The organism is Pontibacter toksunensis, assembly GCF_042686245.1.
In the GTDB taxonomy this organism is placed as follows: domain Bacteria; phylum Bacteroidota; class Bacteroidia; order Cytophagales; family Hymenobacteraceae; genus Pontibacter; species Pontibacter toksunensis.
Genome location: NZ_JBHUOX010000003.1, coordinates 115,160 through 230,502, shown reverse-complemented (window position 1 = coordinate 230,502; position 115,343 = coordinate 115,160). Strand labels below are relative to the sequence as shown.

The window sequence follows — 115,343 nt, the reverse complement described above, 5'->3', positions numbered from 1 at the left end:
ATTGCGTGTTTTCACGCGGTTCTTCACGTCCTCCAGCGCTTCGGTTACTACCTGCTGCACACGTTCCAGGTCCTCGGCATAGGAAACGCCTACCTCCAGATCAATGCGGCGGGTACCGTAAACAGAGAAGTTAGTGAGCGGGTTTTCAAACACCATCTTGTTCGGGAGCTTTACCAGCTCTCCGGTCACCTGCCGGATATCGATGGTGCGAAGCGTGATTCGCTCAATTGTACCGAAGTAGTCATTCGTTTCGATGTTGTCGCCCACTCCAAACGGCTTTTGCACGGCAATAATAACCCCGGAAATAAAGTTGGCGGCAATGTCTTGGAAGGCAAAACCTAGGGCCAGACCGATGATACCCACACCAGCCAGCAGGGAGATGACAACTTTATCGAGGTTGAGCACGGTAAGCACAAAGAAAAAGCCTACCAGCAGCATGCCGATGTAAAAAAGCGTTAATATGAGGTTGTTCAGGGCTGCGCTATGCGAAAACCGGTTGATAAACTTACCTACCCAGTCTCTTACGAAGCCAGCCACATAAAATGTGATAATCAGCAGCACCAGGGCTACAAACAGGTTCGGCAGCATCAGCACGATACTATCGCCCCAGCCCTCCAGTTTGCCCCACAGCAGCTCTACTGCCTCGTTTAAATCGTTCATATATTCCATCAGGTAGGTTCTCCTTTAACGTTTAAAGATCATGCCCATACTTTAGTACCTTCTGTGCAGTTGCGGCACATTTCTATGTTGGCCCTGGAGCCTAGCAGCATTTGCCTGAACTGGTTGTATGCCGGCCCGCGCCACACTGTGTTAAAATTATTTTCTTTTAAATCTCCCATCCTGTAGTCGGCATCTTTATCAAAACAACAAGGTACTGTTAAACCATCCCAGGTGATAACACAGGAGTGCCACATTTTCCAGCAGTGGTTCAGCAGCTTGTTTTTGATACTATAGCTGCCGTCCCCGTTGTTCCTGTACCTTGAATAGTAATCAATGGTTGGTATCAGCGAAGACCCTTGCTGGTAGTCGTAAATCTGCGCTGTTTTAAATGCCACCTCGTTTACCTCCAACTCCTGTGCCATTTTTTTCACATCTTCCAGCTGATGCTCGTTTGGCCGCACCACTAAAAACTGAAACAGGATGTGCGGGGTTCTGGATTTCATCTCTTTTTTCCATTTCACCACGTTTCGTGTTCCCTCCAGCACCTTATCCAGCTTTCCGCCAATACGGTAAGCAGCGTATGTCTCCTGTGTAGTACCGTCTATAGAGATAATGAGGCGGTCTAAGCCTGACTCCACTGTTTTACGGGCGGTTTCATCGTCCAGGAAATGGGCGTTGGTGGAGGTAGCAGTATAGATGCCCCTGTCGGAAGCATACCTTACCAAACTCAGAAAGTTTTTGTGCAGGTAAGGCTCTCCTTGAAAATAGAAGATAAGGTACAGCAGGCGCCGGTGCAGCTGGTCTATGGTACTCTTAAAGAGATCGTCCTGCAGCATGCCCGTAGGGCGGGAGAAGGAGCGCAGGCCACTGGGGCACTCCGGACAGCGCAGGTTGCAGGAGGTGGTGGGCTCCAGCGAGATACTGAGCGGATAGCCCCAGTGCCTAACCTTGCCTGTTACTTTAGACAGGATATAGCTGCTCACCACCTGCAGGGCATTTACAACCCGGAGCAGCGTCAGCTTCGATAAAAAGTTCAACCCATCGGTCAGGTGCAGGTTCATGCAAAAGAGGCTAATTCAGAAAAGGGAACCAACAGCTCCATTTGCTGAAGAAAAAAGGGCAGCCACACTGGCTGCCCTCTAAGTTATGGTTTCTGGCGCGAAAGGCCAAAAATAACTGCCCTCTTAGTATCGGAACAAGGCTTTTACGTTCGCACGTCCGTCTGTTGTTTCTTGCTGGCCATTGCTGCTGCTAACATATACCTTGCCTCCCTGTGCTATTGTTTTGATGGCAGCCAGGTTTATCAGGTCATCATCACCACGCTGGTACTCCTCGTGCACCTCGGCTGTTGCTTTTACGGCATCGTAAGTTCCCCATACAGGGTTTGTCGGTGAGATAAACAGGGTATCTATACGGCCATGCACTGCCTCGGCAGCCACAGTGGCGATATCTTCAGAAGTTGAACCTGTGCCGGCTACATCCTGGTAGCGCGAAAGTGCATCTGAATGCCCCTGCTGCATTAGTGGCTTCATCACACCCAGTGCTCTTTCGTGTATCGAATGCATGTCGCCTCCGCCCTCGTTCACGTTAATGTTCTGCTCTACAATGTGCTTATACTTGCTGACGTTTCGGTAAATAGCGCAGTAGTGGTCTACACCAGCCAGCACTAACGGCTCAGTAGCGTTGTGCAGAATTTCCTGCAGGTTGTTGTCTATGTCCAACATGAACTCACGCACACGACTATGTTCTTCATCGCCTTTCGTGGTACCTGCCCCGTGCACAATGTTGCTTCCATTCACAGTGGTGGTGGAGTTTGTAAAGTCTTGGTCATTTCCTTTTACATCGAACTTCAGCGCCTCGTTAAAGCTTTCCGGCACAAACGAACTGATATCAATTGGTCTGATTTTATCTATGGTCGCCTCATAGAAGGCAACTTTCTCGCGGTACAGCCAAAGAATAAAGAAGCGGCCGTTCTGGCTCAGGATAGGCAGAATGGGCGTAAAGTAAAACTGGTCCAGCACAAAGACCTCATTCGGCATAGAAATAGGCAAGGTGTAATGTGTTGAAAAGCCTTTCGTGATAAATACCGCCAGGCCTTCGCCCTGATGGCGCCAGAAGCCGTTTTCGTGCAACAAATCTTCTGCAGGCTTTATATACTCTGCTACCTCTGCAGCCGGAACATCATGCTTTTCCAGGAGTTCTTTTGCTTTACGTATCTGGTTTTTGAAAGCAAGGCTATCCTGCCCATTCAGTGTTTCTTTGCCTGCGCGGTGAGTGGGTAAATAGAAGGAGAGGCACAGAGCATTTCCTGAATTGCTTTGCACATTTATCAACTTCTCAATATCTTTTTTATTTATTAATGCCATGTTTTTTGTGGTTAAAGTAGGTTTTCATAGTTCAAAATAGTCTCCGGTGTACACCGGTATGTAAGTTTTAAGTACGCAGCAAAACAAACAACGGTTATTGCCCTCCTTACTATTGAAGTAGCCCCCGTATTGTTCCGGAATATAAAAAAAGCCCGAAATCAGCAAGATAACGGGCTTGAGTACAGGAACTGAAGTATAAAAGAACAATCTGATTCGGAAGCTGCCACACTATAAATTGGCGGCGCGTTCTTGGATGTTCTTAGCATCAAAGCATGCTAACAAACCAATTTACCCGAACAGGTTACTGAATACTTCCTCTAATCGGCCAAAGGCATGTATGTTGATAGAGAATTTGCTGAAGTCGAGGCCTTTCTTGTTGTATTTAGAGATATAAATATCCCTGAAGCCAAGTTTCTCCGCCTCGCTGATGCGATTCTCGACGCGGTTTACGGCACGCACCTCGCCACCAAGGCCAACTTCAGCAGCAAAAGCAGCTGTGCTCGGGATGGCCATATCCTCGAAAGAGGAAAGGATGGAGGCGCACACGGCAAGGTCGAGGGCAGGGTCTTCTACTTTTAAGCCACCCGCTATATTCAGGAACACGTCCTGCGCACCCAACCGATAGCCCCCGCGCTTCTCCAGCACTGCCAGCAGCATGTTCAGGCGCTTGGCATCGTAACCGGTGCTGGTGCGTTGCGGTGTACCGTACGTAGCAGGTGTTACGAGGCTCTGCACTTCTATCAGCAGGGGGCGGTTGCCCTCAAGCGTGGCACCAATGGCGATACCGCTAAAAGCATCCTCGCGCTGCGAAATCAAAATTTCCGATGGATTGCTTACCTCCCGCAGGCCTGTACCCAGCATTTCATAGATGCCCAGTTCAGAGGTAGAGCCGAAGCGGTTTTTGGTGGTGCGCAGGATGCGGTAGGTCATATGCCGGTCGCCCTCAAACTGCAGCACCGTGTCTACCATGTGCTCCAGTATCTTCGGGCCAGCAAGGTTACCTTCTTTGGTGATGTGGCCGATAAGGAAGACGGGGGTGCCGCTCTCCTTTGCAAACTTCAGCAACTCTGCCGTACACTCCCGCACCTGGCTCACACTGCCAGCGCCAGACTCTATAAAAGAGGAGTGAAGTGTCTGGATAGAGTCGATGATGAGCACCTGCGGCCGCACCTGTTCAATTTGCTTAAAGATGTTCTGGGTGCCTGTTTCCGTTAAAATAAAGCAGTCGGAGGTTTGGGCGTTGAGGCGCTCAGCGCGCATTTTGATCTGCTGCTCACTTTCCTCGCCACTCACGTACAGCACCTTCAGGCCGCGCAGGCTCAGGGCAATCTGCAGCATTAGCGTACTTTTACCGATGCCCGGCTCGCCCCCAATCAGCACCATTGAGCCCGGCACAATACCGCCTCCCAGTACGCGGTTCAACTCCTGGTCCTGCGTGACCACGCGCTGCTGCTCCTGAAAGCTGATATCCGCAATGGGCTTGGGTTTATTAGAAACCTGCGCGGTGCTGGTGCCCACTTTCCAGGCAGTGGTGGGTGTTACCTCCTCGCGCTGCACCACTTCCTCCACATAGGTATTCCACTCGCCACAGGCAGGGCATTTTCCAATCCATTTGGCAGACTGGGCGCCACAGTTCTGGCAGAAATAGGACGTTTTTATTTTAGCCATTAAATGTTGTTGTTCGTGTTTAGTTGATTCTCTCTGGATGAATACACCCAGCTAATAAGAACAAAAAAAGGAGTAGGAGGATTACTTTTTTCGCGCCAAAGTTTAGATAAAAAACTGCTTCGGCATTACGCAGAACCAGTTTCTTAAACTTATACTACTTCAGCTACGGATGCTTGTTTGAAGTAAACTTTAAACGTAGTGCCTTTGCCTACCTCGCTCTCTACTTTAATGAGGCCGCCGTTGTTCTCGATGATGCGCTTGACGATGTACAGTCCAATGCCCGTACCCTCCACATGGCTGTGCAGGCGCTTGAACATGGTAAACAGCTTGTGCTGCTGCTCCTTTTTTATACCCAAGCCGTTATCCTCTACCTCCAGCACGATATACTCGCCCTCCTGATAAGTAGCAATGCGCACCTCCGGCGCTCTCTCCGGCGATTTATACTTGATAGCGTTAGAGACAAGGTTATAAATAATGCTGCGCAGGTTCTTACGGGCATACAGGATATTCTTCACCTCCAGATCGGTACTGATGGTGGCACCGGAGGCTTGTATCAGTTTATCAATATCAGAGGTAATATCCTGCAGCATGTCTTCAAAAGACAGCGGCTCCACTTCTGATTGTAGTTCCTTCTGCACCTTTGTGATCTCGGTCAGGTCAGCAATAGTGCCTCTAAGTTTATTTATGGCTTGCTGCAGCATGTCCAGCACCTGCATGTCTTCCTCTTTAAGCGAGTCCTGCAGAATGTCGCGCAGCAGCGTAGCCAGACCTTCCATGTTGGCGATAGGCGACTTCAGGTCATGGGAGGCCGTGTATACAAAGCTGTCAAGGTCGTTGTTGATACGCTGCAACTCGTCATTCTTTTCGCTTAGCTCATCGTTGGTGGTAATCAGCTCTTTACGCGCCTTCACCAGCTCTGTCACCTCTACTGCGAACACCAGCACGGCCTCTACTTTACCGGTGCCATCTATTAACGGCTGGTAAACCAGGTTAAAGTAGCCGCGCTCCGGCTTGCCATTGTTGTGGCGGTCGAAGATGGCAATCATCTCGTTTCCAACAAAGGGCTCACCTGTTTCCACCACACGCTCTATGCGCTTAAAGAACCCTTGTCCTTCTTCTTTGGTATGCGCATCGTAAATGGCTTTGCCCACAAGCGGACGGTTGCCGTACAGGCGGCGGTACTGTGGATTTGCCAGTACGTATTTGTAGTCCTGCGCCCGCACCAGGCCCACGACCGCCGGCACCTCTAGAAACAGCTTCTGCAGTAGCTCCGCGTTCTGCTTTACCTTGCGCTCTGCCTCCTTTATCTCTGAAATATCAAGCACTGAGCCGATGTGCCCCAGGAACTCCCCGTTCACCCCGAAGCGTGGCATGGCTGTATTCATTACCCAGCGCAGCTGTCCATCGTGGCGACGCATGCGCATTTCCATTTTAAACGGCTCAAACGCTGCAGTGGCCTTTTTAAACACTCCCGAGTACTTAGGCATATCCTCCGGCTCCAGCACTTCGCGCCAGCCTGTGCTGGTGCTTTCCTCGAACGTCAGCCCGGTAAAGTCAATCCACTGCTTGTTCACATACACGCACTCCCCTTGCGGGTTACCCACCCAAATCATAACAGGTGCGTTATCGGCCATGGTTCTGAAGCGCGCCTCACTCTCCATAATTGCCTGCTGTGCCCGTTTCTCATCGGTAATGTCTCGTACCTCAATAATAGCGTAAGCTGCAGCCCCCCTTTCCTTGATAGGCTGCACCGCACAGGACACGTTAAAGAAGCTTCCGTCCCTGCGGATAAACATGTCTTCGTAAGGCTCCAAAGCCTCTGCAATGGACAGAGACATACGGATTTTGCAATCCGCTACTGCAAAATCAGAACCATCCGGGTGCTTGTAATGCACCATTTCGTGCAGGGTCTTTTCCTGCATTTCCTCCAGGGTATACCCCGTCATCTCCTCGGCAGCCGGGTTCATAAAGGTGCAGTAGCCCTTGTCATTAATAATGAAGAGTGCTGCCGTGGCATTGTCGGTAATGGTCTGCTTCAGGCGGTTTGAACGCCTGGTGTTGGAAAGAGACCAGATAATAAAGGCCATCAGTAAGCTGATGATCGTGCCTCCAAACAGGATGTAGTATGGCAACTCTGTATCTGCAGTCTTTTCAAGACCGGGCTCTGTTGAAATAAAAAGCCGCCATGTATGGTTACCAACGCTGATAGTCTTTAGCTCGCTGTAGAGGCTGTTCTTTCTGGTGGAGTAGTATAAGGTGGGGTCTGAACTGTAAAGCAACGACTCTTTTGTCAGGCTGTTACCGTCGTATACCTCCACATCAATAGTCCTGAAGTCCTGCGCCAGGATGGAGTCCATCAGGTCCTTTGCGCGGAAGGGACTATATACAAATCCTTTGATTTGGTTCTGGCGGTCCTTTATAGAGGCAGGGTCAACGTTGTTTTTATAGATAGGCAAATAAATCAGGAATCCGTTCTGTTCGTCTTCACCGTTTTCCTGTACCAGGCGCACTTTGCCGGATAAGGCCGGGAGTTTCGTGTCGCGGGCCATGTTCATGGCTGACTGGCGGGTGGAGTCGCTGTACATATCGAAGCCGAAGGCGCGCAAATTCCGGCCTGAAAAGGGCTCAATGAAAGTAATGGGAGTGTATTGCGGCCGTTTTCCCTCCGGATAAACGCTAAAATCGGTGAAGCCCTCCGAGCGTATTCTCCGCTCATAGCCTGCCAGTTCCCCGGGCCTGACAAAGTGCGTATACCCGAGCGCCTGCATTCCCAGGTAGCTTTTCTCCAGGTTCAGCGAATTGTAGTATTTGCGCCAGTCATTGCGCTCTATTGTATCCGAAGCAATAATAAATGCTTTCGCCCCGGTCAGTACCTGAATGTAGTCATTCATGCGCTTACTAATGGCTTGGGTAGCCTGTTCAGCACGAAGACCAAATAACTTTTCACTTCGCTCCTTTGCTTTCCTCCTCGTTTCTGTAAATACAAAAAGCGTGAGCAGGAATATGAGCAGAAAAGAGAAGACGGCAATATAATGATCTCTTAAAAAACGAGCCAGTTTGGCGAATTTCATGCGTTATGGCTTAATACCAGGTAATGCCGGCAAAAAGTGACAGGAGCTTTTTTAAACTCTACCGCTCCCCCGGCCGCTTTGACCTCTATTCTCAAATGTACAAAAAAAGGTTAGATACTTGAAGAACGCAGGGCACAGAAAAATCATATTCAGAGGGTGAATTTTTGTTGTAAAAATAAGATGAAATGATTATTTTCCATTTTTATAATGCCTTACTCAAACTGAGCTAAGTCCCTCACTTTCAATAGAAACATCATGAGAACAATGCAGCAGTGGTTCGATGAATATGGCCAGAGCCACCAGAACCACACAAACAAGCTTATCCACTGGGTCTGCGTTCCGTTGATATTTTTCAGCGTTATCGGCTTGCTGGCCAGCATCCCCAGTGGTGCCCTGAAGGAGCCGTTCCCGCCCCAGGTGCAGCCTTACGTGCATTTTGGTACTGTGTTGGTGGTGCTGGGCCTGTTGTTTTACCTGCGCCTGTCTTTTACCATGTTCCTGGGAATGGCCCTGATATGCGGAATGATGCTGTGGGCGGTGCATACAGTAGAGGAGGCTTTTGAAACACCGCTCTGGCTCATCAGCTTAGTTGTGTTTATACTTGCTTGGATCGGGCAGTTTTACGGCCATAAGGTGGAGGGCAAAAAGCCGTCTTTCCTGAAAGACGTGCAGTTCCTGTTGATCGGACCAGCTTGGTTACTTGGCTTTATTTATCGGAAATTGGGGATACCGTATTAACTTTGCGGGACTAACCCTTTCCCTATGCTGGAGATTATCAAGAGTTTACTTATTGCCTTTTTTGCGGTGGCAGTGTTGCTGCCGGTTGTCCGTTACGCTTTACGCAGGCTGTCGCCGGCTCAGAATGCCGCAGCCATCTCAGCAGAAGAACTGAAATACATACAGAAGCAGGAGCTGAAACTGACCATTGCCTACTTCTTTTTTGCCACTGTTTTAACAGTATTCAGTGCCGGTATACTGGCGCTCATCTCCAGCATTATCCATGCCTCCAAGGACCACATGTTCGTCATGACGCCGAACTTCCGTGCACTTTTCGCGCCGGGCCTGCTGCTTGGCCTTACGCTGGCGCTGTTGCCCCTGCGCATCGTGCAGAGTGCGCTACTTGGCAACGATTTTGAGCTATACAAGGCTTATATGCAGCAGGCAGAAGGGCATAATTCCCTCCGTGTTTACAGCTTGTTGCTACTTATGTTGCTAGCAATTTCAGGTATGGCAACCTTTTATGCGCTGCGCTGGCATGTAACAGTAGATCAGGAGGAAATAAGAGTGACGAACCTGCTGCTGGAGCAACGGGCTTACGACATGAATGAGATTGAAAGTATCCGGTATCTGGGGGCCGAGGGCGAGTACCTTGTCTCCTTTACCGACCAGACAAACCTGAACACCACTTACCTGAAACCAGTGCAGCTGGAAATGATTGCTTTGCTGGCTGCAGAATCAGATAAGCGGGTGATTCGTTAACTGGCTTTTATGCCGGAACCGCCTGTTGCCTGCCGTTTTTCCTGTTTCCTTTTAAGCTATTCCTGCTCATGTTCGTAAGGAATAAAGCAGCCATTGGCTTGCCCGCATGTTATGGAATAATTTCATAGTTTTGCCGCAGACACATGTTCCTTAAATCTAATAGATAAAACTATATGCAATTTCGTGTAGAAAAAGACACTATGGGGCCTATAGAGGTACCTGCAGAAAAATACTGGGGCGCCCAGACACAGCGCTCAAAAGAGAACTTCACCATCGGCGGGCAAACCATGCCGAAAGAGGTAATCCAGGCCTTCGCCATACTTAAGAAATCTGCTGCACAGGCCAATGCGCAGCTGGGCGTGCTGGCGCAGGACAAAGCCGACATCATCAGCGAAGTATGTGACGAAATACTGGCTGGTAAGCTCGACGATGAGTTTCCGCTGGTAGTATGGCAGACAGGTTCCGGTACTCAGTCGAACATGAATGTGAACGAGGTGGTAGCTAACCGAGCGCACGTATTGCTGGGCGGCGACCTGATGGATGAGAAGAAGAAGATTCACCCGAACGATGATGTAAACAAGTCGCAGTCATCGAACGACACCTTCCCGACTGCCATGCACATTGCGGGTTATAAAAAGGTGGTAGAACACACGCTGCCTATGATCCAGAAGCTGCGCGACACGCTGTATGCTAAGTCAGAGGAGTTTATGGATGTGGTGAAGATTGGCCGTACGCACCTGATGGATGCTACGCCGCTGACGCTGGGCCAGGAGCTTTCCGGATACGTAGCGCAGCTGGAGTATGGCATGAAGGCTCTTAACAACACCCTGGACCACCTAAGCACGCTGGCTTTGGGCGGTTCTGCCGTAGGTACAGGTCTTAACACACCGGAAGGCTATGCCGAACTGGTAGCCCAGAAAATCTCTGAATATGCCGGACATGAGTTCATCACAGCTCCTAACAAGTTTGAGGCACTTGCCGCCCACGATGCCATAGTGGAGACCTCCGGTGCGCTGAAGCAACTGGCCGTAAGCCTAATGAAGATTGCCAACGACATCCGTTTACTGGCGTCAGGCCCACGTTCCGGTATATCAGAAATCATCATCCCGGAAAACGAGCCAGGCTCTTCGATTATGCCGGGTAAGGTAAACCCAACCCAGGCAGAGGCCATGACCATGGTATGCGCCCAGGTGATTGGAAACGATGTGGCGATTTCTGTAGGTGGCATGAACGGCCATTTTGAGCTGAACGTGTTTAAGCCGGTGATGATCTATAACCTGCTGATGAGCGCCCAGCTGATTGGTGATGCCTGCGACTCGTTCGATAAGCATTGTGCCGTAGGTATTGAGCCAAACAGGGAGCGCATCAAGCATAACCTCGAGAACTCACTGATGCTGGTAACGGCTCTGAACCCGCACATCGGTTATGACAACGCCGCTAAAATTGCGAAAAAAGCCCACAAAGAAGGCACAACCCTTCGCCAAGCTGCCATTGACCTTGACCTGCTCACCAACGAGCAGTTCGATGAGTGGGTGAAGCCGGAGGATATGATTGGCAGCTTGAAGAAGTAATCGCTGGATATTAAGTGTTAGACACAGGATTTCTTCTTGTGTAATAGATAAAGAAGAGCAGCTCTGATTGGGGCTGCTCTTCTGTTTGATATCAATTCCTATAACTTTTGCTATATTTATACTTCTACCTTAAAGCTGTCATTGATGGAAAGAAAGCCCAGGTTATTTATTGGTTGCTCAACTGAAAGTTTAGACATAGCGGACGCGATTAACGCCAATTTAGATCATTCCTATGAGGTTACTATATGGAGGAATGGAACATTCAAACTGGCTAACAGTACAATCGATTCGTTAACTGAAAAGGCATCTTCAGTCGATTTCGCAGTATTCATTTTCTCTCCCGATGATATAGCAACAATAAGGAGCAATGAGGAAAAGATTGTTAGAGATAACGTAATTTTTGAGTTAGGTCTATTTATTGGCACACTCGGAAAGCAAAGATGTTTTATCATCAAACCCAGGAATGTTGACCTACATTTTCCTACTGATCTGCTTGGAGTGACAGCCGCAGATTTTGAACCCAATCGTTCAGATGGAGACATTGCCTCTGCTTTGAATTATTCATGTACACTTATAAAGAGGGAAATAGATAATATAGGAGTACTCAGGAGGATTAATACTTATAAAAATTCGAATTTTAATAAGGTATCTGTAGACCACAATCTATCTGATATTGACTTTCGATTACTATCTGTACTAATTACTACTTATACAAATTCTCCAAGAGGATATAGCCTGTGGCAGGTAAAAAACGAATTAAATATACAAGACCCACGAATTGATCTTTCTGTAATTAAGTTAGAAAGACTTGGTCTTGTTCAGAAAGAAAATGATGTGGATGGTAATGATGAGGAGTATTATTCTTATAAGATTACTCAAGATGGTTTAAACGTTATACTCAAAGATGAGCAAAAGTTATATAGCTTGTATGAAGCAAAATCAGATGATCTACCTTTTTGACTTTCTCACTTCTCTCACTCCGCAAGTTTAACGACACTTTCCTTGTGGTTATACTTCGGGTAAATCTTTATTTTACGCTTCTCTTTTATCCTGCCGTCTCAAGCAGATAACTGATTACCATGTCTCAAAAAAAGAAGTCTAATACAGAAGAAAAACCGGGTTTACACCCGCGTAACAGGCATCGGGCACGGTACGATTTTAAGCAGTTGGTGGAGAGTTGCCCGGCATTGGCGCCTTTTGTAAAGTTGAATGCTTACCAGGATGCGTCGGTTGATTTCTTTGATCCCAAAGCTGTTAAGATGCTGAACAAGGCACTGCTGGCACACTTCTACGGCATCCGAATCTGGGACATTCCACCCGGCTACCTGTGTCCGCCCATCCCTGGCAGAGCCGACTATATACATCATGCCGCTGATTTACTGGCTGCCGCCAACCAGGGACAAATCCCGACAGGCAGCAACATCACGTGCCTGGACATTGGGGTAGGGGCGAGTTGTGTATACCCTATTACCGGGAATAAAGAATACGGCTGGTCCTTTATCGGAGTTGATATTGACCCTGTTTCCATTGCTTCGGCAAATACAATCATCGAATCAAATCCAGCCCTGAAAGGTAAGGTGGAACTGCGGTTGCAAAAGAATCCGAAAGATATTTTCCAGGGCATCCTAAACAGGGATGAGCGAATAGACCTGACCGTATGTAACCCTCCATTCCATGCCTCCCTGGCAGAGGCGCAGGCCGGAACAATCCGGAAGCTAACGAACCTGAAACAACAGAAGGTCGCGAAACCAACCCTGAACTTTGGTGGCCAGAAAGCAGAATTGTGGTGCGAAGGAGGGGAGAGGCGTTTTGTAACGGACATGGTTTACCAGAGCAGGCAGTTCGCCGCTTCGTGCTTCTGGTTTTCGACGTTGGTATCAAAGCAAACCAACCTCAAAGCTATGTACCAGGCGCTAAAGCAGGGGGGGGCGCTGGAAGTGAAAACAATACAGATGAACCAGGGAAATAAGACAAGCCGCATCGTCGCATGGACCTTTCTCAGCCAGGAGCAACAGCAAGCTTGGATAAACGGCCAATGGCGAAGCAAGAGTGTTTAGCTTGCCTAACCCGTCTTACTGGCAGGTGCACCAACCCAGAAAATGCACTGGTTAAGCTACAGTAGTATACGGTTTTATAAGTAAGTTGCTATTCAGCTATATAGTGTAGCAATGTTGCTTATAAATCCTTACTTTTCTAACGTTTCCGTGTCTGGATAACAACAAGCAAGATAAGTTATCAGGACTCTACATGCCTTCAGAGAACACACGCGATGAAACAAAACTATAGGAACTGCTACTTTCTCCTGCTCCTGATGCTGTCTTTTACGTTTTCATGTAAGCAAAAAGAGACTCAGCCTGATTTGGAAGCAATAGAGGCTGCCATGGGTAGTGACGTTGTAGCAGCAGACAGCACCACAACCACAACGGCTGAAGAAGCCACCGAAGCGCTCAGACAGGAGTGTGCTGCCCATTTTGAAGAGTGGGAGAAGCTAAACTCAACCAGAGCAGCCTATTTTAAGACAGTCGTTTTACCCAAGGCTCTGTCGAACCCGGAACTTACGGAGCAGAACAAGGCATTCCTGCTGGCCCTGGACACATACCTGAACCAGTCTGAAGAAGAAGTGCGTGCGACGCCCACTACGGCGCAACTCCTGTTTCCCATCTTTAAGTTAAAGGAAGATGAGCTTGGTGTTTTTAGTTTTCCGGCATATGACTACAAGAGCGAATCGTTTCTGGATATTTCTGCTGAAAATAGAATACTGACCAGCAGCAAGCTAACGGCTACTATTGACAGCACTTCCATAGATAAAGTGGTTTTTCACCCGCAACTGGCAGACTCTCTGTTCAGGAACCAAGATCAGACATTTACCGCTTTCACTACCGGGAGGAAAGTGGAGACCAAAGTAGTTAATTTTGGCTCATATGCCGGTGAGTGCCTCGAATACTACAACTACTTAATAGACAGCCAGCCTTTTAAGGCCAGTGATAAAGTACTTTTCGGAAGCAGGTACAACTTAGATTTGGCCTACAGGAACTACCCTGAAGTAGATGCCCAAATGAAGCGCCAGCTTAAAAAGGAATGTGCTGACTGCCCCGACAGTTCAGAGTTTGAGAAGACATTTGCTACATTAAAGGGGGTGCCGGATCTATACTTTACCTATGCAGACACTTTCCCGCTGAACAATTCTTTAGATACGCCATCCAGAGCGTTAGTCATGAGAATGGAGAACAATAAGGTTGTCTATCTGTGGTACCAGTAAGTAGATATGTTTGGCTGTAGTTGCTTGTAATGGATACGCCACTAACCAACAAGTTGTACCTGCTGGAGAAATTCCCGGGCAAAGAAGGCTGGACGTACGCTGCCATTCCAGAAGTTCTGCAGGATAAGCACACGCCATTTGGCTGGGTTAGAGTGAAGGGCAACATCGACAGTTATGAAGTAAAAGGCTACCGCTTAATGCCGATGGGCAGCGGGCAGCTTTTCCTTCCGGTAAAGGCGGAAATCAGGAAGAGAATAGGAAAGGAGGAAGGCGATTGGGTGCACATAACTTTGTACTCAGACAACGCACCGCAGGAGGTGCCTGAAGAACTGCTTGCTTGCCTCAAGGATGAACCAGCTGCACATAAAGCATTTTACAACTGTACAGATGGGGAGCAAAAAGCCTTTGTAGAATGGATTTATGCTGCCAAAACAGACGAAAAAAAGTGGAGTGCATCGTTCAGACCATCAATAAGCTGCTGCTTAGCCAGAAGCTACATAAGAAATAGACCCTGCTTGTAGATTCTGATATCCTACTTTGACGCAGGACAGGGCGCAAAAAAGGAAGCAGCAAAGCTATAGTTTAGTAGTGTATCAAACTATGGCTTCGCTGCTTCTCATTTACAACCTAATACAATACTTGTTTAGAGCAAGAACGGGTAGAGTACCTGCTTCTGAATGTGCCTCTTTGTTAAAAGACTGGAGTAGTATATTGTTGAACAGCAGGAAATAAAGCCATCAACATTTAAAATCGGGCATGCTACCAGTGATACATTTCACATCCTGCTGTTTCCCAATCTGTTTTGTCTGTTGCTTTTACCTGCATCGTCCCGTTAGAGGTTAGGGTAACGTTTTTCAGCGTGTAGAATCCCTCCTTCAGATCTTTCGGTATAGTTAGACCTTCTACTTTGGCCTGCTCCGGAATACTACCTCCATCACCGGAAGAAACCGTTTCAAGGACTTCAATTTTTTTCATGGGGCAAAAGTACAGCACCATATTTCCGCGGCTCTTTTCCAACCGAACAGGAGATAAGTTTGCTGTCACTGTTTCGCCGTGAGATAATTTCTCTTCCCGCATTCTTTTCTGCAAAACTTCTGGTTGCGAAGAAGAAGTGATAATTACCTGCCTTGGCTCTCTGGCACCTGAGGTTTGATCCTTGGCACCAAACAAATTCCGAAAGAAAGATGTGTACGTGTTCATAGTGCTTAAGCTTTAAAATATTGAAAAAATTAGAAGGATCAGTGGACTCAGACTGCCATCAGGTTCAGGTATTTTGCATATCAGCACCGGGCAAAGGTCTTCTTCATTTGAGAACGAAGTTACCTCTGCTCTTGTTCTTCTGGAAGCCTCATAATTGTCTATCAGTCAGTATTTTGATGTGAACGAATCAAAATTTAATGCAAAAGAATCTTGTGTTATTGTTACCTTCGGATATCTTGTGTTAAGATGTTTATACATTAGATTTATCAACTCGAATAAAAATGTATTTCTATCTCCTGGAGAAGTCAGAATCGCAGATATACAACAGCTGTTACCGGTAAAAACTAACTCAACTGTTAAGTGCCTGTTCATTGCTATAAATTCCTACTGTCGTTGCCGGTGTTCTTCCTCCTGCCGCAGTTATTTAGCAGTCTTAAGGTGGTAGCTAATAAGCAGTAGTTTGGTTGTAGCTTGTTTCAATGGGGAACCCTGTCGCCGCTCTCACACAAATAACTGCTTTCCGCAAACTCTAGGATGCAGCAAGTACTAATCTCCGGTTCTGCTTTCAACACCCGGTTCATTTAGAATTACTACCTTTGCTGCCTAGCAAGTAAAATAATGGAAGCAAAAGACAGCAACGGCAACATCCTCAACGACGGCGACTCTGTACACGTTGTTAAAGATCTGAAGGTGAGAGGCATGCCTACTACATTGAAGAGAGGGAATGTTATCAAGAACATCCGCCTGACGAACAGCCCGGAGGAAGTGGAGTGCCGCATTGGCAAAAGCCAGGTGGTACTAAAAACAATGTACTGAAGAAAGCCTAAGCCAGCTTATTATACAGCTCCCTTGCCTCAAACCCTTTTAAGCTTTTTCATGTTTATACAATGTATCGTATGACAGAGAAAACAGAAATTATGAAAGTAGCGAAAGACCCATCAGAATATAACAAGCTTACACCAGAGGAGGCACGCATTATTGTAAACAAAGGCACCGAGTATCCCGGGACAGGAGAGTATGAGCATAACAAAGCGGAAGGTGTATACCTGTGCAAACGTTGTAACAACCCGCTCTATACTTCAGAGTACAAGTTCGATTCTCACTGCGGCTGGCCAAGTTTCGATGATGAGATAACGGGTGCTGTAAAGCGTGTGCCGGATGCCGACGGGCGCCGCACTGAAATTGTGTGCGCCAACTGCGAGGCACACCTCGGCCACGTATTCGCAGGCGAGTACCTGACACCAAAGAACATCCGCCACTGCGTAAATTCACTATCGATGAAGTTTGTGCCGGTAGAGGAACTGGAGAAGCAATAAATCTACAGGCAACAGGCAGATGAATTATTTCGTCTGCCTGTTTCTTTTATAGGCCTATGGGTCCACCACAGGGTCTATAAACAGGGGGGCAAAACCTTATACTTCCTGTACAAGTAATATCCAACCGTACCTATCCTGCACCATCTATCAAGACGCTATGGGACGACCATCCTTTTTCAGCACCCGCTATAACAGCTTTAAGTTTGCGTTCAAAGGTATGACTGCCGTTTTCCGCAGCGAACCGAACATGCACCTCCATGTGCTGGCGAGCATCATCGTGTTTGTAATGGCGTACCGCTTCGAGGTAACACGCATGGAGTGGTGCCTGCTCATCTTTTGTGTAGGGATGGTGTGGATGGCAGAAATCTTCAATACCTCTATTGAAACGCTCACAAACCTTGTTTCGCCGGACTATAATGTTCTGGCTGGCAAAACCAAGGACTTAGCGGCAGGGGCTGTGCTGATGGCAGCTATTACAGCAGCCGTTATTGGCCTGGTCATCTTTGTACCCTATTGGATAGCCTACGTAAAAGGTTAATTTATCCGGTTTTTCATATAAGGCTGGTTTATTACCTTTGCTCCGCAAAAAGAAAACAGGCACAATGGCAAGAGCGTACACGTTGGTTCGGGCATCCGCACTGGTAATAGCTATAACAATAGCTGGTTGCAGGCCGGGGGTGTCGCCGGTAATAGCAGAGGCCGCTACTGCCAACGCTCAGGGAGCACCATGGCTGAACCAGATGATTCAGCAGATGCAGGAAGACGAAACTGCTAACCCGCCCGCAAAAATCTACCGCTACACCTATAAAGAGCAGGAGGTTTACTACGTAGTGGGCCGCTGCTGCGACATACCTGGCAAGGTATACGATATAAACGGAAAAGTAATTTGCGAGCCAGACGGAGGTATTACGGGTAAAGGAGACGGCCGCTGCCCTGACTTTTTTGAGCAGCGAAAAGATGAAACTTTAATTTGGGAAGATAAACGAGAACAAAACTGAAATGACAGGAAACGACGTATTAAAAAACCTATCAGAATACAATATATGGGCAAACAAGACCATGCTAGACGTGTTCAGCAGCCTGCCCGAAGTGCCTGAAAATGCAGCACGCCTTTTTAGCCACGCCCTGAATGCACAGGCTATCTGGATTGCCCGCATCACCGGCACAGAAAGCCCTGTAAAAGTATGGCAGGAGCATAACCTGGAGGAGCTGAAGAAACTGCATGAGTATTCATCTTACAAAATAGCGGAACTGGCGCAGAATGCCGATGAAGCAGAGTTCAACCGCCTGATTGACTACAGCAACAGCCTCGGCAACAAATACAGCACGCGTGTGCTGGATATCCTGACGCATGCTTTCAACCACGCCACCTACCACCGCGCACAGACTGCCACAGACCTGCGCAAGAACGGCCATACGCCGCCAAACACAGACTATGTAACGTATGTGCGTGAGCTGATGGGGCAGGATTTTTAATTTTGACAAAGGCTTATTAGACAATAGACAAAACAAAAGGAGGTCTTCTAGTAGAAGACCTCCTTTTGTTTTAAATCTGATCTGATGTCGATAAGGCAATCAGTAAGGCTGAAGCTTAGTGCGCCAGTTCTACTGTTCCTAAATCCTTTATCTGATCCTGTGTTACGCTCACGTATTCGACAGTCTTATTATGAGCCTCGTCTTCTGTGTAGAACTTAACAGTATAAGTACCGGCTTTCACACCTTTGATCAGGAAATCACCATTCTCGTTGGCAAACCCCCAATGGTATCATTGGCCGCTGAAATTACATAGATGCCCGGCTTATGCTCAGCAGGAGTTACCTTGCCTTTTATACCGCCTGCAATGGCATGCGTGATAGTTCGCACCACCAGCTTCAGATTATAAGCACCGTTCCCTCTGGCCACTACTGATTTGGCTGCGTCAAAGTCCAGCAACACCATGTAGGTCACGTTGCTCTCCAGGTCTGCATTTAGCTGCAGTTTTACCCCTGGTGTCTGGCCGCTTGGCGTTTTCAAATTTACTTTTGTACCATCCTTCAACTTCAGCGGGTTGTTCTGGCCAAGCAGAAGCCTGATCTGCGAAATTCTGCTGCCGGCAAACTAGAACTGGCCAACAAGGTGTCACGGCCGTTAGCGAAGTCCAGCAGGTTGTATACGCCGGGGTTTATCTCGTTCAGCGTCACCCAACCAGCCTTATCGCCTGCAGCATCTTTGTGCACCTGCACCGATTGAATGTCCACATTCACCTTAGCATAGTCGCCAGGAGAGTATGTTAACCGGACCTCCATTTTGGCAGAGCCTGTGTCGCTGTCACTGTCGCAAGAGCTAAAGCCAATCAAGCCGCTCAGCAGAAAAGGAATAATGTACTTCCTTTTCATGAGAATTGGATTAAAATAAAGTGCATTTAAAGTTAAATCGCATCCAGCATACATATTTACGATAAATAGCCGCACTAGTATATAGTAAATTAAATATAAAAGCCAGCGGAATCATTCCGCTGGCTTTTATATTTAATTTACTATTCAGGTGTTTATGCTATACCTGCTCTGGCAAAAGCTATTCATTACCTGCCTTGGTTGTGTCTGTTGGTGTGGCAACAGGTTTGGTTATCTGCCTCAGGAATCCACCTACTTTATCAGCAGCCTGCTTTTTAATCTGCTGCTCAGCTTCTCTGCGTTTCTTCTCTATCTCCTGCTGGGCCAGACGCTCTGCTTCCTGCTTTCTGCGGGTCAGTTCTGCCTGCACACTGTCCTGTAGCTGTTGCTTACGCAGGTCTACCTGCTGCCTGGCCACGTCCAGTTGATTATCAATGGCTTCCTTCACAAACTCAGTGGCTTTCTCTTTCACAGAACCACCCGTTAAGGCTATTTTAGGATCAGAGTAGGTTCCGCCAATGCTCAGTTTCAGCGTCACACGCTCAGACTCCTGCATGTTCTCTTTACCAAGTATACCTGCCAGTCGTGCGTTCACCTCTCTACCTACTTTACCAGACGGCACGTTCAGGGCGGTCACGTAATCTAAGCCGCCATCTACGCTAGTGCTACCACCCACAGACATATCAATATTACCAACGTTTACATCAAAAGGCTTCACAACAAGCTTACCGTCCACAATCTGAGCATCTATGTACCTGTTTTCTATCACAAAGCTTTTCAGATCCTGAAGATTTGTCAGGCTGGTGATTTTGTTCAAAATAGGCACATTACTTACAGCCGCTCTAAGTACTTTGATGATACCTGTACCATCCAGCGTTTTGAAGATAGGCACCATATCCTGGCCTAGCTCCCCTGCAAAGGCAAAGTTCGTGGAGAACTTACCTTCCAGCACCTGGGCAATAGGAGCAAACACTTTTACCGTATTAAATGCACTGAACGCTTCCTTAAAGCCTAGCTCCTGGATATCGAGCTTCATATCGAAGAGCGGACGGGCCAGGTCCTGGGTGTTGTAGCTACCGCTGGTCGTGAATGTACCGCCAAGCGTATTGAACTTCACATTGTTCAGCCTCGCAATCTTGTCTTTTACCTGTACCTGACCGCTCACATTGTTCAGTTGCATGTCTGTATACAGTACTTGCTTCGCATCGATGTTCAGGGCCATATCTATGTTGGCAGGCACTTCAACTACACCTTCTGTAGATGTGTCGGCCACAGCACCATCATCATCCACCATCCACTCATTTACATCAAATCGATTTGAGCTGATATTAAATGTACCACGCAAAGGCTGATCTTCTGCCAGGGCATAGCCCAGGTAGTTAGACACTGTACCTGTCGCCTTTATATCGCTTTTGCCCAGGTAGCCTCTCATGCTCTGTACCTGGATACGGTCGTTGTTGAAAGTGGCAGCGGCTTTATCGATACGCATGCCGTTTGGCAGATCCGTGCTCACATACTTCAGGTTGTCTACCGCTACGGCACCGTTTGCCTGCACATTGTTGTATTTCTCAGCCTCAATATCAGACATCGTGCCTTTAGCCGCTACATTCGCTTTGATCACACCTGCCAGCTCGGTGTTTTCAATCGGGAAGATTTTAGTCAGCTTGGTCAAATCCAGCACACCATCTATTTTGAAATCAAAGGCTGGCTTATCGATGCCTACAATTAAAGCACGCCCTTCCAGTGGCTCGCCTGCCAGGGCCATGTTGAAGCGCTCTACGTTAATGCGGGTATCATCGGTATTACCTGTCGTGTTCAGGATGTTAGCCACCATGTTCAAGCGCTCAATTGGCTCCGGAAAATCCTTTGCTTTAACGTAGCCATCTGTCAGCAACATATCCGCCTCAATAATCGGCATTTTAGTATCGCTGTAGGTTCCCTTCGCATTGGCATCTACTTTCAGCAGGCCGCGCAGTGTCATGTCCTCTATCGGGAACACATTGGTAAGTTCACCAAGGTTTAGATTTGCCTTCACGTTGCCATCCACATACATCGGCTCTAAACCGCGTACCAACACACGGCCATCAATCGGGTTGTTACCAAACTCCATGTGCAGTTGCCGTACATCTATCACTGTTTTGGCAATGTCTCCGTCCGGGTTGTCAACCAGCATGTGCACGTTAATATCCGTGGCAGCCTGCGGCATGTCCGGGTACTTGAACATGGCATCCACAATTTTCAGCTCGGTACCAAAACCCGGCATGAGGGTGTCGTTTAAAGCTCCCTTAATATAGCCGTCGAAGCTCAACTTACCTGCTGTCTTGATATCCTCAAATTTCTCGGAATACATACCCGGCACCACTGATAGCACACTCTTGAAGTCAGCATCGGTAGCTTTGAAGGTAAGGTCCATGGCAATGGTTTCGTCCGGCATCAGGATGGAGCCATCAAACTTGAAAGGGAGCGAGTTAAGCCGGATGCTGTTTTCTTTGAACGTATAAAGGGATTGCTCCAGGTCCATAGTCATTTCCACCTCTGCATCGAGCACTGCGTTCTGGATGTAGTTTACGCCATCATACACCACATAAAACCGCTCAGCCGTAGTGTTCGAAACCATATCAAACACATCCCGCTCAAAGTCGCCGCTGCCGGTGTGGTTCACATTATAGGCAGCCATGCTCATCGGTAAGCTGTAGTCGGTATAAAAGAGGGTACCATTGTTTACTTCCCAATGGTTGATGGCCATCCTGAAATCAGCTGCCGCTGTATCAACTTCCGTAACAGTGGTATCTTCCAGCATAACATCCCAGTTCGCTTTCCCGCTTTTAAGCACGACAAGCTTTATAACAGGCTCTTCCAGAGTAATGGAATTCACCTTCAGCTCATCGCCGCTGATAACACTCATCAGGTTAAGCCCCATATAAAAGGAGGGAATGTAAGCCAGCGTGTCTGTCTGGAAAGAGTCTTTCCCTACAACGGCCAGGTTTTCTACATTCAGCGACAGATTAGGAAAATTCCTTAAAAGGGACACACTCACGTCATCCGTCTCGTAAAGCACCTGTGCATTTATATTCTTGGCTATCTCTTTGTCGAGGGCCTGCTTGATTTTATCTTTGAAAAGAACCGGCACTACAGCCGCCGTGATAAGCAGCAGTGCCAGAAAAATAAAAAACCCAATTGCTACTTTTTTCATATATGTGGTGGTTATTCAGTCGTTGTTCAAATATAGATGCTAATCTATTTACTTTAATAGCTAATTAATAGCTAAAACCGTGCTAATTATGAGAAGCAACTTAATACTTACTCTCTCTATTAAAGCGTTACGCTAGGTTTGTTTGGTATAGGCATGGGCTTAAAAAAGATATTTTTGCTGTATGTATGCTGCCTGTGGGTAATTACTGCCAGGGCGCAGGATGTGCAGTTCACGCAGCAGTATGCGAATCGCCTGTACCTGAACCCGGCCTTTGCAGGCATTAACAGTAGCTGGAGCATCGGGCTGGCGCACCGGAACCAGTGGCCTGCCCTAAACGGTTCTTTCATTACCAACCAACTGGCTGCAGACTATAGGTTGCCAGATACTAAAAGTGCTGTAAGCCTGCTGGTGCAACAGGACCGCGCCGGGGTAGGGGGGCTGCAGAAGTGGCAATTAGGTGGCGGCTATGCCTACCACACCAATATCACTGAAAAATGGGCCATGTCGGCTGGGCTGCTGGCAAGCGTGGCATCACTGCGGGTGAACTTTGATAACCTGGTGTTCGGAGACCAGCTTTCAGATGAGGGGCAGGTGGCAGTGACCTCGGCAGAGGCAAACAGGTTTGAGCCAAGCTATTACATGGATTTTACGGTGGGCGGCCTGGTGTACACAGACCAGTTCTGGGCCGGCCTGACGGCCACACACCTCAACAGGCCCGGCTACGGATTTAACCAGGAGACGGAACTACCGATCCATTATACGGCCATAGCGGGATATAAATTTTATGCTAAATCGTATGAGGAACGGGGCCAGTTGTTTGAGCTGAGCTTTTCGCCTACAGCCACGTTATTGCACCAAAAAAATTTAACCCGCTTAGATATAGGCATATATACTATTTACACGCCCCTGACGTTAGGACTCATATACAATGGAATTCCTATAGCAGGCGGAACTAACCAGGACCAAACGGTGTCCATCATAGCAGGCCTGCAATTGAAGAATTTTAAAGTTGGCTACAGCCACGATGTTGGATTACAGGGATTTAGCAGAGAAGCCGGTGGTGCAAATGAAATATCACTTGTTTTTGAACCGGCTGATTTAAATAATTTGTTTAAAGGCCACTCCAGGCGTAAATTAAACAGAAACATTGTTTGTCCAGCATTCTGATTTTAGTTATAATTGCACATTAAACTACGTTACAAGAACCTTATCTTAATTGGGTACTATTTTATGAAGTTAATTAAGTATTTATCAGTGGCAGTTGTAGGAGGCTTTCTCCTGGGATCCTGCTCTAAAGGAGGTCAACCAACCAGCACGAATCCTGGCGCTTACAGTAGCGCTACTGGTATCGAGTATGGTGAGGATGAAGAAGCTTTCGATGTTCCTGAGTATGCTGAGTTCCCGCAAGGACCAGGTCTTGTATTCATCGAAGGTGGCCGTACGGTGCTTGGCTCTATGGAGGAGGATATCGCCATGACACGTGACAACGTGGAGCGTACTGTAACGGTAGCTTCTTTTTACATGGATGAAACGGAAGTAGCCAACATCCACTGGCTGGAGTACCTGCACTACCTGAAGAAGGACTCTCTGCCGGAAGTATACCAGGCGGCTTTGCCAGACACTACTGTTTGGTCACGTCAGTTGTCTTTCAACGACCCTTACGTAACTTATTACCTGCGTTACCCAGGTTTCCGCTTCTTCCCGGTTGTGGGTGTAAGCTGGTTACAGGCTAACGACTTTACTATCTGGCGTACAGCCAAGGTAAACGAAAATTTTGCGAAGCAGGAGACAGGTGGTGGCCGTAGAGGCTTGTTTGGCCGTCGCGGCGGCAACGAAGAGCCGGCAGAAGGCACAGCACCAACTATCGAGTCTGGTCTTGTGTTGCCGAACTACCGTCTCCCAACAGAGGCTGAGTGGGAGTACGCGGCACAGGCGATGATAGGAACACAGTACACAGAAGACGAAAACCAGAACAACCGCCGCCTATATCCTTGGGACGGACACCAGGTGCGTAACCCATATGGTAAGGAAATGGGTAAGTTCATGGCAAACTTCAAGCGTGGCCGCGGTGACTATGCCGGTATTGCAGGTTCTTTAAATGACGGCGCCATGATCACAGATTATATCTACAGCTATCCGCCAAACGACTTTGGTTTGTACAACATGGCTGGTAACGTAAACGAGTGGGTGCAGGATATCTACCGTCCGCTGTCTTACCAGGACGTTGAAGACTTGAATCCATTCCGTAGAGACGGTTACCTGGATGAGGCAGAGAACTATGACTCAAGCGAAGGTTTCCACTCACTGGTAAATGATGAAGTTCGCGTATTCAAAGGCGGCTCCTGGAAAGACGTAGCTTACTGGTTATCTCCTGGTACACGCCGCTTCATGGCTCAGGATTCTTCCACAGCTACTATCGGTTTCCGTTGCGCCATGATAAATGCTGGCTCAAACAGATAAGAAATAAGTAAAATATTGACAAATCAAAAAGCCCGGAAGCAGTTCCGGGCTTTTTGATTTATATACATTGCACCATACCATTATATATGAGTGATCAGGAAAAACCATCTAAAATAATTTTCCGGTTTAACAGCAGCCTGTTCGGAAAAGAAATGACTGAAATACTGTGGGCGCTGGAGGTAGATGCCGAAAAGGGACTTTACAAGATAGATAGCATTCCATACTACGTGCCGCTCATCGCCACAGAAGATATTGTGCGTGCAACATATAATAAGATGGAAGAGGGCCTGCTTTACAAGGAAACCATTACTCCCTCCGGCAACTCCACCATTCAGGTAATACGGCAAAACGTAGACACTCCGCTGCTGGACCTGCGCAAGCAGTTCGCTGAGCTAGGATGCATATCAATGGAGGTAAACGAAGACTTCTTTGTGCTGGAGGTGCCGGTTAACGTAAACTATGCGGTGGTAAAAGAAAAACTGGATGACCTGGAACAAATGGAGGAGATAGAGTATGCCGAGCCATGCCTGTCGGATATGCACCGGGAGCAGACAAGCTCATAACATTTACTTTGCTTCCTGTTTTGGTGTTCAGTATCATGTTATGAAGTAGGCGCTATTCAATGACAAGCTACAGTCCCAGCGGGCCGTCCAGTGGATATAAAATCAGTATCTTTTGTTATAGCCCCAGCGGAACGCCCTGTTCGTGGTGAATATGAACAGGCCGCTCCGCTGGAGCTTATTTGCTTTTAGAGCATAAGGCTATCAACAGGTCGTCCCGCCGGGACTAGAATTTTGACCAACAAGAATCCTGACACAATCCAAATTGCAGATGAATTTTATGGAGGAGTAGAATAAGTTTACATGATAAGCTTTACATATGAATAAAGTTATGCAGCTGCAATGGTAGCCACGCTCACCTCTGTAGCACCTGCTGCCAGCAAGGCCACTGCACAGGCTTCCAGTGTGGCGCCTGTCGTCATTACATCATCTACCAGCAGCACCCGCTTACCCCGCACCACTTCTGGGTGCTGCACCTGAAACACCTGCTCCACGTTTTGCCAGCGGTCCAGCCTGTTCTTTCGGGTTTGAGTAGCCGTGTCGATTGTTCTGTGCAATGCCTTGTTATAGTGAGGTAACTGCATGGCCTCAGCCAAACCCCTCGAGAAACTTTCGGACTGGTTATAACCACGCCGTCGCAATTTATACTTATGCAAGGGTACCGGCACCACCACATCAAACTGCTCCGGGTAAGAATAGTCGGAGAGGAGGGAGCCATACCGCTGCCCCAGGTGTTCTCCCAGTTCCTGTGCTCCTTTATACTTCAACCTGTGCAGGAGCCGCTGTACTCTTCCCTTCGGCATAAAGTGCAGATATGAGAAAGCGAACCTCACCGGCACCTTGCCCCAGAACCTGCGCTGCAGCGGGTTCAACTCGGTTGCCCCATGCACATGCGAGTCTGTATAGGGCAGCTTTACACTGCATTTGGTGCAGATGTACTTCTCACCGCGCGCCATGGCACCGTCGCAGGCGTAGCAACTCTTCGGAAACAACAGCGAAAGCAGGTCATCGAACATTGGCAGGGAACTACGGTTTAAGGTATTATGGTTAACTTTGCGTAAATAAATATATCCTTTCAAAAAAGCTTTATAAGCAATAGCACACATACAAATGAGCTTAGTAGAAGAATTTAACGACTACCGCACGCGCATGAACGAGCGCATTATGTCTTACGACAATAAAGTGATAAAACGTTTTTTCAACCTCGACACCAACACTTACATGGAGGGTGCCCTGGATGTGAAAACTAAAGAAATGCTGGGCCTGGTGGCATCTATGGTACTGCGCTGCGACGACTGCATTAAGTACCACGTGGGCAAATGCTATGAGGAGGGCGTAACAGACGAGCAGATAATGGAGGTCTTCTCCATCGCCAACCTGGTGGGAGGTTCTATCGTGATCCCACACTTCAGAAGAGCTTTGGAGTACTGGGAGGAGCTAAAAGAGCGGGGGAGCGCAGAGTAATTTAGTTGTTAAATGGTTGTATGGCTAAATTGTTGATTCTTCACCTGTGTACATCATCATAATGCCGCGAACCAGCCATTTAACAATTCAACCATTCAACAGTTTATATGAAATTTGATTCCGACAATTTAGAACATAACTGGACACAGCTGCGGGCTTCGCTGATGAAGCAGTTTGGCAAAAAACCGGACATGAACGCCATCCTGTTCCTAATAGGAATTCAGGAACTGGGAATCGGTATCCGTGAGTTTACCAAAGAAGAAAAGCAGGACCTGATGCACATTGCCACCTGTAAAGTCTTCAGCTTGTCCGGCTATTACGAATACACCGGCACCGACGAAGAAGGTTGGCCGCACTATAAAGCTGTGAAAACAATTCCGTTTGCCAACCTGAGGGAGCAGGAAAATATGCTCAAATGGCACGTAATCGAATATTTCAACCAATCAGAAGAAGAATTTTAAAACGGATCACGTAGCTCGTAGCTCAACTTATTAGTTATTGTACCTGAGATGAAATATAAACTACTGCATCTTGTACTGATATCGTCTCTGCTGTTTTTAACAAAAGACACAGGCAAAAGAGTGAGCTCGTGATACGAAACACGTGCTACCTGATACGCATTTAGTGATTCGCTATAAACATGAGAATAATTACTTACAATGTGAACGGCATTCGTGCCGCACTAACCAAAGGCTTCGGCGACTGGCTGAAGGCTGCTAACCCGGATGTGCTGTGCCTGCAGGAGATAAAGGCCGATGAGTCGAAATTTGACAAAGCGTTTTTTGAGGCAATGGGCTACCACGTGTACCTGCACCCGGCTGTGAAGAAAGGCTATAGCGGAGTGGCTATATTAACAAAAGAAAAACCAAAGCACGTGGAGGTAGGCTGTGGCATCGAGTGCTATGACGTGGAAGGGCGGGTACTGCGCGCTGATTACGAGCATGTGTCTGTGATGAGCGTATACATGCCTTCCGGCTCAAGTGGAGAGGATCGCCAAGGCTTCAAGTTTAAGTGGCTTGATGATTTCCATAGGTATATAAATGAACTGAAGCACCAACTGCCCGGTTTAATAATCAGTGGCGACTATAACATCTGCCACCAGGCAGTCGATATTCATAATCCGAAGTCAAACGCAAACAGCTCGGGCTTTCTGCCGGAAGAGCGCTCCTGGATGTGCCAGTTCATCGACAGCGGCTTTATTGACTCGTTCCGGCACTTTAATCTGGAGCCACACAACTATACCTGGTGGAGTTATCGTGCCGGAGCACGCAACAAAAATCTTGGTTGGCGTATTGACTATAACATGGCTACTGAAAACCTGCGCGAAAGGCTGAAGCGTGCCGCAATCCTGACAGAAGCGAAGCATTCAGATCACTGCCCGGTACTACTAGAACTGCATTAAGGAAGACATACTAAAGTTGAGGAATTGAGAGTTAGTACTTTAGTGGCTTATTGCATCACATTTTGTACTTAACAGCAATACTTTAGCTGTATTTGGTTAACTTACAACTATAGCCGCCATGTGATAAAATCATAAGGAGTAACAACATGAAAAATCAAGATGCACTCGATCAGTTGCTGCATCAGCTGCAGGAGTTCAAGCAGAAATTCTACCTCAACATGCTTTTGCGGGGTAGCATCTTCGCTGTTGGGCTCCTGTTGTCTATATATATAGTATATAGCCTGCTGGAGTATATGTTTTACTTTCCGCAACTGGTGCGGGGGTTTCTGCTCTTTTCTTTTGTAGCCCTTGTCATTTATGTGTTTGTGCGATGGATCGCGCTGCCCATGTCGGCACTGGCCAGGCTGAAGAAAATACTAACCGACGAGCAGGCTGCGCAGCAGGTAGGCTCTCACTATCCCGAAATAAAGGATAAACTGCTCAATGCCATTCAGCTGCAAAACCTGGACCGCACCAACGAGCTGATAGCGGCCAGCATCGCACAGCGTACCGGTCAGTTAGGCTCCTTCCGCTTTAAAGACGCCGTCACGTACCGTGAAAACAGGCCTCTGCTGAAGTATGTGGCTTTACCTGCCCTTATTGCTTTACTCATCGCCTTTCTGTATCCTACCATTTTTGTGCAGGGCACAGAACGCATCATCAACTACAAGAGACACTATGAGCCGCTGGCACCTTTCAAATTTGTGGTGCAGAACGAGCAGTTACAGACCTTTAGGGGAGAGGACTTTGAACTAAAGGTGGATGTGGAAGGGAAAGCTGTACCAAGTGAAGTGTTCATCAATTACAATGGCCGCCGCCAAAAACTCAATGCCAAACCGGACGGCACCTATACCTACACCTTTAAGCAGTTGCAGAAGCCGGTGGAGTTTCAACTGGAAGGCTCCGGATTCATGTCTAATGATTACACCTTAGAGTTGCTCTCCCGGCCAAACCTGAAAGACTTTAAGATGCTGGTGCAGTACCCGACCTATCTGAAGCGGAAACCAGACGAAGTACAGAACACAGGCAATGCCAACATTCCGGAAGGCAGCACCATTACATGGAACTTTGCTGCCACCGAAACAGACAACATCAGTTTAGCCTTTGAAGAACCTGCAGAAACCCTCACTGCCGGCAAAGACGGAAACAGCTTTAGCACCAGCAAGCAGTTCAACCAAAGCCAGAACTACAGCATCAAGCTCAGGAACAAGCACAGCAGCAACAAAGAGCAAATCAATTACCAGATCACCACCATTCCGGACCGCAACCCGCAGATTAGCATTGAGCAGTTCCAGGACACGGCGCTCTATACCTACACCATTCTTGGGGGTGATGTGTCGGATGATTACGGCCTGACGCGCATTGCATTATTCTACCGCGTCAACAGCGACAAGAACCCACAGGCACAATACAAGAGCCAGGCCCTGCCTCTCAGTACGCAACAGCTTAGCCAGACCTACTACCACCAGTGGAACACCGCTGCCCTTAACCTGCAGCCTGGCGACAAGCTGGAGTACTTTGTACAGGTATGGGACAACGACGGCATCCATGGTCCTAAAAGCGCTCGCACCCGCACGTTTGAGCTGATGGTGCCGGACAAGCGCGAGCTCCAGAAAGAACTGGACAACAACTCGCAGTCGGTGGCCAGCCAGATGAGCAAGACCCTGAATAAGGCAACCCAGCTGCAAAAAGAACTCGCTAAGTCAGAAGAAAAGATGAAGACAAAGCGCGACCTGAACTGGCAGGATAAAAAGCAGCTGGAGGACCTGATGGAGAAGAAGAAACAGCTGGAGCAGGACATTTCCTCCATGAAAGAGCTGTTCGATGAACTTAACAAAAAACAGCAGATGCTGAATGAACCAGACAAGCAGCTGGCGGAGAAAGCGCAGGAACTGCAGAAGCTCATGAACGACCTACTGGACCCGGAAACAAAGAAGCTATACGAAGAACTGGAGAAGCTGCTGCAACAGCAGCAGCCAAACGACACAGAACTGCAGAAGCTCCTCAGCAAGATGGATAACAAAGAGCGTAACCTGGAGCGCGAGTTGGAGCGGGCATTAGAGCTATTCAAGCAGTTACAGTTCGAGCAGAAGCTCGACAACGTAAAAAATAAGCTGGAGGAGATGGCAAAAGAGCAGCAGCAGTTAGCCGATAAAACAGAGCAGAAGCAGGAAGAGAATGAGAAGCTGCAGGAAGAGCAGAAAGAACTCCAGGAAGAGTTTGAGGATGTGAAAGAGCAGATGAAAGACCTGAAAGAGCTGAACGATAAGATGGAGCACCCGAACCAGATGAACGAAGAGCAGCAGAAGCAGGACCAGGAAAGCATTGAGCAGGACATGCAGCAAGGGCAGGAGCAGCTACAGAAGCAGCAGAACAAAAAAGCCAGTGAGTCGCAGAAGAAGGCAGGGGAGAAGATGGAGCAGATGGCCAAGCAGATGGAGCAGATGAGCAACAGCATGAGCATGGAAGGCATGGAGCAGAACCTCGACAACCTCCGCGACATCCTCGAGAACCTGATAAAACTCTCCTTCGACCAGGAGGATTTGATGAAGCAGTTCCGTGGCGTTAACCAGTCTGACCCGCGCTTTATTACACTTTCGCAGCAGCAGCTCAGCCTCCGAGATAATGCACAGGTTATAGAGGACAGCCTGTATGCCTTAGCTAAGAAAGTGTTCCAGATTGAGTCGTTCGTAACACGCGAGGTAACGGCCATGAACGAGAGCATGGACAACAGCATGCAGGAGCTGCGCGACCGCAACGTAGGCAAGGCCAACGTGCAGCAGCAGCTGGCCATGACAAGCATGAACAACCTGGCACTGATGCTGAATGATGCCATGAAGCAAATGCAGCAGGCCATGCAGCAGATGGGTAGTATGGCGGGCAAGCAAAAGGGAAATAAGCCCAAGCCCGGAGATTTCGGAGAAATGCAGCAACAATTGAACAAAAAAATCGAGGATTTGAAAAAAGGAGGCAAATCCGGTAAGGCACTTTCTGAAGAATTAGCTAAATTGGCTGCTGAGCAGGAGGCTCTCCGAAACGCGCTGAAAGAGTTAGAGAAGCAAGGCCTTAAACCTGGTGAAAAGGGCCAAAACGGCGAATTAGGAAATATAAGTAAGATGATGGAACAAAGCGAGACTGATCTCGTTAATAAACGTCTGACTGAACAAACCATCATGCGTCAGCGGGAAATACTGACTAGATTGCTGGAAGCGGAGAAGTCGGCGAAGGAGCGGGAATTGGACAATAAACGCGAGGCAAAGACGGCTCAGGAAATTGCCCGAAAGGTGCCACCGTCATTCGAGAAGTATTTCAAAGCAAAAGAAAAGCAGACAGAACTGCTTAAGACTATACCTCCTGCACTTTCACCGTACTATAAGCAGAAGGTAAACGAGTATTTTCAAAGCATTAGTAAATAAACGCACCCATTTTACACTTAACGATTAATATGAATCAGGTTAAAATTCAGATTCCTTCCCTAATCGAGAACATCAGAGTAATTGAAAGCTTTATTGACAACTCAAGAGATGAATTTGAGTTTGAAGATGACATCTATGGCAACATTATGGTTGCTGTTACAGAATCTGTAAATAACGCTATTCGTCACGGGAATAAATTTGACAAAGAAAAAAACGTATACCTTACCCTGCAGGTAGAAGATAATAAGCTGTTTTTTGAAGTGGAGGATGAAGGCCCGGGCTTCGATTATGAGAACCTGCCTGACCCTACAGCACCAGAAAACCTTGAGAGCCCAGGAGGCCGTGGCATCTTTCTGATGCGCAACCTCTGCGACGAAGTAAACTTTGCCGATAACGGCAAAAAGGTACAGCTGATTTTTAATGTGATACCAGAGAATGGAACTTCCAATTGAGTTTTTTAGCGAGGACATTGACTTTGAGCTAAACAACCCAGACCAGGTTTCAGAATGGATAGCAACCGTAATAGCACAACACGAACAAGAGTTAAGTAACCTCACCTACGTTTTCTGCTCAGATGATTACCTCCACCAAATGAATGTGGAGTACCTTGATCACGATACCCTCACAGACATCATCACCTTCAATAATGCCGACGAAGAGGGCATCATTGAAGGTGATATTTTTATAAGCGTAGACAGAGTCCGCGACAATTCAGAAACCCTGGGTACTTCTTTTGAAGATGAACTTCACCGGGTCATCATTCATGGTGCACTTCATTTGCTTGGCTTCAGAGATAAGTCCAAAGAGGAAGAGAGACTTATGCGCAAACAAGAAGATTCTTCCTTATCTTTGCGTAATTTTTAATCGCAAAAGGAATTAGCAACCCCCCGCAGATGTTTCACGTGAAACATCTCTAAAATTCAGAATACATGTTTCCAGAATACGATATCATAGTTGTTGGAGCCGGTCATGCAGGTTGTGAAGCCGCATCTGCTGCAGCTAAAATGGGTTCAAAGGTGCTGCTGGCAACTATGAACATGAATACAATTGCCCAAATGTCCTGCAACCCTGCTATGGGTGGTGTAGCCAAAGGGCAGATAGTTCGTGAAGTAGATGCACTGGGTGGCATGAGCGGTATTATTACCGATCAGACTATGATCCAGTTCCGCATGCTGAACAAGTCAAAAGGGCCAGCCATGTGGAGTCCACGGGCACAAAGTGACCGCATGCGTTTTGCAGAAGCATGGCGCCTGTCTCTTGAGCAAACAGAGAACATCGACTTCTGGCAGGAGATGATTACAGGCATTGAAGTAGAGAATGGTAGAGTTGCCGGCGTACGCACAAGCCTGGGGATAACTATACGTGGAAAGGCTGTTGTATTAACGAACGGCACATTTTTGAATGGTATTATCCACATAGGTGAGAAGCAACTAGGAGGGGGACGTGCTGCTGAGAAATCTGCCAAAGGTATAACGGAGCAGCTCGTAGAACTGGGCTTCGAAGCAGGTCGCATGAAGACTGGTACACCTCCGCGTGTGGATGGCCGCTCACTTGACTACAGCCGAATGGAAGAACAGTTCGGAGACGAGAAGCCATCGAAGTTTTCCTATACTGCTACAGAGCCATTAGCACAACAGCGAAGCTGCTACATCACATATACAAACTCAGAGGTACACGAGATACTAAAGACAGGCTTTGAAAAGTCACCTATGTTCCAGGGCCGCATCCAAGGATTAGGACCACGTTATTGTCCCTCTATAGAAGACAAGATAAACCGCTTCGCTGACCGCGACCGTCACCAGATATTTGTGGAGCCGGAGGGTTGGAGCACGGTGGAAGTATATGTAAATGGATTCTCCAGTTCGTTACCAGAAGACGTACAGCTAAAGGCGCTGCGTAAAATAATGGGATTTGAGAACGCCAAGATGTTCCGACCGGGCTACGCCATCGAGTATGACTTCTTCCCGCCAACGCAGCTCAACCTGACACTCGAAACAAAGCTGGTAGAGAACCTGTACTTTGCAGGCCAGATTAACGGAACCACTGGTTACGAGGAAGCAGCTTGCCAGGGATTGATGGCCGGTATAAACGCACACAACAAGATCAATGAGAAAGCGCCATTTGTGCTGAAGCGGTCTGAAGCTTATATCGGTGTGCTCATTGATGACCTGGTAAACAAAGGCACCAATGAGCCTTACCGCATGTTCACTTCCCGCGCCGAGCACCGCATTCTGCTGCGCCAGGACAACGCTGATATACGCCTGACAAAGCTGGGTTATGACTTAGGCCTGGCAGACGAGTCGCGCAAAAAGGCTGTGGATAAGAAAATAGAGGAAACAGGCGAAATCATAGCATATTTAAATAATAAGCCGATTGAGCCTGGAGAAATCAACATTGTGCTGGAAGGTCTGGGTTCTGCTCCTATAACAGAAAAGCAACGAGCCGGCCAGCTCATCAAGCGCCCGAATATTGAAATTGAACACATAGCAGCGGCTGTTCCATCGGTGGCAGAGTACCTGAGCAAGTTCAGGGAAGATAGCGTGGAGCAGGCAGGCATTCAGGTGAAGTACGAGAGCTACATAGAGAAAGAATACAGCATGGCTGCCAGAATGAGCGAGCTGGAAAACTACATTATCAAAGAAAGAATAGATTACCGCAACATACCTGCCTTGTCGGCTGAGGCAAAAGAAAAACTGCTGAAAGTAAACCCGGAGACAATCGGGCAAGCCTCCAGAATAAGTGGCGTTACGCCAGCTGACATTTCAGTACTAATGGTATACCTGGGTAAATAAATGAGCTACGAAAGACTGGAACAATGCCCCATTTGTGGCAAGGATGAGTTTAAAAATTTTTTAGTTGTAACGGATAACGCTGTATCAAAAGAGAGCTTTGTAATAGTGGAGTGTGAGAACTGTTCTTTCAAATTCACAAACCCAAGACCTGATCTGCAAAGCATAGGACAGTACTACGAATCAGAGGAATACATTTCTCACAGCAACACCAAAAGTGGAATTATCAACAGAGCATACCATGTAGTGCGCTCCATTACCACTAAGCAGAAAGTAGAGCTTATTAACAGGCATACACCTGCAAAAGGCACCATCCTGGACTATGGCTGCGGGACCGGCGTTTTTCTCAGCGCCTGCAAAAAAGACGGTTGGGAAGTAAGAGGAGTAGAGCCGAATGATAAAGCAAGGGAGGCTGCATCAACGGAAACAGGCGAGCTGATAGCGAAAAGCCTGCAGGAAATACAAGGCGAGAAGTTCGAGGTGATTACACTATGGCACGTGCTGGAGCATATTCATACCCTCAATGAAACTGTGAGTCAACTGCTGGAAAGCCTGCAGGAAGACGGTACGTTGATTATAGCCGTACCGAATGCTGACTCACATGATGCGAAAGAATACAAGGCGGATTGGGCAGCCTACGATGTGCCGCGCCACCTGTACCACTTCACCCAGCCAACCATGAAGCGCTTCCTGAAAAAACATAAAATGGTGCTGGAAGAAGTGCTGCCGATGAAGTTTGACGCCTATTATGTGAGCATGCTCAGCGAAAAGCACAAGGACGGTAAAACTAAAATGATCAGCAGCGTACTGAACGGCTATAAGTCAAACAGCTATGCCGAGAAGAACGGAAACGATTACTCAAGTTTAATTTTTGTTGCGAAAAGAAAATAAAAACGCCTTAAAGAGCGTGTGATATTCAGGATAGGCAAGCGAGAGTTTGCCTATTTTGATTTGAGTCAAAACAACCTGATGAAGTTAAGAACAGCAATTGTAGTAACAGGTATTGTAGGAGGTCTTGCTTCCTGCGCAACCATGAGCGTCCCGGAGGGCGGACCAAAAGATGTCGCGCCGCCAGTATTAGTAGAAAGTAATCCGAAAGACCAGCAACTGAATGTTAATACAAAGACAATAAATTTAGAATTCAACGAAGAGGTACAGCAGAAGAACCTGACAAAAGAGCTGTTGATTACACCGAATATCAACAATAAGTACCAGGTCAAAAGCAATAAAAATGTATTGACGCTGGAGTTTGAAAAACCACTGCAGGACAGCACCACATTCACCTTCAACTTCAGGGAGGGCATTGTGGATATAACAGAGCAAAATAAGGCTCAGAACCTCAAAATAGCGTTCAGCACAGGGACCTTTATTGACTCCAGCAGCGTGAGCGGCAAAGTTGTTAACCTAATGAAGCAGACGCCGGAGAAGGGTGCAGTGGTAGCCTTGTACCAGGCAGAGGACACGCTGAGCATTAGAAAGAACAGGCCATACTACCTGACTACAGCAGATGATGCCGGCAATTTTGAGATCGAGAATATAAAAGAAGGTAACTACCGCATGTATGCGCTAGTAGATAAGAACAACAATACCTTTTACGATACAGAAGAAGAGAGAATAGCCTATCTGCCAGAGATAATCAGGATACTGCCCGGCACAGATTCTATTTACCTGCAGACTGTTCGAATAGATACCAAGAAGCCAATTCTACTCCAGCGGGAAAAATATACTGATCGTTTCATAGGAAACTACAACGAGGGTATCCAACGCTTCACAGCCAAGCCTCTGGCAGTTAACACAGACAGCCTGGTACATAGAATTGGCAGCGACGGGAAAGCAGTGGAGGTGTTTAAAACCCCTGGCTTTGAAGGTGGCCAAGCGCTGTTCACTGTTGTTGATTCTTCGGGCAATACTGCTATAGACACTGTTCAAATTGCGTTCGAAGGCAAAAGGGCACAGCGTATAAAGGGAGCACAATTGAAAGTTATCAACGGAAAGCCCAAGAACAGTTTCAGGGTAGGCCAGCCGGTAATGCTGGAACTCGAAACTCCAGCACGCATCGCCGGCGATACTCCTGTTACCCTTATGTCAGATACAACTGTTTTACAACAGTTGAAACCGGAGCAAATAACTTTTGATAAGACGAATACAGAAATCAGCTTTAATTTGCCGGAAGTCAATAACCGGATAAAGCAGGTATCAGTGGTGTTGGATAGTACTGCTATCGTACCTCTTATAGGTGAGCCCATGAGGTTTCAACCGGTGAGTATTGCTGTCGCTGAAGCCCGTGGTACAGGAACGTTAAGTGGTACAGCCAAAACAGACTATACGTCTTTCACCATTCAGTTGCTTAACAGTGACTATAAAATAGTGGAGGAAGTAAAGAACAGTAAGAACTTTCGCTTTCAAAATATTGAGCCAGGCTCCTACCGCCTACGGGTATTAGTAGATGAAAACAACAACGGGGTTTGGGAAAAGGGAGATCCGAACTTCGAAAAAGCGCCGGAAAAAGTTTACCTATTACCGGAAGTACTGGATATCCGGGCTAACTGGGAAAGAAATGAACCAGACTTTTTAGTGTTCTGATACTTTGCAGTACTATAAGAAGGGGAGGCCAAAGAGCCTCCCTTTTTTGTTAAAAACCTAATCAAAAGAAACAGCAAATACTAGGTCTGAATCAAAAGAGGTCACTTTCTGATGTATCTTTCCACAGCAATTGTAGCCAGGTTAAATATATCGATAGCATTAACAGTACCTCAAGAATTAAAGAAAAGAAGTAAAACCGGCTCATAGGACGGAGTCAAAGGAAAGCCGACAACAGATTCAGAACAGCTGGAAATCTTATGCATTTCTTTGCTGAACATCATGTGGGACCAACTTTAGATTTATATTTCAGCCACATCAGAGCAGGAAATAATTGACTGAGTTATACTGCCATCTTGGTTCCAATATTTGAGGTAGAGACGCTGTTAATAAATCAACTGAACTCCAAGGCTTGCTTCTAAATTTTTTACCACTGCACTCTTCATTTCGACCTTATCCAACAGCCCGGCATCCTAAGATGATCCACAACTAAAATTCTGATCAACAGACGCTGGCCAGGTATATGTTAGGTATATGCTGCCAAAGGAATCCTTGGTTTGTATTCGTTTATCTGTGCTGTTTCTGCCTTTGCAACTATACTGTTTTTTGTATAGCTGGTGCTGTGCGTGCTTCATTAAAATATTTTTTAATGTTTTAACCCTTCTGTACTTTTAGACTAAAACGGCTAAACTCTACTGCCCCGCCTTTCCTCTTGTATCGCGTCAGTTTAACATTCAATTCAGCTTAGTTTAATTAGAGGTTTCTGCAGACCATAGCCAGTTGCTCAAACTGGTAGCGCAACTGAGTTCTATAACAGCATCTAGATTGCATCTGCCTTACCCCTCCTTCATTCTGCTGTACTCCCTCCTCAGGATCTCAAAATGATAGTATGCCAGGCGCTGCTTGCAGCGCAGCGCTATACCTGCAGGCAAAGCAGACGCAGCAATTATTCATAACTTTAGAACAATAGTTTTAGGTACCCTTACCTCTCGCTGCAGTTTCGAATAATACGCCAGAATTCGGGAGTCAGCACTTGTTGATGCTGGCGTCCTCGTCACATCTTCTTTGCTCTGCACCGCTCTTCCTTCTGCACCAGCTGCAACTGCTTAATTTCCTTTCTCACATCTTTCATATAATACAACAAGTAAATTTTATCTATACAGCAACTGATAGATAAACGGTAAAATGTAAACCGGCAAAACCAATAAACAGCACGTAAAGAGTAAGAAGCCAGTGTAGCCAAGCAAATAATTTACACCTGTATAAATTGGTACACCTGTATAGCACTTAGATGGAAACAGGCCAATCAGGCGTTTCTTCAGGAGAAAAAACAGAAATAGAACCATATTAGAGTAATCCACAGCAGGGGTGGTATGAGGTGTGGAAAAGCGTGGGTAAACTAAGGGACAACTTACACACCTCGCCATGCAAGGGTAAATACACAGGTGTGTAAGGGGTGAAATGTGGAATGTAGTGTACAAGTAACTGTGTAAAAAGCCGCTTTCCACGAATTTGTTTAGCGTGTAAAAAGAAATACACATAAAAGAGGAAAAAGTGGATAAGCGGCTCAATCTCCTGAAACAGAAATATATAAAATCCACAAGTCTTAAGTGGAGGTGGTGATAAGAGCAGACAAAGTAAACAAGTTATAAGCAGTAAACAGAAATGAGTAAAGTTGTCAACTTATGAACACCCCTGATAATGAAAGAAAGATATTTAAGATAAAACATTTTATAAAAGTTATTAGGTGTTGAGAGATGTGGAAGGTTGAAAAAAAAGCTTGTGTAAGGGTAGGAAAAACTTACATTAAAACTATACAGAAGAAAAAACGATATATTAAGAACCATAAAGCAAAAGACAAAACAAGAAAACATGCTACTCAATATAGATCTGACACTGCCCTTTAGGGAGCCAGTTTTGATATTCACTCTGGTGCTCCTGATAATTCTGGTGGTACCCATCGTTCTGAATAAGTTTCGGATACCAGGCATTGTAGGGCTTATTGTGGCAGGGGTAGTGCTGGGGCCAAACGGATTGAATATTCTGGCTAGAGATGCAAGTATCGTGTTGTTCGGTACAGTAGGATTGCTATACATCATGTTTCAGGCAGGGCTGGAGATAGACATGATAGACTTTAAAAGGTATAAGGTGAGGAGCCTTGTATTTGGATCCCTGACATTCTTAATACCTATACTTGTAGGAACAGCAACTTTCTTATACATACATGGCTACGAAGTAAAGCCAGCCATACTGCTGGCAAGTATGTTTGCCCCTCATACGCTGTTGGCATACCCAATCGTGAGCAGGCTCGGGCTGAGCAAAAATGAAGCAGTAACACTCACCATCGGGGGAACACTAATAACAGATACAGCAGTTCTTTTTGTATTGGCCATCATCATCAACTCAACACAAGGAGATACAGGAGTATGGTTCTGGGTATTTATGGTTGTGGAGATGATCATCTTCGTGGCCGTAGTACTATGGATTTTTCCAAAGATTGCGAAGTGGATGTTTAAGCAGTTGGAGAGTGAGAAAGGAGCACAATATATTTTCGTGCTGACGGTGGTATTCGCTGCAGCTTTCTTATCAGAGGTGGCAGGTATGGAAGCCATTATTGGAGCTTTCCTTGCAGGTCTTGCGTTAAATCCCCTCATACCACATACATCTGCCCTGATGAACAGGATAGAGTTTGTAGGAAACAACATATTCATCCCCTTTTTCCTTATCAGCACCGGTATGCTGGTGGACCTGACAGTGTTGTTTACTGACACAAATGCCATGCTGATAGCAGGAACCATCGTTGTACTGGCACCGCTTACAAAGTATGCTGCGGCTTTTTTTACTCAAAAGATTTTCAAGTTCAGCATACTGCAGCGTAACCTGATCTTCGGGTTGAGTAGTGCGCATGCTGCAGCAACTCTGGCTGTAGTACTGGCAGGTTTTGAAATAGGCCTTCTAGGAGAAAGTGCCTTAAACGGAGCCGTAGTTCTCATCCTGGTATCAAGTATTGTGAGCTCCTTCTCTACTGAAAAAGTTGGTAGGAAACTGGCCATCCTGGAAAGCAGAAGAAAGCCGGATATCAGTGTGAAGCAAGACAGGATACTGGTACCAATCGGAAACCCTGAAACTATAGAGAGGCTGATTGACCTGTCAGTGATACTAAAGAACCCGGACCAGAAAGGGCCCATCTATCCGCTGGCTGTGGTGATAGACAACGAGCACGCCGAGGAAGAAATCTTTAAGAAAAACAAGATGCTGCAGGAGGCTATAACGCATGCCTCAGCCACAGACAGCGATGTGCAACTGGTGTCAAAAATAGATGTTAATGTATCGAGCGGTATATTACGCGCCATTAAAGAGCTGATGATTACGGAAGTAGTGCTGGGTTGGAATGCCAAAATCACAACCCGCGACCGTATCTTCGGAACGGTGCTGGATAGCCTGCTCGATAATACAGACGAAATGATCCTGGTGTGCAAGATCATTCAGCCACTGAACACAACAGGACGCATTGTTGTAATTGTGCCAACTAACGCAGAACTGGAAAGAGGCTTTATGCGTTGGGTCAGGAGCGTGAAACTTCTGTCGACACAGTTAGGTGCTCCAATTGTATTTAGAGGCCGTAAGCGTACGCTTAACAAGCTAAAAAGCGTCATTGCAGATACCAAGCCAACTGTGGAAGCAGACTACGTGCCATATGCAAGTCTGAATGAAATCTCCACGATGAAGGCAGAGCTGCTGAAAGACGATATGGTCGTAGTTATCTCAGCCAGGAAAAGGACAGTATCCTACAACAGCGCCATGGATTACGTGCCGCGCATCCTGTCCAGAAACTACAAGGATAATAGCTTTATCGTCATATATCCGGAGCAGTACCCGGTGTACCAGACTGTACCTATCAAACCCACTGCCTATGCCGGCAAAAACGAAGAAGAAGAATTTTAACTACCAACTTGATTTTGCAAATACAGACTTCCGGCAGCGGCCGGATCTGTACCGCATCGGGAAGGGAGAACAGGGAGTGCTGTTAGTGGAGCCATACAAGTCAGAGATCCTGCCGCACTGGCGCTTCAAGACACCGGACATAGCACAGGAATCCTCTGAAAAGATATACAGGATGTTTGAGGCGTATCTGCAGCAGAATGATTTTGTTGGAGCCGACATGGCCCGTAAGTTTCTGCAGATGGGCTACACACGCAGCAGGCGCTATGCCAACCATAAGTCAGGCAAGAAGTACGACGGACCTGTTCCGGAGGACAAGAAGGGGCAGAGCGGGGCACACGGAAGAGAACAGCTGCCAAATGAGTTAGATCCGGTGAAGGCAGCATCAGCGGCAATTTTCAAAGAGAAATGGGACCTGGCGAAGCAAAATGAAAAGTATCAGCAAATGAGCCAGCGCTTTAGAACAGCCTTTGAAGAGCCGGCACAGGAAAATTCTGTAAAAAAAGATGAACCTTTAAAAAAGTAATTCGTGTATCTTTGCACATATAAACCTTAAATTGAACATGATCAACAAAGACATCAGGTTAGGCAAAGGGCTTGGCAAGATCAAGTTTGGCCTGACAATGGAAGAAGTAGAAGAGCTGATTGGTGAGCCAGAAGAAGTAGAAGAGTCTGATAAGGAAGATGAGTTTGAGCATCAGGCCTGGAATTACTGGGAAGAAGGCTACTCCTTGTACTTCGACAAAGAAGACGATTACCGCTTAAGCTGCATTGAGACGGCAAACCGCGAGGTGCAGATCTGGGGCGAACGCGTTTTCGAGATGAGCAAAGACCAGGTTCTGCGGCTTTTCGCTGATAACGATATCACCGGACCCGAAGAAGAAGAGGCAGAGACAGGCGAAACACGCGTTTCGTTTGAGAAAGAAATGATAGACCTGTATTTTGACGAGGACCAATTGATCGCTGTTAACTTTGGGGTATTCATCAACGATAACCTGGAGGTAATCTGGCCAGAAAAATAATATAGAGAAACATAATTTTTAAGCCCCGGCAGCACAACCTGCCGGGGCTTTTCTATGAGCAACTCTTCCCTCTAAAGCAGAATAACAAATAGCTACAGGAGGTGTTGCAGGTGGGCAACAGAACAAAAGAGTCTTGCTGAAAGCTGTATGAGCTACATTTTATGTGTTAAAGAGCACAGGGAGAGAAAGTATGCGAACAGGATTGCTGCCACTGGCATACTGCAGCAGATGGAATCTCTTGTCTGATGCTCTAGATCAATAAAAACGACATAGAACCTGCTAAAGCTGACTTTTCACAAAGATGAGAGGCCAAAAGAAAAGGTCTGGCGTAAACCAGACCTTTTCTTTTGCTTATAAAAATACAGGCTTATTTGAAGAAGAAATCCACGAGTTCCTGCTGAATAACAGGGTTGATAGCAACAGCCAGGATAATAGAAATAACAAGTCCGATAGTGACTGACAGAATATCCTTACCAATCAGGTTAAAGGTCTTGCCAAATTTTGTACTACTGTCATGGTTACGCAGGCGCATACCCAATTCACGACCAGCCAGCAGACCCACAAACACCCATGTTGTACTCATCGGGATGTTATTGATCTCTTTAAAGTAGTAGAGTATAACAGCATAAACAAGGTCAATAATGGTGGCGCTGCGCACATCACGCACATCAGACTTCTCATTGATAATATTCTGAATCTTTTCCCCGCGCTTAAAGAACATAAAGCCCAGGCCCAGGAAGATGAATCCGGCGAAGGCCGCAAACTCCCAGACACCCAGCTGGCGGGGAAGGTAAACAGCTACGTTGGCCAAATCCTGTGCTAACCAGGTATGCCACAGGAAACCACTGATTATCCATTGCGCAATCACCCAGGAACCATGCGCCTCGCCTTTCACCATTTTTTTTATGATGTTGGTGAGTGCAATGTAAATAATGAAGGCAACGACAAAAGCCGCCACATACCCCATCAAGCTCTTGCTAACCATACTGATGATGGCACCAGAGCTTACAGTAAACACGCTTAACAGCATAAAAGTGGTGGACACAGGTATGCGGAAGCGCGTGAGGAGCAACAATACAATTGGGGCGGCCAGCTGCAGGTAAACAAAGCTGTCGATGCTCTGATCGAAACCTTTGGAGGAGAGGCGCTGGTACGTTACATCACCATCAAAAACATACCAGCTGTAGAAAACGGTACCTAAAAAGATGGAACCCATGAAAAGCCACTGCCAGTACCATTTCTTGTCCTCATTAGATACAATGAAAGTTCCGATGGTCTGGATACTGTCGTTGGCGATGGCAGAGTAGCCGGCAAAGGCAAAGCCCACCCACATGGCAATAGAGGCGTACGGATAAACTAAACCCGCCAGGATGAGCGAAAAAGCAATAAAATAAAGGAAATTCTTCTCCTTGCGGATGTAGATGTCGAGTTGACTATACCGCCTTCTAAATTTGTATGGCTTAATAGGAGCGACATGCTTTTTTCCTTTTTTTGTCTTAACCATTTTAAAAATGCTTGGTGAGAATTGTAAAAAGCTGCAAGTTACTTCAAAATGAAGAGAGCGCAGGAAGGCCAATGTTAAGAAATTGTTAACACAAAGTTTCATTACGTAACCGTTGCTCCAAAGGCAGAAAATATAAAGTCGGAGGAGTATTAAAATATATTCAGATAAAGCATCATCACGAAAAAGTGTAAAGCATCTGTGGCATAATCAAAAGTGAAAAGGCTATCTTTGCGCCATGGCAACACAAGAGAAAAATCCTGTAGAAAACGCACAGTTAAAAGATATTATCTCGCACGCGAAAGAGTATGGCTTTATATTTCCGTCGAGTGAGATTTACGATGGCCTGCAAGCCGTGTACGACTACGGCCAGATGGGCGTGGAGCTGAAGAACAACATCAAGAACCTGTGGTGGAAATGCATGACGCAGCTGAACCAGAACGTAGTTGGTCTGGATGCCGCCATTTTCATGCACCCGCTCACCTGGAAAGCCTCCGGCCACGTGGACAGCTTCAACGACCCGATGATCGATAACAAAGATTCGAAGAAGCGTTACCGCGCTGATGTGCTGATAGAAGAGAAAGCAGCTGAGTACGAAAACGCCGGTGATCCGGAAAGAGGCAAAGCGCTGACAGCCGAAATGGGCAAACTATTGGAGGCAGAAGACCTGGACGCCGTACGTGAGCTGATTATACGTGAAGACATAAAGTGCCCTGTATCCGGCACTACTAACTGGACGGAAGTACGGCAGTTTAACCTGATGTTCTCGACGCAGGTTGGTTCTGTAGCAGAAGAGTCCAGCACAATTTACCTGCGGCCGGAAACTGCGCAGGGTATTTTCGTGAACTTCCTGAATGTGCAGAAGACAGGCCGCATGAAGGTGCCTTTTGGTATTGCGCAAATCGGTAAGGCCTTCCGAAACGAAATAGTGGCACGCCAGTTCATCTTCCGTATGCGCGAATTTGAGCAGATGGAGATGCAGTTCTTTGTGCGTCCTGGAACGGAGATGGAATGGTACGAGCAATGGAAAGAAACACGCAAGAAGTGGCACGAGGCCATGGGTATACCTATTGAGAACCTGCGCTACCACGAACACGACAAGCTGGCCCATTATGCCAACGCTGCCGTAGATATTGAGTTCAAGTTCCCATTTGGGTTTAAGGAAATTGAGGGTATCCACTCCCGCACCGACTTTGACCTGACGCAGCACCAGGAACTGAGCCGCAAGAAAATGCAGTACTTCGATAACGACCTGAATGAGGAAGGCAAGCCGTACGGCAATTATGTGCCCTACGTTATTGAAACGTCTGCCGGCGCAGACCGTCTATTCCTGATGACGTTGTGCAATGCCTACCAGGAAGAGGAAATCACAGAAGGCGACAGCACCAAGTCCCGCACCTTCCTGAAACTGCACCCGGCACTGGCCCCGGTTAAGGCTGCTATCCTGCCGCTCACCAAAAAAGACGGTCTTCCTGAGAAAGCAACAGAAGTGTTTGATGCGTTAAAATATGACTTCAACATGATTTACGAAGAGCGCGACAGCATCGGTAAGCGTTATACCCGCCAGGACCTGATCGGTACACCATTCTGTATTGCCATTGACCACCAGACGCTGGAGGACGATACCGTAACTGTTCGCGACCGCGACAGCCGTGAGCAGGTGCGTATGCCCATCAGCGAACTAAGGAACTACATAGATAAAGCCGTCAACTTCAAGAGCATTTTAGAGAAATTAGCGTAAGCATCTATTTATCTTTTTCAGATTGAATACTGTTCCATGGAGAGGCAGTGTGGCAAACCCACGCTGCCTCTTTCACTTTCTGGTTGTGGAAAAGCAGCGATTTAGGTTGAGACGCATTCATTCTTTTATAGGATGTAAAATCTTAAGTATCTTACTTCTACAATTGTTTAGGAGCGGGTTAAAGTCAGGTATATACACAGCAACAGCCTACCTGTTGTTCAGCTATAGCAGCTGTCTCCGATGTTCTTCAAACTTAATGTCTGATTAACTTTAACTGGTATGCAATCCTGTATTGAATGCCTATCATAAACCTATCGGCACAAAGCATATTTGTAAAATATGTGTCCTTAATTGCATAAGTTATGTTAAGTATAACTCAGCAATAAATGGTTTCTTTCTTCAATTCGGAAAGCAGCAAAACTACTAGCCTCCAGAATTCACCTAATGCAACACGAAAGCAGTTTGCAAGAAACAGGAGGCGTTGTTCCCTTTAGGTAGGCGGTTGAAAATTGCTTGTTATCTTATTGCGAGCATACAGGTAGAAGGAGTAGTAGGCTTTTTATTTCATCAGAATACCTTTTCAGAGATGGCAACTCAACAGCCCCGGAAAGAGCAGCTTTGTGTAAGGTTTATGGTCTGTAAACTGGAGGCATAGATGTGGAAATGTAGACGCTGAAGTATACAATAGAAGGTGTGGATAAATGTGAAGTAATCTGATATACAGCATTGTGTAATGTGTACAACTGAAAGTTATACACATTTTAGTATAACGAAGTGATGCAATTCTACTAAAGCAAAAGAGACATTCACAAACTAACAGCATCAGTAGGAGCCAGTGTCTGTAGTATAAGATAGAACTAAACACGAAAGCTATGAGCAACTCAAAATCAGATAAAGACAGTAACAGTTTGAAAGAAAATAATCCCTGTTGGGATGGTTATGAACCAGTAGGGATGAAGGAGAAGGATGGAAAGGAAGTACCGAACTGCGTACCGAAGGATGATACCAGTAAGTCCTCTTCTTCAAAGAAGAAAAGCTAAAATAGACCTAAAATGATTTGAATTTTAGCCTCAGCCCAGCTGGGGCTATTTTTTCCCCAAATGAGCTTTTTATAATTAGCTGAAGGGATTGGTGTAATACGTGTGTCGTGATATGAACACATAAGTCCTGCATCTGCCCATCTAAGTACAATACAGCCTTACCTCCACGTTTGGTGATTGTTAACCATAGAAATGAGCAAAATTACCTACCTTTGCGAATTGTAGCTAACCGTGTGGAATAAGATTGCTATCCAGAATGTTTAGCATAGAAGAATATGCTAAAGAGTTGGTGGCTTTAGCGTGAGCCACGCTAAAGCAGGCAGTTTAGAAGAGGCAGGTATGAAGCTGAAATAAACTAATGTTATCCCGTTCTTCGAATGCTTGATTTTCGCCTTCTCTAAGTCTGAAGGCACAAAGGCCTTAGGAGTACTGATGCCGGTAAGTTTATTTATTGTGTTTTTACAAACCTGATTATCTTGCCTACATTGCTCATGAGTTTCGACAACGCAAGTATAAGCGGGATCCTTACGCCTTAATCGGGCAGATTAATAAGGCAGTTTTGAACAAGGCGACGAGCTGGACTTGGCTCAACTAAGATTGAAATTAGAAGAAGAACCAGAAAATGGTAAAGTACAACGAGTATAAACAACTGAACTACGCGAAAGTAGGCGAAGATGTACTGGCGTTCTGGAAGCAGAACAACATCTTTGAGAAGTCAGTAGCGACCCGCGAAGGCAACGAGAACTTCGTATTTTATGAAGGACCGCCTTCTGCTAACGGTAAGCCGGGTATTCACCACGTAATGGCCCGTGCAGTAAAAGATATCTTCTGCCGTTACAAAACCCTAAAAGGTTTCCAGGTAAACCGCAAAGGCGGCTGGGATACGCACGGCCTGCCAATTGAGTTGCAGGTAGAGAAAGAACTGAGCATCACGAAAGAAGATATCGGTAAAACCATTTCGGTAGAAGAGTACAACCAGCGCTGCCGCGAAACGGTAATGCGTTTCAAGCACCAGTGGGACGACTTAACTGAGAAGATGGGCTACTGGGTAGATTTGAACAACCCGTACATCACCTTCGAGAACGAATACATCGAATCTTGCTGGGCCCTGCTGAAGCGCCTCTACGACAAAGGCTACTTATATAAGGGATACACCATCCAGCCTTACTCTCCGGGAGCAGGTACTGGTCTGAGCTCACACGAGCTGAACCAGCCGGGTTGCTACCAGATGGTGAAGGACACCACTATCGTGGCGCAGTTCGAGGTGAAAGAAATCACCCGCAACATGTTCCTGTTCGAAAGCGAGGAGGAGAAAGTATACTTCCTTGCCTGGACGACAACCCCCTGGACGCTTCCGGCCAACACGGCGTTGGCTGTAGGTAAAGGCATCAAGTATGTGAAGGTCAAATCCTTTAACCCCTATACCTTTGAGCCAATTTCTGTTATACTGGGGAAAGACCTTATCGGCCGTTACTTCAACCCAAAAGCTGCTGACCTGGCACTGGAGGATTACAAGCCGGGCGACAAGCTGATTCCTTACAAAGTAGTAGAGGAGTATAAAGGCAGCGATTTAGCAGGTGTGGAATACCACCAGCTGATGCCTTACGTGCAGCCTGACAAGCCTGCCTTCCGGGTAGTCGTAGGTGACTTCGTCACGACAGAGGATGGTACTGGTATCGTGCACATCTCGCCAACCTTTGGTGCGGACGACTTTAAAGTGGCGATGCAGAACGACATCCCGCCGCTGATGGTCTCCGACGAAAACGGAAAGCCCATGCCGCTGGTAGACAAGCAGGGCCGCTTTGTGAAAGAAGTAACCGACTTTGCCGGCATGTACGTGAAGAACTACACCGGTGAAGATGAAACCGGAGCAGACTATAAGCCGACGGATGTAAAAATAGCCATCAAACTCAAGGAAGAAAACAAAGCCTTCAAAGTAGAGAAGTACGAGCACACCTACCCACACTGTTGGCGTACGGATAAGCCGGTGCTTTACTACCCGCTGGATTCCTGGTTCATTAAAACTACAGCCGTTAAAGACAGGCTGATTGAGCTGAACAAGACCATCAACTGGAAACCGGAGTCAACTGGTACAGGCCGTTTCGGTAACTGGCTCGAGAACCTCGTGGACTGGAACCTGTCGCGCTCCCGCTACTGGGGAACGCCGCTGCCTATCTGGAGAACAGAAGACGGTGAAGAGGAAATCTGCATCGGTTCTATCGCGCAGCTGAGCGAGGAAATAGGCAAAGCGGTGGAAAAAGGCTTTATGGATGCTTCTGTAGAGATAAACGACCTGCACCGCCCTTACGTGGATAACATCGTTTTGGTGAGCAAGTCTGGTAAGCCAATGTACAGAGAGACAGACCTTATCGACGTATGGTTTGACTCTGGCGCGATGCCTTATGCACAGTGGCACTACCCCATCGAGAACAAGGAAACGTTTGAGCAGAACTTCCCGGCAGACTACATCGCCGAAGGTGTGGACCAGACACGCGGCTGGTTCTTTACGCTACACGCGCTGGCCGTGATGCTGGAAGACAGCGTGGCCTACAAAAACGTTATTGCGAACGGCCTGGTGCTCGACAAGAACGGTAACAAGATGAGCAAGCGCCTTGGCAACGCCATCGACCCGTTTGAGATGATAGGCACCTATGGTCCGGATGCTGTGCGCTGGTACATGATTGCGAATGCGCCGCCTTGGGACAACCTGAAGTTCAACCCAGAGGGTGTGGTGGAAACGCAGCGTCGTTTCTTCGGTACGCTGCAGAACACGTACTCCTTCTTCGCCCTGTACGCCAACCTCGACAACTTTACTTATGCCGAGGGCGACGTGCCGCTGGAGAGAAGAACCGAAAGCGACCGCTGGATTGTCTCTAAGCTGAATACGCTGGTGCAGGAAGTAGATGGTTACCTCGCTGACTACGACCCTACCAAAGCTGCCCGTGCCATTCAGGACTTCGTGATAGATGACCTGAGCAACTGGTACGTGCGCCTGAACCGCAAGCGTTTTTGGAAAGGCGAGTACAACGAAGATAAGATGGCGGCTTACCAGACGTTGTATACCTGTCTGGAAACCATCGCGAAGCTAATTTCACCGATTGCGCCATTCTACGCAGAGCAGCTGTTCCGCGACCTGAACAGCGTGAGCGGCAGAAACGAGGTGGAGTCTGTGCATTTGGCTGATTTCCCTGTGGTGGCAGAAGGTGCTATTGACAAAGACCTGGAGGAGCGTATGCAACTGGCACAAACTGTCTCATCTTTGGTGCACTCGCTGCGCAAGAAAGAGATGATCAAAGTACGCCAGCCGCTGCAGCGCATCCTGATACCGGTACTGAACGAGCACACGAAGCAGCAGATTCAGGCGGTGGAAGACCTTATCATGAGTGAAGTGAACGTGAAGGCGGTGGAATACATCGACGACACGTCCGGCATTCTGGTGAAGAAGATAAAGCCTAACTTCAAAAAGCTGGGCCAGGTTTTCGGGCCGAAGATGAAGTTGGTAGCTGCTGCCGTTCAGCAGATGGATCAGGCCGATATCGCTACTTTAGAGCGCGAAGGCGGCTTTGAGCTCATGCTGAATGATGACGAAACCGCTGTACTGACACCGGACGATGTAGAAATCACTTCAGAGGATATACCGGGTTGGCTGGTGGCCAACGAAGGCAAACTGACCGTGGCCCTGGATATTACTTTGACAGAGGAACTGAAGCAGGAGGGTATTGCCCGTGACCTGGTGAACCGTATCCAGAACCTGCGCAAGGACAGTAACCTGGAGGTGCAGGACAAAATCCAAATCACGATGCAGCGTGCAGAGCCGGAGGTTAACGCCGCCGTAGCCAACTACAGCGACTATATCTGTGCAGAAACGCAGGCCCTGAAGCTGGATATAGTAGACGGATTGGAAGATATGACACTTTTAGATATCGACGATTACAAAGTGTACATCCAGATACAAACAGTAGAGAACACAGTCTTCTAAACCAGTACAAAGGCACCGGAGGGAAAATTTCTTTCCGGCGCTTTTAATTTAAGGAGTACATTTGCAGCGGTTCTTCACCAAAGTCAAAGCCTGTCTGCTTAACACATGCATATGAAATACCTGAAATATTATCTTGCCGCACTCGCCGTTATCCTGGTTGATCAGGCTGTGAAGCTGATTGTACACTACAATATGGAGATGGGTTTGCCCGGCGAGATTCACCTGATAGGCGACTGGCTGAAGCTGCACTACACCCTGAACCCAGGAATGGCCTTTGGGGTGGAACTGGGCTCGGAGTATGGCAAGCTTATCTTAACGCTCTTCCGCCTGGTAGCTATGTTCGGGATTGGCTATTACCTCTACTACCTGATAAAGCACCGGGCACCAAAGGGCCTCATCTGGTGCATTGCCCTTATCCTGGGCGGTGCCATCGGCAACCTGATAGACAGCACATTTTACGGTGTCTGGTTTGATAACGCTCCTTATGGTTCCAAGACACCCTGGTTTCATGGTCAGGTAATCGACATGTTTTACATCGATATATGGGAAGGTATTGTGCCACACTGGGTACCTATACTAGGTGGCAGCCCAATGTCGCTGTGGCCAATTTTCAACGTTGCGGACTCAGCCATTTTCATTGGCGTATTGCTGATTCTGTTTAACCAGAAGCGTTTCTTCGGAGAGAGCCACGAACCGAAGCACGAAAGCTTACTGGAGCGGGAGAAAGGACTATAGTCTGTCACAACCGTTTAACTGTACAAAAAAGCGGCTGCTCTACATTCAGAGCAGCCGCTTTTTTGTTTGATGGCTAAAAGACCTCGCAGTGCGCGCAGCTCCTGCGAGCGTCTGGCGCTGGCTAAGAAGCAAAGGCCAAGCGCTTCCAGGTTTTGCACTGTAAGGTAATTGAAGCAGCTGTATTACTACAGAATCTCACGCTCCTTCAAAGCTTCCCTTAATGCCTCTGGGGAGGTAAAATGGATAGAATCGATACCTAATTTCTCTGCTGCTTTTATATTCCGCAGGTTGTCATCGATAAAGACAGCCTCTGAAGGATGCACATTAAACCGGTTCAGCAGCGTATGGTAAAAGCTGTCAAAAGGCTTCCGGTCTTTCTCTGTGCCTGACACCACGATACCATCAAACCAGCCTAAAAAATGATACCGCTCCTGGGCAATCGGGAAAGTCTCAGCTGACCAGTTGGTGAGGGCGTACAGGTTGTACCTGCCACTCTCTTTCAGCTCCCGGAAAATTTCTACGGTTCCTTCTATGGCACCGCCCAGCATTTCGTCCCATCTGCCATAGAAAGCCCTGATGTTCTCCTCCTGCTCCGGATGCCTTTCTATCAGCAGTTGTGTGGCTTCCTCCAAAGAGCGTCCTGCATCCTGTTCCTCATTCCAGTCTGGTGTGCAGACGTTCTCCAGGAAGTGAAGCATCTTGGCTTCTTCATTAAAGATCTTCCGGTACAGGTAATGCGGGTTCCAGTCAATCAATACAGCGCCAAGGTCGAAGATGATAGTTCTTGTCATTCTTATTATAATTTATCAGAAGTATAAAAGTAGTACCTGCTGTTTAGGTTCACAAACCACAACACATGTCACTAATATACGGGAGACAACCGACATGGCTATACACTTTACTGTCCCTTTGGTTTTCCGAACTCAGATGAACTGCCTCTTTTAAGTTTAACTTTGCAACAGGCAAAGGTTTATTATTATACCAAAAACCTTATTTTTACCAATAGCACTAAGCAGCCTTACCCTTGTCAACTCCCACACCCATCCTTCAAGTCAGAGATTTAGAAACCGCTTTCTCCACACAAGGCGGCACTAACAGGGCCGTGGACAAGATTTCGTTCGATATATATGCTGGAGAAACAGTGGCTATAGTTGGAGAGTCTGGCTCAGGAAAGTCAGTAACGGCCTTGTCTATAATGCAGCTGATTGACTCACCCGGCAGCAGAGCAGGAGGAAAAGCTATATTTCAATCGGAGAAGTTTGGGCAGGTAGACCTGCTGCAACTACCTGAGAAGCAAATGCGGCAGCTGCGCGGAAACGAAATCAGCATGATTTTTCAGGAGCCGATGTCGTCGCTGAACCCCGTGTACACCTGTGGAAAACAGGTAGCGGAGGTGCTACTGCTACACACTAACCTAACCAAAAAAGAGGCCAAGGCACGTACCATTGCTCTTTTTGAGAAGGTGCAGCTACCAGATCCGGAGCGCATTTTTGATGCTTATCCACATGAAATCTCAGGGGGGCAGAAGCAGCGTGTGATGATAGCCATGGCCATGGCCTGTGCCCCAGCCATCCTTATTGCAGATGAGCCCACCACTGCTCTTGACGTGACGGTGCAGGCTAGGGTGCTGCAGTTGATTGATGAACTGCGTGTGAAGGAGAACACGGCAGTACTTTTTATCACCCATGATTTAGGTGTGGTAGCCGAAATAGCAGACCGCATTCTGGTGATGTACAAAGGAAAACTGGTGGAGCATGGTAAGGCAGTTGATATTTTCACCAATCCGCAGCACCCCTATACCAAAGGCCTGCTGGCCTGCCGCCCAAAGCTATCTGATAAGCCGCAGTCTGTTCTGCCTACTGTATCAGACTTTATGGAGGAGGATGCTTTCGGGAATATTACTGAAAAGAAAAAGCAGGTATACGAGCCCTCGCTACTGGATGTAGCAGGCAGCTTCGCAGGTACTGTGCCGGACCTGAAGCAGGAGCAGGTGAACCAGCAAATGGCGCCGCTGCTGCAGGTAAAGGACCTGAAGGTATACTTCCCCATCAGGAAAGGCTTCTTCGGGCGCATTACTGCTTATGTGAAAGCCGTGGATGGGGTGAGCTTTGACATGCAGCCCGAAGAAACGATAGCGCTGGTGGGCGAGTCCGGCTGTGGCAAAACTACCCTTGGCCGCACCTTGCTGCGTCTGATAGAGCCGACAGAAGGCAGCATCATTTTCATGGGCCGCGATGTTGCCGGACTTGATAAAGAAGAGCTGCGCAAAAGCCGTCGCAACTTTCAGATGATTTTCCAGGACCCCTACGCCTCGCTCAACCCAATGCATACTGTGGTAGAAGCCATTGTGGAACCCATGCGTGTGCATAAGCTTTATGCCAGTGACAAAGAACGCCGTGCAAAAGCAATGGAACTGCTTGAGAAGGTGGGGCTTGTGCCGGAGCACTTTCATCGTTATCCACATGCGTTTTCCGGGGGGCAGCGGCAGCGCATCAGCATTGCGCGGGCACTGGCACTGCAGCCTAAATACATTATCTGCGACGAACCGGTGTCTGCCCTGGACGTGTCGGTGCAGGCACAGGTGCTGAACCTGCTCAACAGGCTAAAGCAGGAATTCGGAATAACTTACCTCTTCATTACCCACGACCTCTCCATTGCCAGGTACATGGCGGACCGCATACTTGTTATGAGCAATGGCCGGATAATAGAAAGCGGCACGCCTGAAGAACTGTTCCGTAACCCGCAGCAGGAATACACCCGCACCCTCCTCAACGCCATCCCGAAAGGCGAACTGGAAGACGTGCTGCGGGCACAGCAGAAGCGGGAGGCTATGAAGGCAGGGCTGGTATAAAAGCTGCCAGAACTGCCCCATTGTACACGCTCAATAACTTGGCTTCTCATCTGGGGGACCATCTCCATGGGTTATATATGGTTTATTATATGTAAATTGACCTAAAAATCACCTGCTACTTTAGCCATACCCACACATCTGGCGTATAGTGAATAAACTATTTAAGAAATAGATTGTAATAAGAAGCGGCGGCTCCATGAGCGGCTGCAGATGCATAAAGAGATACATGAGAAGTAAGAACAGTAACAGAGGCGGCAAAGACAACGAAGGCCGCAACGAACGCAACAGCTCCAGAGGACGGGGCGATTCATCATCCAAGGGCAAATCATCTAAGAGAGGAGGTTCCTCCTCCGGCCGCGGCGGCACTTCTTCAGGCCGCAAAGGCACGCCAAAATCAGCCAAAGCCATGGTGCTGGAGGCTTTCTCCGGCAGCCCTGACACCGTATTTACGCAGCGGCAGGTATGCCGCCGCATGGGCGTGACAGACAAAAAAGGCCGCGAGCAGGTAGATAGCATCTTGGAAGCCCTGGTGAAAGAGAACAAACTGCTGCCGATTGACGACGATAAGTTCATGCTGAACCTGAAAGTCGACATCATCACGGGCCGCGTGGATTTGGCAAACAGTAAGTATGCCTACATCGTGTCGGAAGGGCGCGAGGAGGATGTACGCGTATTCCGGGAGCACCTGAAGTATGCCATGGACGGCGACACGGTGAAAGTAGAAGTATCGCCAACCGTGCACGGCGGACGCCAGGAAGGCGTGGTGATTGAAGTGCTGGAGCGCTCCCGCACCGAATTAGTGGGAATCATGGAACTGTCGAAGAACTTCGGCTTTGTGGTGCCAGACTTCAAGAAACTGTACTTTGACGTGTTTGTAGGAGAGCGTGGACTGAACGGGGCGCAATCCGGCGACAAGGTGCTGGTGAAGATAGTGGAGTGGCCAGAAAGTGCCGGCAAGAACCCAACCGGGGAGGTAGTCCGCGTGTTTGGTCCGGCCGGTGAGAACGAGGCGGAGATACACTCCATTATGGCGGAGTTCGGCTTGCCGTTTGAGTTTGATGAAGCGGTAGAAGAAGAGGCGGAAAGGATTTCAGATAAAATAACGGATGCTGAAATAGCCAAACGCCGCGACTTCCGCGGCATGACGACCTTCACCATTGACCCGGTAGATGCCAAGGACTTCGATGATGCCCTGTCGATACAGAAGCTGGAGAACGGAAACTACGAGATAGGCATACACATTGCCGATGTAACACATTACGTGCTGCCTAAAACCACCTTGGAGAAAGAAGCTTTCCACCGGGCTACCTCTGTATACCTCGTAGACAGAACCATACCCATGCTGCCCGAGCGCCTTTCCAACGGCCTCTGCTCGCTCAGGCCGGAAGAGGAGAAACTAACTTTTTCAGCGGTATTTGAGCTGGACGAAAACGGGAAACTGTATGAGTCGTGGTTTGGCCGCACTGTTATCTACTCCGACCGCCGCTTTGCCTATGAGGAAGCGCAGGAGCGCATTGAGACAGGCGAGGGTGATTTTGCAGAAGAAATCAACATCCTGAACGGTATCGCCAAAAAGCTTAAAGACAAACGCTTTAAGAACGGCGCTATCAGCTTTGAGACGACAGAGGTAAAGTTTAAGCTGGACGAGAACGGCAAACCGCTTTATGTGTATGTAAAAGAGCGAAAGGATGCCCACAAACTGATAGAGGAATTCATGCTGCTGGCCAACAAGAAAGTAGCCGAGTATGTCTATAACATGGGCAAAGGCAAACGCCGCCCTACGATGGTATACCGTACCCACGGCTCTCCGGACCCTGACAAGCTGAGTACTTTCTCGCTGTTTGCCCGCAAGTTCGGCTATAAGGTAGACCCGGACGGCGACATATCAGAAGAACTGAACAACCTGACAGAAGAGATTGAGGGCAAGCCGGAGCAGAGCGTACTGCAGAATCTGGCTATCCGCACCATGGCCAAGGCCAAATACAGCACCGAGCCGGAAGGGCACTTCGGTCTTGCTTTTGACCACTACTCGCATTTTACGTCGCCTATACGCCGCTACCCCGATATGATGGCGCACCGTCTCCTGCAGCACTACCTGGATGGTGGCAAGTCTGAGGACAAGGAAGAGTACGAAGAGCGCTGCCGCCACTCCTCCGAGATGGAGAAACGCGCCGCAGACGCAGAGCGTGCCTCTATTAAGTATAAGCAGGTAGAGTTTATGAAAGACACCATTGGCAATCAATACAAAGGAATTGTTTCTGGTGTCACAGAATGGGGTATATTTGTGGAGATCGAGGAAAATAAGTGCGAAGGTATGGTTCGTTTGTCTGACCTGAACGACGACTATTATGAACTGGACGCAAGCAACTACCGTATCATCGGCCGCCAGAACAAGCGGATTATATCCTTTGGCGATGAGGTGATAGTAGAGGTAAAAAGCGCTAACCTTGCCGACCGCACCATTGACCTGACACTAATCGAAACTCTGAAAAAATAGTATATATCCTGTGGATATCAGCACCCTTTCTGAAAAGATACATCATACATTGTCCATGCTGCGCTACGGTGAGCACCCGGTTGAGCTGTATGAGCCCATCCGGTACATTATGGCCATGGGCGGGAAGCGCATCAGGCCTTTGCTGGTGCTGCTGGCGGCTAAGATGTATGATGATGACGTGGACAAGGCGCTTTTGCCTGCAGCGGCGGTAGAGGTTTTCCACAACTTCACGCTCATGCACGACGACATCATGGACAAGGCCCCGCTGCGCCGCGGGGAGCAAACCGTGCACGAAAAGTGGAACGCCAACACGGCCATACTCAGTGGCGACGTGATGGTGGTGCGGGCATACCAGCTGTTGCTGGGTGTGGAGCAGGATAAGCTGGCCCAAGTGCTGGAGCTGTTTAGCGAAACGGCCGCACAGGTATGCGAGGGCCAGCAGCTGGACATGAACTTTGAGCAGCGCGAGCAGGTAAGCATCCAGGAGTACATCCATATGATTACGCTGAAGACCGCTGTGCTCTTAGGCTTCAGCCTGGAGCTGGGTGCTATTCTCCAGAATGCGCCGCTTTCTGACGCGGAGCACCTGAAGGCTTTCGGCGATAATGTAGGTATTGCTTTTCAGCTGCGCGATGACTTATTGGATGTGTATGGCGACAAAGACAAGTTTGGCAAGCAGGTAGGCGGCGACATTCTGTCGGATAAAAAGACTTACCTGATGCTGACGGCACTGGAGCAGGCTAATGAAGCGCAGCGGCAGACGCTTATCAGCTGGCGCGACAAAACAGATGAAAGTATAGCCGAAGAAAAAGTGGAGGCAATCACATCGGTATACAACCAACTGAACGTCCGGCACCAGACAGAGCAGCAGATAGACCACTACTTTCAGAAGGCGCTGCACCACCTGGATGCTATCCAGTTACCCGAAGATCGAAAGTCCACCATCCGTGGCCTGGCTATACAGCTGATGGATAGGGATAGTTAGTTTTAATTGTTATACTGTTAATTGCTGAATAGTTGGTTCGCAGGTGTATGGTTTTCATGTAAGACACTTGTGAACCAGTCATTCAAGATGACAGCAGTTTTTAATTCGTCACTCTTCATTCATAATTCCCTACAATGAGCGTTACCCTCATTCTCATCATCATCACGGTTGGCACCTCGTTCTATGCCTGGAAAAACGAGAGCGTTATGCACTCCTGGATATTTCAGCCCTATGCGGTGCAGCGCGACAACTCCTGGTACCGCTTCCTGACTTCCGGCTTTATACATGCCGACCTCACGCACCTGTTCTTTAATATGTTTACTTTCTTCTTCTTCGGGCAGGCAGTGGAGCAGACACTCAGCGTTGTTTTCGGGCCAGTAACAGGTATTCTGCTGTACCTGCTTGTATACCTTGGGGGCATCATTGTGTCTGATATATCTACTTACTTCAAGCACCGAAATGATCCGGGCTATCGTGCCCTTGGCGCATCGGGTGGTGTGGCGGCTGTGGTATTCTCTAGCATTCTGTTCTACCCTACAAACGATATATGCCTCTATGGGCTGCTTTGTATACCTGGCTTTATACTGGGCGTGCTGTATGTGATATACTCCTACTACTCCGGCAAGCGTATGGGCGACAACATCAACCATGATGCTCACCTTTATGGGGCCGTGTATGGTTTCGTGCTTAGCATTGCACTCGTGCCGCAGGCATTACCAAGCTTTTTCACCGAAGTCATTAGCTGGCGCCCTCCCTTCCTGTAATCAGGCCAGTGAAATGGTACTTTTAAACTGACATCCTGTTGAGTGCTTCTTAGCTGTCGTAACGATTGTTGCGTATAAAGAACTAAGTATAACGCTCAACACTATGAAGCTATTGTGCCACAAGCTATATATAAGTTCCGCTGTAATTGTACTGCTGCTGGTTTGTCTCCAGCCGTTACAGGCACAGGAAATGGCTTTGGTACCCAAAGAGCGCATGACGCTGATGCAGTATGTGATGCAGGAGAGGCCGGTGCTAGCAGACCTGATAACAAAAGCCGGTTTAACGCCTCTTCTCTGTGACGAAACGGCCTATACATTGCTGGCTCCACCGGAAGCGGATCTAGGCGAGTTGCAGCAGATGGAACCTGCACGCTTAAGGGCTGTTCTCTCTGGCCACATCTTGAAAGGCGCCTACCTGGAGAAGGACTTGAAAGACGGCTCTTCTGTAGAGACGCTTGCCCATACAAAGCTGAATGTTTTCCGCAAGAAAGACCACACGCTCGTAAACGGAACCCGTATAGAGCGTGCAAATAACCAGGTGGGGAATGGTATCCTACATGGCCTCTCCGGCATACTCACCTTATAATTTACCTTTTCTTCATGTATTTCAGTGCAATAAATCTGAAATGGTAACGGCATAATTTAACTTTTCTTCCAGTTTCAACTGTAGCTTTCTTTCCATGATTCCCTTTAAAATTTAATAGAAACTGTACATTGTTAAATGCAGCAGAGGCTAAAGCGCGTAGAAAGGATTGAAGTTTATGTACAGCACCACCCAACATACCGCCTCAAAAGAGTCCAAAATCGTAGTAGCTCATAACGAACACTACGAGCTGCTATACTGTAGCGTAAAAAATAGAATTTACCTTATCATAAAGGGCTTTTGGAAAAACAAAGAGGCTGTTCCGCACTATTTAAAGGATATGCAGGAAGCGCTGAAGCTAGCGAAGCCCAGTTTCAGTCTGCTCTCAGACCTGCGCACCATGATTACGCACCCGCAACGGCTGTGTAACCTGCATATAGAGGCGCAAACACTACTAAGAGAAGCCGGTCTTGTGAAAGTTGCCAGTGTAGAGCCTGAAGACCGCATTGCCACTTTACAGCTAAAGGAGATTATGAGCAAGAGCCAGTTGCCATTGCGGCGCTTTACCTCCTGCAAAGAGGCTGAGGCTTGGCTAAGTAGTGAAAAGTAACCTCATTTCTGTCTAACTATCATCTAATCAGTAAAATATATAGCTTTTTGTCCCTGTGTCCGTATGCAGGCATATAAATAACATCTATATAGTTCATTTTGCCTGCTGCTGATCCTGCCAGAAGACATTCCGGGCAATCAGAAATGCAAAAAGCAGGCACTTAAAGCTTTGCTAACGCGCCTATGACATTTGAGATTGCCATAGTTTTAGGGATAATTGCGCTGGCGGTCGTTCTGTTCGTATCCGACAAACTCTCTATGGATACAGTGGCCATTATGATAATGGCCTTGTTTATGGTAGTTGGTGTCCTTACGCCTGCAGAGGGCCTGGCAGGTTTCAGCAATCCGGCTACTATCACGGTAGCGTCTATGTTTGTCATCAGTTCTGCTATCTTCAAGTCCGGCGCCTTAAACAGCATTGGCTTGGTCCTGACTCGGATTGGGCGAAAAAATTATCTCCTCTGCCTGCTCTCGCTCATGCTCATCTCGGGCACCCTCTCTGCTTTTATAAACGACACAGCCGTGGTGGCGCTCCTGATGCCTGTTGTCATACAGGTTAGCCGGGATATAGATGTCAGCCCCTCCAAGCTGCTTATCCCCCTTTCTTTTGGTGCGTTGCTGGGTGGTGTTTGCACCCTTATCGGAACATCTACCAATATACTTGTAAGCGGCATAGCACAGGCACAGGGCCAGGAGCCGCTGCGGATGTTTGAGTTTACGCCGGCAGGCATCTTGTTTCTGCTGGTGGGTGTTGCCTATATGTTTTTTGTTGGCAGGCACCTGTTGCCCAGCCGAAAGCATTCCAAAGACCTGTCGGAGGAGTTTAACCTGGGGGAGTATATGACGGAGGTGGTACTGCTCCCAGATTCCCCATCGGTGGGGGAGCCGCTTCGGAAGCTAGGCCTGGTGCAGAACCTGGATATGGAAGTGATGGCGGTAACTCGCCAAAAAACAAAACTGCATGCTACCCCTTCGCTGATCCTGCAGGCAAACGATGTGCTGAAAATTCGTTGTGGGGTAGAAAAGCTTAAAATGCTGAAGGAAGAGAAAGGCATTAAGCTGAAGTCGGAGCGGAAGTTCCTGGACGATGACATGCGCATCAGCAACAGCAAGCTTTACGAGGCTATTGTTACCCCAAACTCCTACATGGAGGGAAAATCGCTGAAAGAACTAAATTTCAGGTCCTACAACCATGGTGCTGCCGTTCTGGCCATCCGCCACCGCGACGAGATAGTAAATGAAAAGCCTACCCATGTGAAGCTCTCAGCCGGAGACGTGCTCCTGATTTCCGCTAATACCCACCAGGCAGAAAAATTGCGGCAAAACGAGGATCTGCTGATTATTTCCCAGACAGAACGAAGTCCTTTTAACTACAGCAAGATTATCCCGGTCATGATCATCAGTGTGGGTGTGGTGATGGCTGCCGCCACAGGCGTGGTCCCCATTGTGCTGAGTGCCTTGGTGGGTGTGGTGTTGCTCATCCTCTTTCGCTGTATCCGGATGGATGAAGTCTATAAAGCCATCGACTGGAAAGTGATTTTCATGCTGGCGGGGGTACTTTCGATGGGGGCGGCCCTCGAAAAAACAGGAGCTGCCAAACTCCTGGCAGATTACCTGATTTACGGTCTCGGAGACTTCGGGCCGCATGCGCTGCTGTCGGTGTTCTTCTTTATCACTTTCATGACGACCAACTTCATGTCGAACAACGCTACGGCGGCATTGCTGGCACCTATTGCCATCGTAACCGCACTGGAGCTAGGTGTAAACGTGCGGCCGTTTCTGATGGCTGTTGCCTATGGTGCCTCCCTTAGCTTTATGACACCAGTGGGTTACCAGACAAACACCATGATCTATGGCCCCGGCAACTACCGCTTCTCTGACTATCTGAAAGTTGGCACCCCTCTCAACCTGCTCCTCTGGCTACTCGCCTCTCTTATCCTGCCGTACTTCTTTCCTTTCTGACCTGGCTTATAAGTATGGATGTTCCACGTGGAGAAGGACTTGGTGCTGAAGCGGAATAAAAAGGGCTGTCCCAAAGCGAACTAAAAAAATTGCAATGGAAGCATTACACGCAGCTTGGAATAAAGAGGCTGTGCTTCGGAATCAGATAAATGACTACTTTTGCTCTTTTTACCTGCAGACATTGAGCGGATTGAAGGCAGAAAGTGTTATTACCAGCATCATTCAGCGGCTTTCCTTTAGAATTAAGTTCATCACCTACACTGAAGCATTAAACAGCAAGGGCATCATGTTATGAATACACGTGGTTTCTACCTCACGATTTTAGGATTGCTCTTTTCTGCATCTCTGCTTGCCCAGAGTAAAGGCCGGCAGGTAACAGAGCAGCAGTTGATTTGGTACGCTTACAACAATACACTGGAATTTAGCTCAAAATGGTCTCTGACCACAGAAGTGCATGAGAGAAGATTCATAAACCCGGATGAACAGCACCAGTTTCAGGTTACTGGACGCTTAAACTATAATCTGGGCAAGAACTGGAGTACTTCGGCGGGCTTTACTTATTTCCTGCAAAGCCCGCATGACCCTCGTTCAAAAAGCGACCTGGTGGTGCCCGAGTTGCGTCCGCATATTCAGTTCGAAAACAAACAGTCTCTTGGTAAACTTGGTATAGGGCACCGTTACAGAATAGAGAAGCGGTTTTTTAGGAATACAGCCGACGGCGAGCTAGCAGAAGGATATAATACCAACTACCGTTTCAGATACCGCCTTGGGCTTGAGTACCAGGTAGCTACTATAAATGATCTGCCGCTAAAAGTAAAAGTAAGTGATGAGATTCATATCAACGCCGGAGAAAGGATCACCTATAACTGGTTTGATCAGAACAGGATATATGCAAGTCTCAACTATGCTATTCATAAGAATGTAAACGTTGAAGCAGGCTATCTGAAGTGGTTTCAGCAGCGATCAGCGGGTAACCAATTCTACAGCCGGGACATCATCAACCATAAAATCAACCTCCAAGAGAAGCAAAGCCCCGCTCCGGAAGATATAAAACAGTAGCAGAGTTGTCTTAATCTAAAACAACTCTCTAACCCTCTAACTCCTAAACTTTCTAACTTACAAGTATCCTCTCGCCTGGAGCAGGAACAGCTCGGCATATTTACCATTCTTGGCGAGCAACTCTTCGTGAGAACCCAGTTCTTTCAGCTGCCCCTGCTCCAAAAAAAGGATGCGGTCAGCCATGCGCACGGTCGAGAAGCGGTGGGAGATAAGAACCGCGGTGCGGCCTTCTATCAGTTCAGAGAAGCGCAGAAACACCTCGTGCTCGGCACGGGCATCCAGGGCAGAAGTAGGTTCATCCAAAATCAGCAGCTGCGCATCCCGCATATAGGCGCGGGCTAAAGCCACTTTCTGCCACTCGCCCCCGGACAGTTCTACCCCCTTATTAAAGCGTTTGCCCAGCACCTGATCATACTTATCCGGCAGGCGCTGAATCACCAGGTCAGCCAGGCTTTTCTGAGCAGACCCTTGTATCCGCTCTTTATCCAATATATTGCTGATTTGGCCGATGGCAATATTATCAGAGGCCGTCATCTGGAAGCGAACGTAGTCCTGGAAAATGATGCCCACCTGGTGGCGCAGATCAGCTAAATCATAGTCGCGTAGGTCTACGCCATCCAAAAGAATACGACCTTCAGAGGGTTCATACAGCCTGGCCAGCAGTTTCACCAGCGTCGTTTTGCCTGCTCCGTTTTCGCCTACCAGCGCCAGCTTTTCTCCTGCCTTCAAGTGAAACGACAGGTACCGCACTGCCCAGCGCTCGCTGTTATGGTACTTAAAGCCAACGTTCTCGAACGTAAAGCCTTTTTGGATAGGCCGGGGCAGCGGCAGCGGGTTAGCAGGTGGCGTAATCATAGGCTTTAGCTCCAGGAAATCAAAGAGGTCCTGCAGGTACAAAGCGCTTTCTGCAATCTGGGAGAAGCGTGTCATTATGCCCTGCAGCAGACTGCGCATGCTGCTGAAGGAACCTGCCAGAAACGTAAGGCTACCCACCGTTATCACGCCCATCACTGTTTCAAAGAGAATGAACACGTATGCGCCGTAATAGGCTAGAGTTCCTATAGCGGAAAGGGCGCTGCCCCACACGGCCCGCTTCACAGTGATACTTTTGTTAAGGGTATAATACTTATCAGATAGCTCCTTGAAACGACCTGCCAGGAAACCGGATAGATTGAAAGTCTTGATTTCTTTGGCTGTTTCGTCGGAGGCTCCTATGTAGCGCAGGTAGTCCAGTTCACGGCGCTCAGGGGTCCAGGAGCGGGAGAGGGAGTAGGTGCGTTCATTAAAGTGGCTCTCCCCTAAAAAGGATGGTACCACCGCAATCAGCAGGATCAGGAGGAGCCACGGGTTGAAGGCAATCAAACCAGCAGCCAGAAAGGCAATGGTGACTATATCCTGCAGCTGCGACAGCACCTGTGACATTAGCACCACCCGCGACACCGTTTGCCGACGGGCGCGCTCCAGTTTGTCGTAAAAGGTGGCGTCCTCGAACTGCGCCAGGTCCAGTGTGGCGGCATGCTCTATCAGCGTGACGGAGGTGCGGTTGGAGAACAGGTCGCCCAGGAGGCTATCCATCAGCGTAATGCCCCGGTTTATTAAATCAGAAAGCACGGCAAGCCCTAGCTCCAGCGCCACCAGCAGCCACAGGTAACTCAGTTCGCGCTCGCCCACCACGTCAATCAGCCGGATGACTTCATCAATGATCAGCTTGCCTATATACAGCATCGTGATAGGCAGCGCCGACTTGATCAGTCGCAGCACCATGTTGGCAATGGTCATGCGCTTGCTTGTGTCCCAGATAAGGCGGAAAAATTTGGGCAGATTCTTCAGCGCCCCCAGTTGCTCCCGGAAGCTCTTTTTGTCGGTATCGGTTGTGCCGGCAGCAGCTCTTGTCCCTTTCGTGGTCTTGCTCATATATCCTCTCTTGATGCCTTCATCACCTCTGTTATTCCTAATACAGGCAGCAGCCTTTTATGTTTGGCAGCGGTGCCCGCAGGGTATAAAATTAAATATATTTCCCGGAGCGATTTTATCCTCTAATAACACAAACTATACTATATTTAGCAGCATAAATATTTACCTGCTCCGCCATGTTGTCTTACCCTAGAAACAAACGCAAATCTCATTCGCTTATCCTCCTGCTGCTCCTGGTGCTGTGGCAGTTAACAGCCTTTGCTGCACCCAAAAACGTATCAGTAAAGCCTGAGCCAACCTGGATCAGAAAGCTTCTTACCCGAACTCAAACCAGCATCAGCCCTAATGATGTGAACGGTGGGTTTCATTACCTGCAGATGGACTTACAGTTTGAAGTGGCGCAGCAGGAGCGTTACTTTCATTACGTGTACAAGCTCACAACGGAGGAGGGCGTGCAGAACCTGTCTGAGCTGAATATCACGTTCGACCCTAACCATGAAGAGCTACAACTGCACAAGGTGGTGGTATGGCGAAATGGGAAGCCCATTAATCAACTAAACCTGAACAAGGTAAAGGTGCTGCAGCGGGAGAAGGGCATGGAACAAGGCATTTATGACGAGAGCCTGACGGCGGTGCTGGTGCTGGAGGATATGCGCGTAGGCGATCTGGTGGAATACGCAGCCACTGTAAAAGGCGTCAGCCCGGTGTTTGGTGGCAAGTTCTTTAACTCCTTTAACCTGCAGGGCTACGATCCGATGGATGAGATGCTGGTGCACCTGGTAGCCCCGCAGCATCGCAAAATCAACTACAAACTTTACCTTACCGATAAGAAACCAACGGTGGCCACGGCCAATGGCAACACCACCTATACCTGGCACCTCAAAGATCTTCCTGCCACACCCGTAGACGATGAAACGCCTTCATGGTTCGACCCGTACCCGGGCGTTTACATGTCGGAGTACAACACCTGGCAGGAGGTGGCGCAGTGGGCGCTACCGCTATATGAGGGGCAGGAGAAGCTGAGCAAGGCACTGCAGGCGAAGATAGACAGCATCAAAAACACATATGGCAGTGACGAAGGGCGGCTGGAGGCAGCACTGCGCTTTGTGCAGGACGAGGTGCGCTACCTTGGTTTTGAAGCCGGCGTTAATGGATTTAAGCCGCATTCGCCGTCAATGGTGTTTGCACAGCGCTTCGGCGATTGCAAAGACAAGGCCCTGCTGCTGTGCACGATGCTGCGACAGATGAACATCAAGGCACACCCGGCCTTAGTCAACTCCTCTTCTGGGACGCATATACAGGACCAGTTACCCTCGCCTTACGCCTTCAACCACTGCATTGTGCGGGTAGAGCTGCTAGGTAAACAGGTGTTCTGGTACGATGCTACCATCAGCAAGCAGCGCGGCAATTACAAGAGCATTTACCTGCCCAATTATGGAAAGGCACTCGTTATCGCACCGCAAACAAAAGACTTGGCTACTGTTGTGCCGCCTGCCACAGATAAGCCGCATATTAGTGCGCAGGAGCTTTATTATATCTCAGATTTTGACGGACCTGTAACGCTGGAGGTACGAACTACTTATACCGGAGTAGAAGCCGACAACCAGCGCAGTTACTTTGCTACCACCAGCCTTAAAGACATTGGGAAAGTTTACCTGAACTTCTATGCCAGCCAGTACCCGGATGTGGAGCAGGCAGAAGCCCCGACATACGAGGACGTGGAAACCAGCAATTCCTTTACAGTTTTCGAGAAGTACACCATCAGCAATTTCTGGGCGCCGCAGAAAGATAACGGTAAGGTGGTAGAGGCATGGTTCTCCCCGCAGGTGCTGCGCGGCTACATACGGGAGCCGAAAACAAGCAAGCGCACAATGCCGCTTGCGCTAAGCCACCCGCTGCATGTGGAGCAGAAGATAACGGTGCTACTGCCGGAGAGCTGGACGGTAGACAGTGAGGAAAAGGAGATAGAAGACAATGTCTTTTCCTTCCGGAGAACAGCAGGTTATTCCTCTGGCGGAAAAGAACTGATGCTGCATTACGCGTACCAGTCGCACCAGGATCATGTGGAGGCAGAAGCCACTGCGGCTTACCTGCGCAATCAGAAGGCCCTGCTCGAAGAACTGAGCTACGGCCTGACCTACAACAAAGCTTTCGCCTCAGGCAACGATACCGACTTTAGCTGGCAGGTGCTGTTGCTGGTTGTGGTGCTGCTTTGTGGCTTCTCTGCGGGAGCTTACAGACTATACTTCTGGGACCCTGTGCCGGCAAACGGCTATAGCCTGGCAGATGCAGAAAGTATAGGAGGATGGCTGGTGCTGCCCCTGCTCGGGTTGTTTTTCACGCCGGTACGTGTGCTGAGCTTCCTGATATCAAACGAATACTTTAACCAGAGGGTGTGGACGGAGTTGCTGGATGCCTCGTCTAATGTATACTCGCCTGCTTTAGTAGTAGTCTCTATGGCCGAGCTTATGATGAATGTAGGGTTCTTGGTGTTTAGTATACTGCTCATCTGCCTGTTCATCAAGCGCCGCAGCAGCGTTCCTAAATTGATGGTGCTATTCTACGCCGCCAACTTTGGTTATATTCTGCTGGACTACCTGCTGGTGCAAGGCCTAGGCCTGCCTGTAGGGAGCACTTCAGAAACTGTCAGAAGTATCATCACGGCTCTGGTTGGCGCTGCCATTTGGATTCCTTATTTCAATGTTTCAGAGAGAGTAAAAGCGACTTTTGTGGAGCAGTTGCAACCATACGTTGCAGAGGAGACTCCTCAATATGAAACCAATGAACGGACTATGATAAATTGATTTTCCAACGATGCGATAAATAACTATGAAAGCTCTTATAACGCTTACCTGCGCAGCTGTACTGGGCCTGACCCTGCACAGCTGCATCGGCTACTACCCAGCTAACAGCAACGAGCGCATTTCAGATATTCCGACACAGCCGCACCAGGAGGAGGTGCAGCTGTTTTTTTCCGGCGAGTGGCCAAAACAGGAGTATGTGAAGATTGCGGCACTGGAAGTAACAGGCGGCGAAAACACGAGTTACGCGGCACTGGTAAAGGCGCTTCGTAAGCGGGCGCAGGCGTATGGTGCCGATGCAGTAATGGTGCAGGACAAGAACACAGTGTCAGATGTGTCTTCCTCCATCTATAACCGTACCGTGAGCACCGCCAATACCAGTCTGCTGCAGGGCATCGCCATTAAATATAAAAAGAACCTGGACCTGAGTCTGATGCCCAAGCGGCAGGAACTACAGCTGTATAACCTGGAAACCAGCAGCTTTCAGCCTCTGCTGAACCTGCAGTTCTCACCAGGAGGCGAAGTGAAGGAGCAGGAGGTACTGCAGCAAAAAGCGCTTGACTATTATAACCGCTTTGTAAAGCGGTATTCAGAGCATCACCTGGTAAAGGAGCAGGGCAACTATTGGATACAAAGGGAGCAGGAAGGATATGTAGTGGAACGGCAGCAGGTACAGCATGGCATTATACTAAAGCAGGTAGAGATAGAGTATGATGCAGCGCGGCGCATCACAAAAATCCTGGTGAAGGAACCAAATACATTACAGCAGGATGGGCAGGAGGTGATTAATTATACCTATAACGAGGTGGGGCAGCTCGTGTCGCGCCGTATCACGCGTAAAAAAGTGCCGTACCTGCTCGAAGAGTATACCTATGACGACAGCGGAAAAGTAGAGCAGGTACAAGTATACACACCCAAGGCAGAGGGCAAAGCGCCATTCCTGAAAAGCGACTTCGCTTATTATTCACTGGAGGAAATCAACTAGTTAGAGAAGATGAAAAAACACCTGATTACCCTGCTGCTTTGCTGTGGCATGGCATATACTTCGTTTGCTCAGGCAAATGTGCCCAGGGAAAATGTTGCAAGCGTTGAGGCCATTACGGCAGCAGGGCTAAAAATTATCTCCGGACCTAAAGGGCAGCAGCGCGATATGGAGGCTTTTAAGGCGTTGTTCCTGCCAGGTGCGCAGATGGGCGGCGTGTTTTACAAAGGCGACAGCAGCTTCGTGCGTCTGACTACGGCAGAAAAGTTTGCAGAGCGTAACGGCCCGGCCTATGCGGAACTTGGCTTCTACGAAAATCAGCTGGCGCTGCGCGTGGAGCGCTTCGGAAACCTGGCCACCGCTTTCCAGACCTATGAAACCCGCACCGGCAGCCCGACAGGTAAAGTAGAAGACCGCGGGGTAAACACCTACCAGCTGGTGTATGACCAGGGGCGCTGGTGGATTGCCAGCCTGCTCTTTACACCTGAAACAGAAAAGACTCCTGTTCCTAAAAAATATCTGAAATAGCCTTTTTTCAGTATGATATTTTTATGACAAGGTATCTGCTGTACTTCCTGACTGGTTTCGCCATTGCCACGGTTATCCTTTTCTTTAGAGGCTATGCGGCCGTGCCTCATTCTGTATATTCCAACACTGCCTTGGTAGCTGCCATGGCCTTGTTTGGCCTGGCCTCCTGGATAACCTTTTTCAAGGAAAGAGCAGGCGCCTTGCTGGCGCTGCTGAGCCTGCTCGCTATGCTGCCTTGGGTAATAAATGCCTGGATGAGGATAGCTGACCTGGAAGCCAACATCACGCAGATTGTAACAATAATACATGCCGTATTATCTGGCCTGGTGCTGATGTCGCTTATTACTAGTTTGCGCTATACCCTTGGCAGCAGTTCCTGGCGGGCGGGTACCAGAAGCCCAGGACTGTTTCTGAAGATTCTGTTTACCCTCGTGCCTCTGGCTGTGCTTATCACTTGGCTTTTTGTGGAACCGAAGCTGTAAGCCACTTACTCTAAAAGCTTCCCCTTTTAGTATTGGCCGGTACTTTTGTTTTTATAGTCGTTTTTCATCAACAACAGCTTATGGTATAGGCATGCTTTGTAACTTTCAAACCGGCTATCTTCGAATAATATAAATCTGCAGAGTTGCTTTTGATGGAGGTGCAAACTACGGGAGGCTGATACAATTGTGGAGGAAGAGAGTATGCGCTACAGGTTAATAAATGAGAAAAGCCCCAGCTATATAGCCGGGGCTTTCTCTCACCTTAAAACAAACTAATCTAAACTTTACTAACCTTATCTTGTGTCTATAAACTTCTTTTCCGAAGCGGAAGAGCATTTTTTCTTATTTTCAAGTATGCAATATTCTGCACCAGAAATGAAAAACTCGGAAATAACACCCAATACATTTGCGTGTTATGTAATAGCTTTCTATATTAGCCTTCCGATGTTGTGTCCCCCTTAAATCGGGTGCAAAATTACTTTTTCGTTTTCACTTTAGAAAGGAATCCGAAGAAATATTTTTTACTTCGCGCCTGCATTTCTTCTAACTATTTTACTATTAATAGATTAAGCTTCAAAATTATTTTTGCAGCTCCTGCGTTAGCCTGGCATGGTGAGATGCTTTGTTCTATTACTTTCCCGTAGAATCTGAACCAGTACAAGTGAACCAACGCATCATAAAAAAATGGCTAAGCTCCGGAAGTATAGCCTCCCAGAGAACTTAGCCATTCAAAATGCGAATCGTGCTTAAGCAGCGTGTGCTAAATCATAGCCACGGTTCTGTTGTTTATTTGTACATCGTAGGTCTTTTTGTAGTGCACCTTCCGCTCCAGGGCGGCTATTATGGGTTCTGAGAAATCAACTCCCTCCATATCAGTTGCATCAGATAGGCCACCCGGGCTGAATACGTTTATCTCCATCAGCTTATTGCCCACAATGTCCAGCCCTACCAGGAACATACCGTCCTGAATGAGCTTGGGCCTTACAAGCTCCACCAGATCCAGCATAGTCTGCGTTACCTTTGCCGCCTGCGTAGAGCCGCCGGCATGCAGGTTACTGCGGATGTCATCTTTGCTGCCCACCCGGTGTATGGCGCAATACTTGCCTTTGTGCTGCAAGGCCTCGCCGTTCATCACCAGCAGGCGTACATCGCCTCCTGAGGCTTCCGGCAGATACTCCTGCGCAATTACATAGCCGTCGCGGCTGATGGCCTCCACAATCTGGTTCAGGTTGGTAGCGTCCTCTTTCTTCACCATAAACACGCCGGAGCCGCCAGAGCCCTGCAGTGGCTTCAGGATGATGTTATTATCCTGTTCGCTGAAGAACTCCTTTATCTCATTCTTATCACGCGTAATGAGCGTGCGCGGTCTGACAGCCTCCGGAAAGTGCTGAAAGTACATCTTGTTTACAGCATCAGATAGCGAGGTAGGGTCGTTGAGCACGATGACGCCGTGGCGCATGGCCAGTTGCCCGAAAATAATACCTGCGTTTTGTGCCCAGGTGCGTCCTTCCGGCTCGGAAGAGGGGTCGTTGCGGAGCATGAGCACGTCCAGGTCAGGAGCTGTGACGCGTACTCTGTTGGCCTTGTCGCCTTGTATGGCCTCTAAGTATGTGGTGGTAGATTTATACTTATGCTTCGTATCGGCCTGCGTGGCAGTGGCGCCCATGTAGCCGTCGGGGTAATAGGCCAGGTCTCCAACGCCCATCAGGTACACGTTGTGCCCCTGGTTGTGCATGCGCTGCGCCAGGAAAACAGTTGAGTAGCCTGCCTTTTCTGTATTTACATCGTTTACTACGAATCCTATATTCATTTTATTCAGGTGCGGTTTTAACTTGTTTAATGCTTTTGTGATTGGTTTCACAGTAGGTTAAATACTGATATGCCTGCTTTTAGTTGTTCCAGTTTCGGTTTGATGGCCGGGTCGAGGAGGTAACGGGGCTTGAGTGGCACCGGGCGCAAGACATTGCGGTAAATCAGCTCCTGCACAATCGGGATGTAGTCCTGCCGGATTTTGCCGATAAGCAGCGGCTCCAGCTCGTGGCCCTGCTTCAGGTATTCGAGCAGGTGCACGAGGCCGCGCAGGTACACGGCATCTTTGGTAAGGCCGCCGCCGCGGTGCACACGCATGGTAATGTCAAAAGCAATTTCATCTTCGAAGTGGTAGTCGGCCTTCAGGCGCCAGAAGTTGTCTGTAAAGCTGCAGCCTTTGGTCATGTGGTATACCACCACTACACGGGCTGCCAGCACGCGCAGCCGGTCCTGGTCGAGCCCGCCTACCAGGTACTCACTCAGCACGGCCAGCCCTTCCTGCAGTTCTTCATAGCCTGGGCTGCCCACATATAATTGCTGCAGCGGTTGTGCCTTCCCGTTAAAGTAGGTGAGAATGTGGGTGCCAACTTCGTGCTGTATCAGCGCCTGTGCCCGGTGGCGTGGTATCTTTGCATCAGTGCCAACATTCAGCCTGCCTTTGGATACAATCAGCCCCACGATGTCGTCCCGCACATCTACACCAGAGTCCACACCTGCATGCTGTTCTTTTAGAAAGGCAATCTCCTGCTCTGCCAGTTCGGCGAATTCCGGAACAGGGATGATATCAGGGTCTTCGTCTCGTGTGGGTTCGGGAATGGCGGCCAGAATACCCTCAGCCAACTTCAGCAGCTGGTCGTCTACGCCACCAAAGAGCTGCATGCTGCTGTACATAAAGTCTGGTGTGTTACGGTCGGCGAGCATGGTCAGCATCTTGTCCAGTTCGTGCCGCTTGTCCCGGAACAGGTAAGCCAGTGTAGGGTCATCAATCTTCTCGATGGGGATGTTGTAGAGCTTGCGCTTTAGTTGATCTGCATCTATGGGCATCAGGCGGTAATGGAAAGTAGGGGCTTCTCTGAATTTCGCGTCCCTGAACTCCGCCCAAGCCTCATTCTTGTTTACCGGCGTTACGAGCAGCAGAAATCGAAACTGGTCGCTAATGCTGGTGAGTTGTTTATCAATTCGCCACACCACGCGGTTTACGGCTTGCCGCCCCAGCGCCTGGAAGTGGATGGGCTTGTGTGGGGTTTGCACCGACACAAAGTTAAAAACGGTTTTCTTAATGGCGTTAGAAAGCTTTTCCCGGATGGTGCGCAGCAGCAAAGGGTAAGGTCTTCCTGTCTGGCTGTCGCAGTAAACGGTTTTCAGCTGCAGTCCGAGCATCAGGTAGCTGTTTTTTTTCAATTCCTCCTCCGGCATCAGGCGCTGGGGGTTCTCCAGTAGTTCTTTGTTGGAGGCTGTCTCAACGTTGGTGCGGAGGCCGCTTATTTTCAGGCTTTCAAGTTCTTTTGTAAGGGTGCTGATAGTGGCAGGCAGTTGTTTCTCCGGTCCCAGCACCCTGAACATGGGTGTATCCAGGTTATCTGAAGGAGCTGCCATGATTTCCAGTATCATAAAAGCACCAAACTGGTCTGCCATCTCACCTGCTATAGCCCGGACCAGCTCCTGCAGTTGGGGCGTCTGTTCCTCGTGCGAGATGATATAAGAGGCATTTGCTTTCACAAAATCGGCGGTGGCATGGTCGGGTTTGCCGGCTGGGTGGCGGAACAGCACCAGAAAGGGCAAGGGCCTGTCGATGTACACCAGCCCGCCTTGCGGCAGCCGCCTGTGCACCTGCTTGCCGCGCTTCAGGCTGCGGGTTATTTTGCTTATGAACTTATAAGTTATACTTTCAATCATGCTGTGACTTTGTTCCGGAAAAGAGCAGCGACAGTATAGCGGAAGATGCTTCTGTTGCCAGGCAGCTTCCGTAGATACATCTACTCCATGTAAGGCTGGCACACTTTTGCGAGCGCCTCCAGCACAGGCTTTGTGGTATGCTCCAGGGCTCTGCGTATCTCCTGCACCTGTTCTTCAGCGGGCTCTCCTGTCCATTCGTCCATAAAGAACTTCTTGAACTCGATACTCATCACGCAGACCTTGTCACCGAAGGTGTCGTGGATCCAGCGCATGAAATGGCCGCCCTTAAACTTAACGTTTTCGCGCACATCCAAATGGCGGCCCTTGTAGTTGTAGGAGCTCAGGCTGTGCGTAAAGGCGTCTACCACCGGTGCCCACTTCTCGCGGTTCATGTTGCCGGTACCAATGTTCACTTCCGGGTTGTCATCTGGGTCAGCTGGCGGGCCGGTGGCTCCTTCGCGCATGTGATTATAGGTGTGCAGGTCGTATATTACAAAGCAGCCGTGCTGCTCCTTAATCTTCGTCAGCATCAGCTTTACATCATCATAAAATCGCTCGTAGCGGGCCATTGACTCCTTGGCCAGCTCTGCAGGAAGTTCTTCTTTCCACACGTTCAGGCCCCAGGCATCTTCAGGCGTGCGGTAGATGGCCTTCTCGGGCGGGCGGTTCAGGTCCAGCTCAAAGCGGGAGTTGTGCCCGATAATCTGGCTGTCGGTTATCGTGACCCACTGGTCTGTGAAAGGATCCTCTTCGCGGAGGCGCTCATCAGGAGTAAGATGAAACAAGTCTCTGATGTTGTGGCGCACCTCATGTCCACTGTGAATGGCTGTGGCCACCAGAGGGCTCTCGCCACGGTTAATAGTATAGTATATTGTATCCAGTTTAGTTTGAGTCATAGCCTGTACTTTTGCTATAGATGTACCCCCTAAAGCTGCTGAAGGTTGTTCTGGATACAGGATGCTGCTGCTGTCGAACCTGAGGGGCGCAAGTCAGTATAGGAAATATAAGTATTATTTTATCTTTACACTGTAACTGATGCTCTTCTGAAATGGCTGCCCCTCCGAACAAAGATTTAATGAAAACCTGCCCTAACTGTGGTGAATTAGTGCCTATCAAAACAAAGCACTGCCCTCACTGCGGACAGATATTGGGAGGCAGTAGCAAGAGCACACAGAACTGGTTCAAGGCGCTCACCCCAACAGAAATCTTCCTGCTTATTCTTGGGTCTATTATGCTGGCTGTTTTCCTGGTGGCTTTGTAGAGAGGGCATGAAGAGTTTGCAGCACCCTTTGTTTCTCATCTGCCTCCTGCTTTTCTGCCTGAACAGGATGCTGGAGTTGGGACAGGTTTTTCTGTGGCCGCTATATGCCTATCTTGACGACCTGCTGTGCCTGCCGCTTACACTCAGTTTGATTCTTGCCGTGCAGCGGGCGTATTTTCGCAACCAAAGCATAGCTATTCCGGTGAAGCACATCTTCTTTGCTGTGGCAGCCTATGCAGTTTGTTTTGAGCTGCTCCTGCCGCTTTACAAGCCGCTGTACACGGCCGATGTGCTGGATGTATTGGCTTACGCTTTAGGAGCCGTTGCCTTTCATTTGTTTATGAACAAGCCGCTTGAAGCACCTGCCGCTGTGGGGCGTAGCTAAAACATCTTGCCTGACCATAGATGAACAACATTCCGCTTTCAAACGGCACCACCGTAGAGGTGCGCTGCCTCAGCTGTGCACTAACCAGCGGCTTGATTAAGCCTGACGGCGGTGTGATTATAGAAACACCCCTTTTTCATGCCCATCAGGATGTGGCTTATCCTATACCAGGCCTGGTGATACTGGCCAGCAAGCGCCATGTGTTTGGACTAGATGAGCTGACGGAAGAGGAGAGTATTGAATACCTGCAATTGCTGCGACGCATCCGGAAGGCGCAGCGCGAGGTGCTGAAGATAGAGCATGTCTACTATTTCTACAACGAAGACACCACCCATCATTTCCATACCTGGCTAGTGCCCCGCTATACCTGGATGTATGCGTTTGGCAGGTCAGTAGAATCTGTGCGACCGGTACTGCTGCATGCCTAGGAGCATATGAACCTGCCGGAGCAAAGGCAGGAGGTGCTGCAGGCAATCGAAGAGTTGCGGGAGGCACTTTCTTAATTTTTTTCTCACCCTGAAGCAACCTTGTCCTGGTTTCTGCATCTTTTAGTCAGAGAGTTTCTTCAGAGGCTGTACAGGCAGCCTTTTTCACCGGAAAAAATATTCACCATACTTATATAAAACTATGAAAGGTATCAAAATTTACACCGCATCCCTTTGTGTATTTGTAATGGCCCTCCTGTTGGCTGAGGCGCCGCTGATGGCGCAGCAACTGCGTGGCAATGGCAACATCCAGACCCAGAACAGGAATGTGTCGGACTTTAAAGGCATTAATGTGAGCGGTGGCTTTGCTGTAGAGATTACGCAGGGCAACCAGGAGAGCCTGAGGCTGGAGGCAGACGAGAACCTGCTGGACAACATTAAAACTGAAGTCCGTAACGGCGTGCTGCACATCTACAACGAGGACGGCGTGACAACCAAGAAAGGCATGAAAGCCTACATCACCTTAAGGGAGCTAAACAGCATTGACATCAGCGGAGGTGTGAAAGTGACTGGCAACTCTCCGTTTAAAACGGATGCGCTGAAGATGGATATGAGCGGGGCCTCTAATGTAAAGCTGGATATCAACACAAATAAGCTGGAAGCAGATATGAGCGGCGCCAGCAAAGTGGAGCTGACGGGAAGAGCCGACGAGGTTCGCATGGACATGTCGGGGGCCTCTAAAATTGAGGCGGCTGATTTGCAGGCCAAGCGTATGAAAGTACAGGCCAGTGGTGCCAGTAAAGTAAGGGTGTATGCTACCGAAACGCTGGATATAGACGCTTCAGGTGCCACCTCAGTAGCTTACAAAGGCAGTCCAAGTATCACTGCCGAAACATCTTCGGCAGCCAAGATTACAAAAATCTAAATCCTCATACTAATTTAACCTGAAAAAGCAGCCTTAACATAAGGCTGCTTTTTTTGTGCCGTAGCCTGTGCTTATCCTTTGAAGGTGGCTGCCCGTATAGCTAAAGCAGTACAACATAACCTATAGAACTATGAGCGAAGCTAAGAAAACAACAAACCATGACGAGATAAAGAAGTGGGCGGAACAGCATGGTGGCAAGCCGTCTATCATAAAAGGCACGGAGAACGATGGCAGCGGAGAAGGCCTGCTCCGTATCCATTTCCCTAAAAAAAGCGACAGCAACGACAGCTTTGAAGAAGTGAGTTGGGAAGAGTTCTTCAAAGAGTTTGAGCACAGTAAACTGGCCCTGCTGCACGACCCGAATGGAAACTTTAATAAGTTGGTGAATAGAGATTAACTAGCCAGGAAGCAATAGAACTTCCTACACACAAATACTTTAAAACAACAAAGGCCGGTGCTAAATGCACCGGCCTTTGTTGTTTATTCTAAGATATATTTCCTGCTTTTACTTCTTTGCATGCTGTTGCAGCAGGTGCAGTGTATGGGTAAGGGCAATCTGGTCGCTCCACTGTCCGTGACCGGGCACTACCCGCTTTGCCTTCGGAAACTTCTGCTGCACCTGTTGTATGGCATTCGGCCAGTTACTCAAATCAGCATCAGCAGTGTTACCGAGGTTTATTGCCTTCGCATCTTTCACCAGGCACCCACCGAACAGCACCTTCTGCTGGGGCAGGTACACCACTACGTTATCTGCTGTATGGCCTGCTCTAGGATAAAACACCACTAGCTTTTGCTCGCCTACACTTATCTCCTGATTAAGAGCCAGGGTAGTATCCGGGCTGCTTAATTCCTGTGCTGCAGCTAACCGGGCTGTCTTAGCAGAGCTGTATACTGTTACATTATGCTTATGTAGCACCGGAATGCTGCTCATGCGGTCGTGATGGGCATGGGTAACGATGCATATTTTTACAGGCTGCTTCAGGTTCTCTTTTACCCATGTCAGCAATTGCTCTGTCTGCTCGTCACCCCATGCCATGTCTATCAGCACAACACCATCCGAAGTAGACACTAATAACCCATTAGATGGGACCGTCGTGCCGCCATACATGTTGTAGGAGGTATGCACCCACACCTTCTTCGCCAGTTGCTTTACTTCCAACTGCTGTGCCTGTGCAAAAGTATAAGCCGTCGCTAAGAACAGCATGAGTAGAAGCAGTAGCCTAACTCTTTTCATCAGATAACCCTTAGCGCACAGGCACAGGTAATACCGGGAGGCTGGCGTGGCCCTCGTTATCTACTGATTGCACCGCAAAGAAGTAGTTGTCTTTGGAGTAATTCAGCGTTGCTTTTGTGTCTTTCACAAAGAACTTCTTTTCCCAGGTCGGGCTGTTGGTTTCGCGCATCAGCACGTAATAGCCCGCAGGCTTTTTGCCTTTACTCGGCGCTTCCCACTGCAGGTCTGTTTTGTTTGTCAGGTCTGAGGTAAGCACACCAACTTTTTCAGGAGCAGCAGGTGCCCAGGCTAGGCTGGCCATAGTTGCCAGATTCACGCCGGTGTTCTTGCGCAGGTATTCAAAGTCCATGTATTCGATCAGGTCACCGTACTGCTTGCCGTTCTCTTTGCGGACGTTCTGGTGCTGGTGGTCGAAGTCTTCGTTGGTTTCGCTCATACGCACAGCGGCAAAGCCACTGCGATTAAACGGTGTGTGGTCGCCGCCACGCAGAAAGCGGTCGGTGCGGTTCACCAGCACGACATCAATCTGGTCTACATACTTCTCCCCGGTCTTCTCCATGTAGCGGGCCAGGTTGCGGCTTTGGCTGTCGTTTTCGGCACCAAGGGTTCTGCGCAGACGGGCTTCCTCTTCTGTTTCGTTGGCAGGTACACCTTCGCTGAATACGCGTACGCTGGTGTTATCATGCAGGCCTGTCTCAGCTGAGAAGGAGTTACCTACAATGTCGTTGTTCAGCATGGCTACCAGGTTCCAGTCCTCTTTCTTGGCACGTTCTGCCATATGAGTGGAACCATATAATCCCTGCTCTTCGCCCTGGAAGGCTACAAATACTAAAGTTGACGGGAACTGCTTTGAGGCCATGACACGTGCCATTTCCATTACTATAGCTACACCAGAGGCATCATCGTTGGCACCGGGGGCTTTGCTTTTCGCGTCCATCACGTCGGTCGCGCGCGAGTCGAGGTGGCCGCCTACAATAATTACACGGTCATCATTCGGGTCGGAGCCTTTCAGAGTCGCCATCACATTAGCCATTTCAACATCCTGCGGAATACGGCGGCCGTCTGCTTTCACGATAAAGCGGTCCATCTCCACCGTCATGCGTCCGTTGGAGGCTTGGGCATATTTCTCGAATTCAGACTTTACCCATTCGCGAGCAGCGCCTATACCTTCTTTCTTGCTGGTAGTGGTGCTAAGCGAGTGGCGGGTGCCGAAGCTAACCATTTTCTGCACCAGCTGCTCTAGGTTCTGGGCCGATAGCTGGTTCACCATCTGCTTTATCTCGTCGTCCTGGCGTACGGGTTCCTGGGCTAAACTAAGGGTGGGGGAGGTAAAGAGAAGGCCGGCTACCAGTACAGGCGCCAGCGCTCGTGTTAGTCTATTTTTGAAGATCATGTTGGTTTTTAAAGAATGATAGACCTTAAAGATACAAAGTAAATCCCTAAAGTCATGAAAAGAGCTGTTTCTGATGCCTGAACAGGATGAGGAGTAGAAGAGTTTCTAAGCTGGAACACAGAAAAACGGTGCATTATAAAACAGGAAGCAGTCTCAAAACATAATCTGGCAGCGCTCGTCCTGCAGCAGGTGCAGCTCATCCTCTACCTGCAAGATGGTTTTGGTGTTGGCGAGTTCCGTCTGGTAGCGGCGGGAGAGCTCACGGCGTTTGATGGCTTCCAGAAAGCGGCGGGCGTCTTCGCGCGTTTCCAGCTTGAGTCCAGGCACCTGCGAGGGTTTATCATCGTCGCCTTTGGCCACCATGGTAAAATAGGAGGTGTTGGTGTGCTTTACAAACCCTGATTTCACATTTTCGGAAATCACTTTTATGCCGACTGTGAGGGAGGTGTTGCCGACATAGTTTACAGAGGCCATGAGCGAAACTAACTCGCCTACTTCCACTGGCTGCAGGAAATTCACGCCATCCACCGACACCGTCACGCAGTAGTTACCGGCGTGCTTGGCAGCACAGGCATAGGCCACTTTATCCATGAGCGAGAGCAGGATGCCGCCGTGAATTTTGCCGCCAAAGTTGGCATAGCTCGGAATCATCAGTTCTGTCAGAACGGTTTGGGAATAGGATACGGAGCGAAAGCCAGGTGCGGTCATAGGATGTAGTATAGCTGTAATTTGATATATAAACTATACTCTGTTCTGCCCGCAGCTGTTGCGCTTACAGAAACACCACGTCTTTTACAGCATCGCCGCCTACCTCGCGGTTCAGCAGTTCGATTACTTTGCTCTTCGACATGTTGAGTTCGTGCTTGAGTGGGGCCGAGGTAAGGCGTACGAACAGCTTCTGATCTTTAAAAAACAGTTGCTGCGTTTTCAGGGCAATAGGCTTGCCCATGATTTTCTCCCAGCTCTGAACAATATGCACTTCGTCGAGCTTGCCCTGCAGCCGGTACGCCTGCATCAGCGATTTGATGCTGTCCCCGATAGGCTGTATATCGGCCTTTCTTTTGTCAATCTCCTCTTTCTTCTTGTAGTAGCGCACAGCGGTTTAATTATGAATGAGTGGGGGAGTAAGTTAAATTCTTTTAAAAGCAAAACCTGACTTTTGCCGTTAAGCTATTTTAGCATTTGCTCTACTTGCATTTTGAGCTTGGGCAGGTGGTTAAGAACAATTGAGAAAATCAAGTCATCAGATATCCTGTCATAACCGTGAATGATTCTGTTTCTTGTACCTATAATCTGCTTTGCATCTGGCAAGGGGAAGTCCGGGTGCGCTTTCAATATTCTGTTGGCCGCTTCCCCAATAATTTCTGGACCTCTTTCTACCGCACGCTTTGTTTTGATGTCATTCCGATACGCTTCTAGTTCTTTCGGTCTGTCCTCAAAGTAACTTTCTATTTCATTGATGGGCTGAAGTATATCATATAGCCATACTTGCAGTTCTTCATCCATAAATCAGTACTTTCCTTGCGTCAACAGCTTTCTTGAAATAAGGATTTGTTATTGCTTTCTCTTCCAATAAATCTACCTCTCGCTTAAAAATAGTCTCTAGGGAAGCTTTCAAGTCAAAATAGTTGTTAGCATAGTCGTAAACATCAACACCTTCAAAATCAACTATCAAATCTATATCGCTTTCCTTGTTAAAGTTATCTGTTACAGCAGAGCCAAAGACAAACATCCTGGACACCTTATGCTTTTTACAAAGGTTTGCAAGTTTGTCGATGTTAGAATCAATCAGATCCATACTCAAATTTTAGGCATAAGTTAACGTGGTAGCTTAAACGTATTTTTTGCTTTTGCTATATTAATGCTTGCGCAAAACACACAATATAAGTCAATGTAACTATTCAAGAGCAAAGCTTACAGAATGACAAAAACAGCAATTTATCTAGAAATCCCCAATCCCCTTCACCGTCCCCTCCTTCACCTCAAATCTACGGATACTTTCTGAGAGCCCGGAGAGAATTTTGTCGGTGCGCTCGAGGTGTGTGTCTGTCAGGAAAATCTGGCCGAAGGTGTGGGCGGCTACCATTTGCATGAGCTGGGTGATGCGCTTTTCATCGAGGCGGTCAAAGATATCGTCCAGCAGCAGCAGGGGCTTGTGGTGATGCCGCTCTGCAATCACCTCGAAGTGCGCCAGCTTCAGGGCGATAACATAGCTTTTCTGCTGCCCCTGAGAGCCAAAGCTCTTCACCGGGTTTCCGTCCATCAGGAAAACAAAGTCATCTTTGTGCGGCCCCACTGTGGTGCGCTGCAGCGCCAGGTCCTTGCGCTCCGCCTGCTGCAACTGCAGTGCAAAATCACCATGCGGCAGCTGGCTTTTGTACGTCAGGCTTACTTCCTCGCTGCTTTCGGAGATGTGGCGGTAGTGTTTCTGGAAAATCGGGACAAACTCTTCCAGGAATTTCTGCCGCTCCTGTGCCAGCAGTTCACCCGGTGCCACCAGTTGCTCGTTCAGGATCTGCAGGTAGTCGCGGTCGTAGTAGTGGCGCTCTGCAAATTGCTTGAGCAGCGAGTTACGCTGCTTGAGGATATAGTTATACTGTATCAGCTGCTCGAGGTAAGGGTGATGCAGCTGTGAAATAAGGCTGTCGAAGTACTTGCGCCGCTCCTCGCTGCCTTCGCGTATCAGGTCGGTATCATAAGGGGAGATGAGCACTACCGGAAAGCGGCCGATGTGGTCGCTCATTTTCTCGTAGAGCGCCTTGTTGTGCGTCACGGTCTTTTTCTGCCCCTGCTTCAGGCTCACCTGCACGGTGTGTTTTTCTCCCTCTACCTCAAAGCGGCCTTTTACCATAAAAAAATCCTCGCCCTGCTTAATGCTCTGTAGCTCAGTGCCGGGGAATGCGCTTTTGGTGATAGAGAGGTAGTATATGGCGTCCAGGAGATTGGTTTTGCCGCTGCCGTTGTCGCCTATAAAGCAGTTGATATGCTCCGAAAAGCGGAGAGCGGCTTCCTCGTAATTCTTGAAATACAGCAAACTTAGATTTTCGAGGAGCATTCGTTTCTACTTTGATATCTTTTTCCTTAATTTCGCAAGCTAAATTCCGTTAGCGGCTTATATTTGTCGTAGTTTACTATAATTACACCTGCTCAAGAGGTGCTAACGGACATTCAAGATAACGCATAGACTAACACTTATGGCTGATACGAAAGAAAAGGCAAAAGGAAAAGCACCGAAAGCAAAGGTACAGGCTGAGCCAAAGTTTTCAAAGGAAACATACATGCAGTGGTTTGAGCAGATGAAGCTCATGCGCCGTTTCGAGGAAAAAGCGGGTCAATTGTACGGCCAGCAGAAAATCAAAGGCTTCTGTCACCTGTACATCGGCCAGGAGGCTTGTGCTGCAGGTGCTATCAGTGCGCTCACAAAAGACGACAAGTGGATTACGGCTTACCGTGACCACGCGCACCCGCTGGGATTGGGTACAGACCCGGGCGCTGTGATGGCGGAACTGTTTGCAAAAGCAACAGGCTGCTCTAAAGGAAAAGGCGGCTCGATGCACATCTTCGACAAAGAGGTAAACTTTATAGGTGGCCACGGTATTGTGGGTGCCCAGGTACCAATGGGAGCTGGTATAGCCTTTGCCGAAAAGTACAACAAGACAGGTAACCTTTGCATTACCTATATGGGTGATGGTGCTGTGCGCCAGGGTGCTTTCCACGAGGCTTTGAACATGGCCATGACCTGGAAACTGCCGGTTATCTTCGTGATAGAGAATAACGGTTATGCGATGGGTACTTCGGTGCAGCGTACGTCTAACGTAACAGAGCTTTACAAGCTAGGCGAGGCGTACGACATGCCTTCTGAGCCGGTGAACGCCATGAGCGTGGAGGATGTACACGAGGCGGTTGCAAGAGCTGCTGAGCGTGCGCGTGCCGGTGAGGGTCCAACCCTGCTGGAGTTCAGAACCTACCGTTACAAAGGCCACTCTATGTCTGACCCTGCCAAGTACAGGACAAAAGAAGAGTTGGAAGACTACAAAGGCAAAGACCCTATTGAGTCTGTAAAAGCGACAATTCTGCAGAACGAGTGGGCGACAGAAGAAGAACTGGACGAGATAGATGATAAAATCAAGGAGCGTGTGGCAGATGCAGTGCAATTTGCCGAGGATTCTCCTTACCCGGACCCTTCTGAACTTTACACAGACATTTATGTAGAGAAGGACTATCCATATATAATGGACTAAGTCACAAATATTTCGAAATCAGGAATTAAAAAATATTATTTTGATGTTCAGGCATTAGGAATGTTGTCTAAAACAATTTTTAATTCCTAATTTTGAGTTTATTATTTCATCAATACTAATGGCAAAAGAAACAGTAAAGAAGCACAACGAGTTTGAGGAGCTGGTTGAGAATCCGGATGTATTGGCAGACCGCTTGTCGCAATCGGAGGATTTCGTAAAGAAAAACAAGTCAAAACTACTCGGTGTGTTTGCCCTGATTGCTGCTATTGTGGTGGGAGGTTTCCTGTACTATAACTACAGAAGCACCCAGAACCAGGAGGCACAGCAGGCCATGTTCCAGGCAGTCTATTATTTCGAGGCTGATTCTTTAAACAAAGCGTTGAACGGAGATGGCCAGTATGAGGGCTTGCTGCAGATCGCAGATGAGTACAGTGGCACAGATGCAGGTAACTTAGCTCATTTTTATGCGGGTGTGGCCTTGTTAAAGCAAGGGCAGTTTGCAGAGGCAGCAGAGCATCTGCGTGAGTTTGAGTCGGATGATTACCTGTTGCAGGCGCGTGCTTACAGCTTAACCGGAGACGCCTTGCTAGAGCAGGGGCAGAATGCAGAAGCGGCTGAAATGTATGTGAAAGCAGCAAACTACAACGAGAATCAGTTTTTCTCGCCACAGTATCTAATGAAAGCTGGTATTGCTTACGAAGCAGCCAACAACTTTTCTTCAGCAACTGAGATGTATGATAGAATCATCAACGACTTCGCAGCATCTGCTGAAGTAGCTGAAGCTAAGAAGTATAAAGCCCGTGCCGAGCTGTTGGCAGGAGGCAACCAATAAGTATAAACAGGCTTTAACGCCTTTTAGAAAAGCGCTTTTGTGCTGGTGAGCCAGTCAGAAGCGCTTTTTTGTTGTAAGGCATTTAGCTGCTTTCCGTAGACACCTCTATACACGCTACTAAAAGCTTGTAAGCAGTAGCAAACGGAGGCTCTACTTCCTGAACAACGATAAACGAGCAACGAATAACGAAATATACATGGCGACATCACTAAAAAACCTAAGCGAGTATAATAAAGAGAACCTGAAAGACATTTCAGATAAGATGTTCGGAATAGTTGTATCAGAATGGCATGATGATATTACCGGCACCCTGTGCCAGGGCGCAGTAGACACTTTGCTGGAGCATGGTGCGAAGCAGGAGAACATTTTCGTCAATACAGTGCCTGGTTCCTTTGAGTTGACCCTGGGAGCACAGTTTCTGGCACAGCAGGAAGAGATAGATGCAGTGATTTGTATTGGTGTGGTCATCAAAGGCGATACCAAACACGACGACTACATTAACAACGCTGTCGCGCAGGGCATCACCCATGTGTCTATGAAGTACAACAAGCCTGTTTCTTTCGGACTTGTTACCACTAACACGCTGGAGCAGGCCTTGGACAGGGCAGGAGGCAAACACGGCAACAAAGGCGTAGAGGCCGCAGCAGCGGCTATTCGTATGCTGAGCTTCTAAAACAACATCTGGTAAAAGGGTGATGCAATAGCGTAGAATCTATGCTGAAAAAGCTACAAGTAAAGCACCTACTAAAGCAAAAGCCCCGCCTCTGTACAGAGGCGGGGCTTTTGCTTTATTTTTTGTATGTTTATAAGCTTAAAAGGCATAACCAACGGTTAAACCTGGCCTGAACCGGACGCCGCTGCCTAGAATTCCTAGCTTATCGATGATACCGCGGTCAAAATCCTCGTTCGTGCCTTTCTTTACATTCAGGCTACCACCGTTAACACCTATTCCGAAGAAGAGGTCCAGCGATATGCCGTTGTTAAAAATAAATTGATTACCGGCAGCCACACCAGCGCCAATAGGCTTATAGGTTGCCTCGTACGTTTCCCCTTTTTCTTTGTCCTCTACTGTCAGCTTATAGTTAAGCACGCGGCCATAGCCCGCTACGTAGAAGCCATCCGGCGCCTGTTCCGCTAAATAATAGCGCACCTCCGGCGTAAAACCATAGCCCTCAAAGTCAACATCTTTTACGCTGGCACCTGTCACGTAGGCTCCTAACTGGGCACTAATCTTTGGGCTGAACGCATGCTCTACAAAACCTGAGGCCGTGAGCACGAAAGGGCTGAGCACATTTACTTTTAAAACGGTGCTGCGGTCGTTGGCAGGTGCTGCTGTTCTGCGCTGGGCACTTGCCGGAGCCACTGCCGCAAAAGCGAGCAGGAGCGACAGGGCTGAAAAGAGGGTAATTTTCTTCATATAGGTTAATTTTGTAAAATGGTAACAGCCCTTGTATGGCTATAGCCGTGGAAGCAACATTCGTTCCAACTATTGGCGTGGCAGAGGAGATATTATGCAGCAGTAGGTGAGGCAATTATAAAAAAGATAAAAATCCTTAATTTATTATGATAGGTAGCAAAGTACGGATAATACTGCTATTTTTGCACGAAATTTAGGATTTGTACCACTCATCGGATCCAAGTTGGCAAAGAATTTAAAGCAATATATATAGCAAATTAAACTTAAATTCTCTTGTGGCTGTTATGCCGCTACGAGAGTTTTTGAATCGAATAATTAGTTTACCAACAGATAAATTTAAGGTATAAACTACAACAGTTCTAAGAAAACAGAATGAATACAAACGAAGAAAAACAGCGTTATTCCAAAGAGGAATTAGCAGAGTTTGAGACCATTATCCAGGAGAAGCTGGTAAACGCCCGTAAAGAGGTTGCGTTCATCAAAGAAACTCTTAGCCGACGTAACGACTCTGGTACTGATAATACCGCTTCGCCAACTAAGGTGCTGGAAGATGGTGCTGATACAGCTGAGAAAGAAAGCCTGAACCAGCTGGCTTCACGCCAGATGAAGTTCATCCAGCAGTTGGAGAATGCCCTGATTCGCATCAAGAATGGCACTTACGGTGTTTGCATTGTAACAGGCAAGCTCATCCCGAAAGAAAGACTGCGTGCTGTACCGCACACACAGCACTCTATTGAGGCCAAGCTTCAGCGTAACGATTAGTACCAGTACCTTTACTCTTTACTTTTACCACTTGAATATTCTGCAAAACCACATTCAGGCACTTGTTTTTTGTGCCCAATCGCCCATAAGCATTGAAGAAATCCAGCGCTGCCTGCAGGAGTCGCTGGGGATGGAGGAGATTTTGGTGAGCGATGTGCTGGAGGCTGTGGAAGGTATAAACGAGCTCCTCATGGAAGCGGGTTTTGCCTTCCAGATCTACGCCATCGGAGGGGGCTACCAGTTCCTCACCAAACCAGAGTACCAGGAGACGGTAAGTACCTATCTTAAGCACAAGTCAAAGAAAAAGCTGTCAGCGTCTTCTCTGGAAACGCTGGCAATTATTGCCTATAAGCAGCCGGTCACTAGGTCGGCTATAGAGCAGATACGGGGCGTGGGCTGCGACTATGCCGTTCATAAGCTCCTGGAAAAAGAGCTGATAGAAATAAAAGGCAAGGCCGATACCATTGGCAGGCCCGTGTTGTACGGCACGTCTCAGAAGTTCATGGATTACTTCGGCATCAACCACATCAAAGACCTTCCGCAACTAAGGGATTTTGCCATCGAAGAGAACGTAATAGGCGAAACCGCCGATTAAGTAGTTCAGCACCCTTATTGAACTATAATACACCATTATTCCTTAATACTGCACACAATAAAGGTACAGTAGCGATACTGCATCCATAAAAATATTACCATGGCAAGAGATAACGAAAGACCTGACCGCGACAGTGCGGGAGCAGGCAGAAGAGGCGCTGACAGAAACTCATCTGGCAGGCCCGGAAGCAACGACCGCGAAGGCAAGAAAATATTTAACAGACGAGACAAATCCGACCGGCCAGACAGCAGAGGTGAGCGACGCTCCTTCGGTTCTGACAGGAGAGATAACGATAGAAGAGATTCCGGCGAGCGCCGCTCCTTTAACGCAGACCGCCCTAGCAGGGACGGTGGCGAACGCAGGCCTTTCAATGCAGACCGATCAGACAGACGCGAAGGCGGCGAAAGACGCTCTTACGGCGATAGAAGAGAAGGAGCAGAGCGCAAACCGTTCAACAGCGACAGGCCTGACAGAAGAGAAGGTGGCGAAAAACGTTCTTTCGGAGGTGACAGAAGAGAAGGCGGCGAAAGACGCTCCTTCAATTCAGACCGGCCCGAAAGACGCAGCAACGACAGAGGCGGCTATAACTCCGACAGGAGAGATGACCGTGGCGGAGAAAGAAGCGAGCGACGCTCCTTTGGCACTGACAGACCTGAAAGAAGGGACAGCGGCGAAAGACGCACCTTCGGCGACAGAAGCGATAGAAGGGAAGGCGGCGACCGTAAAACTTTTAATAGCGACAGAGCAGACAGGAGAGACAGCGGAGAGAAACGCTCTTTTGGCGGAGATAGAGATAGAAAGGAAGGCGGAGAGAAACGCTCTTTCGGAAACGACAGACCACGCCGCGACGACGGTGAAAGAAGAAGCTTTGGTGCCGGAAGAAATGAAGGTGGTGAGAAGCGCTCTTTTGAGCCAAGGCGCGAAAGCGGAGACAGGAAACCGTTTGGTGCCGGCCGCAGAGAAGAAGGAGACCGTGGCTATAACCGCGAAAGCAAACCTTCATTCGGTGAGAAGCGCCCCTTTGGAGGCGACAGAGGCGCTAAAGGCAAAAGCTTTGGCGACCGTGACCGTGGCAACAGCCGCTTCGACGACAAAAAGGGTGAAGAACCACAAACGCCAAACTATAACCTGAGCCGCTACAAAGATAACCCGCGCATCAAGAAAACAAATCGCAGGGATGAAGACGAGGCCGATGGAACTATCCGCCTGAACCGCTTTATTGCGAACGCTGGTATTTGCTCCCGCCGCGAAGCTGACCTGCTGATAGAAGCTGGTGAGATAAAAGTGAACGGGGAAGTGATAACGGAGATGGGCTATAAAGTACAGCCTACTGATAATGTACAGTATGGCAAGAAAATCCTGAACCGCGAGAAACTTGTTTATGTGCTGCTCAACAAGCCAAAGGACTTTCTGACAACCACAGATGACCCGGAAGGAAGAAAGACGGTGATGGCCCTGGTGGCGAATGCTTCTACAGAACGCATATTCCCGGTAGGTAGATTAGACCGCAACACGACCGGCTTGTTACTGTTTACGAACGACGGTGAGCTGGCTCAAAAGCTGACGCACCCATCCAACGGCATCAAGAAAATTTACCAGGTAGAACTAGACAAGCCACTTACCAAAGAAGACTTCAAGACAATCGCCGAAGGTGTGGAACTGGAAGACGGTAAAGCAGAAGTAGACGATGTCGCTATACTGGGAGAATCTAACAAGTTTGTAGGTATAGAAATCCATATTGGCCGTAACCGCATTGTGCGTCGTATTTTCGAGCACCTGGGCTACGAGGTGGTAACGCTGGACCGTGTGCAGTACGCCGGACTTACAAAGAAAGACCTGCCGCGCAGCAACTGGCGCTACCTGTCAGAAAAAGAAGTGGTTCGCCTAAAGTACTTTATGTAATTGTATGCGCACCGTCGCCATCGATATCGGGAACACAGGTACAAAGTATGGCGTCTTTGAAGAAGATGCACTGGTGGAGCAGGGGTACATTCAGGGGCAGCAACTGCCGGAAGTATTGCAAAGCCAGGCTTTTGACCATGCCATAGTTGCCTCGGTGGCGGCCAACACACAAAGTATACAGCAAAGGCTGTCTGTTACCGGTAAGCTCGTAGAGCTTACGGCGCAGACAGCCTTGCCTGTTTTCAACCTCTACAAAACACCGCAAACGCTGGGTGCTGATAGAATAGCAGCAGCGGCCGGTGCCCACTATTTCTTCCCGAACCGCAATTGCCTGGTATTTGATGCCGGCACCTGCATTACGCATGACTTTGTTGACAGCGGGGGCAACTACCACGGTGGGGGCATTGCGCCGGGCCTAAGCATGAAATTTAAAGCCCTTCATACTTTTACAGACCGGCTGCCGTTAGTACAGCGGGTTGAAAATGGCTTTCCGCTCACAGGGCAAAGCACCGAGGAGTCCATCCTAAGTGGTGTGTTGGCTGGTACCGTGGCAGAACTGAATGGCTTTATTCAGGCTTACACAGAAAAAGCTGCCGATCTGGTGGTTATACTTTGCGGGGGCGATGCGGGATTTTTTGAAAGTAAGTTAAAAGGACGCATCTTTGTAATTCCTGAACTGGTCTTGATCGGACTTCACAGAATTTTGACACATAATGTATAAGACATTCCGAGTACTGATAGGTTTTGCGGCGCTATGCTTGGCGCACACCACCCAGGCACAGCTTATCAGCAACACCCCCTATTCCCGCTATGGGTTGGGAGAGATAAACGAGAACCTTGGCACTGTACGGAACGCTGGTATGGCGGGTACCGGTATCAGCGCTGCCAACAGTTACCAACCAAACACAGCTAACCCAGCCCTGCTTTACTATAACAGCATCACCAACTTTACCATGGGCATTGCGGGGCAGGTGAAAAAAGTAAGCAGCGAGAGCAGTTCGCAAACAAACGGAAACGGCAACCTGAACAACATTTCGCTGACAGTGCCGGTTACCAAGCGCTGGAGCTCGGCTGTAGGTCTGCGCCCTTTCTCTACTGTTAATTATCAGGTAAATATCTCTGATGCGGTGGAAGGTAACCCGCAGGCTACTATCTTCCGGGAGTATGTGGGCAGTGGCGGCTTATCAGAGGTATACTTTGCCCATGGCGTACGCATTGCCGGAGGCCTGACAGTGGGCGGTAGCGCCTCTTATATTTTCGGCAACATAACAAACGAGTCATCCAGCACCATCAATGACCCGGAGCAGGAGGCTGTGGGGCAGGAGCGTGTTACCGTAGTTGACCGGACCAGCTACAACGACTTTATCTTTAGGGCAGGTGCCAATTACCGCCAGAAAGTAACCGACAAGCTGTTTCTGAGTGCCGGTACGGTATACAGCTTTGAGTCTAAACTGGATGCCGAGCGCAAAGTTACCTATGAGCGCCTTACGCTCCCGGGGGCTGCGGCGGATAGTGCAGAAAACAGCGTTATAGTACCAGCAAGCCTAAGGGCCGGAATCAGCATCGACAATGGCTCCAACTTAACGGTGGCAGCTGATTTTGCTAGCTACAAGTGGTCAGACTTCAAGAATTTCGAAGGAAATGACGGTGGTTTGAAAGACAGCTACCGATTGTCAGTAGGCGGGGAATATACACCTGAAGCCAACTCTATTGACAACTACTTTAAGCGCATTATGTACCGAGGCGGGCTTTACTACGGCCAAACACCTTACGAGCTGAACGGCGAGCGCATCACGGACAAAGGTGTAACGGTAGGAGCTACGCTGCCAATTGGCCGCTCTACGGTATACGACCTTTACCAGTTAAACTTCTCCTTAGGCTACGGACAGCGCGGCACCACCGAGAATGGCCTCGTAAAAGAAGATTACCTCCAGGTTGGTCTGGAGTTTACAGTAAACAGCAGGTGGTTTATTAAGCGAAGAATTGATTAATAGCAAAGTTATCTATTCCTGATAAAACAAGAAGGCCGTTCATGAAGCGGCCTTTTTTGTGTTTGAAGGCTGCCAGAACTAAAGGTATAGCCGTTTCAGCATAGATTTTGCTAACTTACATACAACAAGTTAAATGAAAGCAATGCGAAAAGCATGGATAATAGGGCTGATGGCCATGATGGCTATTGCAGGCTTTGGCTGTAAAGACGACTTAAAGGACCCGGATAAGGAACCGAAGTATACGGGGCCAACAGTGGAGAACCATGACGTTATTACGCTCTACAGCGACTCTGCCAAGCTGCTTGTCAAGCTGCAGGCCCCTGTGCAGCAGGAGTTCGAGACTGGAGACGGTGTTTTCCCGGAAGGCCTGTATGTGGAGTTTTTTGAGCAGGGAGTGCAGGGAGAACAGGTAACCTCCACGCTGAAGGCAAACTATGGGAAACAGGACCGCAACCAGAACCTTTTCGAGGTACGCGGCAATGTGATAGTAGACAACCTGAAAAAACAGGAAAAGCTAGAAACAGAAGAACTATATTGGGACAGGCGGAAAGCCCGCATCTATACCGATAAAATGGTGAAAATAACCTCGCCGGAGGAAGTGGTGATAGGGCAGGGCCTTGAGGCGGACCAGGGTTTTACAAACTACAGAATCCGGAAAGTGACCGGGCAATTCAATCTGAAAGAATAATGAACCAAAGGCTTGTAAATATTATTTTACTATCGCTGTCATGCGTGGTTATGGTTATCGGTGCCCACCGGAGTATGGAGGAAGATGATTTTATCGGTAACTACTGGCTCTTTATGATTGGCCTGGTGCTGTATATGCTGTACTATTACCGCAAAAAGAAAAACGGCGCCTGATTGTTTTGGATCAAACGTTTCTATGGTAGACCCCAGTCAGATCATTGTATTATTTATCGCGCTATTGTTCTCTGCCTTTTTCTCGGGTATAGAAATGGCCTTTATGGCCGCCAACAAAATTCAGATTGAGCTGAATGAGAAAAACGGAGTGCTCTCAGGGCGCATTCTGAGCTTTCTGCTAAAGCGCCCTACCCGCCTGATGGGCACCACGCTCATAGGCAATACGCTGGCCTTGGTGCTGTATGGCCTTGCCATTGCCAGTGTGCTGAGTCAGCTGTTCTCGATGTACCTGCCAGACGCGTTGCAGTTTAACTTCCTGGTACTCCTACTGCAGATAATCATAGCTTCGGTGGTGGTGCTGCTGACCGCTGAGTTCCTGCCCCGCAGCCTTTTCGCCATCAATCCCAACCGCATGCTGCAGGTGCTGGCCATACCTATCTTGGTGATATATTACCTGCTGTACCCGGTGGTTTTCCTCATTGTTGGCCTGAGCAAATGGGTGGCAGAAAAGTTCTTCCGGATTGAGTTTTCGGAAGAGAAGCCAGTATTCGGTTTTACAGACCTGAATGCTTTCATCAAGAACCGCTTGTACCACCCGGAAACTGAGAACTCGCCTGAAGTAGATCAGCTTATCTTCCACAATGTCCTTGATTTTAAGACGGTGAAGGTGCGGGAATGCATGGTGCCGCGCACAGAGATAAAGGCAGTAGATGTGAATAGCTCCGTGGAGGAGTTGGGGCAGACATTTATGAAAACAGGGCACTCCAAAATACTTATTTACGAAGACTCTATCGATAACATCATTGGCTACTGCCACCAGCTGGCCATGTTCAGGCAGCCCAAAAGCATTTCTGAGATTCTGGGGCAGGTGAGCATGGTGCCGGAGAGCATGCTGGCCAGCGAACTATTCGTGAAGTTTGTCTCGGAGCACCGTACCGTGGCTGTGGTGGTAGACGAGTTTGGGGGCACTTCTGGCATAGTAACTGTAGAAGATGTGATAGAGGAAATTTTCGGAGAGATAGAAGACGAGTACGATGTAAACCAGCGGCTGCTGGAACAGGTGCTGCCCGAGAAGGGAATCTACTTCCTGAGTGGCCGCCACGAAATTGATTACCTCAACGACAAGTATAACCTAGCCTTACCGGAGGGTGACTATGAAACGTTAGGTGGGTTAATTTTGTCTGTATTCGGAGAGATACCGCTTCCTGGTGATGAGGTGACCGTGCCACCTTTCACCATCAGAGTACTCTCAATGGATGAGAACCGCATAGATGCCGTGAAGCTCGTTAAAAACACAGATTCTCAGGCAGATGCTACGGACTAAACAGAAAGATAAAAATTTTGAATTTTAGCACGATTAACCTTATTTTGCACAATCCTTTTATATTTTAAATAAAGAATGGCATTAATTAACAAGATTAGAGAGAAGTCTGGTTGGGCTGTAGGCGCCATTGCCATAGGGCTAGGCGTTTTTGTAGTGGGTGGAGACCTGCTTGGGCCTAACTCAAGGCTTTTAGGTAACGATACGACCACTGTTGGCGAAATAGCCGGTGAAGAAATTGATTATCAGGAGTTCGACCAGGTGCTGCAGCAAATGAAGGCGGATTACGAAAACCGTACCGGCCGTTCTGCGAACGAGGGTGAGTTAGCCATGTTGCGTGAGCAGGCCTGGAACCAGCTAATCTTTAAAATTGCGCTTCAAAAAGAATATGACCGCCTTGGCCTGGAGGTAACAGAAGAAGAGCTGGCAGATATGGTGCAGGGTAATAATATTCACCCGGCCGTGCAGCAGGCATTCACCAATCCGCAGACAGGCCAGTTCGACCGCAACCAGGTGGTGCAGTACCTGCAGAACCTGGACCAGATGGGCCCGAACGCACGCCCGATGTGGGTTAACTTCGAGCAAAGCATTTTTGCAGATCGCCTGCAGACGAAGTACATGAACCTGCTGAACAAGACGGTATACATTACTGACGCAGAGGCTAAAAACCACTACCAGGCACAAAATGCGGCTGCAAGCATTAAGGCTTTGTTTGTGCCTTTTGCTAGTGTGTCTGACTCAGCAGTGCAGGTAACAGACGCACAGTTGCAGGATTACTTCGACCGTAACAAAGAACTATACAAGGTTGAAGAGGGCCGCTCAGTTGAGTTTGTAACCATACCGGTGAACGCCTCTGCTGAAGACAGTTCTTACGTGAACCAGGAGGTTGGTACCTTGTCGCAGCAGTTTGCTGCGGCCACCAACGACTCTGCTTTTGTGAACGCAAATTCTGATGTGCCTTTTGATGGTACTTACCGCAACCCAGGTGAATTGCCAGAGCAGCTACGTACCCAGTTACCTTTGGAAGAAGGCAAGGTTTACGGACCATACAACCAGAATGGTACGCTTGCGCTTTTCAAAGTAATGGATGTCAGAGAATCAGATGCAAGTGCTGTGAGAGCAAGCCACATCCTGATCAGACCGGAAAATGAGACACCGGAAGCCAAAGCTGCTGCTCAGGCGAAAGCACAGGATGTGCTGGCGCAAATCAGAAACGGTGCTGACTTTGCACAAATGGCTGCCCAGCACGGTACAGACGGAACTGCCTCTACAGGTGGCGACCTGGGCTGGTTCCCGCAAGGGCAAATGGTATCAGAGTTTGACCAGGCGGTGTTCAATTATTCAGGCACTGGCTTATTGCCAAACCTGGTAGAGACAGAGTATGGCTACCACATTGTGAAGGTAACGGGTCCTAAATCAAACCAGACGTATCAGATTGCTGGTCTGCAGCGTGCTGTTGAACCTAGTGAGTCTACCCGCGATGCGGCTTATGCTGTAGCGGATGAACTGTCCGGTACAAGTGAAAGCGTGGAAGAGTTCTCAGAAAACGCTGCAAAGAATCCTTCACTTGTAAAAGAAGAAGCCATTGCCATCGGTAAAAACAACATCGTTGTAAATAACCTGAACAATGCCCGTGAACTGGTGCGTTGGGCTTATGCCAAAGACACGGAAGTAGGGGATGTATCGCCTGTCTTCGAGATTGAGGATCAATTTGTGGTGGCAGCCCTCACGAACAAGCGTGAGAAAGGCTATGCCAAACTGGAGGATGTGCGCGAAGAACTGACTGCCGCTGTACGTAACGAGTTGAAGGCAGAGCAAATCATTGCGAAACTAAAGGACCAGAAAGGGACTTTAGACGCCATTGCCGCCAGCTATGGCCCGGATGCGTCGGTTAAAACCGCTGATAACGTAACATTTGCTTCTGCTGCTATACCTGGTTTAGGTGTAGAGCCGGTAGCAGTTGGCAAGGCCTTCGGTTTGAAGCCAGGTGCCCGCACAGCTCCGTTTGAGGGCCAGACCGGCGTGCTGATGGTAGAACTGACGCAAATGAACCCTGCACCAGAGATCAACGACTTCTCCAACGTGAAAGAGCAGCTGCGTAGCACCCGTACCAACACAGTTCAGAACAACGCTTTCGAAGCCATCAGAGAGAAAGCGGATGTGAAAGACAACCGTGTTAGATTCTTCTAGTCTGTCGCAGATATTAAAAAGCAGAAAGCCACTCCCACAGAGTGGCTTTCTGCTTTTTAGCTTCGCTGTGCTGCATCTACAGAAGAACCTGGCACAGACTTACTACTTATGTCTCAAAAATTTAAACTGATTGAGTATATTCATAGTTAAGAAGAAAGTATCCGCAACAATTTCACAGACTGCCTGATTATCAGTATAAGATATTTTAAAGGAGTCTTAGTATCAGGTGCATATTAACTGAAGCTACCTTATCGTTTTAAGAGAACTATGCTAGCAAAATCATATTATACCTTCCTGCTTTCGCTGCTGATGCTGTTGGCTGTACCGGCAGCACAGGCACAGCACCAGGATTTGGAACTAGCCCGGCAGTATCTAAGTCAGGGCGATTACGAAAAAGCTGAGTCGCTTTACAGCAAACTGATAAACGAGCAGCGGCTGTTTAACGTGGTGTACCCGGATTACCTGAAGGTGCTCCTGGCGCAGCGGAACTACAAGGAAGCCGAGAAGCTGGTAAAGAAAACAATTAAGCGGTTCCCTGGCAGCCCGGGCTATGAGGTGGACTTAGGCATGGTATATCAGGCAGCCGGAGATAAAGCCGCAGCCGAAAAGCAGTATAACAGCCTGATAGCAGATCTTAAACCGGAATCAGTGATTGTGCTGGCCAGTGCTTTCATACAAAACGAGCTCTACGACTATGCCGAGAAAGCCTACCTGCGCGGCCGCCAGTTAACCAATGACCCCATGGCGTATAACCGCTCGCTTATCTCGCTGTACATGTACCGCCAGAAGACGGAGCAACTCATATCAGAGGCACTGAACCTGGTGCAGGCGGATGAGAAGGAACTGGGATATGCGCAAAACATGCTGCAGAACAGCATGCGGGAAGAGAAGCATTTTGATGCGCTGGAGAAAGAGTTGATCCTGAAAGTGCAGCAGAACCCGGACAAGCTCTCCTTTAATGAACTGCTTATCTGGCTGTATGTGCAGCGCCGCGATTTTTACGGCGCCTTGCTGCAGGCACGTGCCGTAGACAAGCGTACACGCAGCGGCGGTACCCGCGTGATGGAACTTGGTGCCATCAGCCTGAAGAACAAGGACTACCAGGGTGCCGTTGAGGCCTATGAATATATTGTGCAGGAGTACCCGGATGGGCCGTACTACCTGGTGGCACGGCAGCGCCTGATAAATGCCCGCGAAGAGCAGGTGCAGAACACGTTTCCGGTAGATGAGGAGAAGATACGGGCGCTGTTAGCAGACTATGAAGCGCTTCTGAACGAAGTAGGTCGCAAGCCTGAAACAGTAGAGGTGCTGCAGCACATGGCAGCCTTATACGCCTTCCACCTCGATGACAAGGAAAAAGCCATTGCCCTGCTACAGGAGGCTATTAGCATGCCCCGCGCTAACTCCAGCCTGGTGGCAGACAGCAAACTGACCTTGGGGGATATTTATCTGCTGAAGGGGGAGCCGTGGGAGAGTACCCTGCTTTACTCACAGGTAGAGAAATCACATAAAGAGACTACGGTAGGGCACGAGGCGAAGCTGCGCAACGCCCGCCTCAACTATTACAAAGGCGACTTCGAGCTGGCGCAGGCGCACCTCGATATCCTGAAGCTGGCCACCAGCCGCGAGATAGCCAACGACGCCATGGACCTGAGCCTGCTGATTACAGATAACACCGGCCTGGATACGTCTACGGTTGCCATGGAGGCCTATGCCGCCATCGACCTGCTGGTGTTCCAGAACAAGCTGCAGGAGGCGCAGACAGCGCTAGACGCCATGCTGCAGCAGTTTCCGGATCACAGCCTCACAGACGAGATATATTTCCAGAAAGCCAACATCTATGAGCGTTCCGGAGAGTTTGAGAAGGCCGTGGAAAACCTGCAGAAAATCGTAAGCAGCCCCAAAACAGATATTCTGAGCGATGACGCCTTGTACAGGCTGGCCTTTATCTATGAGGAGAACCTGAAGGATAAGGAAAAGGCGCAGAAACTTTACAATGACCTGTTGGTTAAGCACCAGGGAAGCATCTATGCGGCAGATGCCCGCAAGAGGTTCCGCAAATTACGAGGGGATACAGTAAACTAAGTTGCTGTTCGTGAAGATTTAACCAAAGAAAATGATGAGAATCAGTATGAAAAGGATAAAGAACCCATACATAATCAGGTCGAGGGAATAATTCTTATACTTTTCGAAAAGCTCCTTGAGTCGTTTCACGTCTATCCTATTGTACCACAGCAAAAATACATAAATTAAGACGAAGGTTAGCGCCGGATATCCGTTGGGTCACTCAAAATCCTCTGAAAAAAGCTACCTTTGTAACCAAACGACACGCGTGTAGCAGAAGCATATGGAGAAAAGGTGGGTATATAGCGAGGAGGCGCCAGCAGAGGTAGTGGAGCGCTTAGCAGAGAGCCTCAAGATAAGCCCCACCTTAGCCAGTATCCTTTGCCAGCGCGGCATCTGCACCTTCGAAGAAGCGAAGAGCTTCTTCCGCCCCTCCCTCTCAGACCTGCACGACCCTTTCCTGATGAAGGGAATGGACAAGGCCATAGATCGCCTGAACGAGGCACTGCACAAAAGCGAGAAGATTCTGGTATATGGTGACTATGATGTAGACGGCACCACCTCTGTGGCACTGATGTACGGCTTCCTGCGGCACTATACCCACCAGATAGACTTCTACATTCCGGACAGGTATAAGGAAGGCTACGGCGTATCGCAGCAAGGTATAGACTGGGCAGCGGAAAATAACTTTAAGCTCATCATCAGCCTAGACTGTGGTATCAAGTCTGCTGATAAAGTGGCAAGTGCCAAGGAAAAAGGCATCGACTTTATCATATGCGACCACCACTTACCAGACGATGACGTTCCGGACGCTGTAGCGGTGCTTGACCCGAAACAGGTAGATTGCCCTTACCCTTACAAGGAGCTGTCGGGCTGTGGTGTGGGCTTTAAGCTGGCGCAGGCGTTCTGCATACAAAACGATATTGACCAGGAAGAAGCATTTAAGATGCTGGACCTGCTGGTAGTAAGCATAGCAGCGGATATAGTGCCTATCACAGGTGAGAACCGCATCCTGGCGCACTTCGGACTGCGCCACCTGAACGGTCCGCAGCCTATGCGGCCAGGCCTGGAGGCGCTGAAGGAACTGGCGGCTATCAACTACGAGATGGACATTACCAGCATTGTGTTTGGCTTTGCACCGCGCATTAATGCCGCAGGACGTATGGGCGATGCCAAGAACTCTGTGCGCATGTTGCTGGCCCAAACGAAAGATGAGGCCTTCAAGATGGCCGCCATCATCAATGAGTCTAATAAAGAGCGCCGCACCAAAGACTCGAACATCACCAAAGAAGCGCTACAGATGATTGAGGAGGATGATTTCCTTAAATCGGCTTCCTCTACTGTGCTGTTTAAGGAGACGTGGCATAAAGGCGTGATTGGTATTGTGGCCTCCCGCTGTATCGAAAAATATTACCGCCCTACTATCATCCTTACCCAATCAAACGGTATGGCATCAGGCTCAGCGCGTTCTGTGCACGGGTTTAATGTGCATGATGCCATAGAGAGCTGTGCTGATTTGCTGGAGCAGTTTGGGGGACACATGTATGCGGCAGGGCTTACGCTGCCCGTGGAGAATGTGCAGGCCTTTCGGGAGCGCTTTGAGGAGGTAGTGGCCAGTACTATTACGGCTGAGCAGAAGATTCCGCAGATACAAATAGACGGGAAAATCGAACTGAAGCAGATTACCCGCAACTTCTACAATATTATCCGTCAGATGGAGCCATTCGGGCCCGGCAACATGGGGCCGGTGTTTGAGTCGGAGTGTGTGTACGACACAGGCAGCGTGCGCATTGTTGGTGATTCACACCTGAAGCTGCGCCTGACACAGGATGGCTTCCACAGCATCGACGCCATTGGCTTTGGCCTCAGCGACTACTACAGTGTCATCTCCAAAGGCATTCCGTTTGATGTGTGTTATACGGTGGAGGAAAATATTTACCGGGGCGTTATCTCGCTGCAGCTTCGCATCAAGGACATCCGGATAAAATAGAGAAAGGCTCCTTCATCAGGAGCCTTTCTTTTTGTGATTACTGTGCAACAGGAGTTGCAGCGGCGTTGGCTATCAGCTCCTCTTGGGTAATGTGCCGGAAAGACATTTTGTATCCCTGGTACAGGGCGATGCCGTAGAAAAGTACATCCATAGGAGAGAAGGTTTCCACCATCAGTTCTGGAATATAAGCGTAATCCAGCGTCAGCAGCACTTCCATGTAACCTAAGTTGTACTCGTTCGCTACAAAGCCGCAGGTGCTCAGGAAATTGCCCAGCATACAGCCAAATAACGCCAGCAGTGCTCCCATCACACCAAAGATTTTATCTATTCCCTGGCCTGCTATCCGCATCATATAGCCTACCGCAAAGCCAATGGCAACAGCCATGTAGCCTATCTGATAGCCGGTGGCAACCGTGACGACAGCCCATACTAAGGCGCCTGCCACAGCAGCAAGAAGACCTGCCAATATGCCTTTGACAAGGTTCTGCTCCATACTTAGCTTGTGCATGTACATTTCAAGCTTGTGCTGGTCGAGGGTTGGGGCAGGAGGGGCTGCGGTTTCTAAAGCCTCTTCTGTTACATTTTGTACTGGTGTTTCCATTCGCTGTTTTTATAGTGATAGATAAAAAGCACATGCATAAGCCAGTGCTTGCTATCAGCAGCGATGGCATCAGGGAAAAGGAATTTGCGCTGAGAAGCTATACCTACGGCAGCGGGTACATGTGCTTCAGCTGTTGCAGAGGGCTTGTTTCCTCTGAAGCCACTAAATCAGGAATACACAGCTGAGACAGGGTTTCTACGTCGCCGAGGAAGTAGTTCATATCTACGTTCGTTTTGATACCCGTTATCCTGCCTCTGTCGGAATGTTGCCAGAACATCCAGCTATCTGTGTGGTGTACCTCCGGTTGTACGGAGCTATAACGGGCAATCCAAAAGTGATAGCCTTTGAAGTGCCCCTTCAGGTAGCGCTGGTAATAGTTCTGGCTGGTATAAATGATGGGTTTTATGCCATAGTGTGCTGTTACAGCCTCTAACCAGGTGTTTATGCTCTCGCGCAGCTGCGCAGGACTTACTTTAGGGTCTGATACCTCTACATCCAGCACGGGTGGCAGGTCGCCGGGCTCCAGCACAACGGAGTTTGTGAAAAGCTCTATCTGGCACTGAATGGGAGCCTGTGGCTTAAAGAAATGGTAGGCTCCACGGCGGATGCCGTTGCGCTTTGACTCGCTCCAGTTACGCGAAAAATAAGGATCCTGCCTGAAGTCGCCTTCCGTGGCTTTTATAAAAGAAAATACAACCTGTTCGTCCTTTACCAGCTCCCAATTAATGTCTTTTTGCCACCTCGACACATCAATGCCCTTCAGCGTAGTGGCAGTAGCCGGGCTGCTGCTGCCGGGTTTTTTAGAGTCGTTATCAGAGGGTTCTGTGGGGGTAGAGGCTATACTGGTATAGCCTCCTAAAAGTAGCAGACCTGAAAAAGCCAATTGCTGGCACACCGATAAGATTGAAAACAGTGGCATAGTTAGTGTTCGGAATAAATAAGCGAGTTATAAGTTATGTATTAAAATGCGCTTGTCCAATATATAAACAAAGTATTATATAAAATATTAGTTCCATTTAATAGTAAATAGATAATATAAGGCGTTAAGATAGTGGCTGGTAACCGAGTCCTTACACGTTGCAGGATGCAGCCTTTATGCGTAATTTAGCCACGATGATACTGAGAGCAGAAAACTTAATAAAAAAATACAAATCGCGTACAGTTGTAAACGATGTAAGCGTAGAGGTAAACCAAGGCGAAATAGTGGGATTGCTGGGACCGAATGGTGCCGGTAAAACGACATCTTTCTATATGATTGTGGGCCTGGTGAAGCCCAACACCGGTAAGATTTATCTGGACACAGAAGACATTACAAATCTGCCGATGTACAAACGTGCTAAACGTGGTGTCGGGTACTTGGCACAGGAGGCCTCTGTTTTCCGGCAGCTAACGGTAGAGGAGAACATTCTGGCCGTACTGGAAATGACAAACCTTCCTAAAAAGGAGCAGCACGAAAAGGTAGAGGATCTGCTGGAGGAGTTCTCACTGACGCACGTGCGCAAAAACAAAGGCATTGTACTGTCAGGTGGGGAGCGCCGCCGCACCGAGATTGCCCGCGCCCTGGCCGTTGACCCGAAATTTGTGCTGCTGGATGAGCCTTTTGCTGGTGTGGACCCCATTGCCGTGGAAGAGATTCAAAGTATTGTGGCCAAGCTGAAAAGCAAGAATATCGGTATCCTCATCACCGACCACAACGTAAACGAAACCCTTTCCATTACAGACCGCGCTTACCTGCTCTTCGAAGGAAAAATCCTGAAGTCAGGAACTGCAGAAGAACTGGCCGCCGATGAACAGGTGCGCCGCGTATACCTGGGTAAACACTTTGAACTGAAGCGGAAGGTATAGCTTGTTGATTGTTATTTGTAGATTGTTTTCGTACTGCCTTTGTATGGAGGAGCGGAAGCATATACAGCTCAATGACATTGACGCATATAAAGTATCCTTTACCCTGAGCAACTTCATATGGTTAAGAGCAGAACGGTGGGAGCACTTCGCGAAAAACACCATTGGTATTCAGTTCACTAAAGCCGGAGACAGTATTTCTGCGAACATTGCGGAAGGTTTTGGCCGTTATGGAAAAAAGGAGAAAATACAATTCTTTAGGTATGCCAGAGGTTCTGTATATGAATGTCTGGATTGGAACGAAAAGCGTAAAATCAGAAAGCTGCTGACGCAGGAAGAGTATGAATATGTTTTCTCTATACTGCAGAAGTTGCCAAAGCTGATAAATACTTTGATAAAAGTGACAAACACAAACCTGCAGATGTAGCTTCCCAACTATTAACAACTAACAATCAGCAAAAAAATTGGAAATAATAAACTCGATAGTGACGTGGGTGATGAAGAAGCGGATTCATGACATTGACCTGTTTCGGAAGTACCCGCATGAGGTGCAAGCAGAACTTTTCCAGAACCTGATTAGCACGGCGAAGAACACAGAGTGGGGCAAGAAGTATGGCTACAAAGAGAACCTGTCGGTGCGGGAGTTTCAGGAGCGGGTGCCGGTAACGGATTATGAGAACCTTTACCCCTATATTGAGCGGGTAATGAAGGGAGAGCAGAACCTGTTGTGGCCAAGCAAGATCGAGTGGTTTGCCAAATCATCCGGTACTACGAATGCCCGCAGCAAATATATACCGGTTAGCCCGGAGTCTTTGGAAGACTGCCACTACAAGGGGGGCAAAGACATGCTCTCTATCTATGTTAATCTTTATCCAGATACAAAACTTTTCTCAGGCAAGGGCCTCTCGATAGGCGGTAGCCACAGGCCCAGCGAATTTAATTCTAAAGTTTCCTGCGGCGATGTATCAGCGGTGATTATGCAGAACCTGCCGATATGGGCAGAGGCTATGCGCACTCCTCCGCTTAAGGTAGCGCTGATGGATAAATGGGAGGAAAAGATCGAAAAGATGGTGGAGATAACGGTTCAGGAAAATGTTACCAGCATGAGCGGTGTGCCTACCTGGACGTACGTGCTGCTGAAGCGCATATTGGAAGTAACTGGTAAGCGTAACATCCTTGAGGTGTGGCCCAACCTCGAACTGTTCAACCACGGCGCGGTAGCTTTCGGACCATACCGGCAATTGTTCCGCGACATCATCCCATCTGATAAAATGCATTATCTGGAGGTATACAATGCCTCGGAGGGTTTCTTCGGAATACAGGACCAGGCAGGTACAGAAGATGAAATGCTGCTGATGCTGGACTATGGCGTGTACTACGAGTTTATCCCGATGGACCAGTTTGACGAGGAACAGCCTCAAACGCTGACGCTGGACCAGGTGGAATTGGATAAGAACTACGCCATTGTAATTTCTACGAACGCTGGCCTGTGGCGCTACAAGATTGGCGACACCATCCGCTTTACCAGCCTCGACCCGTACCGCATCAAGATTTCCGGCCGCACCAAGCACTTCATCAATGCCTTTGGCGAAGAGGTGATTGTAGAAAACGCAGAAGTGGCTATTACGAAAGCCTGCCAGGCTACGGGTGCCATCATCTCTAATTTTACAGCAGCACCCGTCTACATGGAAAGCGGCAAGCGCGGCGGCCATGAGTGGCTCATAGAGTTTGAGAAAGAGCCGGATAACCTGGCTCGCTTCACACAATTGCTGGACGAAACATTACGGGACGTAAACTCTGATTACGATGCGAAGCGGCAGAATGACATTGCCTTGCAGGAACCTGTTGTGCACGCTGCCCCACAAGGTACTTTCATGAACTGGCTGCGCCACAAAGGCAAGCTGGGAGGCCAGAACAAAGTGCCCCGCCTCAGCAACTCCCGCGAATATTTAGAAGAAATTATGCAGGTGAACAACCTTTAAAGTTCTGAGTTACGAGTATCTTTGTAAAGCAACAGCCCCGGCAAGTATAAACTGCCGGGGCTGTTGCTTTTTACCTGTCAGCAGGGTCCCATTCTTAATTCAGAATTCTTAAATGGAAGCACAGCGACCGCGCCTATTCCATGAAGCTGCTGAACATGCCGCCTTCCTTGTTCGTGTTTTCACCGCGTGGCATGAGCGCTTCGATGAGTTTTTTCACTGGCATAGACTGAAGCCACACGCGGCCGGTGCCTCGCAATGTAGCCAGGAAAATACCCTCTCCGCCAAAAATCATAGACTTCAAGCCGCCTGCACGCTGGACACTGAAGTCAATGCCCTCTTCAAAGGCAACCACGCATCCAGTATCCACACGCAGTGTCTGATTGTTCAGTTGCTTTTCCACCACCGTACCACCGGCATGTATAAAAGCCATGCCATCACCCTGCATCCTCTGGAGTATAAAGCCTTCGCCACCAAAGAAGCCGGAGCCCAGGCGCTGGTTAAAGTGGATACTGAGCTTTGTACCCAGTGCAGCAGCTAGAAAAGCATCTTTTTGTGTAATAAGGCTGCTGTTGCGCATCTGCCGCAGGTCGATGGGCAGAATCGTGCCGGGATAAGGCGCGGAGAAAGCGACCCGGCTTTTGCCATAGCCATGGTGCGTGAAGTGTGTCATAAACAACGATTCACCCGTGATCAGGCGGGAGCCTGCTGAAACCAGTTTTCCCAGGAAGCCCTGGCTGGGATTGGAGCCGTCGCCCATTTTTGTCTGAAAGTCGATGCCTTCCTCCATGTACACCATGGCACCGGCTTCGGCAACCACAGTTTCATTTGAGTCTAGCTCCACTTCCAGCACCTGAATGTCATGCCCGAAAATCTTGTAGTCGATTTCGTGTGAATTTATCATAGTTGTAGGTTAAGGTTTGTTGCAATAGCAATATAGCGAATTAGACTTCATCGTCTAAATCCTCGTCCTCATCCCCTTTCTTGCGGCGGGCCTTTGGCAGGTTTGGGTCATCTTCTGCATCAGATGTAGAAGTGGTGTTGCGTACGAAATCCTCATCTGTTTCTTCCACTTCTTCGCCTTCCTCAATATGATACTCTTCCTCTTCCTCGCGTTTGGCTTTTTCGGCGGCATCACGCTTCACCAGCTTTTTGTCCTCCACGTTGCGGTTCAGGAATTCATTTATCTTGTCGATGCTATAGTTGGAAATAATCTCGCCGTGCTCATTTACCTTTATTTCAAAGCCTTCCAGGTCTTTATGCACTTTCGATTTTTTCTTACTGCTCTTATCGTCTTTCTTATTCTTAGCCATGGTTATACAAGTTTATACTTTAGTTGTATAAGCTAAGCAGTCGCAATTTGTTGCAAAGGAGGTATAAAGCAGGAAATAAAAAAGGCTAACCAGTATGGCTAGCCTTTCTCTTTATCTAAAATATGCTGCTTACGCAGTAGCGTATACACTGAGTTTATCAATAGCAGTTTCGATACGGGAAGTAGTTTCCTCCCGGCCAATTACCTCAATGATGTGCATCAGGTCCGGGCCTGCTTCTGCGCCTGTTACGGCTAAGCGAAGTGCCTGCATCACCTGCCCGATTTTCATGTTATGGCGGTCGAGAATGTTTGTCAGGAGCTCTTTCACAGTATCGGCATTAAAATTCTCCAGCGTAGAGAGCTCATTCTTAAAGTCTTCAAAAACAGCAACAGACTGGCTGTTCCACTTTTTAGAAGCCACTTTCTCGCTATATTCTGTCGGGGCGATAAAGAAGTACTTCGCCTCCTGCCAGAAATCCTGCGGAAAGCTCACGCGCTCTTTCATCAGCCCAGCAATCTTCTCTGCCTTCTCATGCGAAGTGGTAATATCGTGCTCCTCCAGCGCTTTCAGCAGGTAATCTGCCAGCTCGCTGTCTGGCTTGGCGCGCAGGTACTGCTCGTTAAACCAACGGGCCTTCTGAATATCGAAACGCGTGCCTGACTTACCAATGCGCTCTACAGAGAACTCCTGAATTAGCTCGTCCATAGAGAAAAGCTCCTGTTGTGTGCCCGGGTTCCAGCCCAGGAAAGCCAGGAAGTTCACAAAAGCATCTGGCAGGTAACCGCTCTCGCGGTAGCCGCTGGATATCTCGCCTGTGTTCGGGTCCTGCCAGCGCAGCGGGAATACCGGGAACCCTAGTTTGTCACCGTCGCGTTTGCTTAGCTTTCCGTTACCGTCTGGCTTCAGGAGCAGCGGCAGGTGGGCAAATTCCGGCATGGTGTCTTCCCAGCCCAGGTAGCGGTACAGCAATACGTGCAGCGGTGCCGATGGCAGCCACTCCTCCCCACGGATAACGTGTGTAATCTTCATGAGGTGGTCGTCTACAATGTTGGCCAGGTGGTACGTTGGCATACCATCCGACTTCATCAGTACTTTATCATCAATGGCAGAAGAGTGTACCATTACCCAGCCACGAATCAGGTCTTTCAGGCGCACTTCCTCTTTGCGGGGCACTTTCAGACGGATAACGTAAGGCTCACCTGACTCCAGGAGTTGCTTCACCTCATCTTCCGGCAGGGTGAGCGAGTTCCGCATAGTGGCACGTGTGATGGCGTTATACTGTGGCGTGGCCACTTTGGCCGCTTTCAGGCGCTCTCGCATTTCCTCCAGTTCCTCAGCGGTATCAAAGGCATAGTAGGCATGGCCGCTCTCGATGAGCTGCAGCGCATACTGCATGTACATCGGCTTGCGCTCCGACTGGCGGTAAGGGGCATAAGGCCCGCCGTTCCACGGGCTCTCGTCCAGTTCAATGCCGCACCACTCCAACGATTCCCGGATGTAGTCTTCAGCGCCCGGCACAAAGCGTGTCTGGTCGGTGTCTTCGATGCGCAATATCATTTTGCCACCCGTTTTGCGGGCGAGCAGGTAATTATATAAGGCAGTGCGCACACCACCAATATGGAGAGGCCCGGTCGGGCTTGGGGCAAAGCGTACTCTAACTTCTCTTTCCATGTATTCTTCTCTGATGCAGATCGTTCTAATTCGGCACAAAGGTACAAAATAAAGTTCGTTTAGGTAAGTTCTGCACCATCAAAGGCGGCGGAGCCCAAACAAGCAAGGGTGGAGCAGGTTAATTCTTTATAAACATAATCAGATATTTCCGTATCTGCTTAGTAAAGGACCCAAAGGATTACTATGGTAAGAAGCCGGCTTAAGATAGTGTGGAGCTTATTGAAGGAGACAATGTTAGAGTTTATGGACAACAACTCCTGGCAGAAAGGCGCCGCCCTGGCTTACTACACCATCTTCGCCCTGCCACCCATGCTTATCATCATCATCAGCGCCGCAGGGTACTTCTTTGGGAGGCAGGCTGTGTCGGGTGAGATATACTACCAGATTAAGGAAGTAATAGGAACCGAGGGGGCTTATTCTGTTCAGAAAATGGTAGAGAACGTGAATGAGTTCTCTGACGTGAGCCTGGCGGCCTTTGTGGGTGTTATTGCGCTTTTTATTGCAGCCACAGGTGTTTTTATCTCCTTACAGGACTCACTAAATGAAATATGGTATGTGAAGCCGAAGCCCAAGCACGGCTACCTGAAGCTTGTTTTAGACAGGTTCCTGTCCTTTGGGATGATCCTGGCCATAGCTATTATTCTCCTGCTCTCGCTGCTGGCGAATGCCGTTTTAGTGGCTATTGGCGACTTTCTGACCACGCGCTTCTCCAGTTGGGTGGTATATGTGCTGCATATTGGAAACTTTCTATCTGTGCTGGTGCTGATGTCATTCCTGTTCGCCTGCATTTATAAGTTTCTGCCTGATGCAAAGATAAAGTGGCGTGATGTGTGGGTTGGTGCGCTGGTTACTTCTTTATTGTTCGTTGCTTTCCGTGGCCTTATCGGATTTTACCTGGGCAGGAACGATGTAGGCTCAGTATATGGAGCGGCAGGTTCTGTGGTCGTTATCCTGACATGGGTATTTTTCACCTCCCAAATTATCTTTTTCGGGGCTGTGTTCACGTTTGTGTATTCCCGCAAGTACGGCTACAACATCTATCCTGCAGAGTACGCGGTGCGTGTTATCCGGAGGCAGGTAGAGGTTGGGAACTCAGCCGTTAACGCCGATCCGGGGCCGCACGAAGAAGAGGTTTATGGTGAGTCAGAAGAGAAAGCCGCTGAAGAGAGAGATGAAGGAGCTGCCGCTCAGGGAGCCAACATCTAATGGAGTTAGGAGCTGTAAGTTTAAAGTTATAAAGTGGATAACGTAAAGGACAAAAGACAAAGGAGCTTTTCGTTTACCCTCTTCTTTTGTCCTTTACTAGTTCTTTATTCTTTTGCCTTATTTAGCTGCGATACAGGAGATCTCAACATTTACGTCTTTTGGCAGCCGGCTTACTTCCACTGTCTCGCGGGCAGGCGGGTTGCTGGTGAAGTAGCTGCCGTAAGTTTCGTTGATGCGGCCAAAGTTGTTCAGGTCTTTTACGAAGATGGTGCACTTTAACACGTTCTCAAAGCTCATATCCGCCTGCTGTAAAATGGCGCTGAGGTTTTTCATGACCTGGTGTGTCTCGTTTTCAATGCTGTTGTTAACTAACTCTCCGCTTGCCTGGTCTAGCGCAATCTGGCCTGATACGTAAAGGGTGCCGTTTGCAAGAGTTGCCTGGCTATAAGGGCCTATGGGAGCAGGAGCCTGGGGAGAGGTGATGATACTGTGTGCCATAATTGGATTCGTTTTAAATTGTATCTTTACTATCAAAAGTACTGAATTTTTATGCACATAGTTGTTTTATCAGACGCTGAAATGGCCGGAGAGTTCAAGCAGAAGTTCCCGGAGGTGAATGAAGAGGTGAGCTTTTCTTTTTTGCACCACCATAACCTGCATGGAGAGCAACTGCGGCCAACCGACATCATCTTCGACTTTCTGCTGCACAACCAACCAGGGCGCCTGAGCTATTATGCACCGGAACAGGTAGTGTTCTGCAATGCCGCAACGGTGCAACTGGCGGCGCTGGTAAAAGAGGCTGATTTAGAAGAACCCTGCACCTTGATTGGTTTTAACGGCCTTCCAACGTTGCTGAACCGGCCGGTGCTGGAGGTTAGCCTGCTGAATCCAGAGCATGGAGATAAGTTAAGAGAAGTATGTGCTGCCTTAAACACAGCGTACCTGCTGGTGGACGACAGAGTAGGTATGGTGACCCCGCGCATGATTTGCATGATCATCAACGAGGCTTGCTTCACCTTACAGGAAGAAACTGCCAGCATATCAGACATAGACCAGGGCATGAAACTGGGCACAAACTATCCGAAAGGTCCTTTTGAATGGGCTAATGAAATGGGGGTAGCCAATGTGTACGAAGTGCTGAAAGCCGTATATGAAGACACCAAAGATGAACGCTACAAAATCTGTCCTTTGCTTAAGACAAAGTACCTGAAGGGAGAGCAGTTTTAAACAACTATAAGTAAAATAAAAAAGGGAGCCAGCAATGGCTCCCTTTTTATATGATTAAACTTGTGTTTACTCTACCGTTACAGACTTTGCCAGGTTACGTGGTTGGTCTACGTTACAGCCGCGCATTACTGCAATGTGGTACGACAGTAGCTGCAGTGGAATAACAGACAGCAGCGGCATCAGGTGCTCGCTTGTCTCTGGTATCTCAATCACGTAATCCGCCATGGACGGTATAGTAGTGTCTCCCTCTGTTACAACGGCTATTACCTTCCCTTTGCGGGCACGCACCTCCTGCACATTAGAAACCACTTTTTCATACGAGCTGTCTTTCGTGGCAATAACTACCACTGGCATTTGCTCATCTATCAGGGCAATTGGACCGTGCTTCATCTCTGCCGCCGGGTAACCCTCTGCATGTATGTAAGAAATCTCCTTCAGCTTCAGCGCACCTTCCAAGGCAACCGGATAGTTGTAGCCACGGCCAAGGTAGATGAAGTTAGTGGCATCTTTATACTTGGCGGCTATTGTCTTTATCTGGTCATCCAGTTGCAGGCATTGCTCTACTTTGGCAGGTATAGTTTCCAACTCAACCATGAGCTGGCGAAGCTTTGTTTCTTCCAGTGTTCCGCGCTTTTTGCCTATGATCATCGCAATCAGCGTCAGCACCGTTACCTGGGCAGTAAAGGCCTTTGTACTGGCAACACCAATTTCCGGACCTGCGTGCGTATAAGCACCGGCATCTGTGGCGCGGGCAATAGAGGAACCTACTACGTTACAAATTCCGAAGATGGTAGCTCCTTTAGACTTTGCCAGCTCAATGGCAGCCAGTGTATCGGCGGTCTCACCAGACTGCGAAATGGCAATAACGATGTCTTTCTCTGTGATAATCGGGTTCCTGTAACGGAACTCTGAAGCATACTCTACTTCTACAGGGATGCGGGCAAAATCTTCTATAAGGTATTCTGCAACGAGGCCAGCGTGCCATGAGGTGCCGCAGGCTACAATGATGATGCGTTTTGCCTTGGCAAATTTATTCTCGTACTCCCGTATACCACTCATCATGAGGTGGTCGCTGTCGGCAATCATACGGCCACGCATACTGTCAAGGATAGAGCGTGGCTGCTCAAATATCTCTTTCAGCATGAAGTGCTCGTAGCCACCTTTCTCGATAGACTCCAGAGCCATCTCCAGCGTCTGTACATAAGGGGTTTGCTCTACGTCCTCTTTTGTCCGGATCTCCAGCTTGCCCTCATTGATAATGGCCAGCTCGTAATCGTTCAGGTATACCACTTCGTTTGTGTATTCAATAATAGGCGTGGCATCTGAAGCAAGGAAGTACTCGCCCTTGCCAACACCCACCACCAGCGGACTACCTTTACGGGCTGCTATCAGCTGATTGGGGCTGTCCTGGGCTAATACCACAATGGCGTAAGCGCCTACTACTTCATGCATAGCCAGTCGCACTGCCTCTGGCAAGGTGCAGTTATTGTTTTTGCGGATATCCTCAATCAGGTTAATGAATACTTCTGAGTCCGTGTCAGACTGGAACGTATGGCCTTTCTCTGTCAGGAGCTTCTTCAGCGAAGCATAGTTCTCTATAATACCGTTATGGATTATAGCAATGTTTCCGGAGGTAGAGGGGTGTGGGTGTGCGTTTACGTCGTTTGGTTCTCCGTGGGTGGCCCAGCGGGTATGGCCCATACCAATGTTTCCGTGTGTGTTTACATCTGAGAGAAAGGCCTCTAAATCGGCTACCTTCCCTTTTTTCTTGTATATGTTCAGAGAGCCATTCATCAACGCAACACCTGCGCTGTCATAGCCCCTGTACTCTAGCCGCTTCAGACCCTTTAAAATGATGGGGCAAGCTTCCCTATGCCCAACGTATGCTACAATTCCACACATAATCTGTTTTCGTTATAAAATAAAATAGGTACCGCAAAGGTACCTATTTATCTAAATATATAAACGTATTTAGCTTAACTCTGCTTAAAGTTTAACGCAGCGGTTAGCGATATTATTGACCAAGCTGGTTATAAAGTTCATAATAAGAGTCTAGAAGCGTCTCATCAGGACTAACCGTGCTGATGCTCTTTGTCTTCTTAAACTCGTTGAAAATTGCATTAATGCTGTCTCCAAAATCTTCGTTGGTTTTGATAACAGCATCAGCGTACTTCATGCCACATTTAACAAAACCATCACAGTCAGCAGATAGAAGTTCTGTGAGCATGCTGTCGTCAATGTCCATCATCTTCACCTTTTCCAGCAGGCCTTCGTCAAATTTCTGAGTATAGTTGTGGTTGTACACCGTAAACATCGACTTGGCATCTTTGAAGATAGGATCCTTTTTGTAGGTCGTCTTCAGGTACATTGGTATTAAACCAGTCATCCAATCGTTGCAATGTACAATGTCTGGCGCCCAACCCAGTTTCTTTACAGTTTCTAACACACCTTTGCAGAAGAAGATAGCGCGCTCATCGTTGTCAGCATGAAACTTGTTGTTTTTATCAACAAAAACAGACTTTCTGTGGAAATAATCTTCGTTGTCGATAAAATAAACCTGTAGCTTTGCATTTGGGATCGAGGCTACCTTTATTACCAGTGGTTTCTCGTCATCGCCGACAGCGATATTGATACCGGAAAGGCGGACCACCTCATGCAGGCGATTCTTACGCTCATTGATCAGGCCGAAACGTGGCACAAAAATGCGGATCTCCATTCCCCGTTCTTGCATTGCCTGCGGTAGCGTCTGAAGAAATTCAGCTACTTTGCTGGTCTGAAGGAAGGGATTCATCTCGGTGGCGGCGTATAAGATTCGCAGTTTTGACATGGATATGTGGTTAAAATTTAAAAAGCAACAGTAATGGGACGTGCAAAATTAGCAATTTTTATTCTAATTTTCAATTCTAAACGTTACAACTTACTTTTGCCGGCTTTGACCAATCCCAAAAATGTATAGGACCGACATGGAAGTTATAAAGCAGGTTAGTACCATCCGGGAGCGGGTGCAGGCATTACGCTGTAGCGGCAAAAGCATTGGCTTTGTACCTACCATGGGTGCCCTGCACGAAGGGCACTTGCAGCTGCTTCATGCCTCCGCTAAAGAGAACGATGTAACGATTTGCAGTATCTTCGTAAACCCCACGCAGTTCAATAATCCGGATGACTATAAATTATACCCCCGCACTTTGGACGAAGACACCGCGCTCCTGAAAACAGTTAGCTGCGATATACTTTTTGCTCCAAGCCCGGAGGAGGTATATCCACCACAACAGCCGCTTCTTCAGTTTAGTTTCGGAGCACTGGAAGATGTGATGGAAGGAGAACACCGGCCGGGCCATTTTAACGGGGTCGCCACCATTGTCAGCAAGCTTTTTCACCTGGTGCAGCCACACCGCGCCTACTTTGGGCAGAAAGACCTGCAGCAGGTAGCCATTGTGCGGCAACTGGTGCATACGCTTAGCTTTGACCTGGATCTGGTGTGCTTCCCGACTGTGCGGGAGCAGGACGGCCTGGCCATGTCGTCGAGGAATACGCGCCTGAACCTGGAGCAGCGGCAGGCTGCCCCCAGTTTATACAAGGCCCTTAAAATAGCAGAGGCGCAGCTGCGCCAAAAGTCTGTGCCGGAGATAAAGAAAGAAGTGGCTGCTTTTCTCGGAAACGTGGATGGGGTAGCGCTGGAGTATTTCGAAATCGCTGACCCAGGCACACTGCAGCCGGTAGAAGATATAACAAAGGTGGAAGAGGTGGCACTTTGCATTGCGGCTGTAGTAGGTCCTGTGCGCCTTATCGATAACATCCTCGTGAATTTAAACGAAGGATAGCTTGTTTTGCTTCTGAGAACCAATGTTAGCGCTTCGGACTATGGTAGTTAATATGATGCCAATTCTCTAACTTTGCGCCTCATTACAGAAATACGCCATGTATATTGAGGTATTAAAATCCAAGATTCACCGTTGCAAGGTAACACAGGCCGAACTGCATTATGTAGGTAGCATCACCATTGATGAAGATTTGATGGATGCGGCCAATGTGGTGGAGAATGAAAAAGTACAGATTGTAAACATCAACAACGGGGAACGGTTCGAGACTTATGTTATCAAGGGAGAGCGTGGTACCGGTACTGTATGCCTCAACGGACCTGCAGCACGCAAAGTGCAGGTAGGTGACATTGTGATAATTATCTCTTACTGCAGCATCAAGTTCGAAGATGCGAAGAGCCATACCCCAACCCTCGTATTCCCCGACCAGCACAACCGTCTGGTATAACATCTTTTTATGAAGAAGCTGCTCTCTGTTCTGAAGCCAGTCTTACTGCTGAGTGTATCCGCGTTTCTGATGTGGTATGCGCTAAAGGAATTGGACTTTGAGAAGATGTGGGCGGAGTTCCTCAACGCAGACTATGAATGGGTGCTGCTGTCGCTGGCGATGGGTGTGCTGGCTTATGTAAGCCGCGCTATCCGCTGGCAGATGCAGATCAGGCCTACCGGCTACCATCCCTCGCTGCGCAATACCTATAGTGCCATGATGATTGGCTACGTGGCCAACCTGGTGCTGCCCCGCATGGGGGAGGTTGTGCGCTGCAGCGTGCTTCGGCGCACAGACGGAGTGCCTGTAAACACGGGTTTCGGTACTGTTATCGCGGAGCGTATCATTGATATGGTGATGCTGCTGGTGGCCATCGGCTTAACCTTCCTGATTGAGTTTGGCCGCATCCAGTCGTTTTTCCTCAGCCTTGTATCCGACAGGTACACCAACGTGGAGCAAAGCATGAGCTCTCTGTACTGGCTTTTCTGGGTGCTGCTGGGCCTCGCGGTGATGCTGCTGGTCATTGGGCTACGCTACCTGAATCGCCTGCGTAAAAACACCTACTTCCGCAAAGCGGTTGATTTTGTGAAAGGCATGCTCAAAGGTGTCTTCAGTATTACCAAACTGGATAACCAAGCAGTTTTCTGGGGTCACACTGTTTTTGTGTGGGTGCTGTACTATGGTATGAGTTTAGTAGTTTTTTACGCTTTGCCCGCCACATCAGATTTATCATGGGGGGCAGGCCTGTCGGTGCTGGTGGTAGGAAGCCTAGGTATGGCGGCGCCGGTGCAGGGAGGCATCGGGGTGTACCACCTGTTGGTGCAGGCCACGCTGCTGCTGTATGGAGTACCTAAAGAGGCCGGTATGGCTTATGCCCTGCTGGCGCACACCTCGCAAACACTTTTGGTGGTTTTAATGGGAGTGCTTAGTTTTATGGGGAGCATGCTGCGTAAGCGCGGTGTTATACATGTGCTCTCTTCCGAAACGAAAGCAGAACCCCATGAACTCAAAAGATAAAATCTTCTCTCTTCCGCAACTGCAGGAGCAGGTGAACGCCTGGCGCAACCAGGGCCAGAAAATTGTGTTCACGAATGGTTGCTTCGACCTCCTCCACCTCGGCCACGTCGATTACCTCGAAAAAGCCAGACAACTTGGCGATAAGCTGGTGCTGGGCCTGAACACAGATGCCTCTGTCAGCCGTATTAAAGGCCTAAGCAGACCCTTGCAGGACGAAATGTCACGCGCCAGAATTATGGCATCCCTTTTGTTTATAGATGCAGTAGTGCTGTTCGACGAAAACACGCCTCTGGAGCTAATAGAGGCGGTTCAGCCGGACATTCTGGTAAAAGGAGATGATTATACCGTAGAAAGCATTGTGGGCCATGAGGTAGTGCTGGCCCGGGGTGGCGAAGTAAAAACAGTGCCCCTTGTAAAGGGCTACTCTACCACTAATATCGTAAAGAAAATAGAGAAGCAGTTGAACAATTAATTAAGAATAAATAAAATCATGATAGGAATATATTTTATTGGTATCGTTTTCATGCTCATCAGCATGTGGGTGAGCTATAGATTAAAGAGTAAATTTAAAGAGTACTCTCAGACGCCACTTAGCTCCGGCCTGAGCGGCCGGGAGATAGCCGAGATGATGCTGGCTGATAATGGTATCACAGATGTGCGCGTGATGTCTGTAGCGGGCCGCCTGACAGACCATTATAACCCAGCCGACAAAACGGTAAATCTGAGCGAGTACGTGTTCGAAGCACGCAGTGCGGCTGCTGCTGCGGTAGCGGCCCACGAGTGTGGTCACGCTGTGCAGCATGCCAAAGCATACAGCTTCCTGAAGTTCCGTTCGGCCATGGTACCAGCGCTTAGCATCGCCTCCCGTTACATGCAGTGGATTATCCTGATAGGTATCCTGTTGTTGCAGACAACGCCTTTGCCGTTGGCCATTGGTGTGACGCTGTTTGGTTTAACAACCATCTTCAGTTTTATTACACTGCCGGTTGAGTTTGACGCCAGTAAGCGTGCCCTTGCCTGGATTGACAGAAGAGGTGTGGTGACTGCGCAGGAGCATGGCATGGCAAAAGACGCGCTGAAGTGGGCTGCCCTTACCTATGTGGTTGCCGCGCTGGGCTCTTTGGCTACCCTGCTGTACTACGTGTCGCTGCTGATGGGCCGTCGCGACTAAATAATTTTCAATCTGCCTGATTGTGAAGCGCTACCTGTACTTTTTGTACAGGTAGCGCTTTTTTTTCTGGAAAAGCAGAACCAGAACAACCGGAATAAGTAACAGACACGAGGTATTGCATAATAATAAGTAGAATTTAGAGTTTAATAAATGCCACCGAATTCTTAGTTTTGTACCAGATAAGTTTTATAAGAATATTTCTATAGATAGATCAAGAATGGATTTTCAATTTACGGAAGAACAATTGGCAGTACAGGCTGCCGCCAGAGAGTTTGCCCAGACAGAACTGCTGCCCGGCGTAATTGAGCGTGATGAGCACCAGAAGTTTCCAGCCGAGCAGGTAAAGAAGATGGGCGAATTAGGTTTCTTAGGAATGATGGTGGACCCGAAATACGGCGGTGGCGGTATGGATGCCGTATCCTATATACTGGCCATGGAAGAAATATCAAAAATAGATGCCTCCGCTTCTGTTGTGATGTCAGTGAACAACTCGCTTGTTTGCTGGGGCCTCGAAACGTTTGGTACAGAAGAGCAAAAGCAGAAGTACCTGACCAAACTGGCCACCGGTGAGGTTATCGGAGCGTTCTGTTTGTCGGAGCCGGAGGCCGGCTCCGATGCTACCTCACAGCGTACTACTGCCGAAGATAAAGGAGATTATTACCTGCTGAACGGCAC

Annotated in this window: 105 protein-coding genes and 1 pseudogene (2 of these 106 running past the window's edge); 74 read left to right on the top strand and 32 right to left on the bottom strand. The window is 48.4% G+C overall.

Annotated features, from left to right (window positions below; translation table 11 throughout):
* The 5 genes from ACFS7Z_RS05895 to ACFS7Z_RS05875 all read right to left on the bottom strand — a co-directional run.
* Positions 1–660, bottom strand: partial view of a mechanosensitive ion channel family protein gene (locus ACFS7Z_RS05895; protein WP_377482298.1) — the 5' portion only. The gene continues 273 nt to the left of window position 1, outside the view; only the first 660 of its 933 coding nucleotides appear in the window; it begins with the start codon at positions 658–660; its stop codon lies beyond the left edge, outside the window.
* A gap of 38 nt (positions 661–698) precedes the next feature.
* Positions 699–1,721 carry an SPASM domain-containing protein gene (locus ACFS7Z_RS05890; protein ID WP_377482296.1) on the bottom strand — a complete coding sequence of 341 codons (1,023 nt, stop codon included), beginning with the start codon at positions 1,719–1,721 and terminating at the stop codon, positions 699–701.
* Between the two features lie 123 nt (positions 1,722–1,844).
* Positions 1,845–3,026 carry a baeRF3 domain-containing protein gene (locus ACFS7Z_RS05885; protein ID WP_377482294.1) on the bottom strand — a complete coding sequence of 394 codons (1,182 nt, stop codon included), beginning with the start codon at positions 3,024–3,026 and terminating at the stop codon, positions 1,845–1,847.
* A gap of 288 nt (positions 3,027–3,314) precedes the next feature.
* Positions 3,315–4,694 carry a DNA repair protein RadA gene (radA, locus tag ACFS7Z_RS05880; protein WP_377482292.1) on the bottom strand — a complete coding sequence of 460 codons (1,380 nt, stop codon included), beginning with the start codon at positions 4,692–4,694 and terminating at the stop codon, positions 3,315–3,317.
* Between the two features lie 149 nt (positions 4,695–4,843).
* Positions 4,844–7,765 carry a CHASE domain-containing protein gene (locus tag ACFS7Z_RS05875; protein WP_377482290.1) on the bottom strand — a complete coding sequence of 974 codons (2,922 nt, stop codon included), beginning with the start codon at positions 7,763–7,765 and terminating at the stop codon, positions 4,844–4,846.
* Between the two features lie 255 nt (positions 7,766–8,020).
* Here ACFS7Z_RS05875 and ACFS7Z_RS05870 point away from each other — a divergent pair, with 255 nt between their 5' ends.
* The 7 genes from ACFS7Z_RS05870 to ACFS7Z_RS05840 all read left to right on the top strand — a co-directional run bounded on the left by ACFS7Z_RS05870 (position 8,021) and on the right by ACFS7Z_RS05840 (position 14,595).
* Positions 8,021–8,503, top strand: coding sequence for an Mpo1 family 2-hydroxy fatty acid dioxygenase (locus ACFS7Z_RS05870; protein ID WP_377482288.1), 483 nt, complete (start codon positions 8,021–8,023; stop codon positions 8,501–8,503).
* Between the two features lie 24 nt (positions 8,504–8,527).
* Positions 8,528–9,244 carry a hypothetical protein gene (locus ACFS7Z_RS05865; protein WP_377482286.1) on the top strand — a complete coding sequence of 239 codons (717 nt, stop codon included), beginning with the start codon at positions 8,528–8,530 and terminating at the stop codon, positions 9,242–9,244.
* Between the two features lie 173 nt (positions 9,245–9,417).
* Positions 9,418–10,815 carry a class II fumarate hydratase gene (gene fumC, locus ACFS7Z_RS05860; protein WP_377482284.1) on the top strand — a complete coding sequence of 466 codons (1,398 nt, stop codon included), beginning with the start codon at positions 9,418–9,420 and terminating at the stop codon, positions 10,813–10,815.
* Between the two features lie 144 nt (positions 10,816–10,959).
* Positions 10,960–11,775 (top strand): TIR domain-containing protein, encoded by an 816-nt coding sequence (locus tag ACFS7Z_RS05855; protein WP_377482282.1) that lies wholly within the window; start codon positions 10,960–10,962, stop codon positions 11,773–11,775.
* A gap of 119 nt (positions 11,776–11,894) precedes the next feature.
* Positions 11,895–12,872, top strand: a complete 978-nt coding sequence (gene rlmF / locus ACFS7Z_RS05850) for a 23S rRNA (adenine(1618)-N(6))-methyltransferase RlmF (protein WP_377482280.1) — start codon at positions 11,895–11,897, stop codon at positions 12,870–12,872.
* Between the two features lie 212 nt (positions 12,873–13,084).
* Positions 13,085–14,074, top strand: a complete 990-nt coding sequence (locus ACFS7Z_RS05845; RefSeq protein WP_377482278.1) for a hypothetical protein — start codon at positions 13,085–13,087, stop codon at positions 14,072–14,074.
* A 29-nt stretch (positions 14,075–14,103) separates the two neighbouring features.
* Positions 14,104–14,595, top strand: coding sequence for a YdeI/OmpD-associated family protein (locus ACFS7Z_RS05840; protein ID WP_377482276.1), 492 nt, complete (start codon positions 14,104–14,106; stop codon positions 14,593–14,595).
* A gap of 238 nt (positions 14,596–14,833) precedes the next feature.
* Here the strand turns inward: ACFS7Z_RS05840 and ACFS7Z_RS05835 are convergent, their stop codons facing one another.
* Entirely contained in the window at positions 14,834–15,274 is a 441-nt protein-coding gene (locus ACFS7Z_RS05835) for a hypothetical protein (protein WP_377482274.1), read from the bottom strand.
* A gap of 618 nt (positions 15,275–15,892) precedes the next feature.
* On the opposite strand from ACFS7Z_RS05835, the gene ACFS7Z_RS05830 reads away from it, so the two are divergent.
* The 5 genes from ACFS7Z_RS05830 to ACFS7Z_RS05810 all read left to right on the top strand — a co-directional run bounded on the left by ACFS7Z_RS05830 (position 15,893) and on the right by ACFS7Z_RS05810 (position 18,066).
* The gene (locus tag ACFS7Z_RS05830; protein ID WP_377482271.1) at positions 15,893–16,090 is read left to right on the top strand and encodes a PhnA domain-containing protein; all 198 of its coding nucleotides are present in this window, start codon (positions 15,893–15,895) and stop codon (positions 16,088–16,090) included.
* Between the two features lie 101 nt (positions 16,091–16,191).
* Positions 16,192–16,590: a methionine-R-sulfoxide reductase gene (locus tag ACFS7Z_RS05825; RefSeq protein WP_377482269.1), complete on the top strand. Its 399-nt coding sequence runs from the start codon at positions 16,192–16,194 to the stop codon at positions 16,588–16,590.
* 157 nt (positions 16,591–16,747) lie between these two features.
* Entirely contained in the window at positions 16,748–17,128 is a 381-nt protein-coding gene (locus tag ACFS7Z_RS05820) for a diacylglycerol kinase family protein (RefSeq protein WP_377482266.1), read from the top strand.
* Between the two features lie 64 nt (positions 17,129–17,192).
* Complete coding sequence (locus tag ACFS7Z_RS05815; RefSeq protein WP_377482264.1) at positions 17,193–17,588, top strand: DUF6970 domain-containing protein; 396 nt, start codon at positions 17,193–17,195, stop codon at positions 17,586–17,588.
* 1 nt (position 17,589) lies between these two features.
* Entirely contained in the window at positions 17,590–18,066 is a 477-nt protein-coding gene (locus tag ACFS7Z_RS05810) for a DinB family protein (RefSeq protein WP_377482262.1), read from the top strand.
* Positions 18,067–18,181: 115 nt separating this feature from the next.
* On the opposite strand, the gene ACFS7Z_RS05805 is transcribed toward ACFS7Z_RS05810, so the two are convergent.
* From ACFS7Z_RS05805 to ACFS7Z_RS05795, 3 genes and pseudogenes are all read right to left on the bottom strand, one after another.
* Positions 18,182–18,307 (bottom strand): hypothetical protein, encoded by a 126-nt coding sequence (locus ACFS7Z_RS05805; protein ID WP_377482260.1) that lies wholly within the window; start codon positions 18,305–18,307, stop codon positions 18,182–18,184.
* An 8-nt stretch (positions 18,308–18,315) separates the two neighbouring features.
* A pseudogene (locus tag ACFS7Z_RS05800) lies at positions 18,316–18,875 on the bottom strand (DUF4382 domain-containing protein).
* Positions 18,876–19,143: 268 nt separating this feature from the next.
* Complete coding sequence (locus ACFS7Z_RS05795) at positions 19,144–22,155, bottom strand: AsmA family protein (protein ID WP_377482258.1); 3,012 nt, start codon at positions 22,153–22,155, stop codon at positions 19,144–19,146.
* Between the two features lie 153 nt (positions 22,156–22,308).
* On the opposite strand from ACFS7Z_RS05795, the gene ACFS7Z_RS05790 reads away from it, so the two are divergent.
* The 3 genes from ACFS7Z_RS05790 to ACFS7Z_RS05780 all read left to right on the top strand — a co-directional run bounded on the left by ACFS7Z_RS05790 (position 22,309) and on the right by ACFS7Z_RS05780 (position 25,178).
* On the top strand, positions 22,309–23,322 hold the full coding sequence (locus ACFS7Z_RS05790) for a PorP/SprF family type IX secretion system membrane protein (protein WP_377482256.1): 1,014 nt from the start codon (positions 22,309–22,311) through the stop codon (positions 23,320–23,322).
* Positions 23,323–23,385: 63 nt separating this feature from the next.
* Positions 23,386–24,615, top strand: coding sequence for a gliding motility lipoprotein GldJ (gene gldJ / locus ACFS7Z_RS05785; protein WP_377482254.1), 1,230 nt, complete (start codon positions 23,386–23,388; stop codon positions 24,613–24,615).
* 86 nt (positions 24,616–24,701) lie between these two features.
* Positions 24,702–25,178, top strand: a complete 477-nt coding sequence (locus tag ACFS7Z_RS05780; RefSeq protein ID WP_377482252.1) for a DUF4265 domain-containing protein — start codon at positions 24,702–24,704, stop codon at positions 25,176–25,178.
* 326 nt (positions 25,179–25,504) lie between these two features.
* Here the strand turns inward: ACFS7Z_RS05780 and ACFS7Z_RS05775 are convergent, their stop codons facing one another.
* Positions 25,505–26,191: a ComF family protein gene (locus tag ACFS7Z_RS05775; RefSeq protein WP_377482250.1), complete on the bottom strand. Its 687-nt coding sequence runs from the start codon at positions 26,189–26,191 to the stop codon at positions 25,505–25,507.
* Between the two features lie 94 nt (positions 26,192–26,285).
* Here ACFS7Z_RS05775 and ACFS7Z_RS05770 point away from each other — a divergent pair, with 94 nt between their 5' ends.
* The 12 genes from ACFS7Z_RS05770 (at position 26,286) to ACFS7Z_RS05715 (ending at position 41,829) form a co-directional block, all read left to right on the top strand.
* Positions 26,286–26,639, top strand: a complete 354-nt coding sequence (locus tag ACFS7Z_RS05770) for a carboxymuconolactone decarboxylase family protein (RefSeq protein WP_377482248.1) — start codon at positions 26,286–26,288, stop codon at positions 26,637–26,639.
* 107 nt (positions 26,640–26,746) lie between these two features.
* Positions 26,747–27,100, top strand: a complete 354-nt coding sequence (locus tag ACFS7Z_RS05765) for a hypothetical protein (RefSeq protein ID WP_377482246.1) — start codon at positions 26,747–26,749, stop codon at positions 27,098–27,100.
* Between the two features lie 179 nt (positions 27,101–27,279).
* A complete protein-coding gene (locus tag ACFS7Z_RS05760; protein ID WP_377482244.1) occupies positions 27,280–28,041 on the top strand; it encodes an exodeoxyribonuclease III in 762 nt (253 codons plus the stop codon).
* 146 nt (positions 28,042–28,187) lie between these two features.
* Entirely contained in the window at positions 28,188–31,496 is a 3,309-nt protein-coding gene (locus tag ACFS7Z_RS05755; protein ID WP_377482242.1) for a DUF4175 family protein, read from the top strand.
* Between the two features lie 29 nt (positions 31,497–31,525).
* Positions 31,526–31,948 (top strand): ATP-binding protein, encoded by a 423-nt coding sequence (locus ACFS7Z_RS05750; protein WP_377482239.1) that lies wholly within the window; start codon positions 31,526–31,528, stop codon positions 31,946–31,948.
* Positions 31,932–32,360, top strand: a complete 429-nt coding sequence (gene ybeY / locus ACFS7Z_RS05745; protein ID WP_377482236.1) for an rRNA maturation RNase YbeY — start codon at positions 31,932–31,934, stop codon at positions 32,358–32,360. The genes ACFS7Z_RS05750 and ybeY overlap by 17 nt, the downstream gene beginning before the upstream one ends.
* Before the next feature lie 65 nt (positions 32,361–32,425).
* Positions 32,426–34,288 carry a tRNA uridine-5-carboxymethylaminomethyl(34) synthesis enzyme MnmG gene (mnmG, locus tag ACFS7Z_RS05740; RefSeq protein WP_377482232.1) on the top strand — a complete coding sequence of 621 codons (1,863 nt, stop codon included), beginning with the start codon at positions 32,426–32,428 and terminating at the stop codon, positions 34,286–34,288.
* A complete protein-coding gene (locus ACFS7Z_RS05735) occupies positions 34,289–35,176 on the top strand; it encodes a class I SAM-dependent methyltransferase (protein WP_377482229.1) in 888 nt (295 codons plus the stop codon).
* Between the two features lie 18 nt (positions 35,177–35,194).
* Positions 35,195–36,868 carry an Ig-like domain-containing domain gene (locus ACFS7Z_RS05730; RefSeq protein ID WP_377482225.1) on the top strand — a complete coding sequence of 558 codons (1,674 nt, stop codon included), beginning with the start codon at positions 35,195–35,197 and terminating at the stop codon, positions 36,866–36,868.
* 1,869 nt (positions 36,869–38,737) lie between these two features.
* The gene (locus ACFS7Z_RS05725) at positions 38,738–40,810 is read left to right on the top strand and encodes a cation:proton antiporter (RefSeq protein ID WP_377482222.1); all 2,073 of its coding nucleotides are present in this window, start codon (positions 38,738–38,740) and stop codon (positions 40,808–40,810) included.
* Positions 40,779–41,333 (top strand): DUF4385 domain-containing protein, encoded by a 555-nt coding sequence (locus tag ACFS7Z_RS05720; protein WP_377482219.1) that lies wholly within the window; start codon positions 40,779–40,781, stop codon positions 41,331–41,333. The genes ACFS7Z_RS05725 and ACFS7Z_RS05720 overlap by 32 nt, the downstream gene beginning before the upstream one ends.
* A 37-nt stretch (positions 41,334–41,370) precedes the next feature.
* On the top strand, positions 41,371–41,829 hold the full coding sequence (locus ACFS7Z_RS05715; RefSeq protein ID WP_377482216.1) for a hypothetical protein: 459 nt from the start codon (positions 41,371–41,373) through the stop codon (positions 41,827–41,829).
* A 367-nt stretch (positions 41,830–42,196) separates the two neighbouring features.
* On the opposite strand, the gene ACFS7Z_RS05710 is transcribed toward ACFS7Z_RS05715, so the two are convergent.
* On the bottom strand, positions 42,197–43,333 hold the full coding sequence (locus tag ACFS7Z_RS05710) for a hypothetical protein (RefSeq protein ID WP_377482212.1): 1,137 nt from the start codon (positions 43,331–43,333) through the stop codon (positions 42,197–42,199).
* A 235-nt stretch (positions 43,334–43,568) separates the two neighbouring features.
* On the opposite strand from ACFS7Z_RS05710, the gene ACFS7Z_RS05705 reads away from it, so the two are divergent.
* The 4 genes from ACFS7Z_RS05705 to ACFS7Z_RS05690 all read left to right on the top strand — a co-directional run bounded on the left by ACFS7Z_RS05705 (position 43,569) and on the right by ACFS7Z_RS05690 (position 50,825).
* Positions 43,569–45,071 carry a glycine--tRNA ligase gene (locus tag ACFS7Z_RS05705; RefSeq protein WP_377482210.1) on the top strand — a complete coding sequence of 501 codons (1,503 nt, stop codon included), beginning with the start codon at positions 43,569–43,571 and terminating at the stop codon, positions 45,069–45,071.
* 872 nt (positions 45,072–45,943) lie between these two features.
* Positions 45,944–46,111: a hypothetical protein gene (locus ACFS7Z_RS05700; RefSeq protein WP_377482208.1), complete on the top strand. Its 168-nt coding sequence runs from the start codon at positions 45,944–45,946 to the stop codon at positions 46,109–46,111.
* Between the two features lie 622 nt (positions 46,112–46,733).
* Entirely contained in the window at positions 46,734–50,090 is a 3,357-nt protein-coding gene (gene ileS / locus ACFS7Z_RS05695; RefSeq protein WP_377482204.1) for an isoleucine--tRNA ligase, read from the top strand.
* A 111-nt stretch (positions 50,091–50,201) separates the two neighbouring features.
* A complete protein-coding gene (locus ACFS7Z_RS05690) occupies positions 50,202–50,825 on the top strand; it encodes a lipoprotein signal peptidase (RefSeq protein ID WP_377482201.1) in 624 nt (207 codons plus the stop codon).
* A 185-nt stretch (positions 50,826–51,010) separates the two neighbouring features.
* On the opposite strand, the gene ACFS7Z_RS05685 is transcribed toward ACFS7Z_RS05690, so the two are convergent.
* Positions 51,011–51,616, bottom strand: a complete 606-nt coding sequence (locus tag ACFS7Z_RS05685) for an HAD family hydrolase (protein WP_377482198.1) — start codon at positions 51,614–51,616, stop codon at positions 51,011–51,013.
* A 233-nt stretch (positions 51,617–51,849) separates the two neighbouring features.
* Between ACFS7Z_RS05685 and ACFS7Z_RS05680 the strand changes: the two genes are divergently transcribed.
* The 9 genes from ACFS7Z_RS05680 to ACFS7Z_RS05640 all read left to right on the top strand — a co-directional run bounded on the left by ACFS7Z_RS05680 (position 51,850) and on the right by ACFS7Z_RS05640 (position 62,135).
* Positions 51,850–53,676 carry an ABC transporter ATP-binding protein gene (locus ACFS7Z_RS05680; protein WP_377482195.1) on the top strand — a complete coding sequence of 609 codons (1,827 nt, stop codon included), beginning with the start codon at positions 51,850–51,852 and terminating at the stop codon, positions 53,674–53,676.
* A 226-nt stretch (positions 53,677–53,902) separates the two neighbouring features.
* Positions 53,903–56,173, top strand: coding sequence for a ribonuclease R (gene rnr, locus ACFS7Z_RS05675; protein WP_377482192.1), 2,271 nt, complete (start codon positions 53,903–53,905; stop codon positions 56,171–56,173).
* Positions 56,174–56,183: 10 nt separating this feature from the next.
* Positions 56,184–57,158 (top strand): polyprenyl synthetase family protein, encoded by a 975-nt coding sequence (locus tag ACFS7Z_RS05670; protein ID WP_377482189.1) that lies wholly within the window; start codon positions 56,184–56,186, stop codon positions 57,156–57,158.
* A 134-nt stretch (positions 57,159–57,292) separates the two neighbouring features.
* A complete protein-coding gene (locus ACFS7Z_RS05665; RefSeq protein WP_377482186.1) occupies positions 57,293–57,922 on the top strand; it encodes a rhomboid family intramembrane serine protease in 630 nt (209 codons plus the stop codon).
* 103 nt (positions 57,923–58,025) lie between these two features.
* Complete coding sequence (locus ACFS7Z_RS05660; protein WP_377482183.1) at positions 58,026–58,508, top strand: fasciclin domain-containing protein; 483 nt, start codon at positions 58,026–58,028, stop codon at positions 58,506–58,508.
* Positions 58,509–58,683: 175 nt separating this feature from the next.
* Positions 58,684–59,115 carry a hypothetical protein gene (locus ACFS7Z_RS05655; RefSeq protein WP_377482180.1) on the top strand — a complete coding sequence of 144 codons (432 nt, stop codon included), beginning with the start codon at positions 58,684–58,686 and terminating at the stop codon, positions 59,113–59,115.
* Positions 59,116–59,297: 182 nt separating this feature from the next.
* Positions 59,298–61,076: an SLC13 family permease gene (locus ACFS7Z_RS05650; protein WP_377482178.1), complete on the top strand. Its 1,779-nt coding sequence runs from the start codon at positions 59,298–59,300 to the stop codon at positions 61,074–61,076.
* 94 nt (positions 61,077–61,170) lie between these two features.
* Positions 61,171–61,371, top strand: coding sequence for a hypothetical protein (locus ACFS7Z_RS05645; protein ID WP_377482175.1), 201 nt, complete (start codon positions 61,171–61,173; stop codon positions 61,369–61,371).
* Positions 61,368–62,135 carry a DUF2490 domain-containing protein gene (locus ACFS7Z_RS05640; RefSeq protein ID WP_377482171.1) on the top strand — a complete coding sequence of 256 codons (768 nt, stop codon included), beginning with the start codon at positions 61,368–61,370 and terminating at the stop codon, positions 62,133–62,135. The genes ACFS7Z_RS05645 and ACFS7Z_RS05640 overlap by 4 nt, the downstream gene beginning before the upstream one ends.
* Before the next feature lie 57 nt (positions 62,136–62,192).
* On the opposite strand, the gene ACFS7Z_RS05635 is transcribed toward ACFS7Z_RS05640, so the two are convergent.
* On the bottom strand, positions 62,193–64,049 hold the full coding sequence (locus ACFS7Z_RS05635) for an ABC transporter ATP-binding protein (protein ID WP_377482168.1): 1,857 nt from the start codon (positions 64,047–64,049) through the stop codon (positions 62,193–62,195).
* Between the two features lie 176 nt (positions 64,050–64,225).
* Between ACFS7Z_RS05635 and ACFS7Z_RS05630 the strand changes: the two genes are divergently transcribed.
* The 4 genes from ACFS7Z_RS05630 to ACFS7Z_RS05615 are packed head-to-tail and all read left to right on the top strand — an operon-like array spanning position 64,226 to position 68,842.
* Positions 64,226–66,853 (top strand): DUF3857 domain-containing protein, encoded by a 2,628-nt coding sequence (locus ACFS7Z_RS05630; protein ID WP_377482165.1) that lies wholly within the window; start codon positions 64,226–64,228, stop codon positions 66,851–66,853.
* Between the two features lie 25 nt (positions 66,854–66,878).
* Positions 66,879–67,835: a hypothetical protein gene (locus ACFS7Z_RS05625; protein WP_377482162.1), complete on the top strand. Its 957-nt coding sequence runs from the start codon at positions 66,879–66,881 to the stop codon at positions 67,833–67,835.
* A 9-nt stretch (positions 67,836–67,844) separates the two neighbouring features.
* Positions 67,845–68,360: a hypothetical protein gene (locus tag ACFS7Z_RS05620; protein WP_377482159.1), complete on the top strand. Its 516-nt coding sequence runs from the start codon at positions 67,845–67,847 to the stop codon at positions 68,358–68,360.
* A gap of 23 nt (positions 68,361–68,383) precedes the next feature.
* Positions 68,384–68,842, top strand: a complete 459-nt coding sequence (locus ACFS7Z_RS05615; protein WP_377482156.1) for a hypothetical protein — start codon at positions 68,384–68,386, stop codon at positions 68,840–68,842.
* Positions 68,843–69,602: 760 nt separating this feature from the next.
* Here ACFS7Z_RS05615 and ACFS7Z_RS05610 read toward each other — a convergent pair.
* The 3 genes from ACFS7Z_RS05610 to ACFS7Z_RS05600 form a co-directional block, all read right to left on the bottom strand.
* Positions 69,603–70,652: a glutathione synthetase gene (locus ACFS7Z_RS05610; RefSeq protein ID WP_377482153.1), complete on the bottom strand. Its 1,050-nt coding sequence runs from the start codon at positions 70,650–70,652 to the stop codon at positions 69,603–69,605.
* 47 nt (positions 70,653–70,699) lie between these two features.
* The gene (locus ACFS7Z_RS05605) at positions 70,700–72,547 is read right to left on the bottom strand and encodes a flavohemoglobin expression-modulating QEGLA motif protein (RefSeq protein ID WP_377482150.1); all 1,848 of its coding nucleotides are present in this window, start codon (positions 72,545–72,547) and stop codon (positions 70,700–70,702) included.
* 80 nt (positions 72,548–72,627) lie between these two features.
* Positions 72,628–73,443: an N-formylglutamate amidohydrolase gene (locus ACFS7Z_RS05600; RefSeq protein ID WP_377482148.1), complete on the bottom strand. Its 816-nt coding sequence runs from the start codon at positions 73,441–73,443 to the stop codon at positions 72,628–72,630.
* A gap of 179 nt (positions 73,444–73,622) precedes the next feature.
* Between ACFS7Z_RS05600 and ACFS7Z_RS05595 the strand changes: the two genes are divergently transcribed.
* The 5 genes from ACFS7Z_RS05595 (at position 73,623) to ACFS7Z_RS05575 (ending at position 75,940) form a co-directional block, all read left to right on the top strand.
* On the top strand, positions 73,623–73,808 hold the full coding sequence (locus ACFS7Z_RS05595) for a zinc ribbon domain-containing protein (RefSeq protein ID WP_377482146.1): 186 nt from the start codon (positions 73,623–73,625) through the stop codon (positions 73,806–73,808).
* Positions 73,809–73,815: 7 nt separating this feature from the next.
* Positions 73,816–74,193 (top strand): magnesium citrate secondary transporter, encoded by a 378-nt coding sequence (locus ACFS7Z_RS05590; RefSeq protein ID WP_377482143.1) that lies wholly within the window; start codon positions 73,816–73,818, stop codon positions 74,191–74,193.
* 20 nt (positions 74,194–74,213) lie between these two features.
* Positions 74,214–74,621: an HIT family protein gene (locus tag ACFS7Z_RS05585; RefSeq protein ID WP_377482140.1), complete on the top strand. Its 408-nt coding sequence runs from the start codon at positions 74,214–74,216 to the stop codon at positions 74,619–74,621.
* Positions 74,622–74,820: 199 nt separating this feature from the next.
* Complete coding sequence (locus tag ACFS7Z_RS05580) at positions 74,821–75,543, top strand: head GIN domain-containing protein (RefSeq protein ID WP_377482137.1); 723 nt, start codon at positions 74,821–74,823, stop codon at positions 75,541–75,543.
* A gap of 130 nt (positions 75,544–75,673) precedes the next feature.
* Positions 75,674–75,940: a hypothetical protein gene (locus ACFS7Z_RS05575; RefSeq protein WP_377482134.1), complete on the top strand. Its 267-nt coding sequence runs from the start codon at positions 75,674–75,676 to the stop codon at positions 75,938–75,940.
* Between the two features lie 108 nt (positions 75,941–76,048).
* Here the strand turns inward: ACFS7Z_RS05575 and bla are convergent, their stop codons facing one another.
* The 7 genes from bla to recF all read right to left on the bottom strand — a co-directional run bounded on the left by bla (position 76,049) and on the right by recF (position 81,225).
* Entirely contained in the window at positions 76,049–76,777 is a 729-nt protein-coding gene (gene bla, locus ACFS7Z_RS05570) for a subclass B1 metallo-beta-lactamase (RefSeq protein ID WP_377482131.1), read from the bottom strand.
* 10 nt (positions 76,778–76,787) lie between these two features.
* Positions 76,788–78,170, bottom strand: coding sequence for a M20/M25/M40 family metallo-hydrolase (locus ACFS7Z_RS05565; protein WP_377482128.1), 1,383 nt, complete (start codon positions 78,168–78,170; stop codon positions 76,788–76,790).
* 153 nt (positions 78,171–78,323) lie between these two features.
* Entirely contained in the window at positions 78,324–78,878 is a 555-nt protein-coding gene (locus ACFS7Z_RS05560; protein WP_377482126.1) for an acyl-CoA thioesterase, read from the bottom strand.
* 64 nt (positions 78,879–78,942) lie between these two features.
* Positions 78,943–79,266, bottom strand: a complete 324-nt coding sequence (locus tag ACFS7Z_RS05555) for a DUF721 domain-containing protein (RefSeq protein ID WP_377482123.1) — start codon at positions 79,264–79,266, stop codon at positions 78,943–78,945.
* Between the two features lie 74 nt (positions 79,267–79,340).
* Positions 79,341–79,676, bottom strand: coding sequence for a HepT-like ribonuclease domain-containing protein (locus tag ACFS7Z_RS05550; RefSeq protein WP_377482120.1), 336 nt, complete (start codon positions 79,674–79,676; stop codon positions 79,341–79,343).
* Entirely contained in the window at positions 79,669–79,968 is a 300-nt protein-coding gene (locus tag ACFS7Z_RS05545; protein ID WP_377482117.1) for a nucleotidyltransferase family protein, read from the bottom strand. The genes ACFS7Z_RS05550 and ACFS7Z_RS05545 overlap by 8 nt, the downstream gene beginning before the upstream one ends.
* 144 nt (positions 79,969–80,112) lie before the next feature.
* Positions 80,113–81,225, bottom strand: a complete 1,113-nt coding sequence (recF, locus tag ACFS7Z_RS05540; protein ID WP_377482114.1) for a DNA replication/repair protein RecF — start codon at positions 81,223–81,225, stop codon at positions 80,113–80,115.
* Positions 81,226–81,364: 139 nt separating this feature from the next.
* Between recF and pdhA the strand changes: the two genes are divergently transcribed.
* The 3 genes from pdhA (at position 81,365) to ribH (ending at position 83,916) form a co-directional block, all read left to right on the top strand.
* Positions 81,365–82,411 carry a pyruvate dehydrogenase (acetyl-transferring) E1 component subunit alpha gene (gene pdhA / locus ACFS7Z_RS05535; protein ID WP_377482111.1) on the top strand — a complete coding sequence of 349 codons (1,047 nt, stop codon included), beginning with the start codon at positions 81,365–81,367 and terminating at the stop codon, positions 82,409–82,411.
* Positions 82,412–82,529: 118 nt separating this feature from the next.
* Positions 82,530–83,243: a tetratricopeptide repeat protein gene (locus tag ACFS7Z_RS05530; protein ID WP_377482108.1), complete on the top strand. Its 714-nt coding sequence runs from the start codon at positions 82,530–82,532 to the stop codon at positions 83,241–83,243.
* Positions 83,244–83,439: 196 nt separating this feature from the next.
* Positions 83,440–83,916 (top strand): 6,7-dimethyl-8-ribityllumazine synthase, encoded by a 477-nt coding sequence (gene ribH / locus ACFS7Z_RS05525; protein ID WP_377482105.1) that lies wholly within the window; start codon positions 83,440–83,442, stop codon positions 83,914–83,916.
* 138 nt (positions 83,917–84,054) lie between these two features.
* Here ribH and ACFS7Z_RS05520 read toward each other — a convergent pair whose 3' ends face one another.
* Positions 84,055–84,660 carry a DUF3575 domain-containing protein gene (locus ACFS7Z_RS05520; protein WP_377482102.1) on the bottom strand — a complete coding sequence of 202 codons (606 nt, stop codon included), beginning with the start codon at positions 84,658–84,660 and terminating at the stop codon, positions 84,055–84,057.
* A 372-nt stretch (positions 84,661–85,032) separates the two neighbouring features.
* Here ACFS7Z_RS05520 and ACFS7Z_RS05515 point away from each other — a divergent pair, with 372 nt between their 5' ends.
* The 11 genes from ACFS7Z_RS05515 to recJ all read left to right on the top strand — a co-directional run bounded on the left by ACFS7Z_RS05515 (position 85,033) and on the right by recJ (position 98,336).
* Positions 85,033–85,422, top strand: a complete 390-nt coding sequence (locus ACFS7Z_RS05515; protein ID WP_377482099.1) for a TraR/DksA family transcriptional regulator — start codon at positions 85,033–85,035, stop codon at positions 85,420–85,422.
* 31 nt (positions 85,423–85,453) lie between these two features.
* Positions 85,454–86,017, top strand: a complete 564-nt coding sequence (scpB, locus tag ACFS7Z_RS05510) for an SMC-Scp complex subunit ScpB (RefSeq protein ID WP_377482096.1) — start codon at positions 85,454–85,456, stop codon at positions 86,015–86,017.
* 99 nt (positions 86,018–86,116) lie between these two features.
* A complete protein-coding gene (locus tag ACFS7Z_RS05505; protein ID WP_377482093.1) occupies positions 86,117–87,919 on the top strand; it encodes a pseudouridine synthase in 1,803 nt (600 codons plus the stop codon).
* Positions 87,920–87,923: 4 nt separating this feature from the next.
* On the top strand, positions 87,924–88,640 hold the full coding sequence (locus ACFS7Z_RS05500) for a type III pantothenate kinase (protein WP_377482090.1): 717 nt from the start codon (positions 87,924–87,926) through the stop codon (positions 88,638–88,640).
* Positions 88,633–89,910, top strand: coding sequence for a hypothetical protein (locus ACFS7Z_RS05495; RefSeq protein ID WP_377482087.1), 1,278 nt, complete (start codon positions 88,633–88,635; stop codon positions 89,908–89,910). Before ACFS7Z_RS05500 ends, ACFS7Z_RS05495 begins: the two co-directional genes overlap by 8 nt.
* A 133-nt stretch (positions 89,911–90,043) precedes the next feature.
* The gene (gene lptC / locus ACFS7Z_RS05490) at positions 90,044–90,598 is read left to right on the top strand and encodes an LPS export ABC transporter periplasmic protein LptC (protein ID WP_377482084.1); all 555 of its coding nucleotides are present in this window, start codon (positions 90,044–90,046) and stop codon (positions 90,596–90,598) included.
* The gene (locus ACFS7Z_RS05485) at positions 90,598–90,771 is read left to right on the top strand and encodes a hypothetical protein (protein WP_377482081.1); all 174 of its coding nucleotides are present in this window, start codon (positions 90,598–90,600) and stop codon (positions 90,769–90,771) included. Before lptC ends, ACFS7Z_RS05485 begins: the two co-directional genes overlap by 1 nt.
* 22 nt (positions 90,772–90,793) lie before the next feature.
* Positions 90,794–92,095 (top strand): hemolysin family protein, encoded by a 1,302-nt coding sequence (locus ACFS7Z_RS05480; RefSeq protein ID WP_377482078.1) that lies wholly within the window; start codon positions 90,794–90,796, stop codon positions 92,093–92,095.
* Between the two features lie 75 nt (positions 92,096–92,170).
* The gene (locus ACFS7Z_RS05475) at positions 92,171–94,282 is read left to right on the top strand and encodes a peptidylprolyl isomerase (protein WP_377482075.1); all 2,112 of its coding nucleotides are present in this window, start codon (positions 92,171–92,173) and stop codon (positions 94,280–94,282) included.
* Between the two features lie 267 nt (positions 94,283–94,549).
* A complete protein-coding gene (locus ACFS7Z_RS05470) occupies positions 94,550–96,367 on the top strand; it encodes a tetratricopeptide repeat protein (protein ID WP_377482072.1) in 1,818 nt (605 codons plus the stop codon).
* A 262-nt stretch (positions 96,368–96,629) separates the two neighbouring features.
* Positions 96,630–98,336 carry a single-stranded-DNA-specific exonuclease RecJ gene (recJ, locus tag ACFS7Z_RS05465; RefSeq protein WP_377482070.1) on the top strand — a complete coding sequence of 569 codons (1,707 nt, stop codon included), beginning with the start codon at positions 96,630–96,632 and terminating at the stop codon, positions 98,334–98,336.
* A gap of 37 nt (positions 98,337–98,373) precedes the next feature.
* On the opposite strand, the gene ACFS7Z_RS05460 is transcribed toward recJ, so the two are convergent.
* Both ACFS7Z_RS05460 and ACFS7Z_RS05455 read right to left on the bottom strand, forming a co-directional pair.
* Positions 98,374–98,937, bottom strand: coding sequence for a hypothetical protein (locus ACFS7Z_RS05460; RefSeq protein WP_377482067.1), 564 nt, complete (start codon positions 98,935–98,937; stop codon positions 98,374–98,376).
* Positions 98,938–99,040: 103 nt separating this feature from the next.
* Positions 99,041–99,856 (bottom strand): glycoside hydrolase family 25 protein, encoded by an 816-nt coding sequence (locus tag ACFS7Z_RS05455; protein ID WP_377482065.1) that lies wholly within the window; start codon positions 99,854–99,856, stop codon positions 99,041–99,043.
* Between the two features lie 194 nt (positions 99,857–100,050).
* Here ACFS7Z_RS05455 and lptB point away from each other — a divergent pair, with 194 nt between their 5' ends.
* From lptB to ACFS7Z_RS05440, 3 genes are all read left to right on the top strand, one after another.
* Positions 100,051–100,782 carry an LPS export ABC transporter ATP-binding protein gene (gene lptB / locus ACFS7Z_RS05450; protein WP_377482062.1) on the top strand — a complete coding sequence of 244 codons (732 nt, stop codon included), beginning with the start codon at positions 100,051–100,053 and terminating at the stop codon, positions 100,780–100,782.
* Positions 100,783–100,825: 43 nt separating this feature from the next.
* On the top strand, positions 100,826–101,206 hold the full coding sequence (locus tag ACFS7Z_RS05445; RefSeq protein WP_377482059.1) for a four helix bundle protein: 381 nt from the start codon (positions 100,826–100,828) through the stop codon (positions 101,204–101,206).
* Between the two features lie 70 nt (positions 101,207–101,276).
* The gene (locus ACFS7Z_RS05440) at positions 101,277–102,761 is read left to right on the top strand and encodes a GH3 auxin-responsive promoter family protein (RefSeq protein WP_377482549.1); all 1,485 of its coding nucleotides are present in this window, start codon (positions 101,277–101,279) and stop codon (positions 102,759–102,761) included.
* Positions 102,762–102,894: 133 nt separating this feature from the next.
* Here ACFS7Z_RS05440 and ACFS7Z_RS05435 read toward each other — a convergent pair whose 3' ends face one another.
* The 3 genes from ACFS7Z_RS05435 to gltX all read right to left on the bottom strand — a co-directional run bounded on the left by ACFS7Z_RS05435 (position 102,895) and on the right by gltX (position 105,742).
* Entirely contained in the window at positions 102,895–103,659 is a 765-nt protein-coding gene (locus ACFS7Z_RS05435) for a TIGR00266 family protein (protein ID WP_377482547.1), read from the bottom strand.
* Between the two features lie 43 nt (positions 103,660–103,702).
* On the bottom strand, positions 103,703–104,071 hold the full coding sequence (locus ACFS7Z_RS05430) for a hypothetical protein (RefSeq protein WP_377482056.1): 369 nt from the start codon (positions 104,069–104,071) through the stop codon (positions 103,703–103,705).
* Positions 104,072–104,200: 129 nt separating this feature from the next.
* Positions 104,201–105,742 carry a glutamate--tRNA ligase gene (gltX, locus tag ACFS7Z_RS05425; RefSeq protein ID WP_377482053.1) on the bottom strand — a complete coding sequence of 514 codons (1,542 nt, stop codon included), beginning with the start codon at positions 105,740–105,742 and terminating at the stop codon, positions 104,201–104,203.
* A gap of 183 nt (positions 105,743–105,925) precedes the next feature.
* Between gltX and ACFS7Z_RS05420 the strand changes: the two genes are divergently transcribed.
* A complete protein-coding gene (locus ACFS7Z_RS05420) occupies positions 105,926–106,948 on the top strand; it encodes a YihY/virulence factor BrkB family protein (RefSeq protein ID WP_377482051.1) in 1,023 nt (340 codons plus the stop codon).
* 117 nt (positions 106,949–107,065) lie between these two features.
* On the opposite strand, the gene ACFS7Z_RS05415 is transcribed toward ACFS7Z_RS05420, so the two are convergent.
* The gene (locus ACFS7Z_RS05415) at positions 107,066–107,446 is read right to left on the bottom strand and encodes a RidA family protein (protein WP_377482048.1); all 381 of its coding nucleotides are present in this window, start codon (positions 107,444–107,446) and stop codon (positions 107,066–107,068) included.
* Between the two features lie 51 nt (positions 107,447–107,497).
* Between ACFS7Z_RS05415 and ACFS7Z_RS05410 the strand changes: the two genes are divergently transcribed.
* Complete coding sequence (locus tag ACFS7Z_RS05410; RefSeq protein ID WP_377482046.1) at positions 107,498–108,175, top strand: 3-hydroxyacyl-CoA dehydrogenase family protein; 678 nt, start codon at positions 107,498–107,500, stop codon at positions 108,173–108,175.
* Between the two features lie 66 nt (positions 108,176–108,241).
* Here ACFS7Z_RS05410 and glmS read toward each other — a convergent pair whose 3' ends face one another.
* On the bottom strand, positions 108,242–110,077 hold the full coding sequence (gene glmS, locus ACFS7Z_RS05405) for a glutamine--fructose-6-phosphate transaminase (isomerizing) (protein ID WP_377482043.1): 1,836 nt from the start codon (positions 110,075–110,077) through the stop codon (positions 108,242–108,244).
* Between the two features lie 112 nt (positions 110,078–110,189).
* Complete coding sequence (locus tag ACFS7Z_RS05400; RefSeq protein ID WP_377482040.1) at positions 110,190–111,002, bottom strand: glycogen/starch synthase; 813 nt, start codon at positions 111,000–111,002, stop codon at positions 110,190–110,192.
* Between the two features lie 136 nt (positions 111,003–111,138).
* Between ACFS7Z_RS05400 and panC the strand changes: the two genes are divergently transcribed.
* The 6 genes from panC to ACFS7Z_RS05370 form a co-directional block, all read left to right on the top strand.
* Positions 111,139–111,996 carry a pantoate--beta-alanine ligase gene (gene panC, locus ACFS7Z_RS05395; protein WP_377482037.1) on the top strand — a complete coding sequence of 286 codons (858 nt, stop codon included), beginning with the start codon at positions 111,139–111,141 and terminating at the stop codon, positions 111,994–111,996.
* Between the two features lie 97 nt (positions 111,997–112,093).
* On the top strand, positions 112,094–112,441 hold the full coding sequence (gene panD / locus ACFS7Z_RS05390) for an aspartate 1-decarboxylase (protein ID WP_377482034.1): 348 nt from the start codon (positions 112,094–112,096) through the stop codon (positions 112,439–112,441).
* A 9-nt stretch (positions 112,442–112,450) separates the two neighbouring features.
* Complete coding sequence (locus tag ACFS7Z_RS05385) at positions 112,451–113,497, top strand: lysylphosphatidylglycerol synthase transmembrane domain-containing protein (protein ID WP_377482031.1); 1,047 nt, start codon at positions 112,451–112,453, stop codon at positions 113,495–113,497.
* Positions 113,481–113,969, top strand: coding sequence for a D-glycero-beta-D-manno-heptose 1-phosphate adenylyltransferase (gene rfaE2 / locus ACFS7Z_RS05380; protein WP_377482028.1), 489 nt, complete (start codon positions 113,481–113,483; stop codon positions 113,967–113,969). The genes ACFS7Z_RS05385 and rfaE2 overlap by 17 nt, the downstream gene beginning before the upstream one ends.
* Positions 113,970–113,987: 18 nt before the next feature.
* On the top strand, positions 113,988–114,668 hold the full coding sequence (locus ACFS7Z_RS05375) for a zinc metallopeptidase (RefSeq protein ID WP_377482025.1): 681 nt from the start codon (positions 113,988–113,990) through the stop codon (positions 114,666–114,668).
* 217 nt (positions 114,669–114,885) lie between these two features.
* Positions 114,886–115,343, top strand: the 5' portion of a protein-coding gene (locus ACFS7Z_RS05370) for an acyl-CoA dehydrogenase (RefSeq protein ID WP_377482022.1). Its footprint extends 682 nt past the window's final position; the window shows 458 of its 1,140 coding nt (coding positions 1–458); its start codon is at positions 114,886–114,888; its stop codon lies off the right edge, out of view.

Coding starts and splice junctions, on each gene's coding strand:
- ACFS7Z_RS05890 (WP_377482296.1), bottom strand. CDS start 1,721: ATGAACCTGCACCTGACCGATGGGTTGAACTTTTTATCGAAGCTGACG.
- ACFS7Z_RS05885 (WP_377482294.1), bottom strand. CDS start 3,026: ATGGCATTAATAAATAAAAAAGATATTGAGAAGTTGATAAATGTGCAA.
- radA (WP_377482292.1), bottom strand. CDS start 4,694: ATGGCTAAAATAAAAACGTCCTATTTCTGCCAGAACTGTGGCGCCCAG.
- ACFS7Z_RS05875 (WP_377482290.1), bottom strand. CDS start 7,765: ATGAAATTCGCCAAACTGGCTCGTTTTTTAAGAGATCATTATATTGCC.
- ACFS7Z_RS05870 (WP_377482288.1), top strand. CDS start 8,021: ATGAGAACAATGCAGCAGTGGTTCGATGAATATGGCCAGAGCCACCAG.
- ACFS7Z_RS05865 (WP_377482286.1), top strand. CDS start 8,528: ATGCTGGAGATTATCAAGAGTTTACTTATTGCCTTTTTTGCGGTGGCA.
- fumC (WP_377482284.1), top strand. CDS start 9,418: ATGCAATTTCGTGTAGAAAAAGACACTATGGGGCCTATAGAGGTACCT.
- ACFS7Z_RS05855 (WP_377482282.1), top strand. CDS start 10,960: ATGGAAAGAAAGCCCAGGTTATTTATTGGTTGCTCAACTGAAAGTTTA.
- rlmF (WP_377482280.1), top strand. CDS start 11,895: ATGTCTCAAAAAAAGAAGTCTAATACAGAAGAAAAACCGGGTTTACAC.
- ACFS7Z_RS05845 (WP_377482278.1), top strand. CDS start 13,085: ATGAAACAAAACTATAGGAACTGCTACTTTCTCCTGCTCCTGATGCTG.
- ACFS7Z_RS05840 (WP_377482276.1), top strand. CDS start 14,104: ATGGATACGCCACTAACCAACAAGTTGTACCTGCTGGAGAAATTCCCG.
- ACFS7Z_RS05835 (WP_377482274.1), bottom strand. CDS start 15,274: ATGAACACGTACACATCTTTCTTTCGGAATTTGTTTGGTGCCAAGGAT.
- ACFS7Z_RS05830 (WP_377482271.1), top strand. CDS start 15,893: ATGGAAGCAAAAGACAGCAACGGCAACATCCTCAACGACGGCGACTCT.
- ACFS7Z_RS05825 (WP_377482269.1), top strand. CDS start 16,192: ATGAAAGTAGCGAAAGACCCATCAGAATATAACAAGCTTACACCAGAG.
- ACFS7Z_RS05820 (WP_377482266.1), top strand. CDS start 16,748: ATGGGACGACCATCCTTTTTCAGCACCCGCTATAACAGCTTTAAGTTT.
- ACFS7Z_RS05815 (WP_377482264.1), top strand. CDS start 17,193: ATGGCAAGAGCGTACACGTTGGTTCGGGCATCCGCACTGGTAATAGCT.
- ACFS7Z_RS05810 (WP_377482262.1), top strand. CDS start 17,590: ATGACAGGAAACGACGTATTAAAAAACCTATCAGAATACAATATATGG.
- ACFS7Z_RS05795 (WP_377482258.1), bottom strand. CDS start 22,155: ATGAAAAAAGTAGCAATTGGGTTTTTTATTTTTCTGGCACTGCTGCTT.
- ACFS7Z_RS05790 (WP_377482256.1), top strand. CDS start 22,309: ATGGGCTTAAAAAAGATATTTTTGCTGTATGTATGCTGCCTGTGGGTA.
- gldJ (WP_377482254.1), top strand. CDS start 23,386: ATGAAGTTAATTAAGTATTTATCAGTGGCAGTTGTAGGAGGCTTTCTC.
- ACFS7Z_RS05780 (WP_377482252.1), top strand. CDS start 24,702: ATGAGTGATCAGGAAAAACCATCTAAAATAATTTTCCGGTTTAACAGC.
- ACFS7Z_RS05775 (WP_377482250.1), bottom strand. CDS start 26,191: ATGTTCGATGACCTGCTTTCGCTGTTGTTTCCGAAGAGTTGCTACGCC.
- ACFS7Z_RS05770 (WP_377482248.1), top strand. CDS start 26,286: ATGAGCTTAGTAGAAGAATTTAACGACTACCGCACGCGCATGAACGAG.
- ACFS7Z_RS05765 (WP_377482246.1), top strand. CDS start 26,747: ATGAAATTTGATTCCGACAATTTAGAACATAACTGGACACAGCTGCGG.
- ACFS7Z_RS05760 (WP_377482244.1), top strand. CDS start 27,280: ATGAGAATAATTACTTACAATGTGAACGGCATTCGTGCCGCACTAACC.
- ACFS7Z_RS05755 (WP_377482242.1), top strand. CDS start 28,188: ATGAAAAATCAAGATGCACTCGATCAGTTGCTGCATCAGCTGCAGGAG.
- ACFS7Z_RS05750 (WP_377482239.1), top strand. CDS start 31,526: ATGAATCAGGTTAAAATTCAGATTCCTTCCCTAATCGAGAACATCAGA.
- ybeY (WP_377482236.1), top strand. CDS start 31,932: ATGGAACTTCCAATTGAGTTTTTTAGCGAGGACATTGACTTTGAGCTA.
- mnmG (WP_377482232.1), top strand. CDS start 32,426: ATGTTTCCAGAATACGATATCATAGTTGTTGGAGCCGGTCATGCAGGT.
- ACFS7Z_RS05735 (WP_377482229.1), top strand. CDS start 34,289: ATGAGCTACGAAAGACTGGAACAATGCCCCATTTGTGGCAAGGATGAG.
- ACFS7Z_RS05725 (WP_377482222.1), top strand. CDS start 38,738: ATGCTACTCAATATAGATCTGACACTGCCCTTTAGGGAGCCAGTTTTG.
- ACFS7Z_RS05720 (WP_377482219.1), top strand. CDS start 40,779: ATGCCGGCAAAAACGAAGAAGAAGAATTTTAACTACCAACTTGATTTT.
- ACFS7Z_RS05715 (WP_377482216.1), top strand. CDS start 41,371: ATGATCAACAAAGACATCAGGTTAGGCAAAGGGCTTGGCAAGATCAAG.
- ACFS7Z_RS05710 (WP_377482212.1), bottom strand. CDS start 43,333: ATGGTTAAGACAAAAAAAGGAAAAAAGCATGTCGCTCCTATTAAGCCA.
- ACFS7Z_RS05705 (WP_377482210.1), top strand. CDS start 43,569: ATGGCAACACAAGAGAAAAATCCTGTAGAAAACGCACAGTTAAAAGAT.
- ACFS7Z_RS05700 (WP_377482208.1), top strand. CDS start 45,944: ATGAGCAACTCAAAATCAGATAAAGACAGTAACAGTTTGAAAGAAAAT.
- ileS (WP_377482204.1), top strand. CDS start 46,734: ATGGTAAAGTACAACGAGTATAAACAACTGAACTACGCGAAAGTAGGC.
- ACFS7Z_RS05690 (WP_377482201.1), top strand. CDS start 50,202: ATGAAATACCTGAAATATTATCTTGCCGCACTCGCCGTTATCCTGGTT.
- ACFS7Z_RS05685 (WP_377482198.1), bottom strand. CDS start 51,616: ATGACAAGAACTATCATCTTCGACCTTGGCGCTGTATTGATTGACTGG.
- rnr (WP_377482192.1), top strand. CDS start 53,903: ATGAGAAGTAAGAACAGTAACAGAGGCGGCAAAGACAACGAAGGCCGC.
- ACFS7Z_RS05665 (WP_377482186.1), top strand. CDS start 57,293: ATGAGCGTTACCCTCATTCTCATCATCATCACGGTTGGCACCTCGTTC.
- ACFS7Z_RS05660 (WP_377482183.1), top strand. CDS start 58,026: ATGAAGCTATTGTGCCACAAGCTATATATAAGTTCCGCTGTAATTGTA.
- ACFS7Z_RS05655 (WP_377482180.1), top strand. CDS start 58,684: ATGTACAGCACCACCCAACATACCGCCTCAAAAGAGTCCAAAATCGTA.
- ACFS7Z_RS05650 (WP_377482178.1), top strand. CDS start 59,298: ATGACATTTGAGATTGCCATAGTTTTAGGGATAATTGCGCTGGCGGTC.
- ACFS7Z_RS05645 (WP_377482175.1), top strand. CDS start 61,171: ATGGAAGCATTACACGCAGCTTGGAATAAAGAGGCTGTGCTTCGGAAT.
- ACFS7Z_RS05640 (WP_377482171.1), top strand. CDS start 61,368: ATGAATACACGTGGTTTCTACCTCACGATTTTAGGATTGCTCTTTTCT.
- ACFS7Z_RS05635 (WP_377482168.1), bottom strand. CDS start 64,049: ATGAGCAAGACCACGAAAGGGACAAGAGCTGCTGCCGGCACAACCGAT.
- ACFS7Z_RS05630 (WP_377482165.1), top strand. CDS start 64,226: ATGTTGTCTTACCCTAGAAACAAACGCAAATCTCATTCGCTTATCCTC.
- ACFS7Z_RS05625 (WP_377482162.1), top strand. CDS start 66,879: ATGAAAGCTCTTATAACGCTTACCTGCGCAGCTGTACTGGGCCTGACC.
- ACFS7Z_RS05620 (WP_377482159.1), top strand. CDS start 67,845: ATGAAAAAACACCTGATTACCCTGCTGCTTTGCTGTGGCATGGCATAT.
- ACFS7Z_RS05615 (WP_377482156.1), top strand. CDS start 68,384: ATGACAAGGTATCTGCTGTACTTCCTGACTGGTTTCGCCATTGCCACG.
- ACFS7Z_RS05610 (WP_377482153.1), bottom strand. CDS start 70,652: ATGAATATAGGATTCGTAGTAAACGATGTAAATACAGAAAAGGCAGGC.
- ACFS7Z_RS05605 (WP_377482150.1), bottom strand. CDS start 72,547: ATGATTGAAAGTATAACTTATAAGTTCATAAGCAAAATAACCCGCAGC.
- ACFS7Z_RS05600 (WP_377482148.1), bottom strand. CDS start 73,443: ATGACTCAAACTAAACTGGATACAATATACTATACTATTAACCGTGGC.
- ACFS7Z_RS05595 (WP_377482146.1), top strand. CDS start 73,623: ATGAAAACCTGCCCTAACTGTGGTGAATTAGTGCCTATCAAAACAAAG.
- ACFS7Z_RS05590 (WP_377482143.1), top strand. CDS start 73,816: ATGAAGAGTTTGCAGCACCCTTTGTTTCTCATCTGCCTCCTGCTTTTC.
- ACFS7Z_RS05585 (WP_377482140.1), top strand. CDS start 74,214: ATGAACAACATTCCGCTTTCAAACGGCACCACCGTAGAGGTGCGCTGC.
- ACFS7Z_RS05580 (WP_377482137.1), top strand. CDS start 74,821: ATGAAAGGTATCAAAATTTACACCGCATCCCTTTGTGTATTTGTAATG.
- ACFS7Z_RS05575 (WP_377482134.1), top strand. CDS start 75,674: ATGAGCGAAGCTAAGAAAACAACAAACCATGACGAGATAAAGAAGTGG.
- bla (WP_377482131.1), bottom strand. CDS start 76,777: ATGAAAAGAGTTAGGCTACTGCTTCTACTCATGCTGTTCTTAGCGACG.
- ACFS7Z_RS05565 (WP_377482128.1), bottom strand. CDS start 78,170: ATGATCTTCAAAAATAGACTAACACGAGCGCTGGCGCCTGTACTGGTA.
- ACFS7Z_RS05560 (WP_377482126.1), bottom strand. CDS start 78,878: ATGACCGCACCTGGCTTTCGCTCCGTATCCTATTCCCAAACCGTTCTG.
- ACFS7Z_RS05550 (WP_377482120.1), bottom strand. CDS start 79,676: ATGGATGAAGAACTGCAAGTATGGCTATATGATATACTTCAGCCCATC.
- ACFS7Z_RS05545 (WP_377482117.1), bottom strand. CDS start 79,968: ATGGATCTGATTGATTCTAACATCGACAAACTTGCAAACCTTTGTAAA.
- recF (WP_377482114.1), bottom strand. CDS start 81,225: ATGCTCCTCGAAAATCTAAGTTTGCTGTATTTCAAGAATTACGAGGAA.
- pdhA (WP_377482111.1), top strand. CDS start 81,365: ATGGCTGATACGAAAGAAAAGGCAAAAGGAAAAGCACCGAAAGCAAAG.
- ACFS7Z_RS05530 (WP_377482108.1), top strand. CDS start 82,530: ATGGCAAAAGAAACAGTAAAGAAGCACAACGAGTTTGAGGAGCTGGTT.
- ribH (WP_377482105.1), top strand. CDS start 83,440: ATGGCGACATCACTAAAAAACCTAAGCGAGTATAATAAAGAGAACCTG.
- ACFS7Z_RS05520 (WP_377482102.1), bottom strand. CDS start 84,660: ATGAAGAAAATTACCCTCTTTTCAGCCCTGTCGCTCCTGCTCGCTTTT.
- ACFS7Z_RS05515 (WP_377482099.1), top strand. CDS start 85,033: ATGAATACAAACGAAGAAAAACAGCGTTATTCCAAAGAGGAATTAGCA.
- ACFS7Z_RS05505 (WP_377482093.1), top strand. CDS start 86,117: ATGGCAAGAGATAACGAAAGACCTGACCGCGACAGTGCGGGAGCAGGC.
- ACFS7Z_RS05500 (WP_377482090.1), top strand. CDS start 87,924: ATGCGCACCGTCGCCATCGATATCGGGAACACAGGTACAAAGTATGGC.
- ACFS7Z_RS05495 (WP_377482087.1), top strand. CDS start 88,633: ATGTATAAGACATTCCGAGTACTGATAGGTTTTGCGGCGCTATGCTTG.
- lptC (WP_377482084.1), top strand. CDS start 90,044: ATGAAAGCAATGCGAAAAGCATGGATAATAGGGCTGATGGCCATGATG.
- ACFS7Z_RS05485 (WP_377482081.1), top strand. CDS start 90,598: ATGAACCAAAGGCTTGTAAATATTATTTTACTATCGCTGTCATGCGTG.
- ACFS7Z_RS05480 (WP_377482078.1), top strand. CDS start 90,794: ATGGTAGACCCCAGTCAGATCATTGTATTATTTATCGCGCTATTGTTC.
- ACFS7Z_RS05475 (WP_377482075.1), top strand. CDS start 92,171: ATGGCATTAATTAACAAGATTAGAGAGAAGTCTGGTTGGGCTGTAGGC.
- ACFS7Z_RS05470 (WP_377482072.1), top strand. CDS start 94,550: ATGCTAGCAAAATCATATTATACCTTCCTGCTTTCGCTGCTGATGCTG.
- recJ (WP_377482070.1), top strand. CDS start 96,630: ATGGAGAAAAGGTGGGTATATAGCGAGGAGGCGCCAGCAGAGGTAGTG.
- ACFS7Z_RS05460 (WP_377482067.1), bottom strand. CDS start 98,937: ATGGAAACACCAGTACAAAATGTAACAGAAGAGGCTTTAGAAACCGCA.
- ACFS7Z_RS05455 (WP_377482065.1), bottom strand. CDS start 99,856: ATGCCACTGTTTTCAATCTTATCGGTGTGCCAGCAATTGGCTTTTTCA.
- lptB (WP_377482062.1), top strand. CDS start 100,051: ATGATACTGAGAGCAGAAAACTTAATAAAAAAATACAAATCGCGTACA.
- ACFS7Z_RS05445 (WP_377482059.1), top strand. CDS start 100,826: ATGGAGGAGCGGAAGCATATACAGCTCAATGACATTGACGCATATAAA.
- ACFS7Z_RS05440 (WP_377482549.1), top strand. CDS start 101,277: ATGAAGAAGCGGATTCATGACATTGACCTGTTTCGGAAGTACCCGCAT.
- ACFS7Z_RS05430 (WP_377482056.1), bottom strand. CDS start 104,071: ATGGCTAAGAATAAGAAAGACGATAAGAGCAGTAAGAAAAAATCGAAA.
- gltX (WP_377482053.1), bottom strand. CDS start 105,742: ATGGAAAGAGAAGTTAGAGTACGCTTTGCCCCAAGCCCGACCGGGCCT.
- ACFS7Z_RS05420 (WP_377482051.1), top strand. CDS start 105,926: ATGGTAAGAAGCCGGCTTAAGATAGTGTGGAGCTTATTGAAGGAGACA.
- ACFS7Z_RS05415 (WP_377482048.1), bottom strand. CDS start 107,446: ATGGCACACAGTATCATCACCTCTCCCCAGGCTCCTGCTCCCATAGGC.
- ACFS7Z_RS05410 (WP_377482046.1), top strand. CDS start 107,498: ATGCACATAGTTGTTTTATCAGACGCTGAAATGGCCGGAGAGTTCAAG.
- glmS (WP_377482043.1), bottom strand. CDS start 110,077: ATGTGTGGAATTGTAGCATACGTTGGGCATAGGGAAGCTTGCCCCATC.
- ACFS7Z_RS05400 (WP_377482040.1), bottom strand. CDS start 111,002: ATGTCAAAACTGCGAATCTTATACGCCGCCACCGAGATGAATCCCTTC.
- panC (WP_377482037.1), top strand. CDS start 111,139: ATGGAAGTTATAAAGCAGGTTAGTACCATCCGGGAGCGGGTGCAGGCA.
- panD (WP_377482034.1), top strand. CDS start 112,094: ATGTATATTGAGGTATTAAAATCCAAGATTCACCGTTGCAAGGTAACA.
- ACFS7Z_RS05385 (WP_377482031.1), top strand. CDS start 112,451: ATGAAGAAGCTGCTCTCTGTTCTGAAGCCAGTCTTACTGCTGAGTGTA.
- rfaE2 (WP_377482028.1), top strand. CDS start 113,481: ATGAACTCAAAAGATAAAATCTTCTCTCTTCCGCAACTGCAGGAGCAG.
- ACFS7Z_RS05375 (WP_377482025.1), top strand. CDS start 113,988: ATGATAGGAATATATTTTATTGGTATCGTTTTCATGCTCATCAGCATG.